This window comes from Nitrincola sp., assembly GCF_048264025.1.
In the GTDB taxonomy this organism is placed as follows: Bacteria; Pseudomonadota; Gammaproteobacteria; order Pseudomonadales; family Balneatricaceae; genus Nitrincola.
The window spans coordinates 1-115,343 of record NZ_JBLXDN010000001.1; the positions used below are offsets into that span (position 1 = coordinate 1).

General features: G+C 50.1%; 109 protein-coding genes (1 of these 109 running past the window's edge). 35 read left to right on the top strand and 74 right to left on the bottom strand.

The features are described 5' to 3' along the window. Window positions 1–265: 265 nt before the first annotated feature. The 9 genes from tatC to ACN0R1_RS00045 form a co-directional block, all read right to left on the bottom strand. Window positions 266–1,021, bottom strand: coding sequence for a twin-arginine translocase subunit TatC (gene tatC, locus ACN0R1_RS00005; RefSeq protein ID WP_417578634.1), 756 nt, complete (start codon window positions 1,019–1,021; stop codon window positions 266–268). After that, entirely contained in the window at window positions 1,018–1,380 is a 363-nt protein-coding gene (tatB, locus tag ACN0R1_RS00010) for a Sec-independent protein translocase protein TatB (protein WP_417578636.1), read from the bottom strand. Before tatB ends, tatC begins: the two co-directional genes overlap by 4 nt. Before the next feature lie 11 nt (window positions 1,381–1,391). Then, complete coding sequence (tatA, locus tag ACN0R1_RS00015) at window positions 1,392–1,670, bottom strand: Sec-independent protein translocase subunit TatA (protein ID WP_417578638.1); 279 nt, start codon at window positions 1,668–1,670, stop codon at window positions 1,392–1,394. 59 nt (window positions 1,671–1,729) lie between these two features. Then, window positions 1,730–2,062 (bottom strand): phosphoribosyl-ATP diphosphatase, encoded by a 333-nt coding sequence (locus tag ACN0R1_RS00020; protein WP_417578640.1) that lies wholly within the window; start codon window positions 2,060–2,062, stop codon window positions 1,730–1,732. A 4-nt stretch (window positions 2,063–2,066) separates the two neighbouring features. Then, complete coding sequence (gene hisI, locus ACN0R1_RS00025; RefSeq protein ID WP_417579423.1) at window positions 2,067–2,465, bottom strand: phosphoribosyl-AMP cyclohydrolase; 399 nt, start codon at window positions 2,463–2,465, stop codon at window positions 2,067–2,069. 73 nt (window positions 2,466–2,538) lie between these two features. Then, window positions 2,539–4,170, bottom strand: a complete 1,632-nt coding sequence (ubiB, locus tag ACN0R1_RS00030) for a ubiquinone biosynthesis regulatory protein kinase UbiB (RefSeq protein WP_417578642.1) — start codon at window positions 4,168–4,170, stop codon at window positions 2,539–2,541. 41 nt (window positions 4,171–4,211) lie between these two features. Further along, window positions 4,212–5,759 (bottom strand): GGDEF domain-containing protein, encoded by a 1,548-nt coding sequence (locus ACN0R1_RS00035; RefSeq protein ID WP_417578644.1) that lies wholly within the window; start codon window positions 5,757–5,759, stop codon window positions 4,212–4,214. A gap of 123 nt (window positions 5,760–5,882) precedes the next feature. Continuing rightward, a complete protein-coding gene (locus tag ACN0R1_RS00040; RefSeq protein WP_417578646.1) occupies window positions 5,883–6,527 on the bottom strand; it encodes a thiol:disulfide interchange protein DsbA/DsbL in 645 nt (214 codons plus the stop codon). A gap of 149 nt (window positions 6,528–6,676) precedes the next feature. Then, a complete protein-coding gene (locus ACN0R1_RS00045) occupies window positions 6,677–7,282 on the bottom strand; it encodes a c-type cytochrome (RefSeq protein ID WP_417578648.1) in 606 nt (201 codons plus the stop codon). 197 nt (window positions 7,283–7,479) lie between these two features. Between ACN0R1_RS00045 and yihA the strand changes: the two genes are divergently transcribed. Then, window positions 7,480–8,118, top strand: a complete 639-nt coding sequence (yihA, locus tag ACN0R1_RS00050) for a ribosome biogenesis GTP-binding protein YihA/YsxC (protein ID WP_417578650.1) — start codon at window positions 7,480–7,482, stop codon at window positions 8,116–8,118. Here yihA and polA read toward each other — a convergent pair. Further along, window positions 8,115–10,847, bottom strand: coding sequence for a DNA polymerase I (gene polA / locus ACN0R1_RS00055; protein WP_417578652.1), 2,733 nt, complete (start codon window positions 10,845–10,847; stop codon window positions 8,115–8,117). The genes yihA and polA overlap by 4 nt on opposite strands. Before the next feature lie 88 nt (window positions 10,848–10,935). On the opposite strand from polA, the gene ACN0R1_RS00060 reads away from it, so the two are divergent. From ACN0R1_RS00060 to ACN0R1_RS00090, 7 genes are all read left to right on the top strand, one after another. Beyond that, complete coding sequence (locus ACN0R1_RS00060) at window positions 10,936–11,217, top strand: DUF2782 domain-containing protein (protein ID WP_417578654.1); 282 nt, start codon at window positions 10,936–10,938, stop codon at window positions 11,215–11,217. 11 nt (window positions 11,218–11,228) lie between these two features. Beyond that, window positions 11,229–12,203, top strand: coding sequence for a homoserine kinase (locus tag ACN0R1_RS00065; protein WP_417578656.1), 975 nt, complete (start codon window positions 11,229–11,231; stop codon window positions 12,201–12,203). Between the two features lie 26 nt (window positions 12,204–12,229). After that, complete coding sequence (uvrD, locus tag ACN0R1_RS00070; protein WP_417578658.1) at window positions 12,230–14,443, top strand: DNA helicase II; 2,214 nt, start codon at window positions 12,230–12,232, stop codon at window positions 14,441–14,443. Further along, on the top strand, window positions 14,443–15,192 hold the full coding sequence (locus ACN0R1_RS00075; RefSeq protein WP_417578660.1) for a sulfite exporter TauE/SafE family protein: 750 nt from the start codon (window positions 14,443–14,445) through the stop codon (window positions 15,190–15,192). The genes uvrD and ACN0R1_RS00075 overlap by 1 nt, the downstream gene beginning before the upstream one ends. A gap of 132 nt (window positions 15,193–15,324) precedes the next feature. Continuing rightward, on the top strand, window positions 15,325–16,521 hold the full coding sequence (locus ACN0R1_RS00080) for a hypothetical protein (protein ID WP_417578662.1): 1,197 nt from the start codon (window positions 15,325–15,327) through the stop codon (window positions 16,519–16,521). Further along, window positions 16,518–17,030: a sigma-70 family RNA polymerase sigma factor gene (locus ACN0R1_RS00085; protein ID WP_417578664.1), complete on the top strand. Its 513-nt coding sequence runs from the start codon at window positions 16,518–16,520 to the stop codon at window positions 17,028–17,030. Before ACN0R1_RS00080 ends, ACN0R1_RS00085 begins: the two co-directional genes overlap by 4 nt. Before the next feature lie 7 nt (window positions 17,031–17,037). Further along, window positions 17,038–18,006: a FecR domain-containing protein gene (locus ACN0R1_RS00090; RefSeq protein WP_417578666.1), complete on the top strand. Its 969-nt coding sequence runs from the start codon at window positions 17,038–17,040 to the stop codon at window positions 18,004–18,006. A 43-nt stretch (window positions 18,007–18,049) separates the two neighbouring features. Here the strand turns inward: ACN0R1_RS00090 and ACN0R1_RS00095 are convergent, their stop codons facing one another. After that, window positions 18,050–18,445: a hypothetical protein gene (locus ACN0R1_RS00095; RefSeq protein ID WP_417578668.1), complete on the bottom strand. Its 396-nt coding sequence runs from the start codon at window positions 18,443–18,445 to the stop codon at window positions 18,050–18,052. Between the two features lie 179 nt (window positions 18,446–18,624). On the opposite strand from ACN0R1_RS00095, the gene ACN0R1_RS00100 reads away from it, so the two are divergent. The 8 genes from ACN0R1_RS00100 (at window position 18,625) to ACN0R1_RS00135 (ending at window position 28,659) form a co-directional block, all read left to right on the top strand. After that, complete coding sequence (locus ACN0R1_RS00100; RefSeq protein ID WP_417578670.1) at window positions 18,625–21,363, top strand: secretin and TonB N-terminal domain-containing protein; 2,739 nt, start codon at window positions 18,625–18,627, stop codon at window positions 21,361–21,363. A gap of 8 nt (window positions 21,364–21,371) precedes the next feature. After that, window positions 21,372–22,481 carry a cytochrome-c peroxidase gene (locus ACN0R1_RS00105; RefSeq protein WP_417578672.1) on the top strand — a complete coding sequence of 370 codons (1,110 nt, stop codon included), beginning with the start codon at window positions 21,372–21,374 and terminating at the stop codon, window positions 22,479–22,481. A 162-nt stretch (window positions 22,482–22,643) separates the two neighbouring features. Next, the gene (locus tag ACN0R1_RS00110; protein ID WP_417578674.1) at window positions 22,644–23,822 is read left to right on the top strand and encodes a M24 family metallopeptidase; all 1,179 of its coding nucleotides are present in this window, start codon (window positions 22,644–22,646) and stop codon (window positions 23,820–23,822) included. A 61-nt stretch (window positions 23,823–23,883) separates the two neighbouring features. Then, window positions 23,884–25,506 carry a phosphotransferase gene (locus ACN0R1_RS00115; protein WP_417578676.1) on the top strand — a complete coding sequence of 541 codons (1,623 nt, stop codon included), beginning with the start codon at window positions 23,884–23,886 and terminating at the stop codon, window positions 25,504–25,506. Beyond that, window positions 25,499–26,389 carry a GAK system ATP-grasp enzyme gene (locus ACN0R1_RS00120; RefSeq protein WP_417578678.1) on the top strand — a complete coding sequence of 297 codons (891 nt, stop codon included), beginning with the start codon at window positions 25,499–25,501 and terminating at the stop codon, window positions 26,387–26,389. Before ACN0R1_RS00115 ends, ACN0R1_RS00120 begins: the two co-directional genes overlap by 8 nt. A gap of 4 nt (window positions 26,390–26,393) precedes the next feature. Further along, on the top strand, window positions 26,394–27,761 hold the full coding sequence (locus ACN0R1_RS00125) for a metallophosphoesterase (protein WP_417578680.1): 1,368 nt from the start codon (window positions 26,394–26,396) through the stop codon (window positions 27,759–27,761). 8 nt (window positions 27,762–27,769) lie between these two features. Next, a complete protein-coding gene (locus ACN0R1_RS00130; protein ID WP_417578682.1) occupies window positions 27,770–28,048 on the top strand; it encodes an amphi-Trp domain-containing protein in 279 nt (92 codons plus the stop codon). Window positions 28,049–28,143: 95 nt separating this feature from the next. Further along, window positions 28,144–28,659 (top strand): sigma-70 family RNA polymerase sigma factor, encoded by a 516-nt coding sequence (locus ACN0R1_RS00135; RefSeq protein ID WP_417578684.1) that lies wholly within the window; start codon window positions 28,144–28,146, stop codon window positions 28,657–28,659. Window positions 28,660–28,679: 20 nt separating this feature from the next. Here ACN0R1_RS00135 and ACN0R1_RS00140 read toward each other — a convergent pair whose 3' ends face one another. The 15 genes from ACN0R1_RS00140 to ACN0R1_RS00210 all read right to left on the bottom strand — a co-directional run bounded on the left by ACN0R1_RS00140 (window position 28,680) and on the right by ACN0R1_RS00210 (window position 48,084). Continuing rightward, window positions 28,680–30,167 carry a surface lipoprotein assembly modifier gene (locus tag ACN0R1_RS00140; protein ID WP_417578686.1) on the bottom strand — a complete coding sequence of 496 codons (1,488 nt, stop codon included), beginning with the start codon at window positions 30,165–30,167 and terminating at the stop codon, window positions 28,680–28,682. An 82-nt stretch (window positions 30,168–30,249) separates the two neighbouring features. After that, window positions 30,250–30,990 carry a Slam-dependent surface lipoprotein gene (locus ACN0R1_RS00145; protein WP_417578688.1) on the bottom strand — a complete coding sequence of 247 codons (741 nt, stop codon included), beginning with the start codon at window positions 30,988–30,990 and terminating at the stop codon, window positions 30,250–30,252. Window positions 30,991–31,080: 90 nt separating this feature from the next. Then, the gene (locus ACN0R1_RS00150; RefSeq protein WP_417578690.1) at window positions 31,081–34,254 is read right to left on the bottom strand and encodes a TonB-dependent receptor; all 3,174 of its coding nucleotides are present in this window, start codon (window positions 34,252–34,254) and stop codon (window positions 31,081–31,083) included. Between the two features lie 93 nt (window positions 34,255–34,347). Next, a complete protein-coding gene (locus ACN0R1_RS00155) occupies window positions 34,348–35,364 on the bottom strand; it encodes a FecR domain-containing protein (protein WP_417578692.1) in 1,017 nt (338 codons plus the stop codon). A gap of 24 nt (window positions 35,365–35,388) precedes the next feature. After that, the gene (locus ACN0R1_RS00160; RefSeq protein ID WP_417578694.1) at window positions 35,389–35,943 is read right to left on the bottom strand and encodes a sigma-70 family RNA polymerase sigma factor; all 555 of its coding nucleotides are present in this window, start codon (window positions 35,941–35,943) and stop codon (window positions 35,389–35,391) included. Between the two features lie 176 nt (window positions 35,944–36,119). After that, a complete protein-coding gene (locus tag ACN0R1_RS00165) occupies window positions 36,120–37,082 on the bottom strand; it encodes a DUF4880 domain-containing protein (protein ID WP_417578696.1) in 963 nt (320 codons plus the stop codon). A 162-nt stretch (window positions 37,083–37,244) separates the two neighbouring features. Continuing rightward, window positions 37,245–38,201, bottom strand: coding sequence for a response regulator (locus tag ACN0R1_RS00170; protein WP_417578698.1), 957 nt, complete (start codon window positions 38,199–38,201; stop codon window positions 37,245–37,247). A 195-nt stretch (window positions 38,202–38,396) separates the two neighbouring features. Next, the gene (locus tag ACN0R1_RS00175) at window positions 38,397–40,427 is read right to left on the bottom strand and encodes a PhoX family protein (protein ID WP_417578700.1); all 2,031 of its coding nucleotides are present in this window, start codon (window positions 40,425–40,427) and stop codon (window positions 38,397–38,399) included. A 110-nt stretch (window positions 40,428–40,537) separates the two neighbouring features. Then, window positions 40,538–41,203, bottom strand: coding sequence for an HAD family hydrolase (locus tag ACN0R1_RS00180; protein WP_417578702.1), 666 nt, complete (start codon window positions 41,201–41,203; stop codon window positions 40,538–40,540). 9 nt (window positions 41,204–41,212) lie between these two features. Further along, entirely contained in the window at window positions 41,213–42,109 is an 897-nt protein-coding gene (locus ACN0R1_RS00185) for a drug/metabolite transporter (protein ID WP_417578704.1), read from the bottom strand. Next, the gene (gene phnX / locus ACN0R1_RS00190) at window positions 42,106–42,933 is read right to left on the bottom strand and encodes a phosphonoacetaldehyde hydrolase (RefSeq protein ID WP_417578706.1); all 828 of its coding nucleotides are present in this window, start codon (window positions 42,931–42,933) and stop codon (window positions 42,106–42,108) included. Before phnX ends, ACN0R1_RS00185 begins: the two co-directional genes overlap by 4 nt. A gap of 9 nt (window positions 42,934–42,942) precedes the next feature. Further along, entirely contained in the window at window positions 42,943–44,073 is a 1,131-nt protein-coding gene (locus ACN0R1_RS00195) for a 2-aminoethylphosphonate--pyruvate transaminase (protein WP_417578708.1), read from the bottom strand. Between the two features lie 48 nt (window positions 44,074–44,121). Beyond that, window positions 44,122–45,828 carry a putative 2-aminoethylphosphonate ABC transporter permease subunit gene (locus tag ACN0R1_RS00200; RefSeq protein ID WP_417578710.1) on the bottom strand — a complete coding sequence of 569 codons (1,707 nt, stop codon included), beginning with the start codon at window positions 45,826–45,828 and terminating at the stop codon, window positions 44,122–44,124. 1 nt (window position 45,829) lies between these two features. Further along, window positions 45,830–46,978, bottom strand: a complete 1,149-nt coding sequence (locus tag ACN0R1_RS00205) for a putative 2-aminoethylphosphonate ABC transporter ATP-binding protein (protein WP_417578712.1) — start codon at window positions 46,976–46,978, stop codon at window positions 45,830–45,832. A gap of 71 nt (window positions 46,979–47,049) precedes the next feature. Further along, window positions 47,050–48,084, bottom strand: coding sequence for a putative 2-aminoethylphosphonate ABC transporter substrate-binding protein (locus ACN0R1_RS00210; protein ID WP_417578714.1), 1,035 nt, complete (start codon window positions 48,082–48,084; stop codon window positions 47,050–47,052). A gap of 354 nt (window positions 48,085–48,438) precedes the next feature. Here ACN0R1_RS00210 and ACN0R1_RS00215 point away from each other — a divergent pair, with 354 nt between their 5' ends. Further along, on the top strand, window positions 48,439–49,407 hold the full coding sequence (locus ACN0R1_RS00215) for an IS30 family transposase (RefSeq protein ID WP_151053932.1): 969 nt from the start codon (window positions 48,439–48,441) through the stop codon (window positions 49,405–49,407). Continuing rightward, window positions 49,395–50,129, top strand: a complete 735-nt coding sequence (locus ACN0R1_RS00220) for a putative bifunctional diguanylate cyclase/phosphodiesterase (protein ID WP_417578716.1) — start codon at window positions 49,395–49,397, stop codon at window positions 50,127–50,129. Before ACN0R1_RS00215 ends, ACN0R1_RS00220 begins: the two co-directional genes overlap by 13 nt. Window positions 50,130–50,143: 14 nt before the next feature. On the opposite strand, the gene rlmE is transcribed toward ACN0R1_RS00220, so the two are convergent. The 3 genes from rlmE to ACN0R1_RS00235 all read right to left on the bottom strand — a co-directional run bounded on the left by rlmE (window position 50,144) and on the right by ACN0R1_RS00235 (window position 54,044). Beyond that, entirely contained in the window at window positions 50,144–50,764 is a 621-nt protein-coding gene (rlmE, locus tag ACN0R1_RS00225; protein WP_417578718.1) for a 23S rRNA (uridine(2552)-2'-O)-methyltransferase RlmE, read from the bottom strand. 88 nt (window positions 50,765–50,852) lie between these two features. Beyond that, entirely contained in the window at window positions 50,853–52,403 is a 1,551-nt protein-coding gene (locus ACN0R1_RS00230; RefSeq protein WP_417578720.1) for an EAL domain-containing protein, read from the bottom strand. 111 nt (window positions 52,404–52,514) lie between these two features. After that, window positions 52,515–54,044, bottom strand: coding sequence for an EAL domain-containing protein (locus ACN0R1_RS00235; protein ID WP_417578722.1), 1,530 nt, complete (start codon window positions 54,042–54,044; stop codon window positions 52,515–52,517). 264 nt (window positions 54,045–54,308) lie between these two features. Between ACN0R1_RS00235 and ACN0R1_RS00240 the strand changes: the two genes are divergently transcribed. After that, window positions 54,309–55,928, top strand: coding sequence for an NAD(P)/FAD-dependent oxidoreductase (locus tag ACN0R1_RS00240; protein WP_417578724.1), 1,620 nt, complete (start codon window positions 54,309–54,311; stop codon window positions 55,926–55,928). 3 nt (window positions 55,929–55,931) lie between these two features. After that, window positions 55,932–56,654: a TrmH family RNA methyltransferase gene (locus ACN0R1_RS00245; RefSeq protein WP_417578726.1), complete on the top strand. Its 723-nt coding sequence runs from the start codon at window positions 55,932–55,934 to the stop codon at window positions 56,652–56,654. 7 nt (window positions 56,655–56,661) lie between these two features. Here ACN0R1_RS00245 and ACN0R1_RS00250 read toward each other — a convergent pair whose 3' ends face one another. The 6 genes from ACN0R1_RS00250 to ACN0R1_RS00275 all read right to left on the bottom strand — a co-directional run bounded on the left by ACN0R1_RS00250 (window position 56,662) and on the right by ACN0R1_RS00275 (window position 61,239). Continuing rightward, on the bottom strand, window positions 56,662–57,156 hold the full coding sequence (locus ACN0R1_RS00250) for a TlpA family protein disulfide reductase (RefSeq protein WP_417578728.1): 495 nt from the start codon (window positions 57,154–57,156) through the stop codon (window positions 56,662–56,664). 102 nt (window positions 57,157–57,258) lie between these two features. Next, complete coding sequence (locus tag ACN0R1_RS00255; RefSeq protein ID WP_417578730.1) at window positions 57,259–57,864, bottom strand: Yip1 family protein; 606 nt, start codon at window positions 57,862–57,864, stop codon at window positions 57,259–57,261. 104 nt (window positions 57,865–57,968) lie between these two features. Continuing rightward, window positions 57,969–58,889 (bottom strand): heme o synthase, encoded by a 921-nt coding sequence (gene cyoE / locus ACN0R1_RS00260; protein ID WP_417578732.1) that lies wholly within the window; start codon window positions 58,887–58,889, stop codon window positions 57,969–57,971. Beyond that, entirely contained in the window at window positions 58,882–59,937 is a 1,056-nt protein-coding gene (locus tag ACN0R1_RS00265; RefSeq protein WP_417578734.1) for a COX15/CtaA family protein, read from the bottom strand. Before ACN0R1_RS00265 ends, cyoE begins: the two co-directional genes overlap by 8 nt. 49 nt (window positions 59,938–59,986) lie before the next feature. Then, window positions 59,987–60,484 (bottom strand): hypothetical protein, encoded by a 498-nt coding sequence (locus tag ACN0R1_RS00270; protein ID WP_417578736.1) that lies wholly within the window; start codon window positions 60,482–60,484, stop codon window positions 59,987–59,989. Next, entirely contained in the window at window positions 60,481–61,239 is a 759-nt protein-coding gene (locus ACN0R1_RS00275) for an SURF1 family protein (protein WP_417578738.1), read from the bottom strand. Before ACN0R1_RS00275 ends, ACN0R1_RS00270 begins: the two co-directional genes overlap by 4 nt. On the opposite strand from ACN0R1_RS00275, the gene ACN0R1_RS00280 reads away from it, so the two are divergent. Continuing rightward, a complete protein-coding gene (locus ACN0R1_RS00280) occupies window positions 61,238–61,426 on the top strand; it encodes a DUF2909 family protein (protein ID WP_417578740.1) in 189 nt (62 codons plus the stop codon). The two genes, ACN0R1_RS00275 and ACN0R1_RS00280, sit on opposite strands and share 2 nt — an antisense overlap. 12 nt (window positions 61,427–61,438) lie before the next feature. Here ACN0R1_RS00280 and ACN0R1_RS00285 read toward each other — a convergent pair whose 3' ends face one another. The 17 genes from ACN0R1_RS00285 to ACN0R1_RS00365 form a co-directional block, all read right to left on the bottom strand. Then, the gene (locus ACN0R1_RS00285) at window positions 61,439–62,296 is read right to left on the bottom strand and encodes a cytochrome c oxidase subunit 3 (protein ID WP_417578742.1); all 858 of its coding nucleotides are present in this window, start codon (window positions 62,294–62,296) and stop codon (window positions 61,439–61,441) included. Beyond that, window positions 62,289–62,852, bottom strand: a complete 564-nt coding sequence (locus ACN0R1_RS00290) for a cytochrome c oxidase assembly protein (RefSeq protein WP_417578744.1) — start codon at window positions 62,850–62,852, stop codon at window positions 62,289–62,291. Before ACN0R1_RS00290 ends, ACN0R1_RS00285 begins: the two co-directional genes overlap by 8 nt. A gap of 30 nt (window positions 62,853–62,882) precedes the next feature. After that, a complete protein-coding gene (gene ctaD, locus ACN0R1_RS00295; protein ID WP_417578746.1) occupies window positions 62,883–64,538 on the bottom strand; it encodes a cytochrome c oxidase subunit I in 1,656 nt (551 codons plus the stop codon). A gap of 15 nt (window positions 64,539–64,553) precedes the next feature. Then, a complete protein-coding gene (gene coxB / locus ACN0R1_RS00300; protein ID WP_417578748.1) occupies window positions 64,554–65,699 on the bottom strand; it encodes a cytochrome c oxidase subunit II in 1,146 nt (381 codons plus the stop codon). A 92-nt stretch (window positions 65,700–65,791) separates the two neighbouring features. Next, window positions 65,792–65,965, bottom strand: coding sequence for a DUF2970 domain-containing protein (locus tag ACN0R1_RS00305; protein WP_417578750.1), 174 nt, complete (start codon window positions 65,963–65,965; stop codon window positions 65,792–65,794). A 279-nt stretch (window positions 65,966–66,244) separates the two neighbouring features. Beyond that, window positions 66,245–66,544, bottom strand: coding sequence for a hypothetical protein (locus tag ACN0R1_RS00310; RefSeq protein WP_417578752.1), 300 nt, complete (start codon window positions 66,542–66,544; stop codon window positions 66,245–66,247). 155 nt (window positions 66,545–66,699) lie between these two features. Beyond that, window positions 66,700–67,050, bottom strand: a complete 351-nt coding sequence (locus tag ACN0R1_RS00315; RefSeq protein ID WP_417578754.1) for a RidA family protein — start codon at window positions 67,048–67,050, stop codon at window positions 66,700–66,702. 47 nt (window positions 67,051–67,097) lie between these two features. After that, window positions 67,098–68,144 carry a histone deacetylase family protein gene (locus ACN0R1_RS00320; RefSeq protein ID WP_417578756.1) on the bottom strand — a complete coding sequence of 349 codons (1,047 nt, stop codon included), beginning with the start codon at window positions 68,142–68,144 and terminating at the stop codon, window positions 67,098–67,100. 32 nt (window positions 68,145–68,176) lie between these two features. Then, window positions 68,177–69,349: an acetyl-CoA C-acyltransferase gene (locus tag ACN0R1_RS00325; protein WP_417578758.1), complete on the bottom strand. Its 1,173-nt coding sequence runs from the start codon at window positions 69,347–69,349 to the stop codon at window positions 68,177–68,179. Continuing rightward, a complete protein-coding gene (locus ACN0R1_RS00330) occupies window positions 69,346–70,620 on the bottom strand; it encodes an ArgE/DapE family deacylase (RefSeq protein ID WP_417578760.1) in 1,275 nt (424 codons plus the stop codon). Before ACN0R1_RS00330 ends, ACN0R1_RS00325 begins: the two co-directional genes overlap by 4 nt. Continuing rightward, a complete protein-coding gene (locus tag ACN0R1_RS00335) occupies window positions 70,617–71,264 on the bottom strand; it encodes a 3-oxoacid CoA-transferase subunit B (protein ID WP_417578762.1) in 648 nt (215 codons plus the stop codon). The genes ACN0R1_RS00330 and ACN0R1_RS00335 overlap by 4 nt, the downstream gene beginning before the upstream one ends. After that, complete coding sequence (locus ACN0R1_RS00340; protein ID WP_417578764.1) at window positions 71,251–71,946, bottom strand: CoA transferase subunit A; 696 nt, start codon at window positions 71,944–71,946, stop codon at window positions 71,251–71,253. The genes ACN0R1_RS00335 and ACN0R1_RS00340 overlap by 14 nt, the downstream gene beginning before the upstream one ends. A gap of 49 nt (window positions 71,947–71,995) precedes the next feature. After that, a complete protein-coding gene (locus ACN0R1_RS00345) occupies window positions 71,996–73,318 on the bottom strand; it encodes an aspartate aminotransferase family protein (protein WP_417578766.1) in 1,323 nt (440 codons plus the stop codon). Between the two features lie 101 nt (window positions 73,319–73,419). After that, the gene (locus ACN0R1_RS00350; protein WP_417579425.1) at window positions 73,420–74,175 is read right to left on the bottom strand and encodes an amino acid ABC transporter ATP-binding protein; all 756 of its coding nucleotides are present in this window, start codon (window positions 74,173–74,175) and stop codon (window positions 73,420–73,422) included. Window positions 74,176–74,250: 75 nt separating this feature from the next. Continuing rightward, complete coding sequence (locus ACN0R1_RS00355) at window positions 74,251–74,904, bottom strand: amino acid ABC transporter permease (protein ID WP_417578768.1); 654 nt, start codon at window positions 74,902–74,904, stop codon at window positions 74,251–74,253. Next, window positions 74,904–75,575, bottom strand: coding sequence for an amino acid ABC transporter permease (locus ACN0R1_RS00360; RefSeq protein WP_417578770.1), 672 nt, complete (start codon window positions 75,573–75,575; stop codon window positions 74,904–74,906). Before ACN0R1_RS00360 ends, ACN0R1_RS00355 begins: the two co-directional genes overlap by 1 nt. Window positions 75,576–75,724: 149 nt before the next feature. Then, complete coding sequence (locus tag ACN0R1_RS00365) at window positions 75,725–76,528, bottom strand: transporter substrate-binding domain-containing protein (protein WP_417578772.1); 804 nt, start codon at window positions 76,526–76,528, stop codon at window positions 75,725–75,727. A gap of 277 nt (window positions 76,529–76,805) precedes the next feature. On the opposite strand from ACN0R1_RS00365, the gene ACN0R1_RS00370 reads away from it, so the two are divergent. Then, window positions 76,806–77,723 (top strand): LysR family transcriptional regulator, encoded by a 918-nt coding sequence (locus ACN0R1_RS00370; RefSeq protein ID WP_417578774.1) that lies wholly within the window; start codon window positions 76,806–76,808, stop codon window positions 77,721–77,723. Window positions 77,724–77,732: 9 nt separating this feature from the next. On the opposite strand, the gene ACN0R1_RS00375 is transcribed toward ACN0R1_RS00370, so the two are convergent. From ACN0R1_RS00375 to ACN0R1_RS00385, 3 genes are all read right to left on the bottom strand, one after another. Continuing rightward, complete coding sequence (locus tag ACN0R1_RS00375; RefSeq protein WP_417578776.1) at window positions 77,733–80,573, bottom strand: HD domain-containing phosphohydrolase; 2,841 nt, start codon at window positions 80,571–80,573, stop codon at window positions 77,733–77,735. Between the two features lie 147 nt (window positions 80,574–80,720). Further along, window positions 80,721–81,320, bottom strand: coding sequence for a MarC family protein (locus ACN0R1_RS00380; RefSeq protein ID WP_417578778.1), 600 nt, complete (start codon window positions 81,318–81,320; stop codon window positions 80,721–80,723). Then, entirely contained in the window at window positions 81,320–82,552 is a 1,233-nt protein-coding gene (locus tag ACN0R1_RS00385) for a CynX/NimT family MFS transporter (RefSeq protein WP_417578780.1), read from the bottom strand. The genes ACN0R1_RS00380 and ACN0R1_RS00385 overlap by 1 nt, the downstream gene beginning before the upstream one ends. Before the next feature lie 202 nt (window positions 82,553–82,754). On the opposite strand from ACN0R1_RS00385, the gene ACN0R1_RS00390 reads away from it, so the two are divergent. Beyond that, window positions 82,755–83,957 (top strand): ABC transporter substrate-binding protein, encoded by a 1,203-nt coding sequence (locus ACN0R1_RS00390; RefSeq protein WP_417578782.1) that lies wholly within the window; start codon window positions 82,755–82,757, stop codon window positions 83,955–83,957. A gap of 82 nt (window positions 83,958–84,039) precedes the next feature. Here the strand turns inward: ACN0R1_RS00390 and ACN0R1_RS00395 are convergent, their stop codons facing one another. The 10 genes from ACN0R1_RS00395 to ACN0R1_RS00440 all read right to left on the bottom strand — a co-directional run bounded on the left by ACN0R1_RS00395 (window position 84,040) and on the right by ACN0R1_RS00440 (window position 92,473). Beyond that, window positions 84,040–85,311, bottom strand: a complete 1,272-nt coding sequence (locus ACN0R1_RS00395; protein ID WP_417578784.1) for a branched-chain amino acid ABC transporter permease — start codon at window positions 85,309–85,311, stop codon at window positions 84,040–84,042. Next, window positions 85,311–86,309 carry a branched-chain amino acid ABC transporter permease gene (locus tag ACN0R1_RS00400; protein WP_417578786.1) on the bottom strand — a complete coding sequence of 333 codons (999 nt, stop codon included), beginning with the start codon at window positions 86,307–86,309 and terminating at the stop codon, window positions 85,311–85,313. Before ACN0R1_RS00400 ends, ACN0R1_RS00395 begins: the two co-directional genes overlap by 1 nt. 18 nt (window positions 86,310–86,327) lie before the next feature. After that, complete coding sequence (locus ACN0R1_RS00405) at window positions 86,328–87,032, bottom strand: ABC transporter ATP-binding protein (protein ID WP_417578788.1); 705 nt, start codon at window positions 87,030–87,032, stop codon at window positions 86,328–86,330. Window positions 87,033–87,049: 17 nt separating this feature from the next. Then, window positions 87,050–87,817 carry an ABC transporter ATP-binding protein gene (locus ACN0R1_RS00410; RefSeq protein WP_417578790.1) on the bottom strand — a complete coding sequence of 256 codons (768 nt, stop codon included), beginning with the start codon at window positions 87,815–87,817 and terminating at the stop codon, window positions 87,050–87,052. A gap of 64 nt (window positions 87,818–87,881) precedes the next feature. Continuing rightward, window positions 87,882–89,117: an NAD(P)/FAD-dependent oxidoreductase gene (locus ACN0R1_RS00415; RefSeq protein WP_417578792.1), complete on the bottom strand. Its 1,236-nt coding sequence runs from the start codon at window positions 89,115–89,117 to the stop codon at window positions 87,882–87,884. Window positions 89,118–89,193: 76 nt separating this feature from the next. Beyond that, complete coding sequence (locus ACN0R1_RS00420; RefSeq protein ID WP_417578794.1) at window positions 89,194–89,583, bottom strand: DoxX-like family protein; 390 nt, start codon at window positions 89,581–89,583, stop codon at window positions 89,194–89,196. A gap of 11 nt (window positions 89,584–89,594) precedes the next feature. Continuing rightward, complete coding sequence (locus ACN0R1_RS00425) at window positions 89,595–90,068, bottom strand: DUF2269 family protein (RefSeq protein WP_417578796.1); 474 nt, start codon at window positions 90,066–90,068, stop codon at window positions 89,595–89,597. Next, window positions 90,061–91,212, bottom strand: coding sequence for a saccharopine dehydrogenase family protein (locus ACN0R1_RS00430; RefSeq protein WP_417578798.1), 1,152 nt, complete (start codon window positions 91,210–91,212; stop codon window positions 90,061–90,063). The genes ACN0R1_RS00425 and ACN0R1_RS00430 overlap by 8 nt, the downstream gene beginning before the upstream one ends. A gap of 92 nt (window positions 91,213–91,304) precedes the next feature. Next, complete coding sequence (locus ACN0R1_RS00435) at window positions 91,305–91,814, bottom strand: redoxin domain-containing protein (RefSeq protein ID WP_417578800.1); 510 nt, start codon at window positions 91,812–91,814, stop codon at window positions 91,305–91,307. 56 nt (window positions 91,815–91,870) lie between these two features. Continuing rightward, a complete protein-coding gene (locus ACN0R1_RS00440) occupies window positions 91,871–92,473 on the bottom strand; it encodes a LysE/ArgO family amino acid transporter (RefSeq protein ID WP_417578802.1) in 603 nt (200 codons plus the stop codon). Between the two features lie 102 nt (window positions 92,474–92,575). Between ACN0R1_RS00440 and ACN0R1_RS00445 the strand changes: the two genes are divergently transcribed. Further along, entirely contained in the window at window positions 92,576–93,442 is an 867-nt protein-coding gene (locus ACN0R1_RS00445) for a LysR family transcriptional regulator ArgP (protein ID WP_417578804.1), read from the top strand. On the opposite strand, the gene ACN0R1_RS00450 is transcribed toward ACN0R1_RS00445, so the two are convergent. The 3 genes from ACN0R1_RS00450 to ACN0R1_RS00460 form a co-directional block, all read right to left on the bottom strand. Then, entirely contained in the window at window positions 93,436–94,128 is a 693-nt protein-coding gene (locus ACN0R1_RS00450) for a gamma-glutamyl-gamma-aminobutyrate hydrolase family protein (protein ID WP_417578806.1), read from the bottom strand. The genes ACN0R1_RS00445 and ACN0R1_RS00450 overlap by 7 nt on opposite strands. A gap of 84 nt (window positions 94,129–94,212) precedes the next feature. Further along, on the bottom strand, window positions 94,213–96,021 hold the full coding sequence (locus ACN0R1_RS00455; protein WP_417578808.1) for an SLC13 family permease: 1,809 nt from the start codon (window positions 96,019–96,021) through the stop codon (window positions 94,213–94,215). Window positions 96,022–96,055: 34 nt separating this feature from the next. Further along, window positions 96,056–96,628 (bottom strand): glutathione S-transferase family protein, encoded by a 573-nt coding sequence (locus tag ACN0R1_RS00460; RefSeq protein WP_417578810.1) that lies wholly within the window; start codon window positions 96,626–96,628, stop codon window positions 96,056–96,058. A gap of 215 nt (window positions 96,629–96,843) precedes the next feature. Between ACN0R1_RS00460 and ACN0R1_RS00465 the strand changes: the two genes are divergently transcribed. After that, complete coding sequence (locus ACN0R1_RS00465) at window positions 96,844–97,794, top strand: DMT family transporter (protein WP_417578812.1); 951 nt, start codon at window positions 96,844–96,846, stop codon at window positions 97,792–97,794. Window positions 97,795–97,801: 7 nt separating this feature from the next. On the opposite strand, the gene ACN0R1_RS00470 is transcribed toward ACN0R1_RS00465, so the two are convergent. The 3 genes from ACN0R1_RS00470 to ACN0R1_RS00480 are packed head-to-tail and all read right to left on the bottom strand — an operon-like array spanning window position 97,802 to window position 102,080. Continuing rightward, complete coding sequence (locus ACN0R1_RS00470; protein ID WP_417578814.1) at window positions 97,802–98,545, bottom strand: 3'-5' exonuclease; 744 nt, start codon at window positions 98,543–98,545, stop codon at window positions 97,802–97,804. A 13-nt stretch (window positions 98,546–98,558) separates the two neighbouring features. Further along, window positions 98,559–100,427 carry a putative nucleotidyltransferase substrate binding domain-containing protein gene (locus tag ACN0R1_RS00475; protein WP_417578816.1) on the bottom strand — a complete coding sequence of 623 codons (1,869 nt, stop codon included), beginning with the start codon at window positions 100,425–100,427 and terminating at the stop codon, window positions 98,559–98,561. An 18-nt stretch (window positions 100,428–100,445) separates the two neighbouring features. Continuing rightward, window positions 100,446–102,080 (bottom strand): BCCT family transporter, encoded by a 1,635-nt coding sequence (locus ACN0R1_RS00480; protein ID WP_417578818.1) that lies wholly within the window; start codon window positions 102,078–102,080, stop codon window positions 100,446–100,448. A gap of 261 nt (window positions 102,081–102,341) precedes the next feature. Between ACN0R1_RS00480 and ACN0R1_RS00485 the strand changes: the two genes are divergently transcribed. The 7 genes from ACN0R1_RS00485 to mnhG are packed head-to-tail and all read left to right on the top strand — an operon-like array spanning window position 102,342 to window position 108,257. Then, window positions 102,342–104,765, top strand: a complete 2,424-nt coding sequence (locus tag ACN0R1_RS00485) for a putative monovalent cation/H+ antiporter subunit A (RefSeq protein ID WP_417578820.1) — start codon at window positions 102,342–102,344, stop codon at window positions 104,763–104,765. 1 nt (window position 104,766) lies between these two features. Beyond that, on the top strand, window positions 104,767–105,198 hold the full coding sequence (locus ACN0R1_RS00490) for a Na+/H+ antiporter subunit B (protein WP_417578822.1): 432 nt from the start codon (window positions 104,767–104,769) through the stop codon (window positions 105,196–105,198). A 15-nt stretch (window positions 105,199–105,213) separates the two neighbouring features. Then, window positions 105,214–105,561 carry a Na+/H+ antiporter subunit C gene (locus tag ACN0R1_RS00495; protein WP_417578824.1) on the top strand — a complete coding sequence of 116 codons (348 nt, stop codon included), beginning with the start codon at window positions 105,214–105,216 and terminating at the stop codon, window positions 105,559–105,561. Next, a complete protein-coding gene (locus ACN0R1_RS00500) occupies window positions 105,558–107,063 on the top strand; it encodes a Na+/H+ antiporter subunit D (protein WP_417578826.1) in 1,506 nt (501 codons plus the stop codon). The genes ACN0R1_RS00495 and ACN0R1_RS00500 overlap by 4 nt, the downstream gene beginning before the upstream one ends. Further along, window positions 107,060–107,533, top strand: coding sequence for a Na+/H+ antiporter subunit E (locus ACN0R1_RS00505; RefSeq protein ID WP_417578828.1), 474 nt, complete (start codon window positions 107,060–107,062; stop codon window positions 107,531–107,533). Before ACN0R1_RS00500 ends, ACN0R1_RS00505 begins: the two co-directional genes overlap by 4 nt. Before the next feature lie 3 nt (window positions 107,534–107,536). Continuing rightward, window positions 107,537–107,824, top strand: coding sequence for a monovalent cation/H+ antiporter complex subunit F (locus ACN0R1_RS00510; protein WP_417578830.1), 288 nt, complete (start codon window positions 107,537–107,539; stop codon window positions 107,822–107,824). Further along, window positions 107,817–108,257 carry a monovalent cation/H(+) antiporter subunit G gene (gene mnhG / locus ACN0R1_RS00515; protein ID WP_417578832.1) on the top strand — a complete coding sequence of 147 codons (441 nt, stop codon included), beginning with the start codon at window positions 107,817–107,819 and terminating at the stop codon, window positions 108,255–108,257. Before ACN0R1_RS00510 ends, mnhG begins: the two co-directional genes overlap by 8 nt. Here the strand turns inward: mnhG and ACN0R1_RS00520 are convergent. Then, entirely contained in the window at window positions 108,254–109,549 is a 1,296-nt protein-coding gene (locus tag ACN0R1_RS00520) for a M18 family aminopeptidase (protein WP_417579427.1), read from the bottom strand. The genes mnhG and ACN0R1_RS00520 overlap by 4 nt on opposite strands. A 174-nt stretch (window positions 109,550–109,723) precedes the next feature. Between ACN0R1_RS00520 and ACN0R1_RS00525 the strand changes: the two genes are divergently transcribed. The 3 genes from ACN0R1_RS00525 to rpsA all read left to right on the top strand — a co-directional run bounded on the left by ACN0R1_RS00525 (window position 109,724) and on the right by rpsA (window position 114,515). After that, window positions 109,724–111,817, top strand: coding sequence for a carboxy terminal-processing peptidase (locus ACN0R1_RS00525; protein ID WP_417578834.1), 2,094 nt, complete (start codon window positions 109,724–109,726; stop codon window positions 111,815–111,817). Continuing rightward, window positions 111,807–112,640 (top strand): hypothetical protein, encoded by an 834-nt coding sequence (locus ACN0R1_RS00530; RefSeq protein WP_417578836.1) that lies wholly within the window; start codon window positions 111,807–111,809, stop codon window positions 112,638–112,640. The genes ACN0R1_RS00525 and ACN0R1_RS00530 overlap by 11 nt, the downstream gene beginning before the upstream one ends. Before the next feature lie 186 nt (window positions 112,641–112,826). Beyond that, a complete protein-coding gene (gene rpsA, locus ACN0R1_RS00535; protein ID WP_417578838.1) occupies window positions 112,827–114,515 on the top strand; it encodes a 30S ribosomal protein S1 in 1,689 nt (562 codons plus the stop codon). Between the two features lie 102 nt (window positions 114,516–114,617). Here the strand turns inward: rpsA and ACN0R1_RS00540 are convergent, their stop codons facing one another. Then, window positions 114,618–115,082 carry a YcgN family cysteine cluster protein gene (locus tag ACN0R1_RS00540; RefSeq protein ID WP_417578839.1) on the bottom strand — a complete coding sequence of 155 codons (465 nt, stop codon included), beginning with the start codon at window positions 115,080–115,082 and terminating at the stop codon, window positions 114,618–114,620. A gap of 2 nt (window positions 115,083–115,084) precedes the next feature. Then, window positions 115,085–115,343 carry the 3' portion of a YcgL domain-containing protein gene (locus ACN0R1_RS00545; protein ID WP_417578841.1) on the bottom strand. It continues 29 nt past the right edge of the window, so only the last 259 of its 288 coding nucleotides appear in the window; its start codon lies off the right edge, out of view — the gene reads right to left on this strand; it ends in the stop codon at window positions 115,085–115,087.

Here is a 115,343-nt window from a genome sequence, read left to right on the forward strand (position 1 = left end):
TATAGGTTGCTTGTTTTTGATTAAGCTTTAATGCCTAACCTGAACAAGCGCCCACACGCATTACCTGATTAATTTGTTAAAGAGCGGCTTGAGCTACCCGATGTGTTGGGCTGTTGTCTCAAGCGAGGTGCGTATTCTACCTAATATCTGACAGGAGTCAACAGGGAATGATGAGATTTTTTAGTTTTAAATACATCAACCTAAGGTGATCAAGAGTTGACCAGATATCAACAGCAAAGATGACATCGGCCAATCAGCTATTAAACTACTCAGCTTCGCCTTCAGTATCCGCTTTTTTACTGCTAATGAAGCGTGACATGAACAGACCCAGCTCAAACAACAACCACATAGGCACGGCCAATAAGCTCTGGGAAATGACGTCCGGTGGTGTTAACAACATACCAAACACAAAGCAGACAACCACAACATAGGCTCGCTTCGCGGCCAGGCTTTTTGCTGTAACGGCACCGGACTTAATTAACAGCAGGGTTGCAACAGGGATCTCAAAGGTAATTCCGAAGGCAAAGAACAACTTCAGCACAAAATTGAGATAACTACTGATATCGGTCATGACCGCTACATTTTCAGGACCCACACTGGTAAAGAAGCCAAAGATAAGCGGAAAAACAACAAAGTAAGCAAAAGCGATACCGGCATAAAACAGCACAATGCTGGACACCAACAATGGGATGGCAAATTGCTTTTCGTTTGCATACAAACCCGGTGCAATAAATGACCAGATCTGATGCAAAATATACGGCATGGCCAATACTACTGCGGCTACCAGGGTCAACTTAAACGGAGCGAAGAACGGAGAAGTAACATCCGTCGCGATCATGCTTGTACCTTCCGGCAAAAGCGCCGTCAGTGGCGCTGACATGAACAGGTACAGATCATTGGCAAAATAAAACAAGCCCAGAAAAATCAGGAACACAGCCAGAACAGCTCTCATCAATCGTTGGCGAAGTTCTACCAGATGGGAGATTAACGGCTGCTCTTGTTCGTTAGAGGTGTCTGTCATGTGCTGCTTTTATCGCTATCCGTTTTGGGGGACTCAGTTGTGGGCGTGGTGGCCTCAGCGGCCGATGTTTTCTGTGCCTCATTTACCGCACCCTCAACATCCTTGGCAGCTGCCTTGAATGGCTTGCGCATTTCACTGAGCTCTTTTTCCAGCTCTTCTTTGGTGATAGCTGTGGTGCGACGCAATTCTTCCACACGGAGCTCTTCGCTAATTTCGTGCTGAATAGCCGTCACCGAACGCTTGATGCGGCCGATCCACATACCGCAGGTTTTAACTGCAATAGGTAGCTTATCCGGCCCCAGCACCAGCAACGCCACTACGCTGACAATAAGTATTTCGGCAAAACCGATATCAAACATAGATTCAGGGCTTACTTATCTAAGCCAGTCTGGGAGCTTTCCTTATCCTTCTTGGCATCAGGTACTTCAGGCGTCTCGGTCTGCGAAAACTGCGCATCCTCAGTCAGCTTTTTCTTTTCCAGCTCTTCCGGAGTGTCTTTGGACTCATCTTCACTCATGGCTTTCTTAAAACCTTTAACAGCACCACCTACATCGCCACCCAAATTACGCAACTTTTTTGTGCCAAAAATAAGCACCACAATGCCAAGCACAATCACTAACTGCCATATACTGATTCCACCAAAACCCATTGCTCTTCTCCAACTATATTTATCTGACTGAGTCTGATTGCAGACGCCTAATCTAATCGTTAATTGTTTTGCCGTGAAGCTTTTTCTTCAAGGCCCGACATATCAAAACGCCGCGCAAGTTCTTGCAGCACAGCTTCGTGCGTTTCTCCGAGGTGCGAGAGCATAACCAAAGAGTGAAACCACAGGTCGGCTGTCTCATAGACAAGATCGGCACAGTCACCGCTGATTTCTGCATCTTTGGCTGCCAGAATGGTCTCGGTAGCTTCCTCACCGACCTTTTCCAGTATCTTATTCAGCCCTTTGGCATGTAAGCTTGCTACATAGGAGCTGTCTTCCGAGGCTCCTTTACGTGTCTCAAGTATCGCTGACAGCCTATCCAGCACATCACTCATTGCATCAACCCTTATCCTGATAAATAGAATCAGGGGACTTCAATACCTGATCGGTGATCTGCCACTGCCCCTGATCATCCAGCTTTCTGAAGAAACAACTCTCCCTTCCTGTATGACAAGCTATTCCACCAATCTGCTCAATTACCAGCAAAACGACATCACCATCACAGTCCAATCGTAATTCATGCAGACGCTGAACATGGCCGGACTCTTCACCTTTGCGCCAGAGTTTTTGACGTGAACGAGACCAGTAAATCGCCCGCTGCTCCTGCATGCTGAGCAACAATGACTCACGGTTCATCCAGGCAAACATCATAACACGACCTGTCTCCAGATCCTGAGCAATGGCAGGCACTAGCCCTTTTTCATCCCACTTGACTTCATCAAGCCATGATTCATTAATCTTCACAGCACTTCCATCGTCTAATTCAAAGCCCGTTAGCATAACGTAACCACTGCCACCGAACCAGAGGCAATCAAGCTCGCCACAAACTGATCCAACCAGCACCCGCCAGCAACCAGCCATACCAGGGCAACTGCGATACAGTTTGCTGCCACTCTGGGCGAAGCAGCAGCATCACTGTAAGTATTGCCGTAGCGCCCACCAACAGATGTCGCCGTGTTCGCTGTTTAGCCTCAACCTTTAATTTGGCCAAGCGCTGTTGAGATTCACTGTACTGCTCGGTACGTAATGCGCTCTGCTGCAAAGCGTCGAACACCAACTGCGGCATTTGCGGTAACTTCTCCAACCATTCCGGGCCCTGCTTACGAATATTGGCCATTGCAGCCTTAACACTCATTCGCTCTTTCATCCAGTTTTCCAGGAAAGGCTTGGCTGTCTTCCACAAATCCAGATCTGGGTATAACTGCCTACCCAGGCCTTCTATATTGAGTAACGTCTTTTGCAACAAAACCAATTGTGGCTGCACTTCCATATTGAAACGGCGCGCCGTCTGGAACAAACCGAGCAGCACTAATCCGAATGAAATTTCTTTCAACGGTTTTTCAAATATCGGCTCACACACACTACGAATGGCCGTTTCGAACGCATGCACGTTGGTATCCCTCGGCACCCAACCGGAGTCGATGTGTAACTGCGCTACCTGACGGTAATCACGCTGAAAAAATGCCAGTATATTGCGTGCCAAATAGCTTTGGTCTTCTTCACTTAGCGAACCGATAATGCCAAAATCTACGGCAATATATTGTGGGTTATCCGGATTCTCCCGGGACACAAAGATGTTACCGGGGTGCATATCGGCATGAAAGAAGCTATCTCTGAACACCTGAGTAAAGAAGATTTCTACACCCCGCTCAGCCAGCTTTTCCATATTGGTATGCTGCGCATTTAGCTGCTGCATATCGGCTACGGGGATACCATAGATACGCTCCATGACAAGCACATTACGGCGAGTATAGTCCCAGAAAATTTCTGGCACATAGAGCATGCTCGAACCTTCAAAATTGCGCCGAAGCTGCGAACCATTCGCCGCTTCCTTACGCAAATCCAATTCATCGAAGATGGTTTGCTCATACTCTTCCACCACTTCAATGGGGCGCAACCGGCGTCCTTCCGACCATAGATGACAGACCATCCAGGCTAGCGTATACAACAGTGAAATATCCTGTCGGATCACTTTATCGATACCCGGACGAATCACTTTTACCACAACAGCACGACCATCTTTAAGTGTTGCCCCGTGCACCTGTGCAACTGATGCAGATGCCATGGGATCTGCATCAAATGTCTGGAATATTTCGGATACCGAGCAACCCAATGAAGTTTCGATAATTGTTCGAGCTCGAGCACTGGGAAAAGGGGGTACATTATCCTGCAAACGGGCCAGCTCAACCGCAATATCATCCGGAAGCAGGTCCCGCCGGGTTGAAAGCATCTGACCAAATTTAATAAAGACAGGTCCTAGCGCTTCAAGTGCCAGGCGCAAACGCACAGCCTCAGGCTGACGGGCAGGGAAAATATAGCGCCAGGGGAGCAGATACAACATCAACTTCACCAACCAAGGTAGTGATGGATGCAGAAAAAACGTATCCAGGCGGTAGCGGGCAATGACCCAACCTATTTTAATAGAACGAAACACCGGTCGCACTTAGAGGCATCCTGTATCGAATGGAAGTTTATTAATGACATTCAACCCAGCAGGGTTTTGTTGCGCCCGGTATCTTTCGCCTGATAGAGCATTTTATCTGCTCTTGAAAACATGGTTTCAGGGGTATCACCCGGCTGCACCTCAGTAACACCGAAAGACATAGTGATACGAACAGGCTTGCTCTGGAAATTAAACGGACTGTCTTCAATAACTTTTCTAACCTTTTCTATTGCCGTAATGGCTGAAGGCCCATCGGTTGAAGGCATAATGATAACAAATTCCTCGCCCCCAAAACGGGTTACCAGGTCAATATTACGAAGGTTTTGTTGCAGTATTCTGGCCATCAACCGCAACACCTTATCACCCGCCAGATGACCATACTCATCATTAACCTGTTTGAACAGGTCCAGATCAGCCACACACAGGGTAAATACTGTCTGATAACGCTCCCAACGCTCCAACTCATTGAGTATATGGCGGTCATAGGCATAACGGTTTGGTAATCCAGTCAGTGGATCCGTCCGTGCTTTGAGCTGCTCTTCTTCAATCCGGTGCTTGACCTGATCTGCTTCTTTTTCCATTTGCGACACTTTTTGTAGCAGGTCCTGATAGCGGGCCGTCAACTTGGCTTCACGCGCTTCTTCAGATTTCTTATGCTCATCCATCGCCCGGACAATACTAACTAACTGCCGACTGACGACAGATTTTAGTTCATTAATATCCGTTGACTGCTTAACTGTTCGGTTAATCTGGTGCACCTCATGGCGTACAGTTTTATCCAGCAAATTATGGCGCTTGCTAGCCTTAATCTCATCGTCATGGCTTTCATTGAGAAAAGTTTGTACGTAGGCCAGTTGCTGATTCAGGCTAAGCAGGTAATCTTCAAAATCCTCCCCCATATTCATCCCTGACAAGCGGATCAGCTTGACCAGATTATCCAGTATATCCGGTAGTTTTTCCGAAGCCGGGTTGGATTCCAACTGACAGATCAGCTCATGTACTTTAGAGGCATGCTCACAGGGCACTCGCAACACTTGCACCAGGTCCAGCAAACGACCAGAAATCGCGGTAACAATAAACTCTCGATTATCAGCCAGGTCATTGCTGATCTCTGCTCGATCTTCCGGAGTGACCGTCAGCAATAGGTGCTTCTGATATTCCAGCAACTTCCGCAATAAGCCCGGTATTTCATATAAATGCTCAGCATTAGATGCAAGCTGATGGTTATATTCGGGTAATAGTGTGCTGAACTCCCCAGTAACATCCTGCTTTTCAATAAGGCCAGACCATTGCCGGAGAAGATCAACCATCTGCCTTACACTATTGGAGCGGGTGCTATCCAGTACTCGAATGCGCTTTTCAATCTCTCGCGCCAGATTTCGTAACGTCCGAACCTCTATTGAATCCAGTTTTGTCAGGAGCAGGCGAAGCGATTCATCCAGTGCAGCATCCTGCCCCTGCAACCCGAGACTCAATTGAGAAAGAACAGCTTTCAACTGCTCTAGAAGACGTTCTGAATACTGTTCTGATTGCTCAAGCTCCTTGGCCAGTATTTTATATTTTTTTCGCCAATCTTCTGAGTCTGCCATTGCAGCCAGCTCCCTCATTACCACATATCGAATTTCCTACTACTATAAACCAAAAAACCGCCGCAGTGACCCTTTACTTAAGGAATCACCACAACGGCTTCGTGGGTTTACGAGCAGACTCGATTATTCGCTTAATTCTGCACGCTCTTTTTCGATCAGGTAGTTAACCACTTTGAGCATTTCACTATTACTACCCGCCATCGATCCAGTAACCTGGTATTTACCGTTCACAACCATCGCAGGCACCGCCGTTATCTGGTAGGCACGCAACCTTGCCTGGCCCTGTTTCAGACGTGTGTCTACAGCAAACGAGTCATAGAGCTTGTTGAACTCATCTTCCTCTAGGCCATAATCACTGTAAAAGCCTGCAAAATCATCAACGCCACGAAGACGTGTACTATGTACATGCACCGCATCGAACATCGCCTGATGCGTCTCTTCCACCTTACCGCTCAATTCAGCAACATAATAAGCTCTGGCAAACGGCTCCCAATTGCGGGAGAACACCACCGGAAGGTGCTTGAAATCTAGGTCTTCAGCGCTCTGTTGCTGCGCCCAACTGGACAGCATAGGCTCCAGATTGGCACAGTGCGGACATGGGTAACCAAACACAGCCACAACCTCTACCTTTTCCGGATCACTGGTAGTGACGGCCGAGGGTAATTCCTGGTAGTGAACTCCCGCCTCATAACCCGGATTGGTTTGCGCAATAGTGCTGGTAAAGGGAATCAGGGTAAACGCAGTAGCAGCAATTAATTTTTTCAGCATAGTTCTCTCAACTCTGAATCAGCTATAGGACAGTGTTTATGACCTTACCAGAGACGCTTAGTTCTCGACAGACCTTCAATTCACGGGGAAGAAATAAAAAGGGCGGCCTTAGCCACCCTTACTTACTTCGGCACGAGTGCTCTGACTAATCAGTGCAAGCCTCGAATATACTGGGCAACGGCACTCATTTCAGCTTCAGACATTTTACCAGCAACATCTCTCATCATACGGCTGGGATCATTTGCACGATCTTCAGCTGCAAACTTCCGCAACTGCAATGCAGTGTATTCTGGATGCTGTCCACTCAGCGCCGGGAAACGTGCCGGGTTATTACCCTGACCACTAGGCATATGACAAGCGGCGCAGGCGGCAACGCCCTTGTCAGCAATACCGGCCTGATAGATGCTACGGCCTAGTTCCAACTGATCGGCAGCTGTCTGGCCTATAGTTATTGACTGGCTCGAAAAATAAGCGGCTATATCACGCATGTCACGCTCAGTTAAGTTATCCAGCATACCAGTCATTTCCGGTATAACACGCTCACCACTGAGCTGATCCTGCATCTGCTTCAACAGGTAACGGGAATTCTGTCCTGCCAAGCTAGGAAAGGCACCCATAGGGCTGTTACCATCGGCCCCATGGCAGGCGGCACATACCGCAACTTTTTGCGACCCGGCAGTTGCATCACCACCAGTGGCATGCGCCATTCCGGTGATTCCAACACTTATCAGTAAGCTGATTAGTAATTTGTTCATTGACTAGACCCAGACTCTTGCTAAAAATTTGTTTTAGTCCAGCTGCCGCATTGACCGGTGCTGACACCTCAATTGTTGCTACCCCTGACTAGAGGTTCTCTCAGTTCGCAGGTAAAATTGGCTGTATTATAAACTAATATCCTCACAAACTGGAACGCATTTGTTCTGTGTGGCGATCCTATCATAGTGAGATCACGATGTCTGAAGCACAATCCATAATCAATTTTCACCAGGCACGATTTTGTGTCAGTGCTGACAAACTGAATCAATGTCCGGATGACAGCCTGGCTGAAGTCGCCTTTGCAGGTCGCTCGAATGCAGGTAAATCCAGTGCAATCAACACATTAACACAGAATGGAAAATTGGCTAGAACTTCCAAGACACCGGGTCGTACGCAACTAATCAACTTTTTTGATCTCAATATTCCCGGCATTCGTATCGTCGACCTACCCGGTTATGGTTATGCTAAAGTACCAGTCGCAGTCAAAGTCCATTGGCAAAAACATCTGGATGCTTATCTGCAACACCGCGAAGCCCTGAAGGGCTTAGTTCTGGTGATGGATATTCGTCATCCGATGAAAGATTTTGATGAAATGCTGATCAGTTGGTGTGAAAAAACCGGCATGCCACTGCATGTATTGCTGACCAAAGCCGATAAGCTCACCCGAGGACCTGCACAGAGCACGCTGCTCAAACTTCAGGCCCAATTGAAAAAACGCCTGGGTGAAAATGTCACACTGCAAACCTTCTCAGCCCTGAAGAAAGAAGGCGTACCAGAACTGCGTGCCAGATTGACCGAGTTATTGCAGGATCAGGAAACTGAGAGCGGCGCTTAATGCGCCTCATCCCAATTCAGTCCGGCATCCGCTTCCACTAGCAAAGGCACTTTAAGGCTGACGGCCTGCTCCATCGCCTGGCGGATGTGGGTCATAAAATCTGCCACTTCAGCCTCAGCAACTTCGAACACCAGTTCATCGTGCACCTGCATGATCATTTTCGCATCAAACTGGCTCTGCTCCAGCCAGTTATCCACATCAAGCATCGCCTGCTTAATAATGTCCGCCGCCGTACCCTGCATCGGCGCATTGATCGCTGTACGCTCAGCCGCCTGACGACGCATGCCATTCTTTGAATTGATTTCCGGCAAGTAGAGACGCCGCCCCAGCAGGGTCTCTACATAGCCCTTGTCATGCGCCAGCTCCCGCGTTTCATCCATGTAACGCTGCACGCCCGGATAGGTAGCGAAGTAGTGATCGATATACCGCTGAGCATCGTTGCGCCCCACCCCTAGCTGACGCGCCAGACCAAAGGCTGACATGCCATAAATCAGCCCAAAGTTGATGGCTTTGGCGCTGCGACGCTGTTCGGCAGATACCTGATCCAGCTCGACACCAAAGACTTCAGCGGCGGTCGCCCGATGGATATCTTCACCCTTGGCAAACGCTTGCAGCAAACCTTCATCACCGGACAGGTGAGCCATGATACGCAGCTCAATCTGGGAATAGTCAGCGGCCACAATTCGATAGCCCTGAGGCGCAATAAACGCCTGGCGAATCCGCCGGCCTTCCTGGGTCCGAATCGGAATATTCTGGAGATTGGGGTCCGATGACGACAAGCGCCCAGTGGCAGTGACAGCCTGATGATAGGAGGTGTGAATGCGCCCGGTAGCCGGATTGATCATCAGCGGCAGCTTATCGGTATAGGTTGATTTCAGCTTGCTCAAACCACGATGCTCAATAATCACTTTAGGCAAGGGATAGTCCAGTGCTAGCTCCTGCAACACTTCTTCTGCCGTGGAAGGCGCACCCTTGGGGGTTTTTTTACGGACCGGAATCCCTTGCTTCTCAAACAAGATCACCTGAAGCTGTTTAGGTGATCCCAGGTTGAAGGGTTCACCGGCCAACTCAAACGCTTGCTGCTCCAACTCCTTGAGTCTAATCTCCAACTCTCGGCTCTGCTTGGATAACAGCGTGGCATCCACACGCGCACCATTGCGCTCGATCTTTGCCAGTACCGGGATCAGCGGCACTTCCAATGTATTGAGTAATTCGGCAAGACGCCCTTCCTGCTGCAACTGTGCCGTCATCTGCTGATGCAGACGCAGGGTGATATCGGCATCTTCGGCGGCATAGGGTGCGGCAATTTCAAGATCTACCTGATTAAAGGTAAGCTGGTTTTTACCCTTGCCAGCCACCTCTTCAAAACTTGTTGTTGTAAGCCCCAGATAACGGTCGGCCAGGCTATCCATATCATGACGTCCAGCTGTGGAGTTCAATACATAGGACTCCAGCATGGTGTCAGCCACAATACCCTGCAGTTTGATGCCATAGCGCGCCAGCACATTCATATCATATTTGATGTGTTGGCCAACCTTGGGTCGTTGCGGATCTTCCAGCAGGGGTTTGAAGCGCTCCAGTACCTGGTTACGATCCAACTGGTCGGGTGCTCCCACATAGTCATGTGCCAGTGGCAGGTAAGCAGCCTCACCGGGTTGAACCGCAAAGGACAAGCCTACCAGTTCGGCTTCCATATAGTTCAGACTGGTGGTTTCAGTATCCAGTGCAAACAGTTCAGCCGTCTGCAAACGGGCTAACCAACTTTCAAGTTCGTCCCAACTCAGAATCACCTGATAATCAGTTTCCATTGCAGGCTGCTGAGGTACTACTGCGGCAACACTCTCTCCAGCTTCCAGCTCTTCGATCCAGCTGCGAAACTCAAACTCACGAAAAAGCGCTATCAAGGCGGCGGTATCGGGCTTCGGGCAGGGAATATCTTCCAGTTTGATATGCAGCGGCACATCGGTCTTGATGGTCGCCAGCAAATAGGATAACTCCGCTTCCTTACGATGGGCTTCCAACTTCGCCGCCATACTTTTAGCACCGCGAAATGGCAGGTCAGCAATCTGATCCAGATTCTGGTAAAGCGCTTGAATACCGCCGATGCCCTGTAGCAGTACCAGTGCGGTTTTTTCACCCACCCCCGGCACGCCTGGAATGTTATCTACCTTGTCGCCCTGTAAGGCTAGAAGATCAATGACTAATTCAGGAGGAATACCAAATTTTTCTTTCACGCCAGCCACATCCATGCAGGTATCGGTCATGGTATTGATCAGGGTGACGTACTCATTGACCAACTGCGCCATATCCTTATCGCCAGTCGAAATAATCACCGGGCGCTGCTTTTCTGTCGCTTCACGCGCCAGCGTACCAATCACATCATCGGCTTCCACGCCCTCCTCAACCAGTAACTCTATCCCCATCGCCCGGACAATATTGTGTATCGGCTCTACCTGAACACGCAGATCATCTGGCATGGAGGGACGATGTGCTTTGTATTCGGCAAACAGCTCATCACGAAAGGTTTTACCCTTGGCATCAAAGATGACGGTGACCGGGCTGTGTGGGTATTGCTTCAACAAACTACGCAGCATGGAGGTCACGACCCGAACGGCACCTGTCGGAAAACCATCCCGAGTACTCAGATTTGCCTGCTGCGAGGCAAAAAAAGCACGGTATAAATAGGAGGAGCCGTCGACTAGAATAATAGGATGATGCTGTTCACTCATGAATTTTTCCGTTTTGCTGGTTGCCGTGATTAGTGTCAGGGTTCACAATCATAGCAAATTAAATCACTCAACTTATGAGAAAAGCGCCATGCTTAAAAAACTCTTACTCATCGCCCTGCTCAGCGGCCTGCCATTAGGCATGGTCCATGCGCAGGAAGACCTGCTCAATCCTGAGCCGGAAATCACCATTACCCATGATGGCGAAGCCACTTACTATGAGTATCGCGTCGGCGGCATACTTAAAGAAATCAAGGTTATACCTGTTATTGGCGAACCTTACTACCTGGTACCTAAAGGTGAATCCGGCGAATTGATACGCGCAGGGGAACCCACGGTTCTGACCCCTAAATGGATTCTGTTTAGCTGGTAGGAAGCATTTTTGTGGCTGTTTATACCCCTATTACCTCTGCGGAGCTCAGCCAGTTGCTGGCTGATTTTGATCTAGGCACTCTCAGCCATTTTGATGGTATTGAGGGCGGCATAGAAAACACCAACTACTTCGTGACCCTGTTGCTCCATGGTCAAAAAAAGGAGTATGTACTTACTATCTTTGAGGAACTTGCCTCCGAAGAAATGCCGTTTTTCGTCGAGTTGGGGCACTGGCTGGCTGAACGCAACATTCCGGTACCCTATGCTATACGAGACAAAAACGGCATTGCCCTGAAGCAACTCAAAGGTAAACCCGCCTTTCTGCAGCCTCGTTTTTACGGCGCTGATATTCCGGCGGCACAATTACGCCCGCATCACTGCTTCCAGATAGGCGAAGCACTGGCACGCTTTCATAAGGCTGGCAGTGATTTTTATCTGAAACGCCAAGCACATCGGGGTGTTTTCTGGTGGCGCCGTGAAACACAAGCCATCGCCCACCTGCTGAGCCCTGAAGATGCTGATCTCTTGAAGCAAGAGGTTGTGGCCTTTGACAAACTGCGCGATGCCAATTGGGATTTGCCAACCGGTGTCATTCATGGTGATTTGTTTCATGACAACGCCCTGTTTCTGGATGACAAACTGGAAGCAATACTCGACATGTACAATGCCGCCACAGCCTATCAGCTCTATGATCTGGCCATCGTTGCCAACGACTGGTGCAGCCGCCCGGATTGCAGCATCGATACAGAGCGCGAAACGGCCCTACTGGAAGGCTATGCTCAGATTCGCAACTTCACAGCAGATGAAGCCCGTGCCTGGCCCATTCTGACACGCACCGCCGCCATGCGCTTCTGGCTTTCACGCTTGATTCCCTGGTTAGGCATTGCCCAGGCTTCACGCCAGGGGGGCGATATGAAATTGAAAGATCCGCAGCAGTACAAAAACATACTGTTATCACGCCTGAGCACCCCGGCAAAACTAGGTTAAACCCGATACTAGCTTAAAGAGAACTGATGGACGTTACCCACATTATTGACTCACTCAACGATGCCCAGCGTAGTGCAGTCACCGCGCCGGTGCAAAACCTGCTGATACTGGCCGGTGCCGGGTCCGGTAAAACACGTGTGCTGGTGCATCGTATTGCCTGGCTGATTGAGACCGAAGGCCTATCACCCTACTCGATCCTGGCTGTCACCTTCACCAACAAGGCCGCTCGTGAAATGCGAGGCCGTATCGAACAGTTGCTGGGGATCAATACCCAAGGCATGTGGGTGGGCACGTTTCACGGGCTGGCACATCGCCTGTTGCGGGCACACTGGAAGGATGCCGGCCTGCAGGATAACTTCCAAATCATGGACAGTGATGATCAGTTACGTCTGATTAAGCGGCTGTGCAAGGAACTGAACCTAGATGACAGTCGTTGGCCGCCACGGCAGATGCAGTGGTTTATCAATGCCCAGAAGGATGAGGGCTTGCGCAGTCGGCACCTTGAGCGTACTGGCGATCCCTACCAACGCACCATGATTGATCTCTACCAGTCCTATGAAGAAGCCTGTGATCGCGGCGGCATGATCGACTTTGGTGAACTGCTACTGCGCTCACTGGAACTGCTGCGTGATCGTGCTCCGGCCTTACTGAAACACTACCGCGAGAGATTCCGTTATGTCCTGGTGGATGAGTTTCAAGATACCAATGCCATCCAGTACGCCTGGCTAAGGCTGTTATGTCAGGGTGAACAAAAGCTCATGGCGGTGGGCGACGACGACCAGTCAATTTATGGCTGGCGTGGCGCACGGATTGAAAATATCCAAACCTTGAGTGACCACTTTCCTGGTACAGACACCATTCGCCTGGAACAAAACTACCGCTCGACTCAAGCCATCCTGAAAACCGCCAATGCGGTGATTCAGAACAATGCCGACCGGCTGGGTAAGCAGCTTTGGACCGAAGGCAGCGAAGGAGAGCCGGTCTCTTTGTATAGCGCTTTCAATGAACAGGATGAAGCGCGTTTCATTGTTGATCAAATCAGCAAATGGACAGAACACGGCAACCGCCGAGACGAATGCGCTATTTTATATCGCTCCAACGCTCAATCCCGAGTGATGGAGGAAGCCCTGATCCGCTCGGGGGTACCTTACCGCATCTATGGTGGGCAGCGCTTTTATGACCGGTTGGAAATCAAGAACGCCCTTGCCTACCTGCGCCTGATCGCCAACCGGGACGACGACACGGCCATGGAACGGGTGATCAATGTGCCCACACGTGGCATAGGTACACGCACCATAGAGCTGGTGCGTGAGCGTGCGCGTCAGGAAGGCATCTCTATGTGGCGAGCCGCCAATGAAATTATCGAAATGAAGCAGTTACCCGCCAGGGCAGGGAATGCGCTGCAAGGATTTCTGGATCTCGTTAATCAAATCAATACTGAAACGCACACCCTGAGCCTGCATGAGCAAACAGACCTGGTGATCAAGGCGGCTGGATTAATCGAACATCATGAAAAAGAAAAGGGTGAAAAAGGTCAGTCACGCATAGAAAACCTGGATGAGCTGGTCACCGCCACCCGGCAGTTTGCCAGCCAATGGGAGCGTGACAATCAGGATGAAAATATCACCCTGCTGGCAGCATTTCTCGATCAGGCCGCACTGGATGCTGGCGAAGCCCAGGCAGACAGCCATGCCGACAGCGTACAACTCATGACCCTGCACTCAGCCAAAGGACTGGAGTTTCCGCTGGTGTTTCTGACCGGGATGGAAGAAGGCCTGTTCCCGCACAGCATGTCGGCTGAAGAACCAGGACGTATGGAGGAAGAACGCCGTCTCTGTTACGTCGGCATCACCCGTGCCATGCAGAAGCTCTACCTGACCCTGGCAGAATCCAGACGCTTGCACGGTCAGGAAAAGATCAACCGTCCATCGCGTTTTATCCGCGAGATACCCGATGAGCTGATTGAAGAAGTCCGCCTTAACTCCAGCGTCAGACGCCCTTACTCCAGTGGAAGATCCGACCAGCAGAGCGGCCTGTTCAGCAAGCACAGCAGTTTTTCCGGCAGTGAAATCAGTGGCACACAACTTAGCCTGGGTCAGCGGGTACTGCACCCGAAATTTGGTGAAGGCCTGGTGGTCAACTTCGAAGGCTCCGGGCCCAAAGCCCGTGTCCAGGTGAATTTTGACGACGAAGGCAGTAAGTGGCTGGTTGTCGGCTTTGCCAAGCTGGAGACGCTCTAATGGAGTGGCTGCTGCCCGAGCAACTCAGTTCGCTGCATTCCCTATTGCTCATTCTTGCCGCTGGGACGACATCAGCCGTTACCGCCTGCATGGGTATCGGTGGCGGTGTATTACTCTTAGCAATCATGGCCGTCATTATGCCAGCCGCCGCCGTTATCCCAGTGCATGGCATGGTCCAGCTGGGATCCAACCTCAACCGGGTGATCATGACCCTGCACCATGTTGACTGGCGGTTATTGGCCGCCTTTGCGCCCGGTGCACTGCTGGGTGCCTGGCTGGCCAGTCTGTTTCTGGTACAGCTGCCGACCAGTACTCTACAGCTGACCATTGCGGGCTTTATCCTGTTTCTCTGCTGGGGTCCCAAGATTCCCCCCATGGCTTTGGGTCGTGCTGGCACCTTCGTGGCAGCGAGTATCACCACTTTTATCAGCATGTTTGCTGGCGCTACCGGCCCGCTGGTGGCCGCCTTCGTCAAGCAACAGCATGGCGGTGACCGCTTTCGGACCGTTGCTAACTTTGCCGCCTGCATGAGCCTGCAGCACCTGCCCAAGGCCGCTGTGTTCGGCGCTGCCGGGTTTGTCTTCAAAGATTGGCTTGGATTAATGCTGCTGATGATCCTCAGTGGTGCTCTAGGTACCTGGATGGGTCTGCACCTGCTACGCCGCATAAGCAATCAACATTTCACTTTTATATTCAACTGGTTACTGACACTCCTGGCGATCCAGTTGATTTGGCAAGCGTTATTCTGATCAAACACAAAACTAAATCATTTGCATTTACATAAAAGCATCGATAAGCTTTGACGCCTTAATACAACTCACCAGCCAGCCCCTACGCCAGCCCGTGACTGACTTGATCTCTAATGATGAAGGAGTTGAAGGATGCGTTTTCAGGGCCAAGCCGCTGCTGTAAGAACCGCTGAACCAATCAAAACACTTGCCACCCGTCTGGGAATACTGGCACTCATGGTCTGCTTGCTGATGGGTTGCAACCCCTCGACGGATGCACCAGCGGAAGAAGCGCAAGCACAACCGGCTGCAGAAGTTGCAGAGGCTTCAGAGATTGACGAGGCTACTCAAGATCTCGCTGACAGTGATGCGGCTGAACCATCATCCACACCCATGCAAGTGATCGTTTACAGCTACCGACCCGAACCGGTTATACGCCCACTGCTGGATGCTTTCAGTGAAGAAACTGGAATAGAAACACAGCTGAAAATTTACCCAGGCGATAGTCTGTTATCCCAGTACCATCAGGACCCAGACAGCATAGCAGCAGATTTACTGGTGCTGGTCGATGCCATGAGATTCCAAATCTTAGCCGATGCCAATCATCTCAGACCCTTGCCACAAGCGGCGCTGGATTATATTCCCGATGGCTTCAAAGCCCGAGATGACTTATGGCTGGGATTGGGTGTCAGAGCACGCGCCGCGCTCTGGAAAGACTCTCAGTATGCGCCTGCCGGACCTGCAGATCTGATACAGCTGGCCGAACACGCACGTGTCTGTGTTCGTGAAGGCATGCACATCTACAACCGCAGCTTCCTCAGTTGGTTAATAGCAACTGAAGGTGAGGCCATGGCTCAGGATTGGGCCGCGGCCGTATATCCCCAGCGGCAGCCTGTCAACGGCGGAGATAGAGCACAAATTGCCGCCCTCCTGGATGACAGCTGTGATGTCGCACTGGTGAATCATTACTATCTTGCCATGTTGGCGCAGCAAGATACGGATACCGATCTGTTGAATACCCTGACATTTGGCTGGCAGGACCCCAACACACCAGTACAAACCAATATCTCCGGTATTGCCGTGACACGACAGGGTGCCAATGCGGAAGCCGCCGATCAGTTGGCAGCATGGTTGAGTCGTCCGGAAAATGCACAAAGCTACGCTGCCAGTGTATTCGAGCTACCGGTCAACTGGCAGCAGCAACCTGAGGCTGTGGCCCCTCATGTTGCCGCATTCAGTCAGTTGCAGCCATCAACCGTGTTTCCCGCTGACTTTGCAGATCAGTGGCTCCCTGCTAGCGAGTTGCTGCAGGCGGTAGTAAACACGGCGGATGCCCAGACGACGCCATGATGCTCAAGGAACCTCAGGCACGCGATGCCTTGGGCCTACTCTACAGCCAGAACCGGCAATGGTTGCTGGGCTGGCTGTTCAAGCGCCTGGGCTGCAGTCAAAGGGCTTCTGACCTATTGCAGGACACCTTTGTACGCCTGCTGAAACGTGATGAGTGGATACAGGCTCAGGAACCTAGAGCCTACCTGATGACCGTTGCCAAACGGGTACTGCTCGACCACTGGCGACGTGAACGCATTGAACAAGCGTATCTGGAAGCCTTACAACAACTGCCAGAAGCCGAAGCGCCATCACCTGAGACGCAACATCAATTGCTGGAACTACTGGTGGAAATAGACCGACGCTTAGATGGCCTACCCGCCCTGACACGCCAGGCTTTTTTGTATGCCCAGTTGGATGGCATGACCTATAACGAAATAGCCCTGACACTGAACATGTCAGTCAGCAGTGTCAAGCGTCACTTGATTCGCGCCACTAGCCGCTGCTATTTTCCTGATCTGACAGGCTGATCATAAAATGAACTCTCCACCACAAACGCTTCCAGAAAGTGTTGCTCGTGATGCAGTTGAGCTACTGCTAGACTGGCAAATGCAGGCGGAGCCCGACAGTTGGGAGCGCATTCGTCGCTGGCGTGCAGCACATCCCGATCATGAACGTGCCTGGCAACAGATTGAAATCACTCAGCAGCAGCTGTCTGTCCTGTCACCTGCAACAGCCAAGCTGGCTCGTAACACCCTAAGCCCTGGTCGACAAAGCCGTCGACGTTCCCTGAAGGTCATGGCATTGCTTTGCATGGGCGCAGGCAGCGGCTGGTTGGTCAGTCGTCAGCCAGGGATCACACTTGGTCAGGATCAACACTTCACGGGTACCGGAGAGCAGCTTGAACTGCAATTGCCCGGTGGCAGCCGAGTAGAGCTCAACAGCCGCACGGCCATTCGATTAAGCTACAATCAACACAGCACCCAGATACACTTGCTGCAGGGTGAAATTTTCATTCAGACCGCCGCACCCCCTGCAGAGCTCCCTCGCTCTATGCTAATCACCACACAGCAGGGCGTTCTGACACCGGTGGGAACCGCTTTTAATGTGCGTCAGCTGCACGAAACCACCCAGGTGGCAGTACTCGCAGGCCAAGTACGGCTGATCCAGGGGCCGGTGCAGAAACCTCACCTGATTCCTACTGGCGAAACACTGCTTTTCTCCAACACGGCGTTAGTCTCACAAAGCCAGGTAACAGCTGCAGACACCGCCTGGAGACAGGGCATGCTGATTGCAGACAGCATGCCTTTAAGGCAGTTTGTTCAACAACTGGAGCGTTATCATCGCGGCGTCATCCGACTCGATCCTGCACTGGATACCCTCCGCGTCTCTGGCAGCTACCCGATTCAGGATACCCACCGAGTATTGGAAAGCCTCAGCCACAGCCTGCCCATCATTCTGGAACAGCGCTCACGCTACTGGATCTCACTACGCCCTGACAGCTAGTGAAAAATTGCGCTTGTACTGTGGGCTCGTAACTTTCTTTCGGTCAGGAGCTTCCGCTCAGAACATCATAAATCTCAGTGGCCAGCTCTGGATCTGTGATGTTTATTCGGAATCCAGAAGTCGGATCAATCTTACTGGACAGCAGAGTCGGAGGTAGTATTGTATTTTCACCATAGAGTATGGAGATATAATCACCTTCGTGTGAGAGGATTTTTTCGTACAGCTCCTTTCCACAAGAGTCACTATCTTTAAGACTCAAAATGATAGATGAAATGCCATCTTTGACTTCATCTAGAGCAATGTTACGAACGCAGATGGGCTCTAACGTAAATTCCCCATATTTGTCGCTAATAAATCTAATGCTTTGTTGATCTGCATTCGCACCAACAGGTAACAGAACGACTGCCAGTGTTAAAATTCCGATCAATTTACTATTCATATTTAAGTCCTTTTATTTAGTGTCATACCTGCCATTGATGCTAGCAACATAAGCCACAAACGTCAAAACTAATGATAACTATTCGTATTTGTATTGGTATGCCATTGTAAGAAAATATGGACTGATTTTCATTCTCAAACGTCAAGGTGGGTATATGACGTTTTATTGAGGATGTTTTCATGTCATTCAACTTGGTTGCTCTACCCTTTAAATCGAAACCTCTGCCACGTTTAGTTTTGTTTGGCGCACTCGGAATGGGGTTATTCGTTGGCTGGACACTACCCAGCATAGCCGCTGCGACTAGCGCTCACGCCGAAGTCCATCCGTTGGAGATTGCTGATGGCGACCTGGGCCAGGCACTCAACGCCCTCGGCCATCAGACCGGCATTCTCCTGTCCTATTCACCAGATCTGGTGGATGGCATGACCAGCCCAGGGCTGTCCGGTCAATATACCGTGCTACAGGGTTTGGGCCTGCTACTGTCCGGCACCGGACTGCAGGTCGAGCAACTCGCCAATGGTGGCTTTCTGATTCGCAACCAAAGTAACACCACCGATGATCAGGCAGCAGCACTGCCACTGATGCAGGTTGAAGGGGCTTATACTGGTTACGGCTACGCCGCGATTGAAAACGGTGAGATGCGCAATGCCATGCGTGGCGATCTAGCTGAAACGCTCAGCATTATCCCTTCCGTTCGGGTGGCTGACAGTAGCAGCTCCAGCCTGCAACAGGGTGATATCAAACCAGCGGAGCTTTCCATTCGTGGTGCCGCCCCTTATCAGAATAAGCTGATGCTGGACGGCGCGTCTATCGATAATCTGATGGACCCGGCACAGCGTGAAAACCCCAGCAACTACACCAATGTCGCCGGACACTCGCAGGGCATTTTTCTCAATACCGACTTTCTCAGCCAGGTTGAAGTCATTGATGTTAATGCGTCTGCCAGTGAAGGGGGATTCAGTGGCGGGGTGATCAAGGCCGAAACCAAGTCCTATGACGGTGAAGACTTCTTTAGCATCAGTCAGCGCAGTACCCGTGACAGCTGGACCAACTTTCATATCGATCCGGCACAACTGGGTGAGTTTGGTGATGGCGCCGCACAGGCGGTTACAGGTGTCCCAGGTGACTTTCAGCCCAACTTCCGCAAGGATCAGCTCAGCCTTCAGGGTGCCACGCGCATCGGAGATATCGGTATTTTTGCCGGACTGGATGAAAAGACCTCGCGTATCTGGCAGAAACAGGTGGTGGATATAGATTTCGACCATTTTGCCCAGACGGGACGTATTTTCAAACCCAGTGAAGAACGCTCACTGGATACCTACTCCCGCTCAGGCGTGCTCCGCCTGGATTGGCTGGAACAGGATTATCTGTTGAACGCCTCCTTAGCTTTCAGTGAATATGATGAGGACACCTTCTTTATTAACTACCTGGATTCAGACTTCGATAGTCGGCATCAGGGCCTGAATCTAAGCGTCAATTACGGCCAACACTTCGGTAATACCCGACTGGATCTGAATGTCAGCGCAGGTATCAGTTCAGATGAGCGGTATTTTAAACATGCTGTGCTGGATCAGTACCGATACACCACCATCTATCAGGGCGGCATCATCGGTGGCTATGGTGATCTGGAAAGTGAGCAGCGTACGCTGACATCCACCCTGAAGCTCAGTACTCCGCTGACGGATGCGCTAACCTTCGACTATGGTGGTGAGCTGCGCTGGCTCAACTTCCGTCAGAATCGCCTCAATGATTTCACTTACAACGAATATACGCTCGACTTCACGCAACCCCTGCCGCCACAAAGCGGGCTGGGATCCTGGTCGCCCGCGGATCAATACCATGCACGGGAAGTGATCTACCAGGCGGGTGAAATCAAGTTTAATAACCTTAATGCCGCCGCTTTTACGGAACTGAATGGCGATCACCAGCGCTTTTTCTGGCGCACCGGCTTGCGTCTGGAGCGTGATGACTGGTTGGGTAATACCAATCTGGCACCGCGTTTAAGTGCCGGTATCTATCTGGATGCTGCCAAGCGTTACCGTATTACCGCCGGTGCCAACCGCTATTATGGCAAATCCTTCCTGGCCTATCGTCTCAGAGAGCTGGAACGCGATCGGATCGTGATACGCTCACGCACGTCACCCAATGCCGAGTATCAGTCAGTTGATGTGAATCGCACCTGGTTCTATCAGGATCTTGACACCCCTTATGATGATGAACTGAATCTGGGTATCAGTGGACCCCTGATGTCGGGTGAAGCCGGACTGATGCTGGTGGAACGAAAAGGCGAGCGCCAGGTGCGGACCCGCTATGATGCAACCACACAGATGTACTGGTTTGACAACTCAGGCTCCAGCCGTACCCATCAGGTCGACCTCTACTGGCGCTCAACCCCGGCTGAATGGCTAGGCGCCTACTGGGCCATCAATACCTCCGCTTCCTGGATGGATAAGCAGACAGACACCACCTATGGCAACAGCTCATCCGGCTATCTGTCCAACAGTAACAGTGCTGATGACGAGGTCTGGTTTGAAGGTAAACGCATCCTCAAACGCGACCTGCCAGCCAATGATTTTGCCACCCCTGTCAGTATTAATCTGGATCTGATCACCCGCAGTGGCGATGACCGCATCCAATTGCGCAATGCGTTTGCCCTTACCAATGGCTATCGCTCACTGCGTAATGTCGGCACCGACTCCACCACTGGCTTAAAACAATACGAAGTGCATAAGCAGGGCAGCACGCTGCGCTGGGACATGAGCATCGATTTGCGCCTGCTGCAATCGAGAAACTCGCCTTACCTGCGGCTGGATGTGGTCAATGTCACCGACAACCAGAACACCATCAGTGCTGAATCCAATGTGCAGCTATTTGGTGTCGGTCGTCAGTATTGGCTAGAACTGGGCTACAAGTTCTAGGTGATGCCATGCCATTGAAGCTATTCATTTACAGTCTGGCGATGGCCCTATTCATGAGTCCATCACACGCCGCGTCTGACCCACTGATAGAGGCGTACCGGCAACCTCAGTCGCTCTGGCCCGCGGCTGAAACCGATGCGGGGATTGATGCCATGGAACTCGCACCGCTGCCGGCGCCAGACAGTTTACCCGTCTGGTCCAGCGTGACGCCCGAGCGCATCACGCTGGGTAAACAATTGTTCTTTGAACGCCGCTTATCAGCGTCTGATCAGATCGCCTGCGCCTCCTGCCATGATCCAGACTTAGGCTGGGCAGATGGTCGACGTGTGTCCATCGGTCACAACCGGCAACAGGGTGACATGAACGCCCCCAGCATCGTCAACAGTATTTTTCTGCATGAGGTATTCTGGGACGGTCGTGCGGCCAGCCTGGAAGAACAGGTTATCGCCAGTTGGACCAATCCCATTGAGATGGCGGGTGATGTGGACGTTTCAGCAGCAAAGCTGTCAGCTATAGCGGGTTACGCTCCCCTGTTTGAAGCCGCATTTGGCGATACCGAAGTGACCGTTGAACGCATCGCATCTGCCATTGCGACGTTTATGCGCAGCGTGAATATGCTCGACGCCCCCTATGATCGCTTTCTAAAGGGTGATACTCAGGCTCTCAGTGATGCTCAGGTGCGTGGTCTGCACCTGTTTCGCACCAAGGCGCGCTGCATGAACTGCCACCAGGGGGCCTTACTGAGTGACCAGCAGTACCATCACCTAGGCACCTCATTTGAGCGCGTCGGTAATTTTCAGGGACGCTATCAGATCAGCGGAGCGCCTGAAGATGTCGGTGCTTTCCGCACACCGCCACTCAGGGGTCTGAGTGCAACCGCTCCCTACATGCACAATGGTTTTGCCAGTGATCTTGACCTGTTACTGTCGCTCTACAACATCGGCTGGTGGCAAAACGCTGCGCTACGGGACAAAGACCCTGACATTCCCTTGGCACAGCTTTCGCCGCGAATCAAACCGCTAGAACTGTCCCAAGATGAACTGGATGATCTCAAGGCGTTTTTGCTGTCCCTGACCGGCAATCTGCCTTACATGAAACCTCCAGCAGAATTACCCTGATATAGAAATATGTCGCCGATAGACACAATCCACCTAAGGATGTCGTTTTCAGAACAGTAATGATTTGAACTGCCAGACGATGCAACTTATGCTTGAACTCTCAGGAAAATAAAATTAACTGAAGTAAATAATCTATCAGCGTGAGCGGAAGGGGGTAACCGGGTGAAACTGGCATTTACGAAGAAAGAATACCTCCAGCGGGTTAGAAAAGTTCGTCGCGAGATGCGCACCCGCAAAGTGGATGTCCTGATTGCGACCGATCCTGGCAATATGAACTGGTTGACCGGCTATGATGGCTGGTCCTTTTACGTTCATCAGGGGGTGATCCTTCATGTCGACCATGAAGAGCCTATCTGGTTTGGACGACGCATGGATGAAAGTGCCGCGCTGTTGCGCTGTTTTATGAAAAAGGAAAACCTGACCAGCTATCCGGAAGAGTATGTTCAAAACCTCGAAAAGCATCCGATGACCTGGATTGCAGAGAATATCTTCATTGAAAATGGCTGGAGCGGTGCCACCATCGCTACCGAGATGGACAATTACTACTATACCGCGGATGCCCACCGTTCGTTGCGGCTGGCTCTACCGGAAGCACGCTTTGTCGACAGTTATAATCTGGTGAACTGGTGCCGGGCGATCAAGTCCGACAAAGAAATAGAGTTCATGAAAATTGCCGGTAAAATCACCTCGAAAATACACCAGCGTATTCTGGATGTCGCCAGAGTCGGTGTACCCAAGAGTTTTGTGGTGTCACAGATTTATGAAACAGCGATTGCCGGTGTCGATGGGCACAGTGGGGATTATCCTTCCATAGTGCCGCTACTTCCCTCGGGTAAGGAAGCCTCAGCGTCCCATATCACCTGGGATGAGCGCCCCTTTCGAGCCAATGAAGGTACGTTTTTCGAAATCTCCGGTTGCTATAAGCGCTATCACGCGCCCATGTCACGGACCCTTTACATGGGTAAACCCAGCCAGCGGTTTCTGAATGCCGAAAAAGCCCTGCTGGAAGCCATAGATGCCGGATTGGAGCAGGCCAAGCCTGGTAACCGAGCCTGCGATATCGCCCACGCCCTCGACCGGGTAATGGAAAAATATGGTATAGATCGCCAGGGTGCACGCTGCGGCTACCCTATCGGCGTGAGTTATCCACCGGACTGGGGTGAGCGAACCTCCAGCCTCAGGGCATCAGATGAAACGCTGCTGCAGCCCGGTATGACCTTTCACTTTATGCCTGGTATCTGGCAGGAAGACTGGGGTATCGAAATCACCGAAAGCATTTTGATTACCGAAACTGGGGTGGAAATGCTGTGTGATTTTCCCAGACAACTGTTTGTGAAGTAGCATCCTGCCAGCCCTATCGCTATGATTAGACCTGAACACCTAATCAATACAGAGCGATAGCATGAACCTGGCGTTGCCAAAAGAGGTCAAACAGCAGCTTATTTTTCTGCTGGCTGAGGTTAGAACCCAGTTGCAGAATTTGATTCTGCTGCTGGATTCCCCTTCGGCAACGCTGGCGCGCGCCATCACGGAACGCAGTGGACACAGCTATAACCTGAAACAGCGCACCCACATTCGCTGTCTGAAAGCCTTCAGTGACAGTGAGCGCTATGATCCCCAGTCACTCAAGGCCGCCGGTGACCTGGCCGATGAGTTGGAGCGGATTACCAGCCTCTGCCGGGAGTCTGCCAGAGAACTGCAGCACCTCAAGCATCGCCAGATGCTGCAAAAGCACAAGTATCGCAAACGCCTGAAACAAATTGACAAGGCACTGCATCTGGTAGAACAGATCATGGTGTCCAACGACACCCACGCCGCTCTGGATATAGGCAAGGTACAGCAGAAGCTGGTGCGTTTTTACAAACACGCCCGCGCTTCTCACCTGGCCGCACTGAAAAAACACAAGCAAACCGAAGCGCTGATCAGCAGCCTGTTTCTTGCTCGTCATATCATGGATATGGGCTCCGCCCTGATCAATATCAGCGAATCTCTGTTAGCTGTTTTGCTTGGCCAGCCGATGAACATGAAGCAGTTTTTATCGCTGCAGGCGATGGTTTCCAGCATGGGCCATGACGAGTGGGATAACCTAACCCTGGAAACCATTGCTGAAACCCGCTCAGGCAGCGCCATTTCGGCCATATCTCAAGATGACGACCAGTTTATCGGCGTGCTCAAGGAAGGGGCGCTGCGCAAAGTACAGGAAGAGCGCCGCGGACTGGAACGCTGGAATGAAATTATTCCAGGCATTGCCCCTCAGGTTTTATCACAGCACCACAAGGGCAGCTCCGGTGCCCTGATTATTGAACACCTGCCTGGCAACACCCTGGAACAACTGGTGCTCAAGCAAGCTGAACAACCCCTGTCTGAAGCCATGGAGTTAATGTGCGATATGCTGCCGAAAATCTGGCAGTCAACCAAGCGCAAACAGAAGGTATCACCAGCCTATATTCAACAACTGCAAAAACGCCTTCCAGCCGTCCTCAGTATTCATCCGAGCTTTAACTCGACCAACACCCTGATTGGCGAAGTCAAACGCCCGGCACTTGAACAACTATTGAATCAGGCCGCCAGACTGGATGAAAAGCTTCCGGCGCCCTTTGCCGTCTACATCCACGGTGACTTCAACCTGGACAATATCCTCTATGAACAGGTTAAGCAGCAGCTACGCTTTATTGACCTGCATCGCTCAGGCTATATGGATTACGTACAGGATGTCTCGGTCTTTATTGTTTCTGGATTGCGCCTGCCCTTGTTTGATCAGCACTCCAGGACCTGTATTGAGCATATTTCCACGCGCCTGTATGAGACCACGGCCAGCTTTGCTGAATCCCAAAAAGACGCCAGCTTTAAAAAACGCATGGCGCTAGGACTGGCGCGCAGCTTAATTACTTCGACCCGCTTTATTCTGGATGAAGCCCATGCCCGCTCCCTGTTCGAGCGGGGCTTTTATCTATTGGAGCATCTGATTGCACATCAGGATAGCGAAGACTATCCATTGCCCCTTAAGGAAATACTGAATGTCTAAGCCCCGAATTGCCGTTATCGGGAACCCCGGTAAATGGTCAACTGAAGTGCTAGCAACTGCATTGCAACAGCGCACAGGGTTTCGCCTGATCGCCGATCTATCCCAAACCGCACTGGACCTGACATCTGGACGCTTACTGTTTGAGCAACACAATCTTTGCGATCTGGATGGCATCATCATCCGCAAGGTAGGAACCGACTACAGCCCAGTCTGTATTGAACGCTTGGAAATGCTGCGGGTAGCCGAACATGCCGGTGTGCGTATCTTCAGCTCCGCCCATAGTCTCATCCGCCTGCTGGATCGGCTGGCTTGCACAGTTACACTGCATAACCACCAAATCCCCATGCCGCCCACACTGGTAACAGAGTCCGTGGAAACGGCGCTACAGCAGATTGAGAGCTGGGGTCGCGCCATTCTGAAACCATTGTTTTCCACCAAAGCCCGAGGCATGCAAGTACTCAATGCAGATCAGGGCCGCAAAGTACTCGAATCCGAACTAATCCGCTACAAAACCCGACACCCCGTGCTTTACTTACAGCAACAGATAGATCTACAGGGTGAAGATATGGGGCTGGTTTTCATTAACGGTGAATACCAAGGGGCGTATGCGCGCATCGCCGACAAAAAAGCCTGGAATACGACCATCCACAGTGGTGGCCGTTATGCGCCCTGCCAGCCCGATCCAGACACCATTGAGGTCGCACGTCGGGCACAGGCCGCCTTTGATCTGGACTATGCCACTGTTGACGTTGCCATGTGCCAGGATGGACCGGTAGTGTTTGAGGTTTCAGCACTGGGTGGCTTCAAGGGCTCCCATACCGGCAGCAACATTGATCTGGCAGCACGTCTGGCAGATTATACCCTGACCCAACTCAGGGGCTGATGTCATGTCGGCCAGCTTCACACCTACACCACCACTGCCTAGCTACCAAGGGCGTAACTGGCTAGCTGCCAAACTGCCCGATACGGCGTGTAACTGGTTAGATAACGCCCCTGGTAACTGGCAACTGGTGGGGCCAGCTCAACCTGCCCTGACCGACCAACTCCTCAGGCTAGCAGACCCAGTTGCCTGGCAATGGCCTGAACAGCTGGTGGTGTTTATCACCGATCTGCATGCCGATGCAGAAGCCCTGTCTGCCTCGCTAGTCGCCAGTGGGCTATTTGCCCGCCATGGACCGGCTCCAGGTGACTTAACCCCTGTCTGTCATATGCCAGCTTTTGAAATCATCATTGGCGGTGACTGCCTCGACAAGGGTCCCGCCAACCTGCCACTGCTACGTCTGATTCGACAACTGATCGACTGGCAAATCCCACTAACACTGCTCAGTGGCAACCACGACTTGCGACTGCAGCTAGCCATTCAATCGCTAAAACAACCCGATTGCTCCCGCAATGGACACTTCCTGCTACGTTTAGGCAGTAAAATCATGCCCTTCTGTGTCGAGCTACTCAGTGAGTACCCACTCTCAACCGAAGAACTGCAGAAACTACCCACCGAAGCCGAATGTCGCCAAATTTTACTGCCCTCTGAAGACTGGCCAGACCGTTTTCGCCAAGCGGCCACCAGCCACTTGAGCCCAGCCCAGATCAACCTGGAACTGGAACGCTTGGAAGCCCGCAAACAACGTTTTTTCCAGGCCGCCACCACAGCCAGTCTAACGCTGCAACAGATCTATGCCGCGCTGCAACGCTGGCAGCAGCAGTTTATGGAACCAGACGGTGAGTTCTACTGGTTCACCGAGCGCCAACAACTACTGTGCCGACGCGGCAGCTTTGTGTTTGTACATGCCGGTTGTGACGATAGCATGGCGCAGCGCCTGGCTCGGGAGGACTGGCAGACCTTGAACAGCGACTTTCAAGTTGCGCGTCAGGGTGAAGCCTTTTCGCTGTATTTTGGCCCGCTGGGTAACATGCTGCGTACCAAGTACCGTCGGCAGGATCCACCCTTAACAGCCAGCAGCCGTCAGGCACTGCATCAGGCTGGTATTCATGCTCTGGTCCATGGACACCGCAATTTACATCAAGGACAACGCATCACTTTTCGCGCTAATATGATACATTTCGAATGTGACGTGACCTTAAACCAGGTATCTCGCCAGCAAGAAACGCTGCAAGGCAGTGGCGCAGCAGTCACGCTGTTTTATCCACAGGGCTGGGTTGTCGGCATCAGCAGTGACGCTCCTGCGGCTAAGTGCTTTTCCCCTCAGGGACTGCATAAACTCGCCACACAGTTGTACACGGATTCAACGAAATGAGGCTTGATATGAGTAAGAAACGATCCTTTCATCATGAATCGTTACAGAAACCGGATCAAATTAGCTGCATTCTCAACGCCTTAGTCGAAGGGTTTGAACAAGGCACAATCAAGCTCGATGATGGCAGTGGTAAAATCAAGCTGAAGCCGGAAGGCCTGCTCAATTTAGATCTGCTGGCCAGCAAAGAAGCCGGCGTAAACCGTCTCTCTATCAAAATCAGTTGGCGCGACCAGAACTGTAAACATGAACCCGCAGACAAGTCCTCTCTCAAAATATACGGTGGCTAAATTACTCAGCTAACATTGCACTCCGACAGATTTTAAATAATAATGATTAGCGTTTGCATAAACCCTGCAAATCTGTCTGTCGAGGAGTGTGTTTCATGTCAGCAAGCCCTACTGCACAAACCCAGGCTATTGGTGAACTCTATGTTGCCCACAGCGACTGGCTGTCGCGCTTTATTCAGCGCCGTGTCGGCTGCCCACATACCACCGCCGATCTGATACAGGATACCTATCTGCGCTTACTGACCAGTGGCCGTCTACCTGAACAGCAAGATGCCCGCCGCTTCCTCACCCATGTCAGTAAAGGGCTGGTCATCGATCTCTATCGGCGCAAGCGTATTGAAGATGCCTACCTGGTGTACCTGAAAAACCAGCCTGAGTACCTGGCACCCTCACTTGAAGAACACCTGCAAATGATTCAGGCGCTGACAGAGATTGATACGATGTTGCATCGTATGCCGGAAAAGGTGCGTCAAACACTGCTGCTGCGGCAGTTCGAAGGGCTGAGTTACAAAGACATTGCTGAACGCCTGGGGGTTTCCATCTCATCAGTAGAAAAATATATGGTTAAAGCCCTACAGGCCTGCCTGATGCTATACCGAACCTACAATTGATCACCTAGCTTTATTCAAGCTCAAAAACGTCGCTCCAGCTTCAGGCTAACCTGGTTTCGATCATGGCTGTAAAGCCAATCAACATTGCTGCGTGTTTTACGATGACGCAAGGTCAACACCGGCTCAAATCCAGCGATCTGTAAGGTCGGCGCACGCAATATCAGTGTCAGGCTCTGTTCATCGTCCTCCCGCCGCTCACCCAGTACCGCACTAAATGCCTGGTGACGCCGTTCACGATGTGACAACAGCAGAGTTGTATGCAGGTGCGGACTCAATGGTGCCGCCCCCCCTATTCGCACGCCAGGCTGCTTGTAGGCCAAGGTGTCATCATCCGCATCACGGTACTGCCAATCCAGACCGCCAAACAGCGTCCAGTCATTGGGTAGCACCTGCCAGAGGGTCGCATACAATGCATGTGATGGACCCTTATAGCGATCAAACCTGGAGTCCTTGTAATCGAGTACCCGAGAACTACCCTCCAGCTTGAACACTCGCCGGGGGGTCAGATGATGCAGCCACTCGGCTTGCAGGCCCCAGGCATCATGCAACAGTTGATCACCCTGAGCCGTAAATTCGACCAACGGAGCCAAGCGAAACTGATCACGCTGGTTTTGATAACGGTACCCCAACTGGAGATTCAAGGTACTCTCATTGTACTCGCGGGTATCTTCATAAGACTGTCCATACCAGAGCGCACGCACATACATGCCATGATGCCCTGACAAGCTGAACTGACGGTTCAAACTCAACTCATAATCCACACCCGTGGCGGCCACCGCATCCGGCACTTTGCGCTCGTAATAGCAGATCCCACCCTGCTCCAGCAGACAGGTACGACTACCCGAGGACTGATTCAGGTTGTCATTCCAGATAGGTCCCAAGGCCACCGATCCCTGCCAGGCATGGCGTTGATCCAACGCCTGCAGAAAGCTAGCCACCGTGCGCCGCACACCGGTCTGGCGTGTGTCCAATGGATCCAACTGTGCGCTGATCTGCTCAAACCGCTGATAGGCTTCGCGATTTTTATGGTTCTCGAACAACACCCGTGCTAATTCCAGTTGTCCCGGCAGAAACCCAGGTTGTAATACCAGCAACTGCCGGAAAAACGCTTCTGCACCACGTAAATCACCCTGTGCCCGTGCCAATGAGCCTTGCGCAAAGGCCAACAGCATCGGATCCGCATCCGCTAATGCCGCATAGCGCGGCAGAAAATACACCACCGCCGACCACTGACGTTGCTGTAGCGCCACATAGAGTGCTCGCCCCAGATCATCAACATTATCCCCAACAGGATACGCGCGGCCTTCAATAATCAGTTGTGGCTGTCCGGCGGGCTGATAGTCTTCATCAGCCAGTAAGCGCCGCTCCAGCGTTTCAGCCTGCTGATCCAGACTCTGTTGCAAACGCAACTGCACATCAGCATCTTGCGCAGCAAGGGGCATCGCCAACAGCAGCAAAATAGTCCCTAGACCACCCACCTGCCAGCGCGTTATAGGCATATCAAACATGAAAGGGTTCCAGCAAAAAAAGCAGAAACTGGGCAGCGCGTCCGCCACCCAGTCAAGGGGCACCAGAGTGCGTTAGATCAGCTCAGTCCTGAGTACCACCGAAAGCGGTGTCATACTGAGTACCGGCAAAATCAACCAAACCAGCCAGGCTTGAATGGCCATTGTAGAACTGGCCGGAGACGTTGCCGCCTGTAACGAATGTTGAGCCAAATAGTCCGTCTGCAGTGCCTGTTCCTGTGATAGAGGCATCACTGTTGATGGTAGCTGTACCAATATCAACAGCGTTACCACTGACACTGGACATGGACCCAGTCAGAGTATTCGCCGCAAAATTAGCCGTAAACGTACCATTCAGCAGACTATTGGCATTACCATCATAGTTGTTGATACCAACCACGGTGTAGGTTGCACTGCCGGACCCAGGTACTGAGGTATCTGCATCGGCACCGGAGTAGTAGACTGTGCGGGTGCTGCTGTCGGCACCGTCAGACCATTCACCGAACCAGACATCATCACTGCCAACCTGGGCAAAGTTAAACGCCCCCATGCCACCATGACCACCGCTTCCCAGCGAATAAACATCATTGGCAAATGAGGAATAGCCGGTCAAGCCCACAAAATCGACCGCCAGGTTAATATTGATTGAAGCTGCTGCAATACCGGCCAGACCTGCTGTATGTGGCCCACCATTAACCTGAGATTCACCTGCAATAATCTGGTTCTCATTGCTGGAGCCACCGACAACCGCCGCCTGTGCTTGACCGGCCAGTGAAAATGCCGCCATTGCGACCAGCAGTGAAGATGCAATTACTTGTTTTTTCATGGTATAACTCCTTGATACATTGATTTTTCATCGTGAAGCACATCCTTGTGCTGATGGCTGTTACAAGCCATCCTCCCTGTTAACTGGCCGTTAGAAACGACCGGTCAAACTCAGTTTCAGGGTCCGACCCGGAGCCGCTACCGGCGACCGGGTGGTCGGATCCACGTAATAAAGATCAGTCAGGTTGGTACCCACCAGCTCCACCGAAAGGTTGTCGTTGATCTTGTAATGGGCATAGGCATCTAGCAACAGGGTTTCATCCCAACTGAAGGGGGTATTGGCAAAGTAGGTAAAGCCATAGCTACCATCTTCAAGCTGCCCGGCATAACGGGTATAGTTTTCCAGATCACTGTTTTTATAAGCCTTATGCCAGGTAAAACGACTACCCAATTCCAGTTTACGATTCAGAAAGCGGCCACCCAAAGTCCAGTTGATTGATAGATCCGGTGCCGCCTGCGCCAGTAAATAGCCATTGGGATAGCCGTACTTAAAGCAGGAAGGAATATAGTGAGGAACATCCCAACGGTTATTGGTCAGCATGGCGGCCGTATGCTCATCACAAACCTTGTTTTCCAGGCTGTAATTCACCCCCAGACTGGTAAAAAAACCACCGGTATCATAGCGGCCATCCAACTCGATACCGCGTAGGGTCTGGCTTTCAATATTACGGAAGTTGAAGTAGTTATCCCGCTCAATTACATCGCGAATTTCATTGTGGTAGTAGCTCAGCTTCAGATCGGCATACTCGGCTTGGGGCAGCCAGGGAGTCAGATCTTGGATATACGCAAGTTCCCAATTGCGTGCATGTTCCGGTTTAAGATCCCAGGGATTCAGTGACGCGGAAAAGCCGATGGTACTTTCAAACATGCTCGGGTAGCGTAGGGTTTCGGTATAGCGTAGATACATACGGCTGGCGTCGGTGAGCCGGTAGCCAATACCGAAGTGAGGTACCCAGCCATGATCCTTGCGCTTGCGGGCTTCTGCCGTCATCCGCTCATTTACTGACAGCGCTTGGCAACTGACAACATCATCACCCTGAATTTCACCATTAAAACAAGGGTGTGTTGCTCGACTGTAGTTACCTTCAGCATCCGGGCGCCAGGTACCACCGTCATGAGAATGTATTTCGGATGTAGGATAAGTCTCGTAAGCAGTAGCAGCAAACTGATCATAGATCTCTTGGGTGATAAACCCGCGAGCTAAGGCCATCTGTGCAGATGCTAAAGACTGCTCAACCAAAGCATTACGCTCATCTTCGCTATAGGTGTACTCCGTCCGGTAGGTCACGTTGTAATACTGGGAGACCAACTGAGTAATCTGCCCATCATGATTCGCCAAAAAATCATCAAAGGCCCAGTAAGCGGAGTAGGTCAAACCAGCATTCAGACGTAGACGCTCCACTGGCTGCCACACCAGATCAAAGCCACTTTCCCACTCTTCACGCCGACCGGCCCGGGGAAACATCCGCCAGTTATCGCTGCCAGTATATTCATCGTCAGAGCGTAGTTTTTCCATCTGAAAACGCCCTAACAGGGTCAAAGCCAGGGTGTCATGCAGTTCCATGCGGTTGCTCAGGGTGATACCGTCACGGGTGTTGGTGGCATTGGCAGTCGCTGTATTGCGTAAAATGGGATCGCCATTTTGGTAATAGCTGGTGAAGTTGGGGAAGCCGCCAGCACTGTAAGTGTCACTAAGGGTATCGGTGCGCCAAAGGTTGGCATGAAAATCAACCCAGGGGTTATCGTCTGGCTTATACTTGTATTCCAGGGTGTAGGCTTGGGTTTCCACCTGACTCAACGGCCATTGGATCGTACCGCGCTCCTCAGACTGACTGATACGGGTTGGCATAATCTCCCCGTATATACTCTCCGAAGCACGGTAGCTCAGCCCCAAACTCTCATTCTCAGACAGATGCCAGGTAGTTTTCAGTAACCAGGATTCCATCTGACTAGAGGTGTTGGTGACTTCTGTGCCTGGCTGCCAGTAGTTAGCCATGCTGCGAATATAATCAAGGGTGTTATCACCAGCCTCATTCGAGAAGTAATCGGTATTGCGCTTACCCGAAAAGTAGTTGCCCCGTTCGCGATAGGCATAAGCCGCTAGAAAGTCGAACTGTTCCCCTTTTGAAGCCAGGGCTAAGCGGTAGGCGTAGTCGTCTCCACCCAGCGGGTTCTCATCGCCACTACTGCGGGATGCCGGTGTCACCATCAGCGTCGCATCATCATAGGGATAAGCAGCGCCTCCACTCCCCTGTGGATAACCCTCCACGGTACGGAAGTCCTGACCTGTGTGCAGTGCCGGTACTCTGGGGCTGACGGAATTACTACTGCCCTCCACCCGAAACTCAATCCCGAAATCTTCGCCCTCGCGAATGATGTCCTCTGGCTCCAGGGTGCGAATCACCATGGCGCCGCCGACACCACTTTGTACATCGCGCTCGCGGGTGCCGCCTTTGAAGATCTGGATACCGCCGATCAGATTGGGGTCTATGTAGTTACGATTGGTCGCACCGTTATAGCCTCGCCAGACCGTCAGGGCCTGCTCCGTACCATCCACTGTCACCGGTACACGACCTGGCCCTTGCACCCCGCGGATATTCAAGTCCAGCGCACCGCTGTTGCGTGCCTCACCACTGAACACACCCGCCACCCCTTTCAATAGGTCAGCAGGGTTAGTGCCTTGATAGCGCTCGGCTTCCACTCGGCCGATATAGGCGGTGGCGGTATCCCGATCATAGACTTCGTTATAGCCCTGCTCATCGCGACTGATGCTAAACCCGGCACCCTCAATCTGCAGGGTGTCTAGAGACACGGCACCACTGTCGGCTTGCAACGCTGGTTGAGGGGTACTGGCGGGTTGTACCCGCAAGCTACCATCCGGTTGCGGTTGTGCCACCAGATCAGTACCCGCTAGGAGTTGATGCAATGCCTGCTGCACATCCATGCTGCCCTGCACTCCAGGGCTGCTTCGACCTTCCAGTTGCGCCGGTGTCGCCGCAAGCAGAATGCCAGTTTTCTGGGCGAACTGGGTCAGCACTTGATTCAACGGGCCGGCTGCAATATTAAATGCGTGGGGCGCTGTAGATGACGACAAATTGGCCGTTTCCGAGGCCTGCGCTATGGCCGGATGGATTGGCAGCAACATCATGCCCACCAACGCTAGCTGTATAGCCGTACTGAGCAATCCTGGACGAAAAATCTGGCATGTATACTCTGGTGGATGGATGCGTTGATTGACAACAGGGGCTTGAAAACTGGACAGCATGGGTCGGTATCCTCTCTATTTGCAGATCCTATACCCTTTAATCGAATAACCTCTGCAAAAGCGGAACTTCTACGTAAACATTTTTATCAGCAACTACTCAGATAAATTTGCATCAATACTGACCCACCAAGGAAAGCGATGCTGCACACGGATTGGCAGTACCGACTCCAGCATGGCCAGGGTCTGGTCTGTATCAGCCAGTGGATAACTGCCAAACACCCGCAGGTCGGCCACTGCTGGAGATACACCCAAGTATCCACTGCGATAGCGACGGAGTTCGCTGACCAGATCGATCAGGGTAATATTCTGCGCAATCAGAATGCCACGAGACCAAGCTTCACGCGCTGGGTCCGCGACTTCAGGCTTGAAGATAAGCTCCTCGGTGAAACTTGTCTGAGTACCTGGCAGGATGACCTGGGTTACTCCATGTAATGCCGTACGAATTTCAACGGCACCTTCATAGACAGCGACAAACGCATGGTTGTTTTCCAGGCGCACGGTAAATCGCGTACCTAAAGCACGCAACTGCCCCTGCGGGGTAGTCACAACAAAGGGACGAGAGACATCGGAGGCCGTTTGTATCAAAATTTCACCCGACAGCAGTGCAAGGCGTCGTTGATGCTGTTGATAGTCTTCATTAACAGCACTGAGGGCATTCATCCAGATTTTAGAGCCATCTTGTAAAGCCAGTTCCCGCACTTCACCAAGCGTCGTGCGATGGTCTGCAACCCAGGTTTGCCCCAACCCGGTGAGTTGTGTATGGCGCCCGCCCGCCAAGCCCAGTAGACCGGTACCACCCAAGGCGACCAGGCCTAGCAGCAGTTGTCTACGCCGAAGTTGACTACTTTGGGCTTTACGATAGGCTGACACAGCCGAGTATCTGGCTGAACTGGTTTGAATGGGCTCAAAGCGCTGGCCGATACGTTCAACATACTGCCAGGCCTGCTGATGATCCACCGAGTCATTAATCCATTGTTGCCATTGCAACTGATCAGCCGCGCTGGCCTCACCCGAACGCAATAGTGCAAACCACTCAGCAGCCTGTTCCATTGCTTGATAAGTAGGTTCCCCTAAAGTCAGGTCTTCGGATTGACTGGCGCTGTTTACCACGCGGGGACTCCTTATAAAATAGTGTCAGCGCCCTGCCAAAGCGGGTTGAATTACATCCAGGTAAGGCCCGTCCGCCACCAAGTGGCGTGCTTCAAGCTGCATGCAGTAGAGCATAACCTTGGCAACATACTTACGTACCATACGCGCCGAAACACCTAACTCATGCGCCACTTCCTGGTCGGTCATTTCACAACCTACAGCCATCACGAAAGCGCTGGCGGCTTTAGGGGGCAGGCTGTGCAGCAGTCGATCTATCTCCTGCAAGGCTTCCAGCACCATAACCTGTTGTTCTGCAGAGGGCACCAGGGTTTCTGGCTGATTCGCCATGGATTCCAGCCAAGCCTGTTCCAGGCTACGACGCCGCCAGAGATCTACACACATGCCACTGGCCATGCGGCGAAGGTAAGCACGTGTTTCTGCCGTAGAGCTAAAACCTCGAGAGGCCGGTCGAAGGATCAGACGAACAAAGATATCCTGTGTCAGATCAGCGGCATCGGCCGAATTACCCAGACGATGAAATAGCCATGTCTTTAGCCAGCCATGATGATCAGCATAGATATATTTCACTGCCTCATTCACCGCTTTATTCACCTTAGATCACAAACCTTAATGATAATATAAATCATTATTGATAAGAATTATGGCGATTGTAAAGCCTGGTGCTGAGTTAAACAACACCCAGTACACAACGAACTGACAGTTCGGTTAGCAAGAATAAAAAGCAAACGGTGAGGTGCGTAGGTGGATCTGCGTATCTAGACCGTGTTTCCCCTAGGCTCAATCAGAATGTAATAACGGCTGAGGTAGCGCGTGCTGACTGGCAGGATTTCAGTCAACTGTTGCAGAATCCGGTCAGTATCCTGCAAGGAAAACACACCGCTGACCTGAAGGTTAGGCAACTGCTCAGAGATTCGGATCAAACCGTTACGGTAGCGGGAAACTTCGTCAATAAACTGAGACAAAGGCATGTCGGTAACGGCCAAGCGACGGCTCAACCAGTCTGGAGAAGTATCAACCAACACCTGCTGGGTGAGCCGACCAGTTTGATTAAAGTGCAGCTGTTGCCCAGCCGTCAGGTGCAGTGGCTGGGTGTGTTGCGCGGGTGCAATCACCAGCTCACCCTGGTACAAGGATACGGCTGTAAACTGGTCATATTGGCGCAAGCTGAAATGGGCGGCTTCTGGATAAAGGCGTCCATCACGCTGGCTGATTCGCCAGGGAGCGGTATTCACCCGTGTCTCCATCCACAATTCACCCTGGTACAGATGCAGTTGCTGCACTTGGCCGGTGCTGTGAAGATCAACAGCCGTAGCGGTGTTCAGCACCAGTCGAGTACCATCGGCCAGTTGTCGGTCTTGCCATTCACCTCGGTGAGTTTGCCAGTCGGCGCCCGTTAGCCCTGTTGGCAAATAGCTATCGGTTGCCAGCAGCCCCATAGCCCCCAGTATACCCACCCCAGCAAGAAACCGCCGCCGCGGCAAGGACGACGCTGAGCTGCGATTTAAAATCTGATAGCCCGCAACGGGATCTGTGACTTGTTGAAAACAGGCTTGCAACCGCTGAGCTCGCCGCCAAGCCTCGGCATGTTCGGGCGATGCCTCATACCATTGGGTAAAAGCACGACGGTCTTGCTCGCTCACATCATCCGCCCAAAGACGTGCCATCCAGACACAAGCCTGATCGAGAGTCTGTTGATTAGGATGTATTTCAACGCTCATATTCTCGGAGCACCAAGGTTAGATGGTTTTATGGTGATATTTAACGCTTCTACCTAGTAACCGAGTCAGCAGGCAAAACCCTCAATCCTTATAAGATTATTTTTAAACAAGTCATTAATCTCCTGCTCCGCGCCGCTATGCGCCCCAAGTCAGCTGATGGATTTACAGCCGAAAGGGTAAGTGTGCTCTCAGGGTTTCTTTATCGATGGGTTTCACTAGGTAGTTAACTGCGCCCAGCATGATACAGTCCAGCACCACCTCTTTCTCATGATGGCCACTCACCATGATCACCGGTATAGCTTCAAGTGTCGGCTCATTTTTCAATTGGCGCAGTGTTTCAATACCACTCATGTCCGGCATAAACACATCCAGCAAAATGATATCGGGGTGCACTTGGTTTAACTGCTCCAGTGCATCCATTCCGGTAGTCGCTTGATGCACGATATAGCCTTCATTCTCAAGCATCTTTTTCAACAGCAGGCACTGGAATTCGTCATCATCAATCACCATCGCCACCAAGGGATTATGCGCGGCTACTTTCTGCTGTGTAAGCACCGCCTGATTGAGCTTTTTTAAAGCGGATTCAATCAAATTATTGAGTTCAGATTTCTTGGTTTTTTGTTCCGCCAACATCTGTTCAACCAGTTGGGTTATCGCCTTAATGCTGTATTTTTTAGTTTCGAGCTCGTATCTTTGCTGCTGAATATCAGCATTGTAACCCAGGTCGTCCAGTGCCTGATGGACTGACATGATCAAGCGATACGGGTCATAACTGAGTGGCCAGAACACCACATAATCATAAAAAAAGCGTTGTTTGCTGAGTTGGTAGGCCTGCTCGACACTGGCTTTATTACAGAGTGTCACCGTATGGAACGGCGTCGCTCTTTGTTTATGGCAAACCTCTATCAAGGTCTTGCGTAAATGAATAGTACTGTCCAACGACTGGTAGGCCAGTAGTATCACATCAGCCTCACTGCGCAGAAACATCTGTGCTATGGCAACAGCTTGATAGTGAACACAGCGTTGTACAGTTGTGAATTCAGTCTCCAGCTGTTCAATCACTGTGTCAGCAATAACCTCACTATCAGACGCTACGAATATAATGGATCGACTACTCATGGCGTCGACTTCTCTGAGCCGTTGGTAGACAGCAGGCTGACAGGACAAACCTCATCCATTCATTGATCATGCCAATTCTCACTTTTAACACCTGTTAAAAATCAGCTTAGCAGTCCACAGGGATTTAATACATCAGAGAAAAACAAACCCACGCAGAGGTGGGTTTGTGTGGGTTGCTGGATTTTGGCTTGTAGATCAGGCGCCGATCACACCACCATCTTCACGGCTAATCACTATGGTTGCGGAACGTGGGTAAGCAGCACCATCGTGCGGCCAGTGACTGACCAACTGACCGGCGGCAAAGTCTTCCGGTGAGGTGGTCGCACCTGGGTGCTGTACGTTGACGAACATGGTTTTCTGATCTGGGGTAGTGACCACGCCAGTGATCTCCTGACCAATTGGCCCCACCAGGAAGCGGCGGATCACATTATTCTCAGGATCAGCAGCCAGCATCTGGTTATTACCAAACTGTTCCCAAGGACCGGTGTTGACGATGCTTTCACTCATATCTGTCTGAATCCATAGACGCGAGTCAGCATCAAACCATAGGCCATCCGGGCTGTTGAACATGCTGCCACCATCCAGTGGCTGTCCTGCAAGTTCCGAGTCAGACTCAGGTCCGGCCAATACAAACAGATTCCATTCAAACTGAATGGCACTGACCTGATCATTCTGCTCGCGCCAGCGCACGATCTGTCCCCAGTTGTTTTCAACACGCGGATTAGCCGCATCCGTTTCTGTACGGCGACTGTTATTGGTCAGGGTAAAATAGACTTCACCTGTTTTCCGATCAACCGCGCCCCATTCCGGACGGTCCATTTTGGTTGCACCCAGAGTATCCGCTGCAAATCGAGTGTTCACCAGCACATCAGCTTGAGAGTTGAAGCCATTTTCCGGCGTCAAAGGCCCCATACCGAACACCAGTGGTAACCAGTCACCTGAACCATCTTCATTGAAACGCGCCACATACAGGGTACCGTTGTCCAGCAAATGACCACCCGCTGTTGCCTTGTGATAAGGCTGTGCACTGACATATTTGTAAATATATTCAAAACGGGCATCATCACCTGAGTAACAGACGATCGGCTGACCTTCAACAGCAGGCTGAAAAACTATCCCCTCATGTGCGAAGCGGCCTAACTGCGTGCGTTTGACCGGTGTGGCTTCCGGATTGAATGGATCGATTTCGACCACCCAGCCGAATCCATTGACTTCATTACGATAGTCTTCGGTGGCTGATGCGCCCGTCGGGGTGACATTATAACGAATGAACTCATCGGCACCGGTATCGGCCAGCTCCCAGCCATAGCGACCTGAACCTTCTTTAGCCACACCATAACGACTTTGTTCACGTGGCTGTTCAGCATGGTTAATAAAATAACCGGCCCAGTTCTCTTCAGCTGCCAAGTAGGTGTTCCAGGGCGTCACGCCGTGGGCACAGTTGTTCAGTGTACCGCGAGTGCGCGTACCTTCGGGACTAAAACGGGTTTTAACAAAATCAGTACCCCGTACTGGTCCACTGATCTCCATTTCGGTCAGACCGTGGATACGGCGATTGCGGACATCCGCTTCCATGGCCCACTGCCCATCGGCCTGCTTTTTCATGCGCACGACACTGACACCATGGCCATGGATTTCCTTGAGAACTTCATCTGCATCACGCTGACCATCGGCTTTTACCGGAACAGCTGAGCGAGACAGGGCCTGGCCTTTAGCCGAGGCATGCATAAAGCGAGGCTCAACATATTCATGGTTCATCACCAGCAACCCATCCTCTGAGCTACCCTGATAAGGATCCTGTCCTTCAATCGGGAAGAAGTGCATACCATCATGATGGCTGCCCATCTGATGAGCCTGATCCAGGCCGGAGTTCGTCATGGGGTCAAAGGCAGGCAGATTACCCGAGATAGGTTGACCCCAAGGTAGTATGACCTGATGCTTATAGCCCTTGGGTAAGCTGACACCATCCGTGGCAGCGACAGAAATCGCTTCAAAACCGATCAAAGGCGTATGACGACTGCTAGTCCCGGCTGAAGCCAGTGCAGAATAGCTGCTGGTAGCAAAAAAGCCCATCATGGCCGTACCAATACTGCCTTTCATCATGGAGCGACGTGATAGACGTTTTTCAAATATCTGTTGGAATGAAGGGTTATCGGAATGATTACTGAGAGGCTCATCACCCTCATGGTTATCAATCATGCCTTGTGGGGGTTGCTGGATTGTCATGAAAATTCTCCGTGATTTATTGACAGTTCAGCAACTCTAAAGCGCTAGTGTTTCAGTATTTTAACCATCCGGTGACGCCTTCATTACAGTTTTAATAACCCGCTACAGCCTCACTTCAACTGTAACACTGGCCATCCGCGTGCTTTGGCAACCACAGCCAAGTGCTCGTTAGGATTAACCACAACCGGCGTATCGGCTACATCCAACAGCGGTATATCATTGTGTGAATCCGAGTAGAAGGCTACCGGCCAATCACTCAACTCCATCTGTTCAGCGTAGCGGCGACAATGGTGTACCTTGCCCTCTTGATAGCTCATAGGTAACAGGGCGCGACCAGTAAAGCAGTTATCCTGCAGCTCAGGGTCTATGCCGATGACGCCATCAAAACCCAGCGCTTGCGCCACAGGTTCCACCAGAAATATTTCACTGGCAGAAATCATCAGCAAATGATGTCCAGCGGTACGCAACTGACTAATCAGACTCAGGCCATCCTCGTACAAGCGCTGCAGTAACTGCTCCCGAACGAAAGTTTCTGCAATTTTGGCAACCTCCGCATAGTGACGTGCTTTCAAGGGTGCCAGATTAAGCGCCAAATAGGCCTCCATATCCAAATTTCCGGTGGCATAGGTGTCCATCAGCACGCGATGCTTGGCTTGAAAGCTATCAATATCATTAATCCAACCCAGGCGTGCCATCTCACCAGCCCAAAGCTCAGAGCTGTCGCCCGCCAGTAGAGTGTGATCAAGATCAAAAACAACCAAATGGGGTACGTTCATTAGTATTTCTCAATTCAGTGCAACCAGAACCAGTCCGGTCATCATTAGTGCCAGGGACAGCCAGCGAAAACCAGACAGGGTTTCTTTAAGCCAAAACACGCCGAGCAAAGCCCCCAGCGGAATAGAGGCCTGCCGCAAAGCCACCAGATAACTGACATCTTCGGTATAGGCCATGGCAATCAATACCAATCCGTAGGTACTGAGCACCATCAGACCGGCAAGCACCCAAATACGGGTCGGCCCTTGCAACAATAGTCGAGCAGCAGCACGCTCACGTGGCATCAGCGCCACAACCGGAAACATCCACAGCACGGCCATCCAGGCCTGTAACACCATGAACTGCAAACCGGCCAATGTGGCACTCAAGCCGTCAGCCAACATCAAATCGATGGCGGCCTTATCAATCAGTGAGTAACCCACCGTTCCTACCGCCGCCATCAGCATAAACCCCAGTGCTGGCGTCAGATACAGAGACCAACTGAAAGCACTGGGACGTACTAAGGGCAACATAAAACCAGCCAGTGCGATCAGTAGCATTCCGCCGACATCTCGCAGGCTAAGTGACAGCTGTTGCCAGATGATAAAGCTGACACAGGGCACCAGCAGCACAGGCAAAGCCCGCGCCAGCGGATAGAGCACACTGATCTCACCGCGCGCATAAGCCCAGGCTAATCCGGCCATATACACCGCCTGAAAACCACCGGAGAGCAGCAGCAACCACCAGAAATCAGCGCCCAGTCCAATCCAGCCATGGCCAACCAATAATAAGGGTGCAAACAGTACCGCGCCCCCGAGCATCGCCAACGAAAAAAAAGCCAACGAGGGCACCTGTTTCTTGCCCAGCAAATTCCAGCCCGCATGCATACACGCGGAGATCAACACCAATACCAGTGCCAGGTTACTCAAGGCTGTTCAGCACCCGCTAGCCGAAAACCTATTTCTTCCAACACCTCGGGAAGCTCGGCCACAGAGTCGATAATATAATGAGCTCCTGAGCGACTCAGCGCCTGGTGGGCGGCCAGACTCTGCTGTTGCTGCTGGCTATCTGACAGCGCCAGCCAATCAGCCTGAGACAGGCCGGTCTGATTACCTGAAACAGCAACGGCAACCGTCCACATGCCGGCATTCAAGCCTTCTTCAATACCCACTGCGGTATCATCCACTTTGACACAGGCCTGTACACAACTGACAGACAGATCCCGAGCATTCTGCAGTGCCATCCAGGGGAAGGGGCGCCCTGCAGGTACATCGGTCGCACACACCACTGATAGCGGCTTAAACCCTTGCTCGGCCAGTGCTGGCAGTAACTCGGCAATCATCTCGCGGCTATAACCGGTATTCACACCGATATTGATGCCCTGTTCATCACAATAGCCAAGCAGGTCGTCCATACCCGGTATCAAGCGATTGTTCTGAGCAATACTAGCCTGTTGGTAAACCACAAACGCGTTATACAGGCGGTCCACTTCGGCCGAGTCGGTCGGCTGCTGTTTAACAGCTAACCAGGCTTCAGCAATGCGTGGCATCGCCAGCAGAGCTTCAATATGCTCACGCTTTTCCTTGCCCATGGGCGCACGAGCTTCTGCCTGGGTAATTGCCACCCCTTCAGCGTTAAACAGGCTCTGGAAAGCCTGTATCGGTGCCAGGGAGCCAAAGTCTACGCAGGTGCCAGCCAGATCCATAATCACTGCCTGAACCTGTCCACAATAACGGCGCTGATAACTAAACATGTTTTCTCCTTACAGGGATATAGCCCGAGGGGGTTGAAGCGTCGTCAGTCCAAGGGCACTGCAACTCTCCGCTACAGCCCCAAGAACAGCATCGATCTGCGGGTCAAAAAGCTGGCCAATACAACCCAGCCTGAAGCTTTCGACCTGGGTCAATTTACCCGGATAGATCAAGAAACCACGCGCCTTCATCTGCTGATAAAAAGGCATAAAGTTGAACGCCGGATCATCTGGAGACAAGAAGGTAATAATAATCGGTGAAATCCAGGCATCTTCCAGCAGCGTCTGGAACCCCAGTGCGCGCATACCCGCTACCAGCCGATCACGATTGCGGCTGTAACGTTGCAAACGCGCTGGCTGACCACCTTCTAACTGGTACTCCTGCAGCGCCTGATGAAAGGCCGCGACTACATGAGTAGGTGGTGTAAAACGCCACTGACCGGTTTTTTGCATATAGCGCCATTGGTCATAGAGGTCCAGCGACAAGGATGCTGACTGGCCTTCACACGACTGCAATGCCGTTTCAAGGATCAGTGCGAAACCGAATCCTGGCACCCCTTCTATACACTTATTGGCTGACGAGACCAGCGCAACAAAGGGTAGCTCGGTGGCATCCACCGCAATGGCTCCAAAAGCGCTCATGGAATCGATAATCAACTCTCGCCCTTGTGCGGCTACCGCCTTGGCGATAGCTTCCACGGGATTGAGAATGCCCGAGCTGGTTTCACAGTGAATCACCACCACATGGGTGATCAACGGGTCCTGGCGCAGCAGCTCGTCCACCTCTTGAGCCAGTGGTGGCTGGTAATCGCCCTTATCCAGGGTCACGTAGGATTTTCCCATACGCTTAAGCATGCTGGCGGCACGTTGGCCGTAGGCACCATTCATCAGTACCAGTGTCTTGCTATCCTTACCCAACAACGTGGCGAATACCGCTTCGACCACATAGGTACCACTCCCCTGCAGCGGGACACACACATGAGTTTGCTGGGCATTAGCCAACGTCAGCAAATATTGACAGATGCCCGCGGTGATCTGGTTGAAATCACCATCCCAGGAACCCCAGTCCCGCAGCATGGCTTGTTTTACACTCAGGCTGGTCGTCAGTGGACCGGGTGTCAGCAGATAGGGTTCGTTGTGCATGATCGGCACTATTCCTTCATGGTTCTATGTAGAGTGGTCTTAGAGGGATCAACGATGCCGCCAGACCTGAGCTTTTTTAAGTAACAGATGAGTCACCAGCGCATGCAGTATCTTCACAGCCACAGAGGTCAACAATATCAGCACCGCCATCGCCGCCGCACTGGCAAAGTAACCGGCTTCATCCAGATGCAGGACTGAAACCGCCGCCAAACGCGTGTCCGGCCCATACAGAAAGACCACCGCCGATACCGTTGTCATGGCATTCACAAACAGATACACCGAAATATCTAACACCGCGGGCAATGAGACCGGCAGCGTTACACGGGTATAGGTACGCCAGAAGGGCACTTTGAGCGATGACCCAACCGACTCGAATTCCGGATCCAGTTGTTTCAGCGCCGTCATCGAGGTCAGATGGCACACGGTATAAAAATGTATCAGAGTGTTCAAAATCATAATCGCCAAGGTGCCGTAGAGCACATTCAGCGGATTGTTTGGATGGTTAAAAAAGAAGATATACGCCAGACCCAACACCATACCCGGCACCGCCATAGGTAAAATGGCAAATAGGTGCACAGTCTGTCTCAGTAACGGAAATTCCTTACTTTTTTCCACCAGCCAGGCGGTGGTGAAAATCACCAACGTGCCGATCAGTGCCACTGATCCAGCCATTTTCAAGGAGTTAAACCAGGACTCCCAGCCACTCCCCCCGAGACCGTCAAAACTGTAGTGATTCAGGGTAAAGTTCAAGTTATAGGGCCAAAAGTGAATCAGCGAAGCATACACAGCGGTACCAATCACCAGCACAATCACCGCAGCAACTGCATAGCAAAGCAGGGCAAACAGCCAATCACGCATTGGAGAGGGCTCGGGCTGATAGGGCACCGCTCTGGATGACAACTGTGCTGTTTGCTTGCGTTGTACCCAGCGATCAGCAATAAAGGTGAATACTGCAGGTAACAAGAGTATGACGCTTACAACGGCCCCCATCTGGAAGTTCTGCTGGCCGACAACCTGCTTGTAAATATCCGTTGCCAACAAGCTGAACTGCCCACCGATGACCTTGGGTACACCAAAATCGGTAATGGCCAGGGTGAACACCACAAATGCGCATGACATCAAGCCGTATCGAACTCCCGGCAACGTGACGGTCATAAAGGTTCGAAACGTCGAGGTCTTCATCACCTTGGCGGCTTCATATAAACGCGCATCACTATTGGACAGAGCGGTAATCAGGATCATCAGGGCATGTGGGAATATCCAGAAACACATACCGATCACGATACCGACAGGCCCATAGATGCTGGTATCTCCCAACAGGGATTTCATATAACCCTGAGTACCAAAGATATACACCAGGCTGATGGCTGGCAGCAGCGAAGGTGCCAGGATTGGCAACAGCGTCAGCATACGAAACAACTTTTTCCCCGGCATGCAGGTACGGGTAATGCCATAGGCACACATGAACGCCAACGACACCACCAATAGCATAGTAACGAAGGCTATAAAGAAAGAATTCAGTATCGAATTAACCAGTGCAGGCGTAGAAAAGTAATACCTGTAGTTCACCAAACCGATAAACTCACCGCTGCCATTCTGCAAACTTTTCAGCAGCATGGTGTAAAGTGGCAGCACCAGACCTATAAGCATCAGTGCAAGTGCTGCGAGCAGAAACAATAACTTAAGTAGTATTTCTGCGTTGATTTTATAGCGCCAGTCAGCCAATCGGGCCATAGGAAAGCTAGTAGTGCTCATGTCAATGCACCTGTTGCACAAAAATTCGGCAGTAGCACTGCGGCAGCTGCAAAAACACTTCTCGCCCAACGGCAACGGTCATACGTTCGGCATCAGTATGCTGCAAATCCACTACTAGCTGTTGATCTAGCATTAACAGGTCGCAAGTTACGCGCATAAATGAACCTAGATACTCGACATGTACCACCCGTGCTTCCAGCGCGCTGTTTTCATCGTCATGCTCGGTCAGCACGACCTCTTCAGGACGGATACCCAGACAGGCTGAATCACCATTATTTAACTCATGTGGAAGACAGGGTAGATGCTGAACACCCAACTGCACACCTGACGCCGATGCGACCTCAACCGGCAGCAGATTCATACTGCCAACAAACCCGGCCACAAAGGCATTGACCGGATGACGGTAAATCTCTTCTGGCGTACCGATCTGTTCAATAACGCCATGATTCATCACCACAATGCGATCAGCCATCGTCAACGCTTCTTCCTGATCATGGGTGACCATAACGGTTGTTACACCCAGCGCCTGCTGCAATGACTTGATCTGTTGACGCAGGTGCAAACGCACCCGTGCATCCAATGCTGACAGCGGCTCGTCCAGCAGCAATAACCCAGGCTCAGTCGCCAACGCGCGCGCCAGCGCTACACGCTGCTGTTGCCCTCCGGATAACTGCGCCGGATATTTGGCATCCGAGCCCTCCAGACCAATCAGTGTCAGTAGCTCCTGCACCCGCTCGCGGATGCGTGTTTTACAGTAACCCTGACTTTTCAGACCGTAGGCAATATTGTCAGCAATAGTTAGATTGGGGAACAGGGCGTAGGACTGGAACACTATGCCAAAATCACGCTTTTGTGGCGGTAGTGTGGAAATCTCTTTATCCATTTGAAAAATTCGCCCACTGCTTTGCATCTCCAGTCCGGCGATAGCACGCAACAAGGTGGTCTTACCGCACCCGGATGGACCCAGAAAGCAAACAAACTCACCCTCAAAGATCTCCAGGTCTATGGTCTTAAGTGCGGTGAACTCACCAAACTGTTTGGTTAGGGCCTCAATTTTCAGACACACTTGTGGTGAGCTATGATGGCTGCCAGCCAAGGTGGAAGTTTGCGGCACAAACGCCGTTATGGATGATTTCTGCAATGCATGCATAGGGATAACTCCAATTAAAAAGCAGGTGGAGCATCCATGCTCTCACCTGCCGTGTTCAGTCCTACTGATACTTAACGCGCTTCACTCTTACCATCGTAACGACGCTGCCATTCCTGCAGAATGCGGTCACGGTTCACGGCCGAGAAGCTAAAATCGTTATTGATCATGCGATCGACAATATCGGCTGGATAGTTTTCAATTGGCTGGGCAACCCCTGGCATGGCTACCACGGCATAGCCTTCGTTATACAACTCATTGGCTTCACGACTGATAGCCCAGTCCATCAGGGTTTTGGCGGCTTCCAGATTCTGAGTACCCTTAACGATCGCAGCAGCTTCCATATCCCAGCCTAAACCTTCAGACGGAAACACTACTTCAACCGGCGCACCTTGAGATTTCAGGCGGGCGGCACGGAAAGCAAAGGACACACCCACAACCGCTTCACCCGAACCAGCCAGGTTGCAAGGCGCTGAACCTGAATGGGTGTAACGGCTGATGTTATTGTGCAGACCATCCATGAATTCCCAGGCTTTTTCTTCACCCCAGAGTTGGATCCAGCTAGACACATCCAGGTAACCGGTTCCAGACGAGTTAGGATTTGGCATCACCACATGGCCCTGATATTCCGGACGGGTCAGATCTTCCCAACTGGTTGGCATAGGCACACCCAGCTTTTCACCTTCGACCGTGTTGTAGCAAATTGCGGCTACCCAGGCATCCATTCCGACCCAGGCCGGTGGATTATTGGCATCAACGAATTTTGGATCCAGATTTTCAACACCGGCTGGCGCGTATGGCTGCAGCATCTCTTCTTTATCCAGCATCAGCAGACTGGTTGCCGCCAATCCCCAGATCACATCGGCACGAGGATTCTCTTTTTCGGCAAGCAGACGGGCAGTCATAACACCGGTGGAGTCTCTCACCCAACGAATGCTGATCTCAGGATGGGCCTGATTAAAGCGTTCGGCATATTTCTGTAGGTCATCAGACTCAACAGCGGTATAAACAGTCAACTCTGTCGCTGAAACCGCTTGTACTGCCATGACAGAACCCAGGGCAAGTGCAACAGCTGTTTTTTTCAGGGAGTGAAACGGTGCGTTTTTCATGATGTCTCCTGAGTATAGATTGGTATAGACCAGATACTAGGAGTAAAATGTTTCAATTTAATGACATTTTATTGAAATTTTCTGGTCATAAGTGCCTTAATAGATCTGCTCTACTGCAAGGACAGCGAATAACCACACACAAGCAATGATAATTATTTGTGTTTACACAGTAACATAATTTTAATAATATCGTTCATTCAACGACATACTAGTAAATGCTTTAGCTTATAAAAACTAAAACTCCCTGAATTCAGATAATAACCGCAACACTCATGTGATGGGCCAGGTCGGAGAGAGGCCAGCTACCGAAATGTGGTAGCCTTATTTTTCGACCAAAAAAAATGAGATCTACACATGAGTTATCGGCAGCTGACCGAGGGACAACGATACCAGATTTCTTTGCTGCTCTCACAGGATTTTTCGCAGCGAGAGATTGCAAGAAAGCTAAACATTGCACCTTCGACCGTCAATCGAGAGTTGCGACGTAACAAAAATGAAGCAGGTCACTATGACCCCGATAGAGCTCAACAGCGCTCATTATTTCGCCGTTTAAAGCCAAAAGCTAAGCGAATATGTGAGAACACAAGGAATGCCGTTGAGTTCATGCTCGAACTTGACTGGAGTCCTGAGCAGATATCGGCTATTTGCACCAGGATTGGTTACACCGTCAGTCACGAGTGGATCTATAACTATGTACTGGCTGATTTTAATGAGGGTGGCACCTTGTTCACCCACCTGAGACATCGGTTGAAACGTTATAAAAAGCGGCTTCACAAGCAGCGGGGCCGTATCCTGGGTAGGCGCTCAATACACGATAGGCCTGGGATTATTGATGATCGAGGCCGCTATGGAGACTGGGAAATAGACACGGTCATTGGCAAACAAGGAACGGGGGCTATCGTAACTATTTTAGAGCGAAAAAGCCGCTTTTATTTAGTTAGGAAAGTGACTAGTAAACGTGCCGATGCGGTGGCTGAAGCAACGATAGATATGCTACAGCCTTTCAAAGCTTTGGTTCACAGCATTACCGCCGACAACGGCTTAGAATTCGCTGACCATGAACGCATTGCTCGTGAACTGGAAACTGATGTTTACTTTGCAGACCCCTATGCGTCTTATCAGCGTGGCGCAAACGAAAATGCAAATGGGCTCTTGCGTCAATACATACCCAAGGGCACGGATTTGCGGACAGTAACCCAAGCCTTGATTGCAAAGGCTCAAGTAAGGCTGAACCTGCGTCCCAGGAAAATACTGGGTTTCATTCAACCAGACGTAATTTTTAAAGAGCAATTGCGACAGAATATAAGCGGGTGTTGCAGTTAATAGTTGAATTCAGGCTTTATTACCAGCCTCAGGTTTGTGCCCGTTCACAGAAAATACTCGCTGTCGAAGCACTGATACGCTGGCACCACCCTAAACAAGGGCTAGTACCTCCCCTGCGCTTTATTCCTGTTGCAGAAGAAAGTGGTCTGATTGAAACGATTGGTGCCTGGGTGCTTGAAGAAGCTTGCCGTCAATTAGCGCTTTGGCATGATGAAGGCATCATCAACATTCGCATCGCGGTCAATCTCTCATCGCATCAATTACGCTCAGCCCGCTTAGTCACTCAAGTCGCAGCTTGTATGCAGCGCTATGCTATAAAATCTGGTGAGCTGGAGCTTGAAATTACCGAATCTGTTGCCATGGATAATCCAGAGCATTGTATTAGTCAACTGATGGATTTGCGTCACCTGGGAGTCAGCTTGGCAATTGATGACTTTGGCACCGGATACTCGTCTCTGGCCTATCTCAAACGTCTGCCAATTGATACCCTTAAGTTGGATCGCAGCTTTGTACGCGATATCGAAACTGATCCTAACGATGCCGCGATTAGTGAAGCAACTATTTCTATGGCACATGCACTAGGTTTGAAGGTCGTGGCAGAGGGTGTGGAGACTCAGGGGCAAGCCTACTTCCTAGCCAGCATTCATGACTGCGATCTGCTGCAGGGCTACCTCTTTGGCAAGCCGGAACCTGCCAGTGTAATCGTTGAGCGTCTAAGATAGCACCGCTGTTTGAGTTAGCCTTTATACCCTTTGCCTACGACAAACACTTCTCGTGAGCGAGAGCGTGACGCTTCTGGCTTGCGGATCACTACGCTGGCAAAATGATCACGCAGCGATTTGATATAATCATCATAGCCTTCACCATGAAACACCTTGGCAACAAAATTACCGTTGGGTTTCAATACCTGGCAAGCCATATCCAACGCCAGCTCAACCAAATACATGGAGGCGGCCTGATCTGCAGCCGACACACCACTGATATTAGGCGCCATATCTGAAATCACTACATCCACTGGATCACCATTAACAGCGGCCATGATCTGATCAAAAACAGCCTGCTCAGTAAAATCACCTTGAATAAATTCAACATCGGCCATAGCGTCCATGGGTAGAATATCGGAAGCAATCACCTTGCCTTTTGGTGCAACCAGTTTTGATGCCACCTGAGACCAACCACCCGGTGCCGAGCCAAGATCCAACACTAGCATACCCGGTTTGATAAGCTTATCTTTCTCATTAATCCCCAGCAGTTTATAACTGGCCCGAGAGCGATAGCCATCAACCTGCGCCTGCTTTACATAGGGGTCATTGACGTGCTCATCCAACCAGCGGTTACTACTTTTTGATCGTGCCATAGTTGCTGCTTCACCTTTACCATCTTAAAACTGGCATTGTACGTGGCATCGCCGGACAGGCCAATCACCTGAGCCACATATAAAAACATCAACTTATATAAGCAGTAGAGTTTGAGTAGTCATCATTCAATATCTCAATTAACTCATGCCTAGGTACTGATTTAAAAAAGTACCAGCCTTGCACATACGCATCATCGCAATAGTTCTTTATAAACTCAAGTTCAACAGTATTTTCAACACCTTCAAATATTAACTGCTTATTCAATCCAGAAATCAAATTTATTATAGAAAGGACCATATCCTTTTTCAAATCATCATTTAATGACTGGGTAAATATCCTATCAATTTTAATGTCATCGAAATTAATTTCAGTAAGCCAAACCAGATTAGACACACCTGTACCAAAATCATCCAAGGAAACTCTAAACCCACAACGCTTTGCTCTATTAGAAAAATCTGAAAGTACGTTGAGTGGTACTTCTATTTCTTCAGTAATTTCAATTTTAATTTGATTAGGATTAATACCATTATCAAGGACTTTTTTATTCAGATAGACCAAGAAACTCTCTTCAGTAACTTCAAATGTGCTTACATTAATTGACAAGAAAAAATCCTTTCTAGTTTTCAAAACAGAAACCATATCATCAATAGAAGATGTTGCTGTCTGATAAGCCACATACTGATAAAGCTTAATTTTTTCGGCAATACTAATAAATAATTCTGGTGAAACTCTTCCATACACTTCATCATCCCACCTAACCAAACTTTCCACACCAATAATCTCAGAAGTTTTCAAAGAAATGATTGGTTGATACTCCATGTATAAGGTTTTATTAAGAATAGCTTTTCTTAACCTATACTCAATTGACCCCTTATTATAAAAATATGAATTAACCGCATAAAAAATCACACAGCTAAAAACAAAACCAATTAACAAAATCGTCAAAACCAAAGACACTTTATAATATAATAAACCAGGACGTTTATTGAAAGTATGCACACAGTACCCATATAAGCTACTACATACTGATGTATTCACCCTGACACTATCTATAATAGAAAAATTCATCCACTTGATATTCTGTGCAGGCGAGTCGTAATTAACAAACACATGATTATCAGAAGTCGCTTCAATTGAAAATGAAAAATCATCATTTCTGCTTAAAAATGGCTGAAAAGCAAAGTAAGCTGTAAAAGCAGCTATATTATCACTCCGTGTGATATCCAGATCAATTTCTATCGGAAATAGACCACCAACCATTGAATATAGCAAAAACCTACCATCAACATGATGATCTTTAGGTAACCAGATTGGTGGTGATAAAACTCCCCAATTAGCAGTACATTTAACCACTTCGTTTTCAATTAGTCCCAAATCATATACGTATAAATACTTATGGGTTATTTGCCTAATAACACCCAGGCTGTATTCATCACAATTTTCTATCTCTATTTCTTTAGCCTCATCAATAGCATTTTGTAGTTGCGTAGATACCAGTTCAGCATGCTCAAGCAACTTATCAGAAAATTCATTCTGTTTTTCATATTGATTTTTAATAGCAAAAACATGTGCCAACACAATTAGCGAAAAAAATATTGCTATAATTAAAATAAAATTTCGGATATTAAGCATTATCATTTTAAAAGCATATTCTCTAATTTAATCGATCATCAATATAACATTTAACTAAAAATACTAACATTTATCAACCAAAATCACATATTGAAATATTTTTATCAAAAACACTCTTTAAAAACTAGCATCAAGAACCTTACTCAACTCAACCTTAGGCATTGACTTATAAAAATACCACCCCTGCACATAAGCATCATCACAATATTCTCGTATCAATTCAAGCTCATCAATATTTTCTACCCCTTCAAAAATCAACTGCTTATCCAATCCAGAAACCAAATTTATTATAGAAAAAACCATTATTTTCTTAAAGTCATCATTTAATGACTGTGTGAAAACTCTATCAATTTTAATATCGTTAAAATTAATTTCGGTAAGCCATACCAGATTAGAAACACCTGTTCCAAAATCATCTAACGAAACCCTAAACCCGTAATGCCTTGCTCGATTGGAAAAATCTGATAACACACTAAGAGATACTGCTATTTTTTCTGTAATCTCTATTTTCACCTGATGTACATCTATACCATTATCCACAACTTTTGCCTTCAAATACTCTAAAAAGCTATTCTCAGTTATTTCATAAGTACTAACGTTAATTGACAAGAAGAAGTCCTTTCTCTCCCTTAAAATTGAAGCCATTTCATCAATAGAAAAGGCAGCTGTTTGATAGGCCACATATTTGTAGAGTTTTATTTTTTCTGAAATACTAACAAACAATTCTGGTGAAACCCTTCCATATACTTCATCATCCCATCTTACCAAACTCTCCACACCAACAATTTCAGAGGTTTTCAGGGATAAAATAGGCTGATACTCCATATGTAGCCTTCTATTTAAAATTGCTCTTCTTAGTCTATATTCCATTGAATTTTTGTTATAAAGATACGAGCTAACCGCATAGAAAACAACATAACTCAACATAAAACTAAACAATAATGTCAAAAAAACAAAAGCCTTATCGTAATATAATAATCCAGAACGATAATTAAATGTATGCACACAGTATGAATATATATTACTGCATAACGACGTATTAACTACAAGATCATCTAGAAATGGAAAATCAACCCATGTGGTTTTCTGATCGGGAGATTCATAATATATAAAGGCATGATTGTCTGTCGTTGTTTCAATTGAGAATGAAAACCCTTCATCACTGGTTAAAAACGTTTGAAAAGCAAAGTAGGCGGTAAATGCAGCAATATTTTTTCTTCTGGTGATGTCTAACTCCAGTGTGATAGGAAAGATACCTGGGACCATTGAATATAAAAAAAATCCAGACTTTGTCGTATAAAAGTCCATCGGGAGTGAAGCTGGGTAGGGCAACCTACCCCAATTAGCTGTACATATTATCGCATCATTCTCGACAATACCTAAATCATAAACATATAAATATTTATGTGTTATTTTTCTGATAGTATCAAGACTATTTTCATCACAGCGATTGATATCTTCATTTTCAACTTCTTTCGTGGCATCAAGCAATTGAGTGGATACATCTTCAGCATGGGCAAGCAACTCCCTTGAGAATCGTTCTTGTTTATTGTATTGATCCTTAATAGCAAAAAGGTGTACTGAAAAAACCAACAACATAAATATCATTAGAATTATACAAACATTTTGAAAGCTCCATGTTTTCATTTAAAATCACATCCCATATTAATTTATATTATTATAGCAATATTAAAATAATGTAATCTATCAAATATCTTACCCAAGCCAATCAATCACCTACAAATCATATAGCTAATCCAAATCAACTCGTCAAGCCATGGTTGCTGCTTGCATCAAATTATGGCCACCATAAATCAGCTAAACCCACTACTCAGACTGACTTTATCCAGGCTGACAGGTATACTTTGCAGTTCAGATTACAGATTGCCCCCTACCGTCCGGAACGCCAAGATGATTCGCCTTACTCAACTGTCGCTACCCCTTGATCACCCAGAATCGGCACTGCGTCAAGCCATCCTGGAGCGTTTGTTACTCAGGGATGAAGAACTACTCAGTTTCAGTGTATTCAAGCGCAGTTATGATGCCCGCAAGAAAAACACCGAGATCTCCTTCGTATACATTATTCATCTAAGCACCCCAGACGATGAGGAGGTACTGACGCGTTTTAAAGATGACCCACAGGTTATTCCAGCACCGGATACGGTCTATTATCCCGTCGCCTGTGCGCCGGAAGGACTGACAGAACGCCCTATCGTTATTGGCTTTGGACCTTGTGGCCTGTTCGCGGCAATGATTCTGGCTCAGATGGGCTTTAAACCTATTGTGCTGGAGCGTGGGCGTAATGTGCGTCAAAGAACGCAGGACACCTGGGCGTTATGGCGCAAACACCAACTCTCTCCTGAGTCCAATGTGCAGTATGGTGAAGGCGGCGCAGGCCTGTTTTCCGATGGTAAACTCTATAGTCAGGTGAAGGACCCCAAGTTTTATGGCCGCAAGGTGATGCAGGAGTTCGTCAAGGCAGGTGCACCGGACAACATTATGTATGTCAGCAAACCGCATATCGGCACCTTCCGTCTGACCAGTGTGGTTGCCAAAATGCGCGCGGAAATTATCGCGCTAGGTGGTGAGATACGCTTTGAATCCAGAGTTACCGATCTGATCATCGATGCAGGGCAAATTCGTGGTGTGGAACTTGCCGACGGTACGCAAATTCCCAGCAATCATGTCGTACTGGCTCTAGGTCACAGCGCCCGTGACACTTTCAGAATGCTACACCGCAAGCAGGTGTTTATTGAACCAAAGCCCTTTGCCATCGGCTTTCGTATCGAACACCCACAATCCATGATCGACAATGCACGCTTGGGCAAGTATGCCGGTCATGAAGCCCTGGGAGCCGCTGATTACAAACTGATACACCATGCTAAGAATGGCCGCGCTGTATATAGCTTTTGCATGTGCCCTGGTGGTCAGGTTGTGGCGGCAACATCGGAAGAGGGTCGGGTCGTTACCAATGGTATGAGTCAATATTCGCGTAAAGAACGTAATGCCAATGCTGGCATCGTGGTAGGCATTGATCCAGAGAAGGATTTTCCCGGCAGTCCCTTAGCCGGCATAGAGCTGCAGGAAAAGCTCGAAGCCATTGCCTATCAACTGGGCGGCTGTGACTACAGCGCTCCAGCACAGCTGGTCGGGGACTTTATCAAAGGCCGTCCATCAACGACGCTCGGCGAAGTGATCCCGTCGTATCAACCTGGTGTCAAACTCTGTGACCTGGCTGATGCCCTGCCTGATTATGTCATTGAAGCTATACGTGAAGCCCTGCCAGCCTTTGGCAAGAAAATCCGTGGATTTGATCGTGAGGATGCCGTATTGACCGGGATAGAGTCACGTACCTCCTCCCCTATCCGCATTACCCGAGATGCAAACAGCCTGCAAAGCCTGAACGTGCGTGGACTTTATCCGGCTGGCGAAGGCGCCGGTTATGCCGGTGGCATACTATCGGCCGGTATTGATGGCATTAAAGTAGCTGAAGCCTTGGCGCTAGATATCATGTCACAATCAGGGGCTTGAAGCATGAAACTGGATGCCATCAAAAAACTGCAGCAGAAAAAGTATCGCCAGGAATTTGGCCAGTGCCTGGTAGAGGGTGAGCATCTGGTACTGGAGCTGGAGAAAGCAGCCCAAAAGCAAACAGGGCTCCAGGCAAGTATCCTGCTGGTAACCGAGGATTATGCTGACTGGTCAACGTCATTCAACAAGCAGGTCATCAGCAGCAAACAGATGGCGGGCATCTCAGATACCAAGTCTCCCCAAGGTATTCTGGCGGTAGTGCCTACTCAAGCGATACAGCCGATTTATACAGCTACCGATGTCGCTATTTATCTCTATCAGATACAGGACCCAGGTAATCTGGGTACTATTTTGCGCACATTAGGTTGGTTCGGTGGCTTTCGCTGTCTACTAAGCCCAGACAGTGTCGATCCCTATAATCCCAAGGTGATCCGCGCCAGCATGGGCGCTATTTTTCATGTACCGCTAGAGCAGGATGTCGCTCTGGAATCCTTGTCTGGGCGCTTTAACCAGATCGCCTGCCTGGATATGCAAGGTGAAGCCATAACCACACCAGCCTTTCAACAAAGTGACTGTTATCTATTTGGTAATGAGGCCCGCGGCGTACCGCGTGCGCAGTTGGATGCTATGCAGGCAAAAGCCTTTACCATTCCGGGTGCCGGACTAATCGAATCACTTAACCTGGCCAGCGCAGTAAACCTCTGTGTTTATGAGCACCAACGCTGAGTCCTGATCATTGCAGATAACGTTGCACAAACTGCTGCAGCTGCTCATCATGCAACTCGCCCGTGTGCTCATTGACCAATCGCCCCTCAGCATCAAAAAACTGTGTGGTCGGCAAACCTCGCACCTGCATGGCCTGCAATGCGGCTTGTCGGGGGTCGAGTAATAGGTGCTCAAAGGTCAATCCAGCGCTATCCAGATAATCAGTAATAACATCCACGGTTTCTCCCTGATTGATCAATACCAGCGTTAAGCCTTCCTCTTCTGCGTAGCTTGCCAGCAGTGGCATCTCACGGATACAGGGCGGGCACCAGGTTGCCCAGAAATTAATCACCACCGGCTGTCCCTGAAAGTCATTCAGATCCACAGGTTGCCCTTGCAAACTGGACAGTACCAGCGAGTCCGGCAGGCTGCGGGACAGCTTTGACTGTTGCAATCCCCAGAACACAGCAAGACCAAATACCAATACTGCCACTATAAACAAAGGCCAATAATATCGTCGCACAGTGTCCCCTTAAGTTACTCAGTAAGAAGGCCCTGGTTGAGTTCCCCCAAACCAGGGCCTTATTGTGCCACAGATAGTACCGCTTTCGGGTAGCCTTACTGATCAGCCTGAGACAAAACTCGGTGCTATCCCTAAGTCCCACAACACTACCGTAGATGCCAGCATGCTCACCAGTACTACCATGCCCACCGTAAGAATCGATGTGGAAAACATAAAACCCCTGTCAGCCGGGATATTCATCAACTCGGGCACACCGGAGTAAAGAATGAAAACCGTGTAGGCCAGTGCTACCAAGCCTACCCCAACCACAAACCACAACATCGGCCACAAACCGGTGATACCGGCCAACAGTAGCGGTGTAGCAGTACAGGTAGCCAACACCATGCAATGTTCCAGATCAGAATCAGCCCCGTAGGTTTTTTTCATCCAGTGAATAACATGTGCCATAAAAGCCACACCAACCAACAGAGCAATGTAAAACACCACGGCAATCATAAAAGCACTGCCAGTTGACAGTTTGACATAATCGCCGGTGCCTATACTCCAGCCAACCTGCGTTGTTCCGATAAAGAAGGATACCGGTGCTATGGCACAGAGCCACAACAGCGCATGGGTATAACATTCAACGAAGGTGTAATTACGCTCGCGAATATTCGTCCAGATACTTTGTTGGTGAAACATAACTCCACTGATTTGATGTAGTAGCATAGTGTATCTCCTTGGTGGCCAGGCCACCCTTTGTTATTCAGATCAAGGATCTGGTTATTATTATTTTCACAGCAAGAACACCTAATTTCTTAGAGCACTATTTCTTAGAACACTAATGTGACGTAATGATCCAGTAACAACCAACCAAATAGATATAAAATGTAGCGTATTGAAAACCAAAATGCAGAAAGTGGCGCCTTAGGATCATTCCCACGCCAGACTTTCCAGTTCCAGTACATAAACCGGCTGTTCAGTAATACAATTCCGAAAAGGTATATCCAACCACTCATGCCGGTGGCAAATGGCAATAGTGTGGCCACTACTGTCAGCCATCCATATAACCAGATCTGCAGGCGAGTGAAATCAATACCGTGAGTTACCGGCAGCATGGGAACCCCGGCCTTGGCATACTCTTCACGCTTATGAATTGCCAACGCCCAGAAATGTGGGGGAGTCCAGGCAAAAATTATCAATACCAGCAACAAGGCATCCGGGTTAAGCTGACCGGTCATGGCAGTCCAGCCCAACAAGGGCGGTGCCGCTCCTGCCAGTCCACCAATAGTGATATTTTGCGGGGTGGCATGTTTCAGGAATGCGGTATAAATCACCGCGTATCCCAGCAGCGCCATGGCTGTCAGCATGGATGTCAGTGGATTCACCTCTAGCCACAACAGTGCTAATCCGGCCAAGGACAACAGCGTGGCATAAACTCCAGCCTGCCAGCCACGAATTCGCCCTTCAGCAACAGGCCGTCGAGAGGTTCTCAACATCAGTTTATCCAGACGCTGATCCAATAAGTGGTTGAATGCAGCCGCTCCCATTGCGGCCAGTCCGATACCTAGCAGGCCAGTAACGACCAACAGCATATTGGGTATACCTGGGACGGCCAGGGCCATACCTACAGCCGCACACACCAGCATCACCAACACAACACGCGGCTTGCCCAGCTCAAAATAATCCCTGGCAAGGCTCAAGTAGGAAACCAGCTCCTGCTTTGGATGTATAACCAGTTCTGTATTACGCATGAACCACCTTCCTGTAACAATAAGCCTGTGATGCGGATTCGTTAATACCCAGCGACCAACCACTGCGTAACAGCAGCAGCATGAGCAGTGCAGCACCCGCGGTATGCAACAGGGCAACGGATAAAGGCAGCGCATTCAATACCAGAATGACACCCAGTGATACCTGCAGCAAATAGGTACCCAGAGCTGCCAGTAACCAGGGACGTGCGCTCCTGTGGCGTTTGTAATGTAGCGTCAATACCAGTAACCCCAACCCCAGCGCCAGAGCTCCCAAGCGGTGCGTGTAATGAATCGCCGTGCGGGCTCCGGCATGTAGTTGACCATAGAGGTAATTGGGACCGACTTCTTGGGTCAGATGAAAGCCTTCGTCAAAGTCCATATAGTCAGGCCACCACTCATTGTTACAGGTAGGGAAACCGGTACAAGCAATCCCAGCATAATTACTGGATGTCCAGCCACCCAAAGCAACCTGAGCCACTAACAACAAGCTAACCAGCCACCAGAGCCTGGGCAGATGCATATTTCGTTGCTCAGATCGGCGACAAGCTTTCAGTTGATAATGCAGCCAGAAAAATGTTGCCAGCACAGTAAATCCACCCAACAGGTGCAGCGTTACGATCTGAGGCCAAAGTTTCAGGGTAACCGTCCAGGCACCAAAGGCACCCTGCAAACAGATAATCCCCAGCAAGATCCAGCTAACAACGACAGGATAGCCCGGAATTTGACGGTTTCTCCAAGCCATCAAGGCCAGTGTCAATGCCACCAGACCGAGGCCTGAGGCAATATAACGATGAAACATTTCCATCCAGGCTTTAAACGGCTCAAGGGGCACATCCGGTGCAAAACCAGCCGCGCGTTGTGCATCAGGAACGACCAATGCACCGTAGCAACCAGGCCAGTCAGGGCAGCCCAGTCCAGCATCCACCAAACGCGTCCAAACCCCAACCAGAATAACTACAAAGGTAAACCCAACCCCTATAGCAGACAGATACAAGGCCCGGTTAACCGCCTGTCGGGATCGGCCCTGGAGGTTGTCGTCAGTTCGCACCATCATCACCTCTTGTTATTGTTATCTAGTTACAACTATAGCAGTCATTTCATTCAGGGTTGCGTTTCAGCAAACGTTCCAGATCTTTATGCACATCCCGCACTTCAGCAAACGCGGCATAACGGGTCACAACAATGCCCTGCGGATCAACCAGCCAAACCTGAAAGTCTCCAGCCCAATCCGGTCGACTGTCCTGCCACAGAACCTGGGTCTCTCCCGGTAATACTGACTGTTCTTGACCGGCTAAGCGCAAGCGCTCTACCCGAATAGCCTGGCGCCCGAGTGCTCGGTGCATACGCCACCACTGATCTGCTTGAGCCAGGCATTCAGATCCACAGACGTCTGGTGCACTCCAGACCAGCAGCCAGCGATCATTGGCCTGCCAGTCCAGTGGCCACTCACTTAAGGGTGGAAGCTGATGGTGAAGCTCCCCCTTGGCTACATCTGATTCAGGAATGCCAATTTGCCAATGCAGCATTGCCCAGGCCATCGGCATGGGCGCAGCAAGAATCAGAATCAAAAGAATGAGCTTGATACGCGATTTCATAAGTTATCCTGCTGGCAGGTTTTACGATACAGAACACGATGCCCTATCACAGCGACTACCAAGGCAAGCACAGCCAGACAAAGCCACTGAACAGCATAAGCGATATGCCGTTCAGGTGGCATTTGACTGGGCTTCCACCAACTGGCCAGTTGCCCATCACCCGCACTTTGATGCACTACACCCTGAAAATGTGGCTGCGGTAGATGACTCCATGGACTTAGATCAAGGGACTGCAGGCGGTTTCCTTCGCGATTATCACCGAACACCAGGTTGCCCTGCTGAAGTTGTTGCCAGTAGCCACTTACCTCTAGTGAGGAATTAGGCGTGGTAACTTCGGGTTCCACACGACGATCAACCACTGTTGCAATAAAACCACGCTGTATCAGCCACCAATGCCCTGAATCAGACACAAAGGGAGTCAATACGGCCACGCCAACCTGCCCTTGTAGAATCCGGTTATCCAGCCAGAGGGTTTCCTCAGCCAGAAAATGCCCCGTCAGCGTCACTTGCGCCAGATTTTCAGGCTCAACCACTGGGTTGTACAGCATCTCGGTTGCGGCCCACTGGGTCAGCAATTCAGTTTTCTCCGCGGCGCGTTGCCACTGCCAATTTGCCAGTGCCAAACCAACTAACATCAGACTCATCCATAATCCCCACCATAACGTCAGACTGATAAGACGCTTGACCTGTCGCGTATTTTTTGATCGACTGGGTGCTTTATAACCCCTGCGCTTCAGCGCTTCGGAGTGATTCATGCTAAAGCTCCTGATAGCCCTCACCTTTATTGCTATGTTAATCAGTTTAGCGGCCGGTGCCGGCTTTTTACTTAAAGATGCCTCTGCATCAAGACGCACACTGACATCCCTGAAGCTGCGAATCACCCTGGCCGTGATACTGATGGTCCTGTTGGTCTATGGCTTTTCACAGGGAATACTCACTTGATTAGCCTTGCACTCAGAACACATAAACAAACAGGAACAAACCTATCCACACCACATCAACAAAGTGCCAATACCAGGCACCCGCTTCAAAGGCAAAATGGTTATCAGCAGTGAAATGGCCTTTGAGTACCCGCACTAATAATACTGCCAGCACAATGGCACCAATGGTTACATGCAGCCCATGAAAACCCGTCAGCATAAAAAAGGTAGAGCCGTAGATACCCGCCTGAAGCGTTAACCCGAGATGATTCCAGGCTTCGACATACTCGATTCCCTGAATGATCAGGAATACAAACCCCAACACCAGCGTCGCTATTAACCAGTTACGCAATTTGAGGCGCTCACCGGCTTTCAGCGCATGATGAGCAATGGTCAGGGTCACACTGGATGACACCAGCAGCAGAGTATTAATCAGTGGCAGGGTCCAGGGATTCACCACCGCAGTCGGACCTCCAATGCTTGGATCGGGAGTCTGCATCAACGGCCAACTGGCGGTGAAATCAGGCCAAAGCAACGCGGTAACACCCTTGGCTCCCTGGCCATCCAGCCAAGGCAAGGCAAATACACGAACATAGAACAGTGCCCCAAAAAAAGCGGCAAAGAACATCACTTCCGAGAAGATGAACCAGGCCATACCCTGTCGAAAAGAGCGGTCCATCTGCGCATCATACAGACCGCCCATGGACTCTCTGACCACATCACGGAACCAGCCATACATCACCAGTGCAATGCCAACCAGGCCAATTAGCAAGAAGGGTAAGCCGGTTCCATAACTCATTAATGATCCGGCACCTATGGCCGTACTGGCCATAACCACAACAGCAATAATCGGCCATTTACTGGTTGGGGGAACATAATATTGACTAGTCACGAAAGCCTCCCAAGGCAACCACTTCATCCATCGGATAGAGCGTATAAGCCAGCGTTAATGTTTTTATATCAGCAGGTAGATCAGGGTCGACCTGAAACACCAGCGGTAACTGCATCGTCTCACCGGCCATCAACCATTGCTGCTCGAAGCAGAAACATTCCATCTTGCGAAAATGCCGAGCACCCGCTGAGGGGCTGATGCTCGGCACGGCACGACCAGAACTGCGCTCATCACCTACATTAGTGAACTGAAAACGCGCCTGTGAGATCTGCCCCGGATGCACCATCACCACGGAGTCGAGAGCTTCCAACCGCCAAGGCAAACCACTGCCACTGCGAGTCACCAACTGGACGCGTATCTGGCGCGACTCATCCACACCTTTAGCACTAATGATCTGCGCTGAATCGGCGGTTTTTCCATTCAATCCGGTCACTTCACAGAAAACGTCATACAGAGGTATCAAAGCCAATGTAAAGCCCACCATACCCAGCAACACCCAGAGGGTTTTTTTAACGGTTCGCTTTACACCGGCTTGAGCTGTTTGGCTGACACTCATCGAGACGACCTCCTGGCATCTGTCGGCATGCTAGTGTCGACTCGGTGATTCAGTGGCCGGGTTATACGCTGGCGGCGTATCAAATGTATGCAGAGGCGCAGGACTCGGTACGGTCCACTCCAGACCTTCGGCACCCTCCCAGGCTTTCGCCGGGGCTTTTTCACCGCCGCGTATGGCTTTAATCAGCACCCAGACAAAGATCAACTGAGAGAAGCCGAACATAAAACCACCAATCGATGAAAGCATATTGAAATCAGCAAACTGCAGGGCATAGTCCGGAATACGGCGCGGCATACCGGCCAGACCGGAAAAGTGCATTGGGAAGAAGGTTAAATTGACACCAATCACTGACATCCAGAAATGCCATTTACCCAGAGTTTCATTGGCATAGTGCCCGGTCCATTTTGGCATCCAGTAATAGGCGGCAGCCATAATCGCGAACAAAGCACCCGGCACCAACACATAATGGAAATGGGCCACCACAAAATAGGTATCGTGATACTGGAAATCAGCCGGCACTATCGCCAACATCACCCCGGACAAACCACCAATGGTGAACATCACAATAAAGCCCAGCGCAAACAGCATCGGCACTTCAAAGGTAATTGACCCTCTAAACAGCGTGGCGATCCAGTTGAACACCTTAACCCCGGTAGGCACGGCAATCAGCATGGTTGAGTACATAAAGAAGAGTTCGGCCGTGAGCGGCAACCCGACCGTAAACATGTGATGAGCCCAGACCACAAACGACAGTACAGCAATGGATGCTGTGGCATAGACCATGGAGGCATAGCCGAACAGACGTTTACGGGCAAAGGTTGGTACGATCAGTGACACGATACCGAACGCCGGTAGTATCATGATGTAGACTTCGGGATGACCGAAAAACCAAAACAGATGCTGAAACAATACAGGATCACCACCACCGGCGGCATTGAAGAAGCTGGTACCGAAGTTGATATCCATGAGCATCATGGTAACAACACCCGCCAGCACCGGCATCACCGCTATCAGTAAGAAAGCCGTAATCAGCCAGGTCCAGACAAACAATGACATATCCATCAAACGCATACCCGGGGTACGCAGGTTCAGAATGGTGGCAATGATGTTAATGGCCCCGAGAATGGAGCTGATACCGGCCAAATGGATCGACATGACAAAGAAGCTGGTTGAAGGTGGAGCAAAGGTGGTCGATAGCGGCGCATAGAAGGTCCAGCCAAAATTCGGCCCGCCGCCTTCCATAAACAGTGTAGATAACAGAATACCGAAAGCGACCGGTAATAACCAAAAACTGAAGTTGTTTAGACGCGGCAGTGCCATATCTGGCGCGCCGATCTGCATCGGAATCATCCAGTTAGCCAAACCAACAAAAGCTGGCATGATTGCACCAAACACCATGATCAAGCCATGCATGGTGGTCATCTGATTGAAGAATTCCGGCTGAATATATTGCATGCCCGGTTGAAAGAGCTCAGCACGAATCACCAGCGCCATAGTGCCACCGATAAACAGCATCAGCAGCGAGAACAGCAGATAAAGGGAGCCGATCTCTTTGTGATTAGTGGTTAATACCCAGCGCATTATGCCAGTCGGTCCATGGCTTGCATGACTTGCGTGTGCCGCACCACCCTGTGCAACATCACTGACACTTTGCTGAACAGTCGCTTGCGATGTATCAGACGCCATAACATTAACCTCTTCTTATTGTGATTCCAGCAAAGCACGCACGGCAGATGGCTGCACAAGATCACCCGTATCATTTCCCCAGGCATTACGCTCATAGGTGATCACCGCCGCGATTTCAGCCGGTGACAGCGTCGCACCGAAAGCTGGCATGGCGGTGCCTGTTCTACCATGTAAAACAATTGCTTTATGAGCTTCCAGCGCATCTGGATCTATCGAAATACCTGAGCCTGCCAAGGCCGGGAACATGGGTGGCAACCCCTGCCCTTCAGGCTGATGACAAGCAGAGCAGTAGGTGTTGTAGGTTGCCATGCCCCGTTCCATCAGTTCATCCATTTCCCAATCACGGTCAGACCCAGCGGCTTCAACGGCCGCCGCCTCGCGGCGACTATCTAACCAGACAACATAGTCCTCAGGGGATACAGCTTTAACCTCAATCGGCATAAACGCGTGATCACGGCCACACAGCTCAGCACATTGACCACGGTAAATACCCGGCTCATCGATCTCAAACCAGGTTTCATTGATAAACCCTGGGATGGCATCTTTTTTCACCGCCAGGTCAGGTACCCACCAGGAATGAATAACGTCATTGGCCGTCAGCAACACACGAATTTTTTTACCGGTAGGCACCACCATTGGCTCATCTACTTCAACCAGATAATTGTCACCCTTAGCATCGGCTGCATAGATCTGGTCTCTGGGGGTTGCCAGGTTACTGAAAAAACTGACATCTTCTTCAAGATACTCATAACGCCAGCGCCATTGATACCCTGTGACCAGCACATCGATATCAGCCTCTGAAGCGTCATACATTTTTTTCAGGGTAGCGGTTGCAGGCACGGCCATCAGCACCAGGATCACTAATGGGATGGCAGTCCAGATGATCTCAACGGTAGTATTTTCATGAAAATGAGCAGCTTTTGCCCCCTTGGATTTACGGTAGGTAATCAGTGAATAGAACATGACCCCGAAGACAACCACAGCAATCACTACACAGATCCATAGAATGATCATGTGCAGACCGTACACTTCCCGACTGATTTCTGTGACACCAACCGGCATATTCCATCCGGACGAGGTATTTATTGATGATGCTTGTGCAAAGCCAGTAAACAATGACAGAAGCACGACACTAAAAGCTGTGTGAATAAGTCGGCCCATCAATCCCCCCTTTATTTTTATGAATAAGGAAATGCAGCCAGTATTTTGTTACGTTGAGTATAGACAGGAAATGAAAAGGTGCAATAATTTAATTAATTAGCGGCGAACCAGGCAATGGTTGCGACTAAAACAACAAAAATCAATGCCATAAGAATTCCGACAAAAACAAATTTCCAGGGTGATACTGACTGAAAGTCCTGCTGCCGGTTAGCTTCAGACTGTACGCCAAAAAAGGCAGCCAATACTGACTTGATTATTTTAAGCATCTCAGCACCTATTAACCTTATATTTTATGCAAGAAATAACATTAGAAATACTGAATAAATCTAGATGTCTGTTAGTTGGCGCACATAACCGATGGACATTTTAAAAATATAATTATTTCATCACTTTATATAAAGTAGACTATAAACAGAAAATAGAAATACCTAGTCTAGAATATAGACTAATAAATTATATCGTTTGATAATGTTTTATTAATTAATTGAATAGTTTAGATGCACTGTATCTATGCACCTGGAGCCTATAACATCAGTCAGACAAGGCTAGTCAGATGATCGCGGATTCTTGCGGTGTGTTACGGCATGCAAGGCTGTCTGGTATTCGAAATAGACGGTAAAACTATCATAAACCCACTGACTGATCGGTGGCTGTCCTACTGGTGCAACTTTTCTGACGGGTTCGCCAAAACGGCTCAGCACAGCCTGCTCAGACAAGCCATTAACGAACATCTGATCACCAGGGCGCACTTCAGGCTGAAACTGGTTAATGGTCAGTACTTCGGCAGATAAAGGCCCAGACAACGCAACTAACAGCAACATCCCTGTGAAGCTTATCTTGCTCATGACACTCTTCCTTTCTCTGATAGTCATATTCACGCTCAACACCTGAATAAAACTCTAGCCTGAGCCTGCATGCATTACAACTCTCCGTATTGAACAGTCGAGTACAACCTGCCGTAATGTTGATGCAGCTCAAGCTATCTGTTCAGGCTACTTGTTCAGGGAAGCGCTGCCACTACCATAATTTCAACTTTCCACTCCGGCTTGGCCAGCTTGGCTTCAACACAGGCGCGCACCGGTGGACGTCCTGGTGCAACCCAGGCATCCCAGGCAGCATTCATCTGATCAAACTCGGCCAGATCTGTCACCCAAATGGTAGCGGACAGAAGATTGTCCTTTGCTGTGCCTGCTTGTGCCAACAACGCATCGATACCGGCCAGAATCTGTTCTGTTTGCCCGCGCATGTCAGCACTGGCATCGGCTGCCACCTGGCCTGCCAGATAGACTGTGTCATTATGCACTGTCATTTGGCTCATACGCTGATTGCTGCCGTGATAAGTAATAGTCATGCTGTCTCTCTCATTGCTGTTGTATTGCTGTTGTATTAGATGCCCTTTCAGACACCACGAAAACCCTGTAAAAAAGCCGCCAGATTGTTACCCAGATGCACTGTCGGATACCCACCTTCCTGAACTACCACAGTCGGCAGATTCAAATCGGCCAAGCGGCGACCAATCGAGTTAAAATCCTGTGTTTCCAGCGCAAGCCCCGCCAAGGGATCATCCTTATGTGCATCCAGTCCCAAGGCAATAACGACAGCCTCAGGCCGAAAATCAGCCAAGCGCTCCAACAAGGCATCCAGGGTATTCAGAAACCCCTGCCCGGCGGTTCCGATAGGCAAGGGCATATTGACATTAAAGCCCTGCCCTGCACCCACTCCGGTTTCATTTTCATGCCCCCAAAAGAAGGGATAAAACTGCCGGGTATCCGCATGCAGGGAGCCGGTCCAGACGTCTGGGCGCTCATAGAAAATCGTCTGGGTGCCATTGCCATGGTGCAGATCGACATCCACTACAGCCACCCGATCATACTGCTCACGTAGTACGGTAGCCGCCAGCGCTGAGTTATTAAGATAACAGAAACCACCAGCCAATTCTGGTCCGGCATGATGTCCTGGGGGACGACAGAGGGCATAGGCACTGCCTGCACCCTGCAACACGCTGTCAGCGGCCGCTTCGGCGGTAGCAGCACTGGCCATAATACCTTTGAAGCTATCCGGTCCTATAGGGCACGCCATATCACTCAGATGCCAACCGGCCAGCCCTACCGGGTGCTGGGGATACATCCTAGCGGCCCCGCAAGGATGCGTATTCGGAGTCACTATGTCAGAAGCACCGGGTAACGCAACCCAGCGTTGATAGATGGTCTCCAGAAAGTCCAGATAACGAGGCGTATGGATCTGTTGTAAGCGTGCCCGGATACGCTGCTGCTGCAGCTCACTGTCCAAAGCTTCAGGTGCCGACAACTGGATATCCAGCTTATCCAGCGTAGCGCGCAAAATATCGGCACGTACCGGGCCTTCAGGCGAATCAATAATCTTGCCGCGCATGATCATTGTCGCCGGAGCATGCAGGCTTTGAGGTTCTGCGTAATAAAATTTCATGCGTATTCCACTTTAACTGTTCAGGATAAAAATCAGTTGATGCCTTCCAGCAACATAGCAATGCCCTGACCGCCACCGATGCAAGCGGCGGCGATACCGTAACGCCGCTGTTGTTGCTTCAAGGTACGCGCCAGTGTACCTGCCAGGCGGATGCCGGTTGCACCCAGCGGGTGACCGAGTGCCAGCGCACCGCCATGAATATTCACCCGTTCGGCATCCAGCTGCAGCCTCTGTATGGCATACAAGGGTACAACACTAAAGGCTTCATTGATCTCCCAGAAATCGATCTGTTCAGCCCGCAGCCCGGTTAATGCCAGGAGTTTTTCCACTGCTGGCACGACACCCTGTCCCATCAACTCCGGTCGTGTGCCCCGATCGACACAAGCCACCACCCGTGCCAGGGGCTCCAGGCCATTGCTTTGCATTGCCTGCTCTGACATCAGCAACGCCAGTGCCGCGCCACTGGTCAGTGGCGAACTGTTACCTGCGGTGATCTGGCCATTTTCTTCAAATGCCGGCTTCAAATCAGACAGGGTTTCCAGTGTAGTCGCCTCACGGATACAGGCATCCACACGGTAGTTGGGTTGCTCCGGCGTATCGACTGCCAGGATTTCACCCGCCAGAAAGCCCTGTTCACCTGCAGCCGTAGCCAGCTGGTGTGAGCGGCAGGCAAAGCGATCCATCATCTCACGGCTGATATTGCCCAACCTGGCCAACGACTCGGCCGTCAGCCCCATATTCATCACTCTGGCGACATCATAATCCGGCTGTAGCTGCGGTACTGTCAAAATACCTTCGTTGAACAGCGAAGGACCCATGGGCACCCGGCTCATGTGTTCATAACCACCGGCAAGAGCAATATCAGCGCCGCCTGAGGCTATATTCAAACTTGCCATGCGCATGGCCGCCAGGCCCGATCCACACTGCTGATCGATCATCCGCGAGGCACACTGATCACCGAGGACTGTCTGAAGTATGGGATAACGTCCACCAAAACTCCACTGCTCCTTCACTCCCAGCGCACAACCCAAGGTCAGGTCATCCACCTGATCGGTTTGCAGTTGGGTGGTCTGCAGCATTTCATCAATCAGTTTAGCCAGTAAAGTGGGGCCAGACAGGGAAGAAAACGCATCCACTTCCGGTTTTTTCGGGTGCGCCCGGGTAAAGGCGGTGCGTCGGTAATGACTCAGGTAGACAGGTTTCATAAGGCTTCCAGTTTGCACCAGCGACTGATAAACAGCGCATAGGTTTTCAGAACATGGCGGATAGATTCGATATCGACACACTCATCCACGCCATGGATATTTTTAGCTATCGGACCGTAACAGGTGCCCGCGGTACGACTGTAAAAATGAAAGGCTCGCAGGTCTGTGGTGCAGGTGGACAAATACTGCTCCGGTTCGCTATCAGTCAATGAGCGGTGACAGCCAGCCAGCAAGCCGATCCCGCCATGCTTCAGATCGACCAGATGTCCTTCTGAGCGAAAGCCGTGAAAGCGCAGCACAGGTTTGGAGATAGCCAGGTTACTGCTGGACCTGTTGACACTTTCCACCGCATCACTGACTTTCTGCATAATGTCATTCGCGGACATTCCCGGTGGAAAACCTATCCGGCCTTCCATTTCAGCATAGGCCGGAACACTGGAGGGCCAGTTGCCTCCCTGAATTTTACCGATATTCAGATTAAAGGGCCGTGCCACCGCATCATAAGGAGGCGACTTGTGGTAGGTATTAAGCTCTTCTTCCAGAAGTTTAAGTGCCGGGATATAGCGCTGCAGTTTTTCGATGGCATTCTCTCCGGCGGCGGTATCCAACACATGCACTGGCTTCCCCTGCACCGTCAGTTTAAACCAGAGTACACCCACCTGACCGGAATAGATCTGTGGCCCAAAGGGTTCCGGAATCAACACAAAGTCGCCGCCAAAACCCTGCTGCAGACACGACAGCGCACCATTGCCGGAACACTCCTCTTCAACCACCGCCTGCAACGTAATTGGCGAGGTGATTTTGTACCCGGCGTGCTGCACTGCATGAACGGCAAAGATCATTGCCGCCACACCGGATTGCATATCGCCAGCCCCTCTACCATACAACCAGCCATCCTTGATCCAGGGCTCATGTGGAGCCTGAGTCCACATATCGACAGGATCCGCCGGGACCACATCCAGATGACCGTTAAACACCAGGGTTTTGCCACTAGCACCCGGATTGAGTTGCGCTACCAGATTGTATTTATCTTCATGATTCCAGGGCACGGGGGCATAGAGTGGATGGGTGCAGAGTTCAGCATGCTTCATCGCCACGCGTTGCACCGGCAATTGCAGCGCCTGCAGTTGCCGTTCGACGACATCCAGTACGCCCTGCTCCTGATTCAGAACGCTGTACTGCTTGACCATATCCTGAGTGAACGCCAGAGTATCGGCAAATACCGCATCACAGCTCTGCAGAATGGCCTGTTCAGTTGTATTCAGACTCATAGCACCCCTACCTTATCTGCAAAGATTAACCGGGCTTCGGTAATCGCCTGCAATTTATCGGGGCTCATCTCTTGTGCCATTTCACGTACCAACAGTCCTTCCGGGGTGACATCCATCACCGCCTTGTCAGTAATGATGCGTGAGATGCAATGGTAAGCGGTGACCGGCAAACGGCATTGCTGCAGTATTTTTGAGCGCCCCTGTTTGTCACAGTGGCTCATCAGCACTACGAGGCGCGGCGTTTTTTGTGCCAGCTCCATCGCACCACCGATGCCCGGTGAAAACTTGCCAGGGATTTTCCAATTGGCCAGATTACCCTGCTGATCCACCTCAAAGGCACCAATCATAGTCAAATCGATTTTACTGCGCCGGATCATCGCAAAGGACACCGCACTGTCAAAAAAGCTGCTCCCCTCAACGGTGGAGACATAAGCTCCAGCGGCATCTATCAGCGAGGCACTCATCTGCTCTCGTGGGGCCTGCTTCCAGGAACCCAGCACACCATTTTCGGAATGTATGAGTGCATCCAGATTATCCGGAAGATAATCCAGCAGTTGGGTTGGCAAGCCGATACCCAGATTCAGAATACTGCCTGGCTTAATCTCTTTAACGGCCCGCTTCAATAAGGTTTCAATGTCTGACATGGTGCTCCATTATCCTGTATTCCTGAGTTAACTGGGGCAACACCACCAAACGATCGACAAAAGCACAGGGGGTGTGTATCTGATTCGGCAGCAGTCCGCCGGGTTCCACACAGGACGGGGTTTCAACAATGACCTGATCAGCCGCCATCGCCATCAACGGATTAAAGTTCATCGCACTGCCGTCATAGATCAGGTTGCCAAACCTATCAGCACGCGCCGCATGCACTAAGGCAAAATCAGCCTGCAGCGCCATTTCCATCTTGTACTGTTTACCTTGCCACTCCAGCAACTGCTCGGGACGGGTAATTTCGGAATGCAAACCGATATCGGTGAGAAAACCGTAACTGCCAGCGCCTGCCGTACGTATTTTCTCAGCCAGCATACCTTGTGGATGAAACTCCACCATTAATCGCTGGCTGTTCATCCATTCGATGGCGGTTTTATTCAAACCTATGTGGGTGGTAATAAGTCGTTCCACCCGCCCCTGCTCAATCAGTTTGCTGATACCGATACCGGCTTCGTTGGCATCATTTTTGATCAGTGTCAGATTGCGTTGTCCCTGGCGCAACAGCTCATCTATCAGGCTGAAGGGTGTACCTGGACTGCCAAACCCACCGACCATGATCACAGCACCCGAGGGGATGGCTGCAATCGCGTCTTCAATCGAGGTTGTTTTATTCACAAGTCACATCCAAAATTATTTTAATAAACAAAAAGTTATTATTATGTAGTTATGGCAGAATCCGGCTGAATTCAGCTAATGCCTGATCCAGTAACGTCATCATTTCATCAATTTCTGCACGCGTGGTGTTCAAGGGTGGCGTCACCAGAAAGTGATCACCTTCGACACCGTTCAGGCAGCGCCGTGGATAGATCAACAAACCTTTTTCCCTGGCAATTTCGGTGATTTTGCTGAAGGCATTAAATGCTGCCGGGAAAGGGGCTTTAGTGTCTTGTGATTGCACCAACTCAACCCCTTGCAAAAACCCTATACCGCGCACGTCGCCGATAAAGTCATAACGGGTTTTTAACAGTTCTAATTGCTGACGCAGATAGACACCCTGCTCGCGTACATTGTCCACTATGTTTTCATTATGCATGGCACGGATCACCGCCAGACCCGTCGCACAGGCCAGCGGGTTACCGGCATAGGTATGGCCGTGCATAAAGCCCCCCTGATTCTGGACCTGATCCACTAGCTCGGCTTTGGCCATGATCCCGGCTACCGGGTAATATCCGGCCCCCATGCCTTTAGCCAATACCAGAATGTCCGGACAGATACCCCAATGCTGCCAGGCAAACCATTCACCGGTGCGACCGATACCGCTGAGCACTTCATCCATAATCAGCAAACAGCCGAAGCGGTCACACAATGCACGAACCCCTTCTACATAACGTTTATTCAGCATTCTGGCACCGGTACTGGCACCACCCACTGGTTCAAGCACAAAGGCCACAATACTGCCCTCAGGCTGAGCGGCCATCGCCATTTCTGTTTGCAACAAAACCGCTTCAATATGAGCAGCGATATCCGCTTCTTTGAAACGGTAAAAATCCGGCGACGGCACTTTCACTGAGGGGGTAATCAGATCAGCATAAGGGCGCTCCAGGGGTTCATAGCCAGTGAGACCCAGGGCACCCAGCGTGCTGCCATGATAAGAAGGGCGCAAGGAAACAAAACGCTGGCGTTGCGGCTCGCCACGATCATAGAAATACTGGCGTGCCAGCTTCATCGCACTTTCGACCGCTTCCGAACCACTGCCAACAAAAAATACCTTGTGCAGTTGCGCCTCGGTTAATGCTACCAGGGCATCACCCAGATCAATCGCCACCTGACTTTCAAACTGAGTTCGATAGCTAAAAGCCACTTGATCCAGCTGTGCCTTCATGGCGGCAGTGACGGTCGGATGCTGGTGTCCCAGACTGCAGGTGATAGCACCGGAGCAACCGTCGATATAACGTTTACCCTGGGTATCCCACATATAAATACCCTTGGCATGGCTGATCAACGGCAGTTCTGCACCCGCCTGATAAAACAAAGCGTTACTTGTCATATAACCTCTAACTCCGCTAAAAAAAGCACAAAGATTTCCCGTCCCTGTCCGCACACGCGGTCACAGAGACTGTATTTTTCACTCACATTTACCAGTAAGTACTAACGATTAGTATCCAGATGTTTGCGCAAGAAGTTGCGGGTGCGCTCGTGGTCCGGATTGGTAAAGAATTTGTCCGGAGGCCCCTCTTCCACCACAACCCCGCCGTCCATGAACATCGCCCAGTCTGATACATTCCGGGCAAAGGCCATCTCGTGGGTCACGATCAACATGGTCATATGGTCTTTAGCCAACCCCTGCATAACCAGGTTGACCTCTTCAACCAGCTCTGGATCCAATGCTGAGGTGGCTTCGTCAAACAGCATCACTTTCGGCTGCATCGCCAAGGCTCTGGCAATAGCTACACGCTGTTTTTGTCCACCTGAAAGTCGAGAAGGATAGACTTCGGCTTTGTCTGCCAACCCCACACGCTCAAGGTATTCACGACCCAGTTCATCAGCAGATTTACGATCCATACCTTTGAGCTTACGCGGCCCCAGAGTCACATTTTCCAGGGTGGAAAGGTGTGGAAAAAGGTTAAAGTGCTGAAACACCATGCCCATATTCTGACGTATATGGTTGATATGACGCTCAAATGCCAGTCCGGACATATCAGGGCGATTCACCTGAACGCCATCCAGCATGATGGTGCCTTTATCGATCACTTCCAGATGATTCACGGAACGAAGCAAGGTGCTTTTACCTGAACCGGATGAGCCGATAATCGAAACGATCTTGCCACGTGGCACGGTAAGGTTGATGCCTTTGAGCACTTCCAGTTCACCAAACTTTTTGTGTACATTAACTATATCCACCATGGGTGTTTCGGTCGTTGTATCAGTCTTCATAACTGTCCCATTCAAATAAGGTATATTCGCTAAAGTGATTAGTTTTCATCGGCGATCGGCCGTCATACGTTCAAAGCGCGCCTGACCATATTCCATAAACAAATTCAGGATGTAATAAATTACGGCAATGACAATAAAGAATTCGAACGGACGGAAAGAGACGCTAATAGCATACTGTGAGGCGTATACCAGCTCAGCAACCCCTATGGCTGAAAGCACCGAGGTATCCTTGACCATCAAGATCAGGTTATTGCCTATCTGCGGTACTGAACGAATAAAGGCCTGGGGTACGATAATGTAATAAATAGTCCTGACATGCCCAAACCCTAGTGAACGTGACGCTTCATACTGACCCGACGAGACCGAACGCATGGTGGCCATAAAAATATCCGCGTTGTACGCCATGTAGTGAAAACCCAGTCCCAGCACCCCAACCATTAAGGCGGGTATCAGTATCCACTCCCCCAAACCAAAGTAGAGAAAATACAGCTGCAGTAGCAACGGCGTGGTCATGAATAGCCAGATAAAGAAACGCAGCGGCCAGCTCACCACTTTGTTGGTAAAGATCGAGATCACTGCGACCAACAACCCACCCACAATCGAGAAAATCCCCACCACCAGTGCGATCAGAAAGGTTACCCAGACACCTTTCATCAGTGTAGGGGCGTAAGTAATGACCGGAGAAAAATCAAATTCCATCACTGTACCCTCTTAACTAAAGTGGTGTAGCGCGTGGCACGACGATAAGCCAGCTCAACGATACCCATCACGGCGTAGACGATGCAGATATACATAATGGCTGTGAGCGCGAAAATTTCGAACGGCTTATAGGTTGAACCGATGAGACGTTGCGCCTGATACGTCAGTTCCACTACAGAAATAATCGATACCAATGAAGAGTTTTTGACCAGCACGATACCCAATACGCCGACAGAACGAATCATTAAACCAGCGGCTTGTGGCAACACCACGTAGATCAGCGTTTGAAAACGACCAAAGCCGATTGAGCGTGATGCTTCATTCTGGCCACTGTCCACTGATTCCAAGGCACCGCGAATAGCTTCGCTCATATAAGCGCCGATATTAAAGGCACCAACTAACACGCCACAGGTAAATGGATCCAGCCTAACCCCCAAGGAGGGACCACCATAAAACACCAGCAACAACTGCACAAAATACGGTGTTCCCCGTATAACGCTAATATAGCCACGAGCAAACCACTGCACGGGAATAAACTTGATTGAACGCATGAACACCAGTACGCAAGCGACCACAAAACCCAACGAAATAGCGCGGGCTGATATATCGACGGTAACCCAGGCTGCTTTCAGCAATAAGGGGGTCACCCCGACCATCAAATCAAAATCCATACTCCCACCCTTTTTCTATTTTAAATCTCAAGGAGACAAGAGTTATCATAGGGGTACAATCCACAAACCCGATCGTGAAACCAGAATTACAACCTGTGACTTGTACCCCTAATAAGCATCTGATCATAAAATCAGACTACTGGGTGGAATCACTCAATAGTGGCACCTTCACCGATCCACTTATCTACAATGCTCTGATAGGTCCCGTCTGCTTTAATTTCAGCCAAGGCTGTATTCAAAGCGGCCAGTAGTTCAGGTTTGTTTTTCTGAATAGAAATTGCTGCAGGCCATCTTGGCAGTTCACCCACCTCGACTAATTTAATGTCTGGGTTATTTTCTTTCAGCACCACATACACAGGAACATCATCGGCGATAATCGCATCAACTCGACCGGTAGTCAGGCCTGTGAGCAAATCGGGTAGACCCTGGAAGGTCTGGTTACGCCATTTACCCTCACCATTTTCAACGGCCCATTGGTTACCGGTTTCACCGATAGTGGAGCCCACTCGCTTGCCTTCAAGATCTGCCAGACTGTTAATATCGGTATTATCACCTTGTACCCACACAGATAAACCTGCACTGTAATAAGAGTCAGTAAAGTCCACGGCGCGCTGACGCTCTTCCGTTACACTCATACTGCAAATACAGGCATCAAAGCGTCCGCCAGCCAGTGCGGCGACTATGCCACTCCAGGGTGATGTTTGAATATCAACATCCACACCCATTCTTTCAGCAACAGCCTTGGCGATATCAACATCAAATCCAACAACATTACCGTCGGTATCTACGTAACTGAACGGCGGGTAAGCACCCGAGTTCGCAACTTTAAAAACATCATCTTTAATTTGGGGTAAATCACGTGCATCAGCCGTCATGGAAACCATGGATGCCGTACTGAAAACAAAAGCAGCGGCTACTAAAGATTTAGTTAAATGCTGTTTAATCATATTCATGTTGTTATCCTACTTAGTGAAAAGATCTTGTTTATGCCCAGGGGTATAAACAACACAGTTTGTCGGATTGATCAGTCATACTTCAGGTATTTCAACCGGATCAATCAATGAATTTTAAGCCTGTATCAAAAAACTGACTTGTTTTGAGTGTAAGTTAAATTCGATTAATTTCAACTTATAATGTTTTTTCATTAAATCATGATTTTTACTCATGGATTTTTCTGCTTGAACACGTAATAATCGATTCTGTGTCAGTCGATACTTACAGGAATGTTCGATGAAAGAAGTAAATCTTAACTCACTCAAATCACTGATGGTTTTCAAGACTCTCTATGAGTCTGACACCGCTACCCGTGCAGCCAAAGCCCTCGGGCTAACCCAGTCAGGTGTGAGCCGATCACTGGCACAGCTGGAAGAAAATATCGGCATGCCCTTGTTCATGCGCCACAAAAATCGTCTGATCAAGCTGCCTGAAGCGGATGAGTTGTATCAGGAAATAATGCAACTGATAGGCAATCTGGATGAGATGAAGCACACCATCGTCGCGCTGCGTGAATTCGGTGTTTCGCGCATGCGTCTGGCATCAGCCCCTGCCCTCGGTTTTGCCTATATCCCTGAGGTTATTGCAGCCATTTTGAAAATTAATCCGAAATACAGCATCTATTTCGATATTATGCCCAGCCCCGATGTCGTGCGTGCAGTGGAATCAGGGCATTTCGATGCGGGATTCGTGACTCTGCCGATCAGTAGTGAACGACTGACTGTGGATGAATTGTTTGCGGTAGAAGCTGTATGCCTGATACCGGCAGGCCATCCGTTAGCAGACGCTGAATATATTGAAGTTGCTGACTTGAAAAATCAGCATCTGGTTATTCCAAACCAACCCAATCTAGCCGCCGACCAACTGCTTCGGTTAATTTCACAGCATAAGGTTAGGATTGCCGGAAAAACTGAAGCCAATATCGCCGCCATCTGCAGCCTGGTCGCCAATGGCGTAGGTATCAGCCTGATCAACCCGATAACGGCCTACGATACGGTAGCCGTTCAGCGTGATATTGTCATCAAGCCCTTTCGTCCATCATTCCACTATCGCTTTGGTCTGGCCTACCGCCGCAACTGGGCTGACACTCAACTGATCAAGCTGCTGAAGGACAATCTGCCCAGTACACCCAAATACCTGAACCAGCGCAACTGATCAGTACTTTCAGGTAGCCGTGGATAGAAACTGGGTGATATCAACTTCGTCTATCTGCTCTGGCTGCATAAATTGCTGTGCATAATCATGATAAATACCAGAACGCAGAAACAGTTCAAATATGCCAGCATCCAGGTGCGCTTCCGCGACCATACTGGCCATAATACCGAGGGCTTGTGTCAGCGTTTTACCCTGCTTATAAGGACGGTCAATAGCGGTCAGCGCTTCAAATACGTCTGCTACCGCCATAATCCGCTCTTGCAAGCTCAGCTCCCCGGCAGATAGACGCCTAGGGTAGCCGGTGGCATCGACTTTCTCATGATGGTTACCGGCTATAGCCGGAACTTGCGCCAGATAATCTGGCAGAGGCAGTGCTTCAAGCATAATGATGGTCTGTACGATATGCTCATTAATTTTAAACCGCTCTTCTATTGTCAGTGTGCCTTTTTGAACGGTCAGATTATGCAGCTCACCTTGATTATAAGCCACATCGGGTACCTGCATATCAAAGCCCCAACGATTATCTGGATCCTCTTTTGCAACCGGTGGCTTCCGACCATTCCAAGGGAATACCTGCTCAGGACGGTCACTCAATAAGGTGTCCTGCGCAGGCAATACTTCCTCAGGGAGACCACTCAATCGTTGCTTCTCATCCTGAGATAGCCCGATGCGATGACTGAAATAGCGTATCCAACGGCGCGAACCTATTTCCCGTACTCGGGCAACATCCTCTTCTGACATCAGCTCACTACCAATATTGGCCCTGGCAATAAAGCTGAACTCTTCGAGAAGTTGTTTCTGAGTAGCATCGCATGAGCGCTGCAGAGTTTCAGGGTCCTGCCCCTCCAGCCTACCTTGCAAACAGACAATCTGTGCATCCCGGTAGAGTACTTCAAAGCGGGTACGAATCTCATGGATGCGGTTATAAATAGTTTCCAGTTTGGTCGCCTTATCAACCACATACTCGGGGCTGGTAATTTTGCCGCAATCATGCAGCCAGGCCGCGATACGAAAGGCTTCAATTTCGGCTTCATTCAGATGGTAATCCTGAAATGCCGGCAGTTGGCTTTGCACCGCCGCATTAGAAAGCATCATGGCCAATTCCGGAACCCGCTCACAATGCCCACTGGTATAGGGAGACTTGGCATCAATGGCATCAGCGATCAGGTGGACAATGCCATCTATCAATGCTTTCTGTTCCCGTATCATCTGACGGGCCTCTATCGCTATAGCTGCGGCACCGGAAATATCATCGATAAAAGCCCGCAACCCTTGAATATCGGCTGATGGGGTATCCATGGCATCTATAATCAACACGCCCAACAGATGATCATAACGGTCACGTAACATCGTGCAGACATAAAAATCATAGCCAGCCTTTCTGACCTGTTCACGCACCTGACTATCAATTTCATGCAGGCCTTCCAGCACTATAGTGTCCGGCAGGCTCTGATCATCCATGCGGTTGTTCAGCTTTAGTGTCTGTGTACTCCTATCGAACAAATAGATACAACCTGAAACATGCCCTATGGCCTTAACCAGCTCCTCCAGAACAGACTGCAACAGTTTGTCAGGATCTCGCTCCCGATTGAGGGACATAGACAGTGATTTAAAATGCCGAATAGTCGCAGACATATCATCCAGCACACGTGTCAACGCATGCACTTCACGAATGGATGTTTGTGTAGTGATTTTGTTGTCGAAGTTCAGATTGGCCAGGGAGCGCACCTGCTTTTCCAGCTCAGCAATCGGTTTGCCAATGCGTTGTCCCACAGCCCAACCAGCTAACAACAGCACAATCATAATTGAAAAGGCCCACTGCAACTGACTGAGGATGCTTTTTTTAACATTACCCAGTAATTCGTCACCAGGAATAGCAATCAGGATTCTAAGATCATCATTGCCCAACGCGACCAGAGGAGACACCAGACCATACCAGTCTTGATCATCATCTTTAAAGTGCGTGAGGCTCTGCATACCCGCCGACTGAGTTACCAGCGCCTGTAATACCGGGACATTAATTTCCCGCAAGCTAGCCAAACGGGTTTCACGTGCATCACTGAGAATAAAGCGATCAATATCAGGATACGCCAGCAACAGCTCATCCTGGTTAATAATGGCAATCTCGGTACCCGGTGTCAGGCGCAATGAATCCATGTACTCACTTAAATCCATGGCTGTAGCATCTATGCCTAGTACCACGCCGTCACCTGCATGTAGCGACATGCTCACGCCCACTTCCTGAGTGGTATAAAACAAATAAGGTGCCGTCAGTTCAACCCTATCGGAATTAAGTGCTTGCTGATACCAGGAACGGCTATGGGGATTGAAGGTGTATTGCGGCATGCGGCGGACTTCAACAATATCAGTCAAGGATACATCGTAAAAAGACCATTCACCCTGGCGCTTTCCGTCCGCATCGGTGACAAGGGTTTGCAGCAGAAAATGACTACCTTCCGGTGCATCAACAAATCCTCTCGCATGTGCCGTATGCAGTTTCCGTAGCAATAAAAAGTCGGCATTGTCATAACCGATATAGACGGCGCTCAGCAAAGGGTTTGCTTTTAGAACTTCGGCAATAGCGGGAACTCGGTTCTGACGTGACTGTAAATCCGTAGTGTTGACCAAAGGATCATGCCGCAGCATTCTGATCAACATCTGGCTGGGCTCCATTAGCTTTTGGATACGTTCATTGACGGTAACCGTCAACTGTTGACTGGCCTGATCAGCCACTTCAAGTATGCCAGCCTGCATCCCGCGATAGCCCTGAAACACCAGCACGCTGGCCAAAATCACCATACTCAGCGTAACTGTGGCTGCAATCAATAATTTAAACGAGATACGTTTCATGTTTTCCCGCAACCATCCTGTGTTATATCTCCCAACTCACTGAAATACTGGAAGGTATTTCAGTGCCGCAGTTGCAGTATAGTTAGGTTTTGGCATCCTGCCTCAGGGTAACAAAATAAATATCGACAGGTACTAATACAGACACGATCAAAGTGACAGCATATTATTGAAACCGTCATAGATAAACTGAATGGCCAGTGCGGCCAGGATGACGCCCAAGAACCGACGCAAAATTTCATCACCGGTTTTGCCTATCACCCGCTTCACATAACCGGATAACAACATTAATACCAGGGTCAGTCCATAGGTGATGATTACGGCGGCCAAGACAGAGATTTCCTGCGCAGCGGTTTCTGCACCCGAAAACAACAGGATCGACAACGTCAGTGCACCGGGACCTGCCAACAATGGGATAGACAGCGGATAAACCGATATATCCTGCTTCCCCTCCGATTGGGTCATTTTCACTTCTCTGGTGATCAGGTTAAATGCCGTAAAAAACAGCAACAACCCACCTGAGATGCGCAGCGCATTGATATTGATTCCCAGGCTATTCAAAAACGCCTCACCAAAGTTGCCGAATACAAGCAGTAGCACGGCACTGATCAAGGTCGCCTTGACCGCCATAATCACCCGATGACGTTTATCCCCTTCCGGTAACAGCGCATGGAAGATTAATGCCGTGCCTATCGGGTCGATAATGACAAAAAAGCCAGTAAAAGCATTCAGGAAAGTCGTGAGTTCCATCAAGGTGTCCGTTTAGAAGAGTGTGTGTTTATATCCGGCTTGATCTGTACAGCGGCAGCCGCCTTCCAGCCAAATGCAAATTGAAAAATCTGTAACAGCATCAGCAACATTAAGGCTGTTAGCCAATGGCCACTGATATCATGCATTAACGCTAGGGTAACAGGGCCAGTAGCAGCCAACAAATACCCGAGACTCTGGGCCATTGCCGATAAAGCCGTGGCCTGCACGCCATCACCAGTGCGCAGTATAAAGAAAGACAACGACAGACTCAGAGCCCCACCGGCTCCCATACCGATCAACGCGGCCCACAACATGGGAGCAAGCTGAGGCGCCCACCAGAGCCCGGTTAGTCCGGAAAACGATAACAGGGATATGAGTACAACCAAACTGCGCTGGTTGTGCATTTTTGTCGCAAAAATCGGGATAAATAGATTAAAAGGTATACTGGCCAGACTGATCATGGCCGTTGTACTACCCGCCTCCAGTGGATTCAAGCCACTTTCAATGAGTATGTTTGGCAACCAGGTGACAATCGCGTAGAAATAAAATGATTGTAGACCCATGTATAAAGTGACGGCCCAGGCTGTAGCGCTTTTCCACAAAGTGACCCGCGCACCCGTTACCGGCTTAACCTCTCCGCGCAATTTCAGTAAAGGCAACCAAATCAGACAGGTTAACAGCGGCAACAGCGCCCAAACCATTACCGGATAATGCCAATGACCAAAATATTCCAGCATTGGTACAGCTAAGTACAGGCCCATGCCCGCACCCAGACTCAGCATAATGGAATAAAGCCCGGTCATCAGACCCATACGGCTGGGAAAGAATACCTTCACCAAAACCGGAATCAGCACATTCAATAAAGCGATCGCTGAGCCCAGCAACAGCGTGCCCAGAATGACCACTGGGTAACTTGCCACCAGGCGCAAAACAACACCCAGTGAAATGATCAATAAGCCAAAAACCACCAGAGTGATCGATGAGAAAAAACGGGTCATCAATGGCACTAGAATTGATATCACCGCAAAGCAGATCAGGGGTAAGGTGGTCAGCATGCCGAATGCACTGGCACTGAGGCTGAGGGCTTCACGTATCTCCAAGACCAGTGGTGCAAAGACTACCAAGCCACCCCGCAGGTTGGTTGCCGCCAGCAGTAAGCCGAACACAGCAAGCCAAGCCAGGGCTCGACTGTGTTGTTCAAAAGGAGAATGTAGCCTATCAACCCGGTTCATGGACTATCCGCACAAAAAAGCTTCATGCTACTTAAAATCCAATCTTTCTCCCAGTCAATAATTGTCTCCCATACACCTGTTGAAGCCAAACTTGCCGTTAGTCTCGCTCAATTGATTTTACTGATATAAAGTGTCATAAAGAGATTGTTTAGCCTTACATTGCATGGCGATCTGAACGTTGAAAAAAACAAAGGGAATCACGATGATTAAAAAAACACTTCTATGCAGCGCTATTGTTGCTGCAACGGCTATGGCCAGTATCGCGCAAGCGGAAGTCAAACTCGGCTTCCTCGGTGGATTCACCGGTCCGATCGAAAGCCTGGCACCACCTATCTATCAAGGAGCCCAACTGGCTGTTAGTCAGGTCAATGCTCAAGGCGGCATTCTCGGTGGACAGACACTTAGCATGTCTTCAGCTGATACCACTTGTACCGATGCGTCTGCCGCCATTAACGCCGCTGACCGTATGATCAATACTGAAAAAGTTACCGCTATCCTCGGCGCACTTTGCTCAGGAGCCACCATTGCTGCAGCCAATAACGTCGCCGTACCCGCAGGAGTGTTGATGGTTTCGCCAGCGTCCACCTCACCCGCTGTTGCTGAAATTGATGACAAGGATCTGGTCTTCCGTACCACGCCGTCTGATGCTTATCAGGGTGAAGTCCTGGCCAAATTATTGCTGTCCAAAGGCATCAATGAGGTGGTTGTGACCTATGTTAATAATGATTATGGTCAGGGGCTGTCGAACGCTTTTTCTGCAACCTATGAAGCTGAGGGCGGAGTCATTGCTGCTAATGCGGCGCATGAAGACGGTAAAGCTGACTACCGCTCAGAACTGGGCAGTCTAGCCTCCAGTGGAGTCGATACACTGCTGGTGTTTGCCTATGCCGACACTTCCGGCCAAACCATCCTGCGACAGGCATATGAAAGCGGTAACTTCATGCAGTATATAGGTGCTGATGGCATGGTAGGCGAAGCACTGATGGATGCCGTCGGAGCCGATGTATTGGAAGGCATGATTGCCACCCGTCCGGGCAAACCGGATATTCCAGGTACTGAACGCTACTCTGAGGCCGCACTAGCCGATGGTATGGATCCCAACGCGGTATTTGCCAGCCAGTCTTATGATGCGGCCTTCTTGCTCGCGCTAGCCATTGAAAAAAATGGTTCAGCTGAGCGTGCAGGTCTCTCTGAAGCCCTGCGCGCGGTTGCTCTTCCACCCGGAGAAGTCATTCTGCCAGGCGAGTGGGAGAAAGCGGTTGCCCTGCTAGCTGAAGGTAAAGAGATTAATTATGAAGGTGCCGCCGGGACGCAAGACTTTGATGAGCGAGGAAACGTGCCAGGTGTTATAGAAGAGATGGTTGTCAGAGATGGTGACTTCCGCACCGTGGGACTGATCCAGTAATTCTGTATTTGCAAAGCAATAGACCCAAGGCCTGATCTGCAACGCTGCAAATAGCAGCACCAAAGATCAGGCCTTTCAGCACTTAGTGATGCTGCTGAATCTTCTCCGGAAACAGACCTTTCGGTGCATAGCGTAATACCAGGGTGATAATCAGTCCGATCGTGAAGACCCGTGCCTGCAGGGCTCGACTGGTAAAGTCAGAGGGCGCTTCCCAGGCAAACCACATATCTCCCAGGTAGCTGATGCTATTCAGAATAAACAGCGCCACCGGTTCAGACATCACCCAGATGACATAGACAAACACCGCTCCGAAAATAGTACCGAGATTATTGCCCGGACCACCCAGAATCACCATCACCCAGATCAGAAAGGTATGGTTCAAAGGCAGATAACCGGTAGGATCAAAAATACCATTAAAAGTAGCCAGTGCCGCACCACCAATACCCATCAGCACGCAGCCCAACACAAACACTTCCAGACGACGCTGATTAACATTTTTACCCATCGCTGCCGATGATAATTCGTTATCCCGGATCGCCCGCATCATCCGCCCCCAGGGCCCTCGGTAAGCCCGGTGCAGCAGATAAAAGATGATCGCGATCAATACTGCCGTTACCGACAGATAAAATGCACGCGCCAGAATAAAGCCCACTTCACCTGCATCCGGAACCGGCCAGGGTAAGGGAGAGACAGTCAGCGTACCGCGAGTTAACCACTCGGAATTTTTTAAGAAGGCTTTGATAATTTCAGCCACACCCAGGGTAGCTATTGCCAGGTAGTCACTGCGCAACCCTAGACAGATATGCCCTATAAAGTACGCCAGTACACCAGCCAGAATACCGCCGACCAACCAACCGGCCCAGACCGGCAAACCAAAACCACCGATAAAGCCATGTTCACTCACAATCGACTGGGACACAGGCGCGAAGGCATTGATAACCCATAGGTAGACACTGGCCAGCACAATTAATATGATCGGCAAGCGAATGCGCCGCGGTACAGAGAGGCGATGCAGTTGCATCACCGCAACCATCAACAGCACAGCAGCTAACAGCTTCATAAATGCCATACCCAACTCACCAGACAGGTCTGACTCCCAGAAGCTTTGATTAACTGGAAACGTCAGTAGCATGGTCGCAAAGCCGCCCAGGGCCACAAAACCCATAATGCCGGCATTGAATAACCCGGCGTAACCCCACTGAATGGTTAGTCCCAGTGCAATAATCGCATAACAACTGGCCTCTACCAGTACCCTGACGCCATAGGCGGTACCCATCACCTGGATCAGCAATAACACCGTAACCGCCAGCGCGATCAGCAGCAGGGTTTCTTTCATGGGTAGTTTCATTAGCATCACAGCACCTTACCTTTAAATAGCCCTGTAGGTCGCCACACCAAAATAGCCAGCAGGATGAAAAAGGGAACCGTTATCTTGTATTCACTGGACACGAATGACAGGTTGGCCGGAATATCAAACCAAAGATAATCACGTACTGGACGTAACAGCACGGCCCAGTTAAATACTGACAGGGTTTCAGCAAAACCTATGACAAATCCCCCTGCCAGGGCACCGTAGGGATGGCCGACACCACCGACGATGGCGGCGGCAAAAATCGGCAACAACAGATGGAAGCTAAGATCGGGTTTCAATGAAACATCCAGCGACAAGAGCGTTCCTGCGGCCGCGGCCAGACAACCAGCAATAATCCAGGTCACCTTGACCACGGTATCGGTATTAATACCGGAGACACGTGCCAGATCAGGATTATCCGACATGGCTCGCATCGCCTTACCCAAGCGGCTGCGAGTTAAAAACAGATGTAACGCGATTACAGCCACAACCAAAAACAGTAGCAGCAGAATTTGCGGATCGGTCAGCACCAGCGGGCGATTAGTCAGCTCAAACGGCATGTCGATACGATGAATTCCTTTACGGTCATCAATATACATACTGCGCGCCCCGGTTCCCATGAACATCCGGATCAAACCCTGCAGCATCAGCGTGACCCCCAAAGAGGCCATGACGATAACGATAGGCTTAACCCCGTGACGGCGCAGTGGACGGTAGAAGGCTTTATCGATATACACGGCTGACAGAGCCGTCAATGCCATCGCCAGTGGGAGCATCACAAAGGCAGTGGGCAAGCCTAGAGCGGGTCCAACAGCTGGAAAAAGGCTGGTCAGAAAGAAGGCAAAGAACGCACCGAGTGTCATCAGATCGGCATGGGCAAAGTGCGCAAAACGCAGGATGCTAAAGATCAGGGTAATGCCGACCGCCCCCAACGCATAAATAGACCCAATCGTCAGCCCGGAAATCACTACGTTATTAACAAAAAAAACCAATTCGTTCAAAATTCTATCCTCAAGCCCTTAGCCACCCAGAAAGGCCTTGGCTACTTCGGGATCATTGATCAGGTTTTCACCGGTATCTGTAAAGCGGTTCTGGCCCGCGACCAGAACAAAGCCTTTATGCGCTATTTTCAGTGCCTGCTTGGCATGCTGCTCCACCATCAAAATGCCAACACCGGCTTTATTGATGGTGATAATGCGCTCAAAAATCTCAGCCATATACATGGGTGACAGGCCCGCTGTGGGCTCATCCAGTAAAATCAGACTAGGCTCGGTCATCAATGCCCGCCCCATCGCCACCATCTGACGCTGACCACCGGACAACTCGCCTGCAGGTTGCTGGCGCTTGTCGGCTAAAGGCGGAAAAAAACCATAGACCTGGTCAAGCATATGCGCAAAGCTATCCTTGCAGCTAAAGGCGCCCATCTCCAGGTTTTCCTGGACCGACATGGAGGGAAAGATATTCTTCTCTTGGGGAACAAAGGCCATTTTGCGCTTCACCAACTCCACCGGATCGGCATTGGTGATCTCTTCTCCACGTAGTTTGATGCAGCCTTCGTTAACTCTCAGCAGGCCGAAAATAGCTTTCAGCATGGTGGATTTTCCCGCACCGTTAGGACCGACGATAACACCAATCTCATCTGCCTCAACGGTCATGTTCACGCCATTGAGGATATTCATTCCACCGTAACCGCCGTGCACATTAGTCGCTTCAAATAGTGCCATGATCTATCTCTGTCAGATCAGTGTGCATCGTTGCCAAAGTAGGCTTCGATCACTTCCTGATTATTTTGAATCGCTTCAATGCTTCCCTCAACCATAACGCTACCCTGCGCCAGCACAATCACTGGATTGCACAACTGAGCAATCATATCCATATCATGTTCAATCACTAAAAAGGTATAGCCCATCTCCTGATTCAAACGCTGAATATTGCGGATCAGATCCTGTAGCAGCGTCCGATTCACCCCGGCCGCTATCTCATCAAGCAACACCACACGAGCATCCACCATCATGGTACGCCCCAACTCCAGCAGTTTTTTCTGTCCACCAGACAGATTGCCAGCCAGTTCGTTACGTACATGTTTTAAGCCAATAAACTCGATGACATCCATGGCTTTCTGGCGCACCTGCAACTCCTGCTCATGAACCAGAGCAGGACGCAGCCAGGTATTAAAGATATTTTCTCCCGCCTGAGGCGGCACCATCATCAGGTTTTCCAGTGCCGTCATGTGAGAAAATTCCTGCGCAATCTGAAAGGTGCGCAGCAAGCCGCGATGAAACAGTTGGTCAGAGGGAGTCGCGGTGATGTCATCACCGGCAAAGTGGATGCTGCCGGAATCCGGAGCAAAGGTACCGGCAATCAGGTTAAACAGTGTGGACTTGCCTGCACCATTAGGGCCAATCAATCCGGTAATGGAGCCTTCTTCGACCTGAATAGAGCAGTCATTAATAACCTGCAACGCCCCAAAGGCTTTATTGACCTGACGAACCTCTATAATAGATCCCATTTATACCCCGGAAAACTGTCATTGACTGTTAATATAATACGTTAGACCTTAGTTGACTTAAAGTTCAAACGTACTGACCTGCACACCAGCCACTGCTCCAGGCCCATTGAAAGTTAAATCCACCCAGCCAGCCGGTTACATCCAATACTTCGCCAATAAAATACAACCCCGCTACGGACTTGGTTTCAAAGGTCTTTGAAGAGATTTGATCAGTACACACACCGCCACGGGTGACTTCAGCGGTTTTGTAGCCTTCGGTACCTGCGGGAACACAAGACCAGCACTGAAACACGCTGACTAGCGCGGCCATATCGGCGTGGCTAAGCTGCGCGACCGGCTTGTCAGCCAAGGTCTGCAATTCGGGGAACGCCAGCCAGGCAAGCACAAATCGCTTGGGGAGTAGGCGCGACAGCAGGGTTTTCAATTCAGCCTTCTCACCGGCCTGTTGCCAGTCACGCAAACAGGCTTGCAGGTCATGATCGGGTAAAAAGTTGATCTGCACCGCCTCACCCGGATGCCAATAATTACTGATTTGCAGCACCGCGGGGCCGCTCAGCCCTTTATGGGTAAACAGCAAGGCTTCTTTGAAGGTCTGATTGTTACAGCTGATACTTACCGGTAGCGCCACGCCTGCAAGGGATTGCGCCAACGCCAGCCGTTCACCTTTCAGGGTGAAGGGCACCAATGAAGCCTGCAGATCGGTGACACGCAAACCAAACTGCCTGGCCAGATCATAGCCAAAACCACTGGCGCCCAAGGTGGGAATGGAGGGGCCACCGGTTGCAACCACCAATGACTCGCAGTGCACCGGACCCAGGGCAGTTTGCAACTCAAACCTGGCTATATCTGTCTCAGTGTCTTGCGGAGATGTTGCCGGATCAGTGGGGATCAGTCGGGTGATACGCTGAACCTCGCAACGAGTTTCGATAATCACCGCGCCGGCTTCGCATTCAGACAAGAGTATATTGAGAATATCCTTGGCGCGATTATCACAAAACAGCTGACCCAGTGTTTTTTCATGGTAGGCAAGTTGATGCTTATCCACCAAAGACAAGAAATCATATTGGCTAAAGCGTTTTAGAGCAGAAATACAAAAATGTGGATTAGCTGACAAAAAGTTTGAGGGCTCGACCCATTGATTGGTAAAGTTGCAGCGCCCTCCCCCTGACATGAGTATTTTCTTGCCGACTTTGTTGGCATGATCCACCACCAACACCCGCCGACCACGCTGACCTGCCGTGGCCGCACACATCAAACCCGCGGCACCCGCTCCTATAACCACACAATCGAAATAACGCATCGGACTCTTCGCAGGCTCTGATTACAAAAGCGCTAGGATAGCATGACACAGATAGGCGGGAACATTAGGTTTTATGCTACGTCTGATTGTGCATCGGCCTTACACAATCGATTCTATATAAACAGTAGATCATCACCAGCAAAGGAATGTTTTTAGTAAGTGGACCAAAGGGGTGGATCCAAAAACTCGCATCAATAACCGTTAATAGTAGCGTGTAGGTCAGTATCACTAGCATCTGCACCCAATAGCAGGGCTTTAACTTTTTACCTATAAGTAACCAGACACCAATAATCACATCTAAAATACTACCAGACCAAATACTGATATCCGCTAAAGTGCCTTCAATCCCGCTATTAGCCAATACTTCATAGCCAATTTCTTGAGCAAAAAAAGTCGAAGTAATTCCTGTGAAAATCCACATAAAGCTCAGACTAATTCTTGCAGCCAGATACATTGCTGAGGACACGCTTAGAATTCCTATATCAGTGAAAAAGGCTTAAAAACCATCAACCAGAAAATAAGCACTATAGCTATAAAGGCTGGCACACCCAGTGCTGTCCACCATCGCATCATACTTTTGAAGTTTGGGTCTAATACACCGGATTTTAACGATGAATCAGCCAGTGCTTTCAGTTTGTATTGAATAAATATAACCGGGATCCAACACACACCTATAAAAACAAACAGTGCCATCACTATGAAAAACCAGGTGGACGTAAACGAATAGCCTAGTTTCATCATCAGCAGCACTCCAGACACTAGCTGAAGCACTACGGCTGGCGCTGTAAAGAGCCAATCAGCCAATACCACATGGCGTGCGGTCACCGCTATCGCTGGCAGGTTTGAGGAACGATTAGCCATAAACATAAAGAAGGCTATACCTGTGCCGGTTCCGGCAACCACTACCGCGCTGACAATATGGATCAATTTTAATAGCAGATAACTATCCAATGCTAACCTCTGTTTGATGATAGATGCCCAGCGGTATTGCCTCCTGATCAAACTCTTCTAAGGTGTAATACCCTAAACAAGGAGTCGCTCCTCTGACATCGATAGTCTCAGTTAGCAATTTTTTCGCCAGAATGATTGCTGACAGCGTGGGTATATAAGGGCCCACGCCTTTCTCGGCACAGAGCGTCCATGTAATTTGTTTGGGTTTATTATTCTCATCCAAGCCGGAAAGATTAACCTGCATGCCGCCAGTGTCTGTACCGAACCCCTTGAACAGCTCACTGGAGGTATAGATAAGCTTGGTAAATTTTGACCAGTTTTTCACCAGGCCAATTTTGGCTAATAACGCCATAAACACCATGCCGAGGTGTAACAAGGGTAATTCTAAACCCGCTTGAAATTTTACCGAAGTAACCGGCTTATAACGTCGAGGGAAAAGCTCTAAATCGGGTATATCAATGTTTGCAAGCCATCGCTTACCAATAACCTCATTAAAATACAGTTTTCTGGGCGACATCCAGCCATACTGATTAACCCACTTACCGTTATTGAGCACTAAAAAGGTGTGCCCCGTGTAGGAAAGAATCCCCCTAACGGTAGCTTCGCCACGCTCGGCTTGATTTCCTGGAGCGATTGCAAAGTCGATCTCATCAAGTCTTGAAAATTGGGATATAAAACGATCTATCACCACCGAAGACAAACCAGGAACTGAACTGGCACCCGATACAATCAACACATTGTTGGCACAAGCCTGTTCATTTAATGAAATGATATCGCAAACAAAGCGTCGATCATCAGCCAAGTCTATGTAATGACTGCCTAGCGCAATGCATGCACTGGGAACTCTATAGTCTTGCCCTTGAAAGGGGCCGCCTGTATGTATCACAAGATCAGGAGATAAAGAGGCTAGCGCTTCAGTAAGCCCTGGTTGATCAATATCGATAAAAGCGGGTTCTAGGTGGGCCTTGGCTCCCCTTGATGACAGTTCCTGGCACAAGATCTGCGCTTTTTTGATGCTTCGTCCAGCGACAATCACCGTAACGCCCAACAGCATAGCTAAACTTTCAGCAATACGCTTACCGAAATTACCGTAACCACCAAGGATTATCACCCTTCGTTCTGTCACAAACTTATCCTTTATCATCCTAGTGACCACGGCAGCGGCTGAGTCGAAAACGCCATAAAGCCAGCTGTATCAGAGAATTTTATGAGATATCAGTGAAATATACTAGCCAGCTAGCCCACCCACCAAAGCCGTGCGCGCAATCCCCAACTGCTGGTCAAACCCACCTCGGTAAAACGTATCTGTCCAGATGAATCAATAATATACATTACAGGAACGCCCCTGACGCCTAGAGCCGAGGCCAACTCACCCTGGCTATCATTCAGTACCGGTAGATGGCTGAGTTGCTGTTCATCCAGAAACTGGCGCACCTGGTTATCACTGCCTGACTGAATGGCTAGCGTCAAAACCTGATGATCCTCCAGTAAGCCAGTCAGCATAGGTAACTCGATACGACAGATAGGACACCACTCGGCCCAGACTACTAGCAGTAAAGGTTCACCCGCATACCCGGCTAACGAAACCTGTTCACCAGCCAGGGTGACACCGCTGAAATCCGGGGCCGTGCCGGATTCAAGGGTCGGCGATTGATAGCTACGAATAGCAAAAATGATCAACACTACCAGCAGGATCTCCAGCCCCCAACGTAACCATCCAGGGAGTGCTTTGTAACGTTTAAACATCTAAAAGACCTTATGCAGATTGGTCAAGCTACTCACTCTGACGGGATTTCTATTGGTTAGTTCCAGGGCACAAGCGTCATAGCAACCAGGCACAAAAGTGCCGCCATACCGCCATCAAAGACACGCCAATGCGTTGGGGAGCGTAAGTAAGTTGCCAGTTTAGGCGCGAAACCAGTGAGCATAGTGAACCAGGTCAATGAAGCAAAACTGGCACCGACTACAAACATCAGCTTATCTGTCTGGGCAGCCCCGACACTACCGATCAATACAACTGTATCAATATATACGTGCGGATTAAGCAAGGTGATCGCCAAGGCCGTAAGACCCACTTGCCAGGCGTTTTGTACGCTTACCGGCTTAGCCGCCTGCAAGCCACCGGTGCCTTTCAGCGCACGCTGTGCTGCATTAAATGCAAGCCACAACAGTAACGCGACCCCCATCCAGGTGAGCAGCGGAATCAAGGGCGGTACCCACACCTTAAGCTGATTGACCCCATACACACCCAGCGTAATCAGAATCGAATCACACAGAATGCAGACCAGCGCAATGACCAGACGGTGATTGCCACGCATCGACTGACTTAACACCCAGGCATTTTGCGCGCCTATGGCGACAATTAACCCCAACGCAACGATATAACCGGTAAAAAATACTGACATGCCAGGCTCCCTGATAAAAATGCATCACTAGACTGGGCAAGACTAACGAAGCCAGCTATCATTAATCCAACGAATTATATTAACGGAATATTAGCTAAACTTATGATCGACTACCGTCTACTACAGGCCATGGCCGCCGTACTGGAACAGGGTGGATTTGAAAAAGCCGCCAACTACCTGCACCTGACCCAGTCCGCTGTCAGCCAGCGGATAAAGCAACTGGAGCATTTGCTCGGTCAGCCGGTACTCATACGCAGTCAGCCACCGAAGGCGACCTCACTGGGACAACGCCTGCATAACCATTTACAAAGGGTCAGGCAGCTTGAAGCGGGCCTGGAGCTATCCGCTAACCCTGAAGATCTGATTATCCGCATCACCGTGAATGCCGACTCACTGGACACTTGGTTACCGGGCGCACTGGTACTGGAAGATTATCCACTACTGCGCTTTGAAGTATCCGTTGAAGACCAGGCCGTGGGCCTGCGACGCATGAAACAGGGTGAGGTGATGGCCTGTCTGTGTGCCACCCCTGAACCGGTAAATGGTGGCGATGTAACTGCTTTAGGAGTCATGCGCTATCGTGCACTGGCCAGTCCGGCTTTTATTCAACGCTATCATCTGACACCCCCTGAACCCGCTACCTTCCATCAAGCGCCTTGCCTGGTATACAGCCGAGAAGACCGCTTGCAGCATCAGTTTCTAGCCGATGTCGCCGGCACCGAGCCCCTCTACACCCATCACCTCCCCTCTTCTGAGGGCTTTATTAAAGCGGCTAAGGCGGGTCTGGGTTACGGCATGATGCCGGAGCTACAGGTGGCTGACGAACTGGAATCGGGGCAACTGGTAGACGTCATGCCAGGCTACAGTCTGGATGTTCCGCTCTACTGGCACTTCTGGCAGATGGAAAGCCCGGTGATGGAAACCCTGAGAGCCTCCGTTACACGCGTAGCCAATAGCTCACTTTATTGAGCTGTTTGCAAGCGCTGCTCTACTGATACCTGGATAAGCTGTTTGAATAAACGCCGCTGACTGGACATAAAGATTAGAAATTCCGGATGCCACTGCACGCCCAGGAGGAAGGGTTGCTGCGGATCTTCAATGGCCTGAACTATGCCATCCAGATCATGTGCGGCAATACGTAAGCCATCACCGATGCGATCCATTGCCTGATTATGCAGGCTATTAATTCGACAGGGCCCCGGTCCCAGTAATTGCTTAAGTAGCCCGTCGGTCTCCAGTAACAGGGTTTTTAATGGCAACAGGGTTCGCCGGTTGGATGTTTTCCGGCGTTTGGATTTTAAGTCTTGATGCAGAGACCCCCCACGGCAGACATTTAGCAATTGAGCACCGCGGCAGATGCCCAGCAACGGCACCCCTCGATTCAAAGCATGATCTATGACAGCCGTTTCCAACTGGTCTCTGGCTGAATCGTACTTGGGTTCCACCTCAGGCTCTTCAGCATAGAGTACCGGATCGATATCATGGCCACCGGTAACGACGACCCCATCAAACGCAAACTCGGATAATTGCGCATGCTGACTGGGCCTGAGCTGTAACGCCTGCCCACCATAGAGGCGCACCATCAGGGCAACCAGACTGCGTGGTCCCAAAGCGCCTCGTTCAGGACCGGTAATAGCAATTACAGGCTTTCTCAAATTTATATCCTCTTTACACTTGCTAAGCTGTTAGCCAAGAACATAGCACAACCCCCTACGCTGATCAGGCAGGCTGTAGCAACATTAAAGCGGCCAGAAGATTAACAACAATGGCAGGCTCACCGAACACACCAGCAACTCAACCGGCAAGCCCAAGCGCCAATAATCACTAAAGCGGAACCCTCCCGGAGCCAGAATCAGGGTGTTATTCTGATGGCCAATCGGGGTTAAAAATGCGCAGGAAGCACCAATAGCTACTGCCATTAAAAAGGCATCCGGGTTTAAGCCAAGTGTCGATGCTGTACCTAAGGCTATGGGACACATAACCGCTGCCGTCGCTGCATTATTCATCACATCAGACAAAAACATGGTCACTACTAAAATCAGACCCAAAGCGATTATGGAATTACCCTGCGCCAGCGTCCCCAGCAAGAAATCGGCAATCAGATGAGCGCTGCCGGTGGTTTCCATCGCATTGGCCACAGGAATCAAGGCCCCTAACAACACAATAACAGGCCAGTCAATTGCTGTATAAATAGAGCGTAACGGCAGGGTTTTAGTCACCATCGAGGCGAGCACCCCCAAAGCAAAGGCAATGGCTGTGGGTAAAATTCCCAAGGCTGCCAAAGCAATCGCAGCGATTAAAATCACACCGGCGGTAATCGCTTTGTTCTTATCCGGTATTTTGAGATCTCGCTCGGCAAGCGGTATACAACTGAAGTCAGCCGCGAACTCCATAACGGTATCTTGTGCTCCCTGCATCAGCAGAAGGTCGCCCGCCTTGATTTTCATCGTTCTTAAACGGGCATGGGATTTATAATCCTCTCTGGACAAGGCCAGCAGATTAATACCGTAGCGAGTGCGTAAAAGAATATCTTTTGCCGAGCGCCCAACCAGACCAGACTCTTCTCTGACAACCAGTTCGACTAACACCACTTCCGATGGGCTGGCTGCTTCTTTGTCGTCTTTCTCCTGTTCAACGTCTGAAGGTTCATCCTTTTCTTCAGCCTCCTCCAGTTTGAGCCCCAGACTGGATAAAACGTCTGATAAAGACTCAACCTCAGCTTCAATAATCAGAATATCATCGGCCAGAACTTTACGGCCATAACTGGGTGCATTGATTTTCACCTCGTTACGCACCAAGGCAATAACCTGAGCATCAACCTCATCCAGTACTTTTTCAATATCACGCAGTAGCAGGTTAGCCGCTTTACTTTTTTCAGGGACCCGGACTTCGGTAATATAAGCCCCCGTATCAAAACTATCGCTCACACCATTTTTTCTGACCGGCACCAGTCGCCAACCCAACAAGGCGACAAATAGCACACAAACCACCGCCACTGGCAAACCCACCAGGGTAAAATCAAACATCGAAAAGGCACTGGTATCGTCTAGTTTTGATCTGAAACCTGACACTATCAGGTTGGGAGGTGTACCGATCAGGGTTGTCATACCGCCCAGAATCGTACCGAAGGCCAAGGGCATCAGGACTTGACCGGATGACAAGCCAAGGCGGCCCGACATCTGCATGGCGACCGGCATCAATAGCGCCATAGCACCGACATTATTCATAAAGCCGGAAAGCAACGCACCCAAACCTGTCAAGGCGGCAATACTCAGTGTCACCCCGGCGTTTTTGGGTAAGGCATACCGCGCTAAAATATCCACGGCACCCGAGGTTTGCAGTGCACGGCTCAACACCAGCACACAGGCCACCGTGATCACCGCGGGGTGCGAAAAGCCTGAAAAGGCATCGGCGGCATCGACCAATCCAGCCAAAACACAGGCCAGCAAGGTGGCACCTGCGACCATATCATGGCGCCAACGTCCCCACAGAAACAGCGCCATGGTGGCCAGCAAGATCACCAGAATCAGGCTCTGGTCTTGTGTCATAGCATCACACTCTCAAATCCATTGTGTGCAAACATCAGGCGCGTGGATCTGTATCCTGCAAAATTTCACGTGCTGCATGACGCTGATGGAACGCCTGTAAATCAGGGTAAGCTGAAAAATCATTCAGGCCTCGGAACATCAACCAGTCGACCAGACAATACAGACAGATAGCGGGGAAGTGCCAGTATTCAAACGCACCCAGCTTGGCTTGTTCATTCAGCACACTGAGTGTCGAAGCGATACGTTCGTGTTGCAGGTTGAAAAACAGTGCGTCTTGTTCAATATCAATACCGGAGCGTGACAGCTGAAACAACTCAATATAAGAATCATTGGCAGCATTGATCAAGGTGATAGCATTTTCATCGTCTATAGTTGTAACTTCCTTACCCAGCTTATGGTTCAGATAGTTGTAAATTACCCGTGAATCAAACACCGCCTGCCAGTCATCTACCAACATCGGCACTTTTAAAGCCGGATTGATCTGCTTCAGCGTAACACGACCTTCCGGGCTGTAAATATCAATATTCACAAACTCATGAGGCACATCTTCTAACCAAACTCTTAGACGGCGAACATAGGGCGATGTAGTTGATCCGTATAGCTTCATGACAGGTATCCTGTAGTTGTAACTAGTAGTGTAACCCGTGTTGTAACTAGGTCTGACATCAGCTTAGATGCAAATGACCACTGCTGACAATACCTCGGCCGGTCAATGCTTGAATTCTGTTGTGAGAATCTATACACCTTGTTTGCCTGCAGGCACTGGATTATTGTTTTCATTCAGCTAAGATACTGTTTTACATAGATGACCTGGAGTAAAACATGGCTCAACGCCCGATGCTTCAATGGGTGCTGTTGGTCGCACTGGCGATTATCTGGGGCAGCTCATTTGCCCTGACCAGCCTGATCGTACGGGAACTGAGTCCAGCGTCGACGGTGTTTCTACGCAATCTGCTAGCCTGCTTACTACTCTTCCCCGCGGCCCTGATATTACGCCGCCCGTTAGCACGAGGTACTCGGTTGTGGTTATTTATGCTGGCGATGGCTCTGATCGGCAATGCCTTGCCCTTTACTCTGATTAGTTGGGGGCAACAGCGAATAGACAGTGGACTGGCTGGTATTCTGATGGCGGTGATGCCGTTGGCTACGGCCATACTGGCGCATTTTTTCTTACCGGACGAGCCCCTAAGCCGTCATAAACTGATTGGCTTCTTCATCGGCTTTTGCGGAATCCTAGTATTACTGGGCCCGAGCAGCATCGATTCTGTGAGCCTAAGTGGTGAAGCGCTGCTGGCTCAATTAGCCGTACTCCTGGCCGCCGTCTGCTACGGCTTGAACACCATCATTGCCCGGCGCAAACCTGCCAGTGATCCCTGGAGTACCTCAGCATCTGTGTTGTTAATGGCTGCCTGCATGATCTGGCCCTTGGCCACCTTCACTCAGGGCTTTAGTAATCTGGACCATCTAACCGGTCTGCCTGGCCTGAATAATATTGGCGATTTTTCACAGCAGACCCTGCTGGCCATTGCCCTGCTCGGCTTCATCTGTACCGGTATAGCGACGGTCATCTACCTGAAACTGGTCACCCTGGCAGGGCCCAGCTTTGTGTCACTGATCAACTACCTGATTCCTGTCTGGGCGGTATTGGTAGGTGTCAGCTTTATGAATGAGACCCCCCGCTGGAATCACCTGGTGGCTTTATTGATGATTCTGGGGGGCATTGCCGTATCACAACGTCGTCAGCTGAAAACAGCGTTGAAAATTGATGGCTAAGCCAATCTTATTTCCATAGCTCACTGATAGGCGTTTGCGGACTGAAGCGATAAGCCACCTGGGCCATCAGCAATTCCGCCGTTGCCAGGGCATCCGTGAGCGCATGATGTTGATGGTAATAGGGTAAATTGTAGCGACTACGGCTATCGACCAGGCGTATGGACTCCAGCTCCACACCTCTGAGTTTTTGCCACAGGCTGAGGGGCTTGGCACGGTGAACTCGAGCTTCCAACTCCAGGGTGTCCACGACCGGGAATAATATACCCTCGTGCAGACGTTTCTCCAGCGCTGCATTCAAAAACGGACGCTCAATCCCTCGATGATGAACAACTACAATACGCCCTTCAAGTGCTTTCAGCAGGTACTCAAGTACCCGCATCAGATCGGGTGCGGCCTGAATATCGGAATGGGTAATACCGTGTATCACCACAGAATCCTTAACCAGCGGTGTTCTTGGCCGCACAATCCAGTGCTTGGCACCGGCACAATGGATACGCTTCAGATCAAAGGGCACTAACCCTATGCTGACAATACCATCACGCTGCGGATCAAAACCGGTAGTTTCGAAATCCACCGCCACAAACGGCACCTCACTCAATGGCGTAGAGGGTGCTACAACTCCTGCATTGTAAAAGGCTTTCAGGCGCTCATCTTGAACCACGTCGGCTTTCTGGCCATAAAATGCGCTCCAATCCGGAGAGCTATCCCTGTCAGCAACGTTTTTTTTGGCTGTAGACCCAAGATAGAACAAGATTCACCTCAACTCAACGGCTCGCTTGATAGCGAAATTTCATGAATTTCTGCGCATTACTGAGTATCTGGAAGGCGTCTTTCAGGTTTTTACGTTCAAAGTCTGACAGGGCTTCAGGGGCAATATTGTTGTCAGGGTCCTCACCATTTTGAATTGACAGGGCTTGATGACGGATGCGTACCATGGAAATAAACTCCAGCGCATCACGTAGATCCTGCCCACGTCCACGCGGCAAACTATCAGTCTTAATTATATCGTCCAGGCGTTCAAACGAATTACGTGCCGTTGATCCACTTGCTAATGCATGCACACGCACCAGATCAGCCAAGGGAGCCGTGCCGCGTCGTTTCATGTTAATGGTGTTATTTTGTCGGCCATCCTTTTCCATAACGAAATCTTTGAAGAAACCAAGTGGTGGCGTGCGATTCAACGCATTGCGCGACATACAGGCAAGAAAGCGAGGACTGCGCTGGGCTTTACGCACTATCATGTCGTTGAGCTGATCCGCCCAGGTGGTTTTACCCCAGACGCCATCCAGATCAAAGAAAATCGAACTGTGCAGCAGTCCCTCAGCACTTGGATTATCTATCCAATTATTGAAATAGTCGACCCATACCTGTCTCGGTTGCCGCCACTGGGTATTAGTCGCCATGATTTTACCGGTGCAATAGGTATAACCACAGGCGTCTAAACCATCGCTGACAAATTCAGCCAGGGATTTAAAGTAACTGTCATGCTGCTGCGGGTTAAAGGCATCATCCAGAATCATGGCATTATCCTGATCCGTAACAATCAGCATTTCATCTCGTGCCATGGAACCCAGGGCTAAAAAACAATAAGGCACCGGTGGTGGGCCGAATTTCTCTTCACCCAACTCCAGCAAGCGCTGTTTGAAGCTGCGCCCGATCACTGCCATGGCACTGCCGACCATATGTGAATTAGCATCCTCATTGACCATACGCACAAAGCAAGCGCGCACATCAGGTACCAGAGCTTTCAATTCTTCCAGTGTTTGCTGGCGGAAAATACTGCTGACAACAAACAAGCTGTTCTGCGATTCATAACGAATGATGTCGGAAATGGCAATCACACCGATGGGTTGATTGCGTTGCATGACCGGTAAGTGATGTAAGTTGTAACGCAGCATGGTCAGCATGGCTTCAAAGACGTATTGATTCGCTTCGATGCTGATCAATGTTTCCGTCATGATATCGGCTACAGGGGTTGCGTAATCCAGACCGGCAGCAACTACACGGGTCCTTAGGTCCCGGTCTGTAATAATGCCAGCCATAGGTGACCCGCTGACCTGATTATCCGAATGCATAATCAGTAGAGATGAAATCGACTCTTCAGTCATTTTCTGTGCCGCCTGCTGCACCGTCACCTCAGAGGTCATCATTACGGGTTCACGGCTGATCAGTGCCGAGACGCGTGACGTCATCAACTCATTGGCATCTTCACGCCGGGACACCGCCTGACGCAAGCGTGTGCGATCCTCTATCTCGACCGCATCTGCGAACTGTTCAAATTGTTCAAACAGTTGGGTAAACACGGCTTCCGGCACAAAATAGATCAGCGTATCTTCCAGTGCTTTGGCTGGAAAACGGATTTTTTTGTTGCGCATTAAGCCAAACTCACCAAAAAAACCGCCTTCCGATAAGCGATTATAAAGATCGCCATTTCGCCGAAACACTTCAACTGCACCCGAGCGAATCACATGCAGGGCATCTACTTCCTGACCAAATTCCAGGATTTGGGTTCCGGCTTTAAAGTAGCCAATCTCAATCTGACTAGCAACCCAAGAGAGAGTCTCTTCAGGCAACTCTCCGAAAGGGGGAAATCGCCGGATAAAATCCAGAACTTCGATCGGTTCAACCTGCATGCTTGGCTCTCTTATTGATTAACCAACTCGCGGTTCGGATGCCAACCCCTTCAGGGTGGCCACACACGCAACCAGCAACACGATAGTGAAGGGGAAACCGGTGGAGACAGCCATGGCCTGCAGTGCAACCAACCCGCCGCCTAACAGCAAGGCCACCGCAATCAAGCCCTCAAAAGTACACCAAAACACCCGCTGAGGCGTCGGCGCATTCACCTTACCGCCAGCAGCAATGGTATCAATAACCAGGGAGCCCGAGTCGGACGAGGTCACGAAGAACACCACCACCAGAATAATGGCTATGAACGAGGTGATCTGAGCCAAAGGCAAAACATCCAGCATACTGAACAGCTGCAAGGGTAGTGCTGCATCGGCTGCACCTGTATAGCCACCAACAAACTGACTGATCGCGGTACCACCGAATACGGTCATCCAAAGAACACAGGCCGCGGATGGGATCAGCAACACCGATATCATAAATTCACGCACAGTTCGACCACGAGAGACGCGTGCGATAAACATACCGACAAAAGGTGACCAGGAGATCCACCAGGCCCAATAGAAGGCCGTCCAGCCAGACGCAAAGTTAGAATCCTCACGCCCTATAGGGTTTGACAGTGCCGGTAAGTGCTGGAAATAAGCGGCAAGATTGGCAAAAAAACCAGTCAGAATAGCCAGGGTTGGCCCCACCAGAATAACAAACAGCATCAACAACAAAGCCAGTGTCATATTGATTTCTGACAGGCGCTTAACCCCAGCCTCCAGCCCCGCCACAACTGACAGCAATGCAATCAGGGTGATACCAAAAATCAACAGTACCTGGGTTGTAGTCCCTTGCGGTAAATCAAATAGATAATTCAGTCCTGCCGCCGCCTGAGAGGCACCAAATCCCAAGGATGTTGCCAGACCGAACAGAGTCGCAAATACAGCCAATATATCAATAATATGACCAGGCCAGCCCCATATACGCTCACCCAGCAAAGGATAGAAGACTGAACGCATGGTCAGAGGCAACCCTTTATTGAATGAAAACAGTGCTAAACCCAACGCAATCACGGCATAGATAGCCCAGGGGTGCAATCCCCAGTGGTAAATAGTAGCCGCCATCGCCAAACGCTCAGCCCCCAGAGCATCACCCGCCGCGGCACCCAGCGGTGCCCAGTCAGTACGCACCCCATTCTCCATGACTGTACCGCCCATAGAGGACGCAAAGTGCGATAGAGGTTCAGATACACCGAAAAACATCAGTCCGATACCCATGCCTGCTGCAAAAAGCATGGAAAACCAACCCAGATAGCTGAAATCAGGTTTAGCTTCAGTGCCTCCCAGACGCACCTTCCCCATAGGGGACACAATCAGAAACAAGCAGATCAGCACAAAGATATTGCCCGCACTGATAAAGAACCAGTCCAGGTTAGATGTGAGCCAGTTACGCAGACCGTTGAAACTCGGCTCCAATTGGCTCTGAAACGCCAAGGTCAATATAACGAACGCTATGACAGTGAGTCCTGAAATCATAAACACACGGTTATGAATATCCAGACCAAACGGGCCAATCTGAAGTTCGATATTATCCTGGCCGATCTGATAGTCCGTATCGATGGGGTTAACTTCACCATCGGGTATCATCGGGTCTTTCGAATCATGCTCACTCATGATGACAAAGCTCCATTGGGTTTAAAGCGGGTTAAAACAGCTTTTTACCCTAGCAGCTATACCCCTTGTTTTCCAGGCAGCATGCGTCATCTACCGCTGGTTTTACGACATATACCCACTGATAAATGCCGTGTACTAAATATGATTAAGTCTTTACGAGGCCCTCTACTTATGTATTATGTTAGTGATAATTTTATAAGAAAGTGACCTGCTTAACGGCAAGGACACGTACAAACGACCGGAGTCATAACAGGATATATTATGCAACTAAGCATATTGGTTATTTACCTTCTGGCCGCACTAACACCCTGGCTGTACAGTAAACACAAGGCCCGCACCAGTAATCTGCTGGCACTGGTTCCAGCTGCACTGACCCTGTGGTTTGCTTCACATATTCCACTCATCGCTAGCGGAGAAATCCTGGTGCATGAGTATGCCTGGATTCCCGGTCTGGATATCTCTCTGACGATGGTACTGGACGGCCTGTCACTGATGTTTGCCCTGTTGATCTGTGGCATAGGCACCTTTATCGTTCTGTACGCTGGCAGTTATCTTAAAGGGCATGAGTCACTGGCCCGCTTCTTAGTGATACTCCTGGCCTTTATGGCTTCCATGCTCGGTCTGGTACTTGCGGATAACTTAATCACCCTGTTTGTATTCTGGGAACTGACCAGTATTACCTCCTACCTGCTGATCGGCTTTAATCACCAGAGTGCCGAAGCTCGCAAGGCGGCTCTGCAGGGCTTAATTGTCACAGTCGCAGGCGGCCTGGCACTGTTGGCCGGCCTTGTCATGCTGGCAGGCGCAGGTGGCAGTTACTCTTTACAAGAAATATTCAACGGCTCTGAAGTACTGACCGAACATCCGCTCTATATCGGCATGATGATCTGCCTGTTGCTAGGGGCTTTTACCAAGTCGGCGCAGTTCCCCTTCCACTTCTGGCTACCCAATGCCATGGCGGCGCCGACACCCGTCAGTGCTTACCTTCACTCGGCTACCATGGTAAAGGCAGGCATCTATTTGATGGCACGACTGCATCCGGAATTAGGAGGTACCGAATTCTGGATCACCACGCTGACCAGCGTTGGTGCTCTGACCATGCTGACCGGGGCCTTTATGGCGATTCGCAGCACTGACCTGAAAAAATTACTGGCGTACTCAACGGTGATGGCACTGGGAACGCTGACCTTACTGCTGGGACTAGGCACTGAGTTGGCGATGATCGCATTTGCCGCCTACCTGCTGGCACATTCACTCTACAAAGGTGCGCTGTTCATGCTCGCCGGTATTGTTGACCATGAAGCGGGCACGCGTGATGTCACCCAGTTGGGCGGCCTGAGAAAAGTGATGCCGATCACCGCCCTATGCACCCTGGTTGCGGCTTTATCTTTAGCAGGCCTGCCGCCACTGTTTGGCTTTGTTGCCAAGGAACTGTTACTCGAATCCCTGCTTGGTGGACCGGTAGGCATTGCTATAGTGCTGATGGTAATCACCTCATCCATACTGGTGGTTGCCGTAGCAGCGGTGATCGCACTGCGCCCCTTCTATGGTCGCTTTATTCCACAGGCGCGCACCATACATGAAGCTCCCAAATTAATGCTCGCTGGCCCAGTGGTGCTGACGATTCTGTCATTGGCATTCGGGCTCATGCCAGGGATTGCCGGCAGCTTCATTACCCTTCCAGCCTCGACCGCTGTCGCAGGGCAGCCGATTGAGGGCTACCTGGCGCTCTGGCACGGCTTAAACTTGCCGTTATTGCTCTCTATTGTCAGTCTGGCCGCAGGCTACTTCCTCTACCATCATTGGAATACCCTGCGCGACACCCTGGCCGTGCTCAACCCCATTATTCAGCGCGGTCCCGAAGCGGGCTATTTCCGCTTTATGCAGGGTATTGTTGTGGTTGCTGAATGGCAGACACGTCTGCTGCAAAACGGTTCAATGCGTAACTACCTGCGCACCATTCTGCTGAGCTTTATCGGTATTACCGGTTACACCCTGTTGTGGCGCTATGAACTCCACTGGAACTGGGATGTGAGCCTTTACCTCCATGAGGCCGTGGTTGTCATGATCTTGATTTCAGCCGCTATTGCAGCCTCTATCACCCATTCCCGACTCGGTGCCGTAGCCTCCATGGGTGCTGTAGGCTTTTGTGTTGCGCTCATCTTTATTCTGTTCAGTGCAACCGATCTGGGCATTACCCAGATCCTGGTGGAAACACTGACGGTCATCCTGCTGGTACTGGTGCTTTTCCGACTACCGGGTTTTTCCAATATTTCCACACCAGCCGAGCGCGGTCGAGATGCCTTCGTCGCGATTCTTACCGGCACCCTGATGACGCTGCTGATCATGATGACCATCGATGTTCAGTTGTTCCCATCGATTTCGGGTTACATGATCGAAAACAGCCAGCCACTGGCCTATGGACGCAATATCGTTAACGTAATTTTGGTGGATTACCGAGCGCTGGATACCCTGGGAGAGATATTTGTACTGGCGCTGGCCGCGCTGGGGGTTTATGCCATGATCAAGTTCCGCCCTGATACCCAACCCGGAGGCAATCATTACGCCGGCACCTTGATTCTGCCTCCCAAGCAGTTGCATGAAAAATATATTGTGCACTCATTGGATGAACTCAAAGCCCAGCAGGAAACACCTTCAGCCAGTACCAGGAAGGAGGAACACTAAGATGATGAAGCCAGGCACGCTGATACTACATGTTGCCGCACGCTTTCTGGTGCCATTACAACTGCTGTTTTCAGTCTTTCTGTTGTTACGCGGCCATAATGAGCCGGGCGGTGGTTTTATTGCCGGTCTGGTGGCATCTGGAGCATTTGCGCTCTACCTGTTTACCTTTGGTGCCGTTGTCACACGTGATTTGATGCGCGTAGATCCGCGCAATCTGATTGGATTTGGCCTGTTTTTGGCGATGTTTTCGATTTTTCCTGCCTGGTTCCAGGGTCAGGCTTTTCTGACATCGCAGTGGTGGCCTGTCACCCTGCCAGGGGGTACCGAGATTAAATTATCCACACCGCTGATCTTTGATGTTGGCGTTTACTTTACGGTATTTGGCTCAGTGATGCTGATGCTGATTGCCCTAACTGAAACTGAAGAGCGCTGATGCGCAGGAGATAACATGGAACCGGTAATGGCCATAGTTGTCGGCTGCCTGTACGCCGCCGCCATTTATATGATGCTAAGACGTAGCATCGTCAAACTGGTTATTGGCTTGATGTTACTGTCCAATGCCGCCAACCTGCTGATTTTCACGTCAGCCGGTATGACCCGGGGTGCACCACCCTTGATTCCGGTGGGTGCTATGCAGCCTGATGGCATCATTGCCGACCCTCTGCCACAGGCCTTGATACTGACGGCCATCGTTATAGCCTTTGGCGTACTGGCATTTTCGGTGGTACTCATCCACCGGGCTTATAGCATCATTCATACAGACAACCTGGATCAGATGAAGGATACCGATACGTGAGCCCTGAAGTCGCTCTGCCGATTATTATTCCATTAATGACAGGTACGCTAACACTGCTCGCCTGGCGCTCTAATATTGTCCAAAAAATTCTCTCCGTAGTGGGTAGTATCGCGCTACTGGCATCCAGTATCTGGTTACTGAGTAGCGTACTGGATCAGGGGCATGTGGTTATGTACATGGGCGGCTGGGTCGCCCCCTATGGCATCACACTGGTAGCGGACATGCTCAGTGCCATCATGGTGGTTTTAACCGGGATGATGGCCGTGGCTATTGCCGTTTACTCCCTGTCTTCAGCCTCCGCAAGCCATGAACGCTTTGGCTATTACCCGCTGATGCATTTGCTGCTGGCCGGTGTTGCTGGCTCTTTTCTGACCGGTGATATCTTCAACCTGTATGTCTGGTTTGAAGTGATGCTGGTGGCCTCTTTCGCACTACTGATCTTAGGTGGTGAGCGTGCTCAGATGGAGGGAGCGGTTAAATATGTCACCCTGAACCTGCTGTCTTCGGCGATTTTTCTCAGTGCAGTTGGCTTACTGTATGGCCTAGTCGGCACGCTGAATATGGCTGATATTGCGGTGAAACTCTCTCAGGCCGAAGATACCGGCATGGTGGATGTTATCGCGGTGATGTTTATGGTGGCATTTGGTATCAAGGCTGCCGCTTTCCCGCTGTTTTTCTGGCTACCAGCTTCCTACCATACCGGCCCTGTCGCAGTATCAGCACTGTTTGCCGGGCTGTTAACCAAAGTCGGGGTCTATGCGTTATTTCGGGTGTTTACGCTGATTTTCAACCAGAGCCCGGAATTTACCCATAATATTTTACTCTGGGTGGCTGCATTCACCATGCTCACAGGGGTACTGGGAGCGGCGGCACAATTTGAATTTCGGCGTATACTGTCATTCCATATTGTCAGCCAGATCGGCTATATGATTCTTGGGCTGGCACTCTATACACCGCTGGCCATCATTGGTGGGGTGTTTTACATCATGCACCATATCATTGTGAAAACGAATCTGTTCCTGATCAGCGGTATTGCACACCGCTTACTCGGTACCTATGATTTGAAAAAGCTCGGTGGTATTTATAAATCCCGCCCGGTCTTAAGCGTTTTATTTCTGGTACCGGCCCTTTCTCTGGCGGGTTTACCACCCCTTTCCGGTTTTTTTGCCAAATTTATTATCATACGTGCAGGCATTGAAGCTGAAGCCTGGGTGGTAACGGGTATCGCACTGTTAGTCGGTTTGTTGACCCTCTATTCCATGATTAAAATCTGGGCAGAAGTGTTCTGGAAAAAGTTACCTGAAGAAACCGATGGCAGTGGTTTGGATCAGGTCATGACCCCTTCACTCGCTGCGCTTTATCTGCCGGTCATTCTTCTGGCCGCCTGCACCCTGTTTATCGGCCTAAACGGCCAACCCATCTATCTGATGGCGGAAATGTCAGCACAACAGTTGCTGAATCCTACCGGCTACATTGAAGCGGTATTGGGGGTGAAACCATGATGGCCTTTATGTGGAACCTGCTGCTGGCACTCATCTGGGTGATGCTGACAGGTGATCTTAGTGGCATCAATCTGTTTGCTGGCCTGGTGGTGGGTTATATGGTACTTGGAATAATGCAACGCCAGATTCCACTGCTGCGCGGCTACACCAGTCGCTTGCCACGTCTGCTCCGCTTTATCTGCTTTTTCTTTAAAGAACTGATTATGGCAAACCTCAAAGTAGCTTTCGATATTGTGACGCCGATATGGCACATGAAACCCGGTGTGATTGCCATGCCACTAGAAGCACGAACAGAAATGGAGATCACCATGGTGGCTAATCTGATCTCACTCACACCCGGCACACTCAGCCTTGATGTCTCTGATGACCGCCGGGTACTGTTTATTCATGCGATGTTCCTTGACGATGAACAAGCGGTCCGTAACAGCCTCAAAGAGATGGAGCGCCGGGTTCTTGAGATCCTGCGTTAACCGATGTTTACTGGAGGAAGTGTGCAATTTGTCATTTACCTAACCTTTGCCATTCTAAGTTTGGCATTGATATTAATTTTTATCCGCCTGATTCTAGGTCCGACATTGCCTGACCGTGTGGTGGCGCTGGAGCTGTTTGCATCTGTCATAGTCGCAATTATCGGTGCCTATGCCATTTATACAGATACAGCCAGCTTTATTGATGTTGCCATCGTCGCAGCGCTCACAGCTTTTCTGGCCGCGATAGGCTTTGCCCGCTTTCTGGAACGAGGAGGTCCACGAGATGATTGAGTGGATTATAAAAATCCTGATGCTAACCAGCTCACTGTTTATTCTCCTGGCGGCTGTCGGAGTACTTCGCTTACCTGATTTGCTCACCCGCATGCATGCCAGCACTAAAGCCGGCGCATTGGGTATCACCTTGATGATGATTGCTGCCAGCTTCCACTTCTTCGATGCGGTGGTATTTGCAAAAAGCCTGGCGGTGATTATCTTTATTTTAATCACCGCGCCAGTCGCCGCGCATGCAATTGGCCGTGCAGGCTACTTTGTCGGTGTTCCCGTTTGGTCAAAAACCATTAAAGATGAACTAATCAACTGTTATGACCCTGACAGCCACCGTCTAATGAGTGGCCTGGAAACGGAGGAGGAACTGGAAATTTACCGCCAGAACCTTGACCTCAAACCCCGCATACGTGTTACGCGTCGAGAGAGTAACGACTAGACCCGCAGATCTCGGGTCTGATAAAACCGCTGCAACACTCGGGCAAGACACCAAGCATCATCACTGCCAGCGGTTTCACGAATCGAATGCATGGCAAACTGGGGAACACCGACATCAACGGTTGGTATACCGGTTTCCGTGGCAATAATCGGGCCGATGGTACTGCCACAGCCCTGATCACTGCGCACCACAAAACTCTGCACCGATACACCTACCTGCTCGGCCAGATGTCTAAACACGGCACTGGTCTCACTGTTACTGGCATAGCGCTGATTAGCGTTCATTTTAATTACTGGCCCCTTGTTCAATATTGGACCATGGTTATCATCATGACGCTCAGCAAAATTAGGATGCACACCATGCGCGTTGTCTGCTGAGACAAACAACGAGTTAGCCAACACTTCGTAGCGGTTAACCTCAGTTGGCAGAATGCGCTCCAGCCACTGAGTCAGCATCGGTCCCTGTGCTCCACAGGCACTGGCACTACCTACCTCTTCATGGTCGTTACAGATCAAAACCTGACCGGGACCAGCATCAGCAGCCAGCAAAGCCTGTAATCCAATAAAACAACTCAACAGATTGTCCAACCGAGCCGAACAGATAAGCTCCTGATTCAACCCAACCAAGGCCGCTTTGTGACAATCATAAAATGCCAGCTCATAATCCAACACAGTGTCCAGATCATCCACACCCTGATCGGCAAGATGCTGCTTTAACAAGGCACGGAAATCGGCCTTGCTCGACAACTGCCCGAGAATCGGCGGCAAAAATGTCTGTGCATTGATACTGCGAGCAGAATTGGCTTCCCGATCGAGATGAATAGCCAAGCTGGGAATTATGGCCACCGGTTTTTTGAAGTTGATCAGATGACTAGCAAGCTGACCTTGCGTGTTACGCACGGTAACTCTTCCGGCTAACGACAGATCGCGATCAAACCAAGGATTCAACAACACCCCACCATAGACTTCCACGCCAAGCTGAAAATAACCTTGGCGCAGCATTTCCGGCTGGGGTTTAACCTTCAGACAGGGTGAATCCGTATGTGCGCCAGTAAACCGTAATCCCTGCGAAAAACCTTTATAGTTGATCGGTTGACGCCAGGCGATGATTGATGAGCCATTACGCACTGTGTAATAGCCAGAACCGGGGGCTAATTGCCAGACAGCCTTCTCATCCAGGGCCTGAAACCCTGAGCGGTCCAGTATGTCTGACATTTGACGCACTGCATGGAAAGGTGTTGGTGAAGCATCCAGAAACTCCAGCAGAGCCTGGTTGAATACTGCCTTGTTAATATCGTTGCTCACAGACCACTCCATCATTAAAAACTACATTGAACTCAATTTTACATTAGTCCAGCCGATGACTACACTGGCACATCCGGTAATATAGAACCAAAAGGCAAGGAAACTCCGTAACAAAAACGGTGTCTTAATCCGCAGATGGACTAATCAGGAATTACCCAGACCATGACCAGATTTACATTTAAACCCCTGCTGACCGGCCTTGTATTGGCATTATTGCTTGCTGTAGGCCCGGTACAGGCACGCTATGCGGCTGAACCACAACATGAAGAAGCCCTTCTAAATGTTATTTCAGCCCTGCAGCATAATCACTACAGTGGTAAAAAAATGGATGAGGAGCTCTCATCGGATATTTTTGAGCGCTACCTTAAAGACCTGGATTCCTCCCGAATTTATTTTTACCAAGCCGATGTCCGCGAATTTGAGCACGCGCGCGAAGCGATCGGCCTGGAAATTCTGACGGGAAGCAGTCAAACAGGCTTTGCCATCTATAACCGCTTTCATCAGCGCCAAATAGAACGCCTGGAGTACATGCTCAATCTACTTCAGGATGAGTCTCATAGTTTTGACTTCAATACCCATGACAGCATAGAGACAGACCGTAGTGAAGCGGACTGGGTGCAGACAACAGAAGAGATGGATGAGCTCTGGTACAAGCGTCTGAAAAACGCTCTGATCAGTCTGAAACTGGCCGATCAAACAGTTGCTGAGGCTCGCGAAACCCTGATTCAACGCTATGAAAACCAACAAAATCGTCTGGCTCAGACCAACAATGAAGACGTATTTGAACGTTATGCCAACGCAATTGCACATGAGTTTGATCCTCACAGCCAGTATCTGTCACCCCGTAACCAGGAAAACTTTCAAATCAACATGAGTTTGTCGCTGGAAGGTATTGGTGCGGTACTTCAAGGAGAAGATGAACATACCAAGGTTGTGCGCCTGGTGCCTGGTGGTCCAGCTGATCGCGCCGGACAACTTCGCACCTCTGACACCATCGTCGGCGTAGGTCAGGATGCCGAAGGTCCAATGCAGGATGTAGTCGGCTGGCGTCTGGATGAGGTTGTTAATCTCATCAGAGGGCCACGTGAAAGCACAGTAAGATTGCAGATCATTCCGGCCGACTCAATAGATCGGAGCGCACGCCGCATTATTACCATTGTCAGGGACAAGGTCAGACTTGAGGAGCAAGCCGCGCAGAAGCGCCTGCTTGACCTGCAACGTAATGGTCAGCCTTACCGGGTAGGCGTTATTGAAATCCCCGCCTTTTACATTGACTTTACCGCCATGCAGGCTGGCGATCCCGAGTACAAAAGCACCACGCGGGATGTAGAAAAGCTCATTGAAGAACTGAAAGACGAGAACATTGACTCGCTGATTGTCGATCTTCGCAATAATGGTGGTGGCTCGCTACGTGAAGCCAATGAGCTGACCGGCCTGTTTATCAGTCGGGGCCCCACTGTACAGATCCGTGATGCCAGCGGCCGTGTAGATATTCTGGGCGATTTTGATCCCAAAGTTGCCTGGAATGGTCCGATGGCGGTGATTGTTAATCGTTTGAGTGCATCAGCATCAGAAATATTTGCAGGTGCTATTCAGGACTATAACCGCGGATTAGTTGTCGGTAGCCGCACCTTTGGCAAAGGCACAGTACAAACGTTGCTGCCACTTGAGCATGGCCAGATGAAGCTGACCCATGCCAAGTTCTACCGCATTTCCGGAGAAAGTACTCAAAATGAAGGTGTACAGCCTCATATTCTCTTTCCAACACTGTTTGATGAAGAGGAAATCGGTGAAAGTGCACTCGAAGGAGCCCTGCCTTGGGACACTGTACATCCAGTGCGTCATGGACGCTTCCCAAGCCTGTCTCCATTCCTGGAAGAACTGATCAGCCGTCATGAAGCACGTATCGCCAATGATCCAGACTTTACCTTCATGAACAAACAGGTAGAACGCAGCAAGGAACAGCGTCAACAAACTCAGCTACCGTTAAACATCAACGAAGTACGTGCGCTGCGTGATGAAGTGGAGCAGTGGCAGGTTGATACGGAAAACCAACGCCGTATGGCTAAGGATGAACCCCCTATACGTCAGTTAAGTGAACTGGATGATCTGCTGCCTAAAGACTCACAGGGCCGCCCCATCAATCCAGAAGCTGAATCCATCCTAATGGAAACCGCCGAAATTATGGTGGACTTCATAGATCTGCACCTGTCCCAAACGGCACAAGCAATGGATCGTACAGTGAATGGCAACTGAGGAAAAAAACCCCTCACCGGAGCAAAACGAACAAAAAAAGCCCCGGAACAAAAAAAAATTACTCTTGTTTGTGGCAGTACCCCTAGGGGTACTGCTGCTTGCGGTACTGTTATTTTTTGCCTATCAGTTAGCTCAACAGCAATTTGCCAAAAACCAGGTTGATTTGGAAAAGTTCGGCTTTGATCTTAAAGGCACTTCACAATTTGAGACCTCTGAAGGGTTTCTCGGTGAAACCCAACTACCCTCAACCTTTGGTACAGAAAATCTGACACCCAATGAACGCGTAGTGCATAGCCTGGTCCGCGACCGGGAAAATCTAATTATTGAAAACCGTACTCTTAGACAGCAGATTGAAGCATTAGAAGCGCAGCTTGAGACCTATGAAGAAGATCGGCGCATGGCCGCCTACTTTATGCCGGAAAATTTTTCCCAAGAGCTGGAGCGCGTTGAGCGCATGTTACACACCTACCTTCGGCAATCCGCTGATGCACAACGCTTCAGTAACTTTCGCCTGGAAATCATGGCGGCGGCTGGCCGTATGGAATATCAGCGCTTTGTTGAAGCCAACCAACTGATGCTGGATGCCGTTCAACGTACAGAAATTGTGGTGGATTTCCTGCCAGCCTTCATGTTTTGTGTCGGTGATGCCATTCAATTGGCCGCAAATGACTTCGATGAAGAACGGGAAATTCGTGATTACTTTGGCAACCCAGAGCAGCACCGTTTACCAACTATTATTCAAGAAGATCTGGATGTGGTTTTACCACCCTGTCAACGAGAGTTGCGAGAAGCCTTACACAACAATATGGCCAATCTACTCTGATTGCGCATTTTTTGCTCAGCCCCTGTTCACTCGGCTCAATCCTCTGTATAATTTGACCTCTTTTTTCGTAGTTCTGACATCTTCGCCAGTTTAGTGTCAGGAAAGCGATGACTGATAACCGACCCTGTATAACTGGCGATACAGGCTGGAAGCTGCACCTCTTGCAGCGAACTATAGGACAATTTCATGAGCGAAAGCTTTGCTGATCTTTTTGAAGAATCCCTGCTATCTCTGGATATGACTCCAGGCACCCTGGTTACAGGCGAAGTCGTTGATATCGACAGCGACTGGGTAACCGTCAATGCCGGCCTGAAATCTGAAGCGGTTATTCCACGCTCTCAGTTTCTGAACGACAACAACGAACTTGAAATCAAGCTTGGCGACACTGTTAAAGTAGCCCTGGAAGCCGTTGAAGATGGCTTTGGTGAAACACGTCTGTCACGCGAGAAAGCCAAGCGTTCAGAAGCCTGGGAAGTTCTTCAGAGCAAATTTGACGCCGAAGAAACCGTTACTGGTTACATCTCCGGTAAAGTCAAAGGTGGCTTCACTGTCACTGTCAACAATATCCAAGGCTTCCTGCCTGGTTCACTGGTAGATGTACGTCCGGTTCGCGACGTTGATCACCTTGAAGGCAAGGAACTGGAATTCAAACTGATCAAGCTGGATCCTAAGCGTAACAACATCGTCGTTTCACGTCGTGCGGTTATGCAGGAAGCCAACAGCGCTCAACGCGATGAGCTGCTGGCGACTCTGGAAGAAGGCCAGGTAGCTAAAGGTTTCGTTAAGAACCTGACCAACTACGGTGCCTTTATCGATCTGGGTGGTGTAGACGGCTTGCTGCACATCACCGACATGGCTTGGAAGCGTATTTCTCACCCAAGCGAAATGCTGAATCCAGGTGATGAAATCTCTGTTCGCATCATCAAGTTTGACAAAGAATCTGGTCGTATCTCTCTAGGCCTGAAACAGCTGTCTGAAGATCCATGGGAAGCGATCAAAAACCGTTACCCAGCCGGTACTAAAACCGCTGCACGTGTAACCAATCTGACTGATTACGGCTGCTTCGCTTCTATCGAAGACGGCGTTGAAGGTCTGGTTCACGTTTCTGAAATGTCTTGGACTAACAAGAACATCCACCCATCTAAGATCGTTCAGATCGGTGATGAAGTTGAAGTGATGATTCTGGACGTTGATGAAGAGCGTCGTCGTATTTCTCTGGGCATCAAGCAGTGCACCATCAACCCATGGATCTCTTTCTCTGAGCAGTTCGCTGCCGGTGACAAAGTCCAGGGTACTATCAAGACCATTACTGATTTCGGTATCTTTGTTGGTCTGGATAACGATCTGGACGGTCTGGTTCACATGTCTGACATTTCTTGGGAAGCGGATGCTGAAACTGCACTGCGTCAGTTCAAGAAAGGCGACGAAGTTGAAGCGGTCATCCTGTCTATTGATGCTGAGAAAGAGCGTATCTCTCTGGGCGTTAAACAGCTGGAAAGCGATCCATTTGCTGAATTTGCGGCTGCAAATGAAAAAGGCACCATCGTTAACGGTACTGTGAAGAGTGTTGATGCTAAAGGTGCAGTTGTAGAGCTGGCAGAAGGCGTTGAAGCGCAGCTGAAAGTCTCTGAACTGTCTGCTGAGCGCATCGAAGACGCTACCAGCATCCTGAAAGAAGGCGACGCTGTCGAAGCCAAGATCATCAACGTTGACCGTCGCAACCGCGTCATCAGCCTGTCGATCAAAGCAAAAGATCAAGCGGAAGAAAAAGCCGCTATCAGCGCTGTTCGCAACCAGGAAGTTGATGTACCAGGTCCGACCACCATCGGTGATCTGATCAAACAGCAGATGGCTGCCAATAATCAGAACAACTGATTAGCTGCCTGAACTGAGCTAAAAAAAGCATCTTCGGATGCTTTTTTTATGTACAGGATGTACGGATTATATTGCAAAGAAAGGTTGGGGCAGGATAAAGCCTCAGCCTTTTGAACGAAAAAATACCGCCTCTTCGACCACATAGTCAATGAGATCATCCTCTTCGATCTCATCGTCCTTGACCTCATAAACGCTCAGGACCGACGCAGCCGCATTAATTACCGATGCCGGATCACCACTGAGCAGCGGATGCCATTCAGGCAAAGGCTTGCGCTCATGCACCAAACGATAGGCACAACTGGGTGGCAACCAATGGAACTCAGATACATCTTCTGGACGCAGTTGCACACAGGAAGGCACCAAGCGGGTACGCTCACTATAGCGCGTGCACTGACAAGTTTGATCATCCAGCAGATGGCACACTACCGTGGTGTAAAATACCTCATCGGTATCCTCATCCTCGACCTTGTGTAAGCAACAAAGTGCGCAGCCATCGCACAAAGATTCCCACTCTGGCGTGGTCATCTCGTTCAGCGTTTTTCGCTGCCAGAAGACTTCCTGAGCCAAAATCAGCGCACGCCTGTTTCAGGACGATTAGGGTACAAGTCCAACAGATAATCCTCTTTAGGCGGTGGCAGCTGCAGAAAATAGCCCTTTTCACGGATTGACTCCAGCACACTATCTACCTCAACACGCGCCAACTTGCGCCCCTTTATGATCGGCATATCCATAATATGCTGGGCTTTACCAAACATTTCAATCAGGGCATCTGGCACAGATTTCAGACCCTCTCGCTTATCAACATAAAGGTACATCTCATCCTTGCGT

Excerpts from the sequence above, each read along its gene's own strand:
- ACN0R1_RS00310 (WP_417578752.1), bottom strand. The coding sequence starts at position 66,544 with ATGAGCAAGATAAGCTTCACAGGGATGTTGCTGTTAGTTGCGTTGTCT.
- ACN0R1_RS00505 (WP_417578828.1), top strand. The coding sequence starts at position 107,060 with ATGATGGCCTTTATGTGGAACCTGCTGCTGGCACTCATCTGGGTGATG.
- ACN0R1_RS00320 (WP_417578756.1), bottom strand. The coding sequence starts at position 68,144 with ATGAAATTTTATTACGCAGAACCTCAAAGCCTGCATGCTCCGGCGACA.
- ACN0R1_RS00100 (WP_417578670.1), top strand. The coding sequence starts at position 18,625 with ATGTCATTCAACTTGGTTGCTCTACCCTTTAAATCGAAACCTCTGCCA.
- ACN0R1_RS00475 (WP_417578816.1), bottom strand. The coding sequence starts at position 100,427 with ATGCAGGTTGAACCGATCGAAGTTCTGGATTTTATCCGGCGATTTCCC.
- tatA (WP_417578638.1), bottom strand. The coding sequence starts at position 1,670 with ATGGGTTTTGGTGGAATCAGTATATGGCAGTTAGTGATTGTGCTTGGC.
- ACN0R1_RS00530 (WP_417578836.1), top strand. The coding sequence starts at position 111,807 with ATGGCAACTGAGGAAAAAAACCCCTCACCGGAGCAAAACGAACAAAAA.
- ACN0R1_RS00175 (WP_417578700.1), bottom strand. The coding sequence starts at position 40,427 with ATGACAATCCAGCAACCCCCACAAGGCATGATTGATAACCATGAGGGT.
- ACN0R1_RS00305 (WP_417578750.1), bottom strand. The coding sequence starts at position 65,965 with ATGCTTAAAATAATCAAGTCAGTATTGGCTGCCTTTTTTGGCGTACAG.
- ACN0R1_RS00020 (WP_417578640.1), bottom strand. The coding sequence starts at position 2,062 with ATGAGTGATGTGCTGGATAGGCTGTCAGCGATACTTGAGACACGTAAA.
- ACN0R1_RS00275 (WP_417578738.1), bottom strand. The coding sequence starts at position 61,239 with ATGAATCACTCCGAAGCGCTGAAGCGCAGGGGTTATAAAGCACCCAGT.
- ACN0R1_RS00140 (WP_417578686.1), bottom strand. The coding sequence starts at position 30,167 with ATGTTTGATATGCCTATAACGCGCTGGCAGGTGGGTGGTCTAGGGACT.
- ACN0R1_RS00075 (WP_417578660.1), top strand. The coding sequence starts at position 14,443 with ATGGAGTGGCTGCTGCCCGAGCAACTCAGTTCGCTGCATTCCCTATTG.
- ACN0R1_RS00035 (WP_417578644.1), bottom strand. The coding sequence starts at position 5,759 with ATGGCAGACTCAGAAGATTGGCGAAAAAAATATAAAATACTGGCCAAG.
- ACN0R1_RS00255 (WP_417578730.1), bottom strand. The coding sequence starts at position 57,864 with ATGCTACTACATCAAATCAGTGGAGTTATGTTTCACCAACAAAGTATC.
- ACN0R1_RS00135 (WP_417578684.1), top strand. The coding sequence starts at position 28,144 with ATGTCAGCAAGCCCTACTGCACAAACCCAGGCTATTGGTGAACTCTAT.
- ACN0R1_RS00385 (WP_417578780.1), bottom strand. The coding sequence starts at position 82,552 with ATGAACCGGGTTGATAGGCTACATTCTCCTTTTGAACAACACAGTCGA.
- ACN0R1_RS00200 (WP_417578710.1), bottom strand. The coding sequence starts at position 45,828 with ATGAGCACTACTAGCTTTCCTATGGCCCGATTGGCTGACTGGCGCTAT.
- ACN0R1_RS00235 (WP_417578722.1), bottom strand. The coding sequence starts at position 54,044 with ATGAAAACATGGAGCTTTCAAAATGTTTGTATAATTCTAATGATATTT.
- cyoE (WP_417578732.1), bottom strand. The coding sequence starts at position 58,889 with ATGCGTAATACAGAACTGGTTATACATCCAAAGCAGGAGCTGGTTTCC.
- rlmE (WP_417578718.1), bottom strand. The coding sequence starts at position 50,764 with ATGGCACGATCAAAAAGTAGTAACCGCTGGTTGGATGAGCACGTCAAT.
- ACN0R1_RS00085 (WP_417578664.1), top strand. The coding sequence starts at position 16,518 with ATGATGCTCAAGGAACCTCAGGCACGCGATGCCTTGGGCCTACTCTAC.
- ACN0R1_RS00390 (WP_417578782.1), top strand. The coding sequence starts at position 82,755 with ATGATTAAAAAAACACTTCTATGCAGCGCTATTGTTGCTGCAACGGCT.
- ACN0R1_RS00315 (WP_417578754.1), bottom strand. The coding sequence starts at position 67,050 with ATGACTATTACTTATCACGGCAGCAATCAGCGTATGAGCCAAATGACA.
- ACN0R1_RS00355 (WP_417578768.1), bottom strand. The coding sequence starts at position 74,904 with ATGGAATTTGATTTTTCTCCGGTCATTACTTACGCCCCTACACTGATG.
- ACN0R1_RS00440 (WP_417578802.1), bottom strand. The coding sequence starts at position 92,473 with ATGTCAGTATTTTTTACCGGTTATATCGTTGCGTTGGGGTTAATTGTC.
- ACN0R1_RS00360 (WP_417578770.1), bottom strand. The coding sequence starts at position 75,575 with ATGGATTTTGATTTGATGGTCGGGGTGACCCCCTTATTGCTGAAAGCA.
- coxB (WP_417578748.1), bottom strand. The coding sequence starts at position 65,699 with ATGGGCCGACTTATTCACACAGCTTTTAGTGTCGTGCTTCTGTCATTG.
- ACN0R1_RS00240 (WP_417578724.1), top strand. The coding sequence starts at position 54,309 with ATGATTCGCCTTACTCAACTGTCGCTACCCCTTGATCACCCAGAATCG.
- ACN0R1_RS00445 (WP_417578804.1), top strand. The coding sequence starts at position 92,576 with ATGATCGACTACCGTCTACTACAGGCCATGGCCGCCGTACTGGAACAG.
- ACN0R1_RS00455 (WP_417578808.1), bottom strand. The coding sequence starts at position 96,021 with ATGACACAAGACCAGAGCCTGATTCTGGTGATCTTGCTGGCCACCATG.
- ACN0R1_RS00415 (WP_417578792.1), bottom strand. The coding sequence starts at position 89,117 with ATGCGTTATTTCGATTGTGTGGTTATAGGAGCGGGTGCCGCGGGTTTG.
- ACN0R1_RS00370 (WP_417578774.1), top strand. The coding sequence starts at position 76,806 with ATGAAAGAAGTAAATCTTAACTCACTCAAATCACTGATGGTTTTCAAG.
- ACN0R1_RS00410 (WP_417578790.1), bottom strand. The coding sequence starts at position 87,817 with ATGGGATCTATTATAGAGGTTCGTCAGGTCAATAAAGCCTTTGGGGCG.
- mnhG (WP_417578832.1), top strand. The coding sequence starts at position 107,817 with ATGATTGAGTGGATTATAAAAATCCTGATGCTAACCAGCTCACTGTTT.
- ACN0R1_RS00380 (WP_417578778.1), bottom strand. The coding sequence starts at position 81,320 with ATGGAACTCACGACTTTCCTGAATGCTTTTACTGGCTTTTTTGTCATT.
- ACN0R1_RS00210 (WP_417578714.1), bottom strand. The coding sequence starts at position 48,084 with ATGAAAAACGCACCGTTTCACTCCCTGAAAAAAACAGCTGTTGCACTT.
- ACN0R1_RS00490 (WP_417578822.1), top strand. The coding sequence starts at position 104,767 with ATGATGAAGCCAGGCACGCTGATACTACATGTTGCCGCACGCTTTCTG.
- ACN0R1_RS00150 (WP_417578690.1), bottom strand. The coding sequence starts at position 34,254 with ATGCTGTCCAGTTTTCAAGCCCCTGTTGTCAATCAACGCATCCATCCA.
- ACN0R1_RS00485 (WP_417578820.1), top strand. The coding sequence starts at position 102,342 with ATGCAACTAAGCATATTGGTTATTTACCTTCTGGCCGCACTAACACCC.
- ACN0R1_RS00245 (WP_417578726.1), top strand. The coding sequence starts at position 55,932 with ATGAAACTGGATGCCATCAAAAAACTGCAGCAGAAAAAGTATCGCCAG.
- ACN0R1_RS00460 (WP_417578810.1), bottom strand. The coding sequence starts at position 96,628 with ATGAAGCTATACGGATCAACTACATCGCCCTATGTTCGCCGTCTAAGA.
- ACN0R1_RS00045 (WP_417578648.1), bottom strand. The coding sequence starts at position 7,282 with ATGAACAAATTACTAATCAGCTTACTGATAAGTGTTGGAATCACCGGA.
- tatC (WP_417578634.1), bottom strand. The coding sequence starts at position 1,021 with ATGACAGACACCTCTAACGAACAAGAGCAGCCGTTAATCTCCCATCTG.
- uvrD (WP_417578658.1), top strand. The coding sequence starts at position 12,230 with ATGGACGTTACCCACATTATTGACTCACTCAACGATGCCCAGCGTAGT.
- ACN0R1_RS00145 (WP_417578688.1), bottom strand. The coding sequence starts at position 30,990 with ATGAAAAAACAAGTAATTGCATCTTCACTGCTGGTCGCAATGGCGGCA.
- ACN0R1_RS00105 (WP_417578672.1), top strand. The coding sequence starts at position 21,372 with ATGCCATTGAAGCTATTCATTTACAGTCTGGCGATGGCCCTATTCATG.
- ACN0R1_RS00280 (WP_417578740.1), top strand. The coding sequence starts at position 61,238 with ATGCTAAAGCTCCTGATAGCCCTCACCTTTATTGCTATGTTAATCAGT.
- ctaD (WP_417578746.1), bottom strand. The coding sequence starts at position 64,538 with ATGGCGTCTGATACATCGCAAGCGACTGTTCAGCAAAGTGTCAGTGAT.
- ACN0R1_RS00230 (WP_417578720.1), bottom strand. The coding sequence starts at position 52,403 with ATGATAATGCTTAATATCCGAAATTTTATTTTAATTATAGCAATATTT.
- ACN0R1_RS00165 (WP_417578696.1), bottom strand. The coding sequence starts at position 37,082 with ATGAGCGTTGAAATACATCCTAATCAACAGACTCTCGATCAGGCTTGT.
- ACN0R1_RS00395 (WP_417578784.1), bottom strand. The coding sequence starts at position 85,311 with ATGCTAATGAAACTACCCATGAAAGAAACCCTGCTGCTGATCGCGCTG.
- ACN0R1_RS00495 (WP_417578824.1), top strand. The coding sequence starts at position 105,214 with ATGGAACCGGTAATGGCCATAGTTGTCGGCTGCCTGTACGCCGCCGCC.
- ACN0R1_RS00350 (WP_417579425.1), bottom strand. The coding sequence starts at position 74,175 with ATGGTGGATATAGTTAATGTACACAAAAAGTTTGGTGAACTGGAAGTG.
- ACN0R1_RS00170 (WP_417578698.1), bottom strand. The coding sequence starts at position 38,201 with ATGAGTAGTCGATCCATTATATTCGTAGCGTCTGATAGTGAGGTTATT.
- yihA (WP_417578650.1), top strand. The coding sequence starts at position 7,480 with ATGTCTGAAGCACAATCCATAATCAATTTTCACCAGGCACGATTTTGT.
- ACN0R1_RS00205 (WP_417578712.1), bottom strand. The coding sequence starts at position 46,978 with ATGCATGCATTGCAGAAATCATCCATAACGGCGTTTGTGCCGCAAACT.
- ACN0R1_RS00180 (WP_417578702.1), bottom strand. The coding sequence starts at position 41,203 with ATGAACGTACCCCATTTGGTTGTTTTTGATCTTGATCACACTCTACTG.
- ACN0R1_RS00375 (WP_417578776.1), bottom strand. The coding sequence starts at position 80,573 with ATGAAACGTATCTCGTTTAAATTATTGATTGCAGCCACAGTTACGCTG.
- ACN0R1_RS00130 (WP_417578682.1), top strand. The coding sequence starts at position 27,770 with ATGAGTAAGAAACGATCCTTTCATCATGAATCGTTACAGAAACCGGAT.
- ACN0R1_RS00430 (WP_417578798.1), bottom strand. The coding sequence starts at position 91,212 with ATGATAAAGGATAAGTTTGTGACAGAACGAAGGGTGATAATCCTTGGT.
- ACN0R1_RS00040 (WP_417578646.1), bottom strand. The coding sequence starts at position 6,527 with ATGCTGAAAAAATTAATTGCTGCTACTGCGTTTACCCTGATTCCCTTT.
- ACN0R1_RS00270 (WP_417578736.1), bottom strand. The coding sequence starts at position 60,484 with ATGAAATCGCGTATCAAGCTCATTCTTTTGATTCTGATTCTTGCTGCG.
- ACN0R1_RS00405 (WP_417578788.1), bottom strand. The coding sequence starts at position 87,032 with ATGGCACTATTTGAAGCGACTAATGTGCACGGCGGTTACGGTGGAATG.
- ACN0R1_RS00195 (WP_417578708.1), bottom strand. The coding sequence starts at position 44,073 with ATGCACAACGAACCCTATCTGCTGACACCCGGTCCACTGACGACCAGC.
- ACN0R1_RS00120 (WP_417578678.1), top strand. The coding sequence starts at position 25,499 with ATGTCTAAGCCCCGAATTGCCGTTATCGGGAACCCCGGTAAATGGTCA.
- ACN0R1_RS00345 (WP_417578766.1), bottom strand. The coding sequence starts at position 73,318 with ATGACAAGTAACGCTTTGTTTTATCAGGCGGGTGCAGAACTGCCGTTG.
- ACN0R1_RS00060 (WP_417578654.1), top strand. The coding sequence starts at position 10,936 with ATGCTTAAAAAACTCTTACTCATCGCCCTGCTCAGCGGCCTGCCATTA.
- polA (WP_417578652.1), bottom strand. The coding sequence starts at position 10,847 with ATGAGTGAACAGCATCATCCTATTATTCTAGTCGACGGCTCCTCCTAT.
- ACN0R1_RS00480 (WP_417578818.1), bottom strand. The coding sequence starts at position 102,080 with ATGAGTGAGCATGATTCGAAAGACCCGATGATACCCGATGGTGAAGTT.
- ACN0R1_RS00330 (WP_417578760.1), bottom strand. The coding sequence starts at position 70,620 with ATGAGTCTGAATACAACTGAACAGGCCATTCTGCAGAGCTGTGATGCG.
- ACN0R1_RS00125 (WP_417578680.1), top strand. The coding sequence starts at position 26,394 with ATGTCGGCCAGCTTCACACCTACACCACCACTGCCTAGCTACCAAGGG.
- ACN0R1_RS00095 (WP_417578668.1), bottom strand. The coding sequence starts at position 18,445 with ATGAATAGTAAATTGATCGGAATTTTAACACTGGCAGTCGTTCTGTTA.
- ACN0R1_RS00080 (WP_417578662.1), top strand. The coding sequence starts at position 15,325 with ATGCGTTTTCAGGGCCAAGCCGCTGCTGTAAGAACCGCTGAACCAATC.
- phnX (WP_417578706.1), bottom strand. The coding sequence starts at position 42,933 with ATGTTTAGTTATCAGCGCCGTTATTGTGGACAGGTTCAGGCAGTGATT.
- ACN0R1_RS00365 (WP_417578772.1), bottom strand. The coding sequence starts at position 76,528 with ATGAATATGATTAAACAGCATTTAACTAAATCTTTAGTAGCCGCTGCT.
- ACN0R1_RS00090 (WP_417578666.1), top strand. The coding sequence starts at position 17,038 with ATGAACTCTCCACCACAAACGCTTCCAGAAAGTGTTGCTCGTGATGCA.
- ACN0R1_RS00335 (WP_417578762.1), bottom strand. The coding sequence starts at position 71,264 with ATGTCAGACATTGAAACCTTATTGAAGCGGGCCGTTAAAGAGATTAAG.
- ACN0R1_RS00325 (WP_417578758.1), bottom strand. The coding sequence starts at position 69,349 with ATGAAACCTGTCTACCTGAGTCATTACCGACGCACCGCCTTTACCCGG.
- ACN0R1_RS00525 (WP_417578834.1), top strand. The coding sequence starts at position 109,724 with ATGACCAGATTTACATTTAAACCCCTGCTGACCGGCCTTGTATTGGCA.
- ACN0R1_RS00435 (WP_417578800.1), bottom strand. The coding sequence starts at position 91,814 with ATGTTTAAACGTTACAAAGCACTCCCTGGATGGTTACGTTGGGGGCTG.
- ACN0R1_RS00215 (WP_151053932.1), top strand. The coding sequence starts at position 48,439 with ATGAGTTATCGGCAGCTGACCGAGGGACAACGATACCAGATTTCTTTG.
- ACN0R1_RS00290 (WP_417578744.1), bottom strand. The coding sequence starts at position 62,852 with ATGAGTGTCAGCCAAACAGCTCAAGCCGGTGTAAAGCGAACCGTTAAA.
- tatB (WP_417578636.1), bottom strand. The coding sequence starts at position 1,380 with ATGTTTGATATCGGTTTTGCCGAAATACTTATTGTCAGCGTAGTGGCG.
- rpsA (WP_417578838.1), top strand. The coding sequence starts at position 112,827 with ATGAGCGAAAGCTTTGCTGATCTTTTTGAAGAATCCCTGCTATCTCTG.
- ACN0R1_RS00115 (WP_417578676.1), top strand. The coding sequence starts at position 23,884 with ATGAACCTGGCGTTGCCAAAAGAGGTCAAACAGCAGCTTATTTTTCTG.
- ACN0R1_RS00510 (WP_417578830.1), top strand. The coding sequence starts at position 107,537 with ATGTTTACTGGAGGAAGTGTGCAATTTGTCATTTACCTAACCTTTGCC.
- ACN0R1_RS00465 (WP_417578812.1), top strand. The coding sequence starts at position 96,844 with ATGGCTCAACGCCCGATGCTTCAATGGGTGCTGTTGGTCGCACTGGCG.